Source organism: Citrobacter sp. GW821-FHT07H02, assembly GCF_059418505.1.
Genome location: NZ_JBWKPZ010000003.1, coordinates 115,343 through 228,703 on the forward strand (window position 1 = coordinate 115,343; position 113,361 = coordinate 228,703).

Consider the following 113,361-nt stretch of genomic DNA (forward strand, 5'->3'; position numbering starts at 1 on the left):
TACGGCTCATTCCGCCATAACGGTACGGTGTTCCGCGCCAGTTCTGTAACTGATCATTGAGACCCGCGATCACCGTAATGGAATCCGAAAGTCTGGCATTTGGCGCAGGAGCGCGATGGCTACTACACCCAGCTAACACCAGTGCTGCGATAAGAAGGAACCAAAAACGCATTCAGGACGAATCCTCTTTTTTATTTTTATATCTATATAGCGTGGAAAGCGCCTTATTTTCAAGAAACCATTTAACTTAAGTGGTTGATATGAGCATTCTGTGGCCTTCCACATCAAGCCGCCGGAAGTTTAACCCATACGCACGGGCTAAATTGGGCGGTGTCAGCACCTCTTCACGCGGCCCACAGGCAATCAACGCCCCACGTTTCAACAGCCACGCCTGATGCGCGTGACGTAGCGTGTGGTTAAGATCATGGCTGCTCATCACGACAGCAATTCCCTGAAGGCAAAGCCGACTGAGCAATCGGTCCAGTGCGTTTTGTTGCGCAACATCCAGGCTGTTCATCGGTTCGTCCAGAAGCAACAATTGCCCGTGAGGATTAGAATCCGGCGAAATTTGCAGCATTACCGCCGCAAGACGGACACGTTGCCACTCGCCACCGGAGAGTTGATTTGTGCCCCGTTCCAGTTTATCGCCCAATCCGAGCGCATCGGCCACCTCTTTCAGCAGATCGGTTCGTGTTTTATCGGGCTGATGAAGCGTCAGGTAATGCCAGACAGGCATGGCAAAAGGAGGGTTTTGCTGTTGCGCAAGGTAGGCGCGATGTTGGGCAAGCTTTGCGGCAGGCCAGGATTCCAGCGCCGTACCGCCAAATACGACAGTTCCGGCACCGCTGGTCAAGCCTGCCATCCGCGCCAGCAGTGTGCTTTTCCCCGCCCCGTTAGGTCCGACAAGATGTAAGATTTCGCCAGCTTTGATCGAACCTGAAAGTGGACCAAGCCGGGAGCTTTCAGCCACGTCCTGTAACTGCATCAACGGAGACATTATTTCTCCAACGCCAGTTTGATACTTTCCATGACAATGGGATCGTCAGGCGTCATGTCAGGTGAAAAACGTTGCACGACGTGTCCATCCCTACCCACTAAAAACTTCTCAAAGTTCCACAAAATATCGTCAGGATACAGCGGCGCACGACCTTTGCTCACCATCCGCTCGTAAAAAGCGCTTGCCTGTGGGGCAACGGCCGCAGGCGCGGCAGCGACCAATTTTTGGTACAACGGGTGGCGGTCGTCGCCATTGACATCAATTTTGCTGAACATCGGGAACGTCACGCCCCAGGTCGTGGCGCAGTACGTTTTAATCTCATCTTCGCTGCCCGGTTCCTGCCCGAGGAACTGGTTGCACGGAAAACCCAACACGGCAAATCCACGTTCGCCCCAGGTTTTTTGCAGGTTTTCCAGTTGTTCATACTGCGGCGTTAAACCGCATTTTGACGCCACGTTAACGATCAGCAGTACATTTCCGGCATATTTCGCAAGCGAGATCTCCTCGCCGTCGATGCTTGTCACTTGAGTGTTGAGAATGGTCTTTTGCATAACGTCTCCCGGGTAACAGACGAATGAGTATTGAACAACATCAGTTTCTAATCATAGACCGAACAGCGATGATCTTTGTATTTAACGTCCTGCTTTTAATAGCAACCAGATAAAGACCGGCGCCCCTAGTGTGGCCGTTACCACACCAATAGGAAGTTCTGCGGAGGCGAGCGCCAGTCGGGCAACCACATCCGCTGTCAACAGCGCAATCGCGCCCGCCAGCGCACACGCAGGCAATAAGACACGATGGTCGGTTAACCCGCATAAACGCAAGATATGGGGAATAACCAAACCGATAAAGCCAATTGCCCCAGCCAACGCCACGCTCACGCCAACCATCCATCCTGTCGCCACTACCAGCAGATTACGCCAGAACCATAAAGGCAACCCAAGCTGGCGGGCAGAGGTTTCGCCCAATGCCAGCATATTCATAGCCTGCGACTGGCAGCAAATCCAGATCAGAACCGGAATCAATGCGATCATCAACCAGCTCTGTTGCCAGTCAACGCCGCCGAAGCCCCCCATCATCCAGTACATCAACTGGCGCAGGTCAAAAGAGGTGGAAAAATAGATCGCCCACGTCATCAGTGCACTACAAATAATGCCCAACGCGACACCGGCAAGCAGTAAGCGACTGGTCGAAAGATGACGACGTGCGAAACGCAGAAGAATGAGCGTGATAATGAGTGCGCCTGCAATCGCGCACACCCCTAATGCCCAACCCGGAAGCTTACCCTGCCCTAACAGCACGGCCGCAATAAGCCCCACACCAGCGCCATTGGAAACGCCAAGCAGTCCCGGCTCCGCAAGTGGGTTTTCAAAGAGTGCCTGCATCACCGCGCCGGAGAGCGCCAGTGCGGCCCCGACCAGCAAAACAGCCAGCGTCCGTGGCAGTCGAATTTGCCAGACAAACAGGTCTCCACGGGTACCAAACCACTCACCTGGACCTATCCACTGTTCTCCAGCACATAAACTTACAGCGGCTGCCAGCAGCGTTAGCGCCGTCAGACTCAGTATCCAGCGCACATGTCGTCGCTGTTGTTGGCGGGCAAAAGTCAGCATATTTTCCATTCTGCTGAAAAGGGATGATCTTGATTTTACGGTGCTTATGCAGCAGTGAAAAGAAAAAAGGCCGCAAAAGCGGCCTTTTTAGTTAGTTAAAAATTACTCTTCTTTGGGCGTTGCGTTTTCAACCCGACTCTTTAACTTCTGTCCGGGTCTGAAGGTCACCACGCGCCTTGCTGTAATGGGAATATCTTCGCCCGTTTTCGGGTTACGGCCCGGACGTTGATTCTTATCACGCAGATCGAAGTTACCAAAACCAGAGAGTTTTACCTGCTCACCGTTTTCCAGAGCACGACGGATCTCTTCGAAAAACAGTTCGACCAGTTCTTTGGCATCCCGCTTGCTAAGCCCAAGCTTATCAAACAGATATTCTGACATTTCAGCTTTTGTAAGCGCCATAGGTTCAATCCCTCAATGATGCCTGGAATCGCTCTTTTAATGCCTCTACACATTTGGCGACGGTAGCGGCAATCTCCTCTTCTTCGAGTGTACGGCTGGTATCCTGAAGGATCAGGCTGATAGCGAGGCTCTTATAACCCTCCGCAACACCCTTACCGCGGTACACGTCAAATAAGTTTACGCCAACTACCTGATTTACGCCAACTTTCTTACACTCAGATAAAATATCTGCTGCAGGAACGTTTTCTGCGACCACAACCGCGATATCGCGACGGTTAGCCGGGAAGCGAGAAATCTCACCCGCCTGAGGCACCACGCGGTCTGCGAGCTTATTCCACTCCAGTTCAAACACCAGAGTGCGACCGTTGAGATCCAGTTTACGTTCCAGCTCAGGATGAACAACCCCAATAAAACCAATACGTTCACCTTTCAGATAAATCGCTGCGGACTGTCCAGGATGCAGTGCCGGATTGGCTTCTGCTTTGAACTGTACGTCAGCAAGTTTACCGGTCAGGTCCAGCACTGATTCCAGGTCGCCCTTCAGATCATAGAAATCAACGGTCTCTTTTGCCAGGTTCCAGTGCTCATCGTGACGGTTACCGCAAATCACCCCTGCCAGCATCAGGTCCTGACGAATGCCCAGGTTCGCCTGAGTATCAGGAACAAAACGCAGACCGCTTTCAAAAATGCGTACACGGTTCTGCTGACGGTTCTGGTTATAGACAACGGTCGCCAGTAAGCCAGTCCACAGAGACAGGCGCATTGCGGACATCTCTACAGAGATTGGGCTTGGCAGCAGCAGCGCTTCAACACCCGGGTGAATCAATTGCTGTACTTTAGGATCAACAAAGCTATAGGTGATCACTTCCTGATAGCCTTTGTCATTCAGCATCGTTTTGACGCGCTTCAGTGACAGATTGGCTTCGCGGTGTGTCCCCATGATCAGACCCGCCTGAACCGGCTCATCAGGGATATTGTTATAGCCGTACACGCGCGCGACTTCTTCGACCAGATCTTCTTCAATCTCCATATCGAAGCGCCAGCTCGGTGCAACCGCTTTCCACTCGTCCTGACCTTCCGTCACTTCGCAACCCAGACGGCGCAGAATATCGCTCACTTGCTCATCCGCAACGTGATGACCGATCAGGCGATCCAGTTTGCTGCGACGCAGGGTGATGGTCGCGCGCTTCGGCAACGTCGCTTCATGGGTGACGTCAATGACCGGACCAGCTTCACCACCACAAATGTCGATCAGCAGACGGGTCGCACGTTCCATCGCTTTATGCTGCAGAGCCGGATCCACGCCACGCTCATAGCGGTGAGATGCGTCAGTGTGCAGGCCATGACGACGTGCGCGCCCCGTAATGGAGAGCGGGCTGAAGAATGCGCATTCCAGCAGCACATTTTGCGTTTCGTCGTTCACACCGGAGTGTTCACCGCCGAAGATACCGCCCATTGCCAGCGCTTTCTGATGGTCGGCAATGACCAGCGTGTCAGCGCTCAGTTTGGCTTCAGTGCCATCCAGCAGCACCAGAGATTCACCCTCTTTCGCCATACGCACGACAATCCCGCCTTCGATGCGGTCTTTATCAAACGCGTGCATCGGCTGACCCAGTTCGAGCAGCACGTAGTTGGTCACGTCAACCACAGCATCAATAGAACGGATACCACAACGACGCAGTTTCTCTTTCATCCACAGCGGCGTTGGCGCTTTAACGTTGATACCTTTGACCACGCGGCCCAGGTAGCGCGGACAGGCTTCTGGTGCGTCTACAGCGATAGGCAGCGTATCATTGATCGTCGCCGCAACGGGCGCGATTTCCGGCTCAACCAGCGGCGCCTGGTTCAGCACAGCGACGTCACGTGCGACACCGATAATACCTAAACAGTCGGCACGGTTTGGCGTCACGCTGATCTCGATGGTGTTATCATCAAGTTTCAGGTATTCACGGATGTCGGTCCCGATCGGCGCATCCGCAGGCAGTTCGATAATGCCGTTATGATCGTCGGAAATGCCCAGCTCAGAGAAGGAGCACAGCATCCCTTCCGACGGCTCACCACGCAGCTTAGCCGCTTTAATTTTAAAATCGCCCGGCAGTACGGCTCCGACTGTCGCCACCGCGACACGCAGCCCCTGACGGCAGTTCGGCGCGCCGCAGACGATATCCAGCAGGCGTTCACCACCCACATCGACTTTCGTTACACGCAGTTTGTCGGCGTTAGGATGCTGAGCGCACTCCACTACTTCGCCCACAACCACGCCGTTAAACTCACCGGCAACCGGATCAACACCATCAACTTCCAGACCGGCCATGGTGATTTGGTTCGACAGCGCATCGCTATCGATTGCCGGGTTTACCCATTCGCGTAACCACAGTTCACTGAATTTCATTATTTATTCCTGCCTTTATTTAAACTGTTTGAGGAAACGCAGATCGTTTTCGAAGAATGAACGCAGGTCAGTCACGCCATAACGCAGCATCGTCAGACGTTCCATGCCCATACCAAAGGCGAAGCCAGAGTAAATTTCCGGATCGATACCGACATTACGCAGTACGTTCGGATGCACCATGCCGCAACCCAGCACTTCCAGCCATTTGCCATTTTTGCCCATCACATCCACTTCTGCAGACGGCTCAGTGAACGGGAAGTAAGAAGGACGGAAACGGATCTGCAAATCTTCTTCAAAGAAGTTACGCAGGAAGTCGTGGAGCGTGCCTTTCAGGTTGGTAAAGCTGATGTTGGTGTCAACAATCAACCCTTCCATCTGATGGAACATCGGGGTGTGAGTCTGATCGTAATCGTTACGATACACGCGTCCCGGCGCGATGATACGAATCGGCGGCTGCTGGTCTTTCATGGTACGGATCTGAACGCCAGAGGTCTGCGTACGCAGCAGGCGGGTCGCATCAAACCAGAATGTGTCGTGGTCCGCACGTGCCGGGTGATGACCTGGGATATTCAGCGCATCGAAGTTGTGATAGTCGTCTTCGATTTCCGGGCCTGTCGCCACAGTAAAACCAAGCTCGCCAAAGAAACTTTCAATACGATCGATGGTACGGGTCACCGGATGCAGACCGCCGTTTTCGATACGACGACCAGGCAGAGAAACGTCAATCGTTTCTTCGGCCAGACGCGCGTTCAGCGCAGCATTTTCTAAATCTGCCTTACGTGCGTTCAGCGCTTGCTGCACCTGCTCTTTCGCTTCGTTGATAACCGCACCAGCGGCCGGACGCTCTTCTGGCGGCAGTTCACGCAGGGTCGTCATCTGAAGGGTTAAATGCCCTTTCTTGCCCAAATATTCGACGCGTACATTGTCTAACGCGGCAACATCTGACGCCTGGTTAATGGCTGCCTTTGCACTGGCAACCAGCTCTGCGAGATGTGACATGGTTTTCCTCATTGTGTCGGTGAAGACACCGTTTGTGGTCATTATTTTTGCTCTAACTATTTCGAGTTGCAGTCTGTACGCCTGCTACTTGAAATAGATCGCGCAATTTTAGATACAAAAAAAGCCTCCACTGGGGAGGCTTTCTGGCGCTGTTTTCCGTTTCATTTCTCACGCGCTAGCCTCCTGAAGTCAGGTGCTAAAGTAAAAAAAGAAACGGAAAATAGCAGCATTCATGCTTGCGTTACCTTGTTGGGTAAAACCGAAAGACCTTTATTGAAAAGGGTTACGGGTAAATTGTCAACTGATTGATTGCACTACAAATAAAAGAGAGGGAGCCAGGCTCCCTCTTTTCACTGGCTTATGCCAGAGCTGCTTTCGCTTTTTCGACCAGAGCGGTGAACGCTAATTTGTCGAATACTGCGATGTCAGCCAGGATCTTACGGTCAATTTCAACAGAGGCTTTTTTCAGGCCGTTGATGAATTTGCTGTAAGAAATACCGTTCTGACGTGCTGCTGCGTTGATACGCGCAATCCACAGTTGACGGAACTGACGCTTACGTTGACGACGGTCACGGTAAGCATACTGGCCAGCTTTGATAACAGCCTGGAAGGCAACGCGGTATACGCGAGAACGCGCACCGTAGTAGCCTTTGGCTTGTTTCATGATCTTCTTGTGACGTGCACGTGCCATTACACCACGTTTTACGCGAGCCATATGTGCTCTCCTGTATCTATATTCTTAGTGAAAAAAGTTAAACGTTAACGGCTTATGCGTACGGCAGGCACGCGATTACCAGACCCAGATCGCCTTTAGAAACAAGGCCTTTTGGACGCAGGTGACGTTTACGCTTAGTCGATTTTTTGGTCAGAATATGACGCAGGTTTGCGTGCTTACGCTTAAATCCACCACCACCGGTTTTTTTGAAGCGCTTAGCAGCACCGCGTACGGTCTTAATTTTTGGCATTTTAATAACTTCCACTTCGCATTGTTAATAAACGAAACGTAGGCGAACAACGGCTGTGGAACCCGCAGGCTCCACAGACATTGCTACTTGAAGGCCTTACTGTTTCTTCTTAGGAGCGAGCACCATGATCATCTGGCGGCCTTCGATCTTCGTAGGGAAGGATTCGACTACTGCCAGTTCACTCAGATCGTCACGGACGCGCGTAAGCACTTCCATACCGATCTGTTGGTGGGCCATCTCACGACCGCGGAAACGCAGCGTGATCTTAGCCTTATCGCCATCTTCCAGAAAGCGTACCAGGCTGCGGAGTTTTACCTGGTAATCGCCATCGTCGGTACCAGGACGGAATTTAATTTCCTTAACCTGGATAACTTTTTGTTTCTTCTTCTGTTCCTTAGAAGACTTACTCTTTTCATAAAGGAACTTGCCGTAGTCCATAATACGACAAACTGGCGGTTCGGCGTTAGGGCTGATTTCAACTAAATCTACTCCAGCTTCTTCAGCTTTTTCGATAGCTTCTCTCAGACTCACAATACCCAAAGCTTCGCCTTCCAGACCTGTTAAGCGAACTTCCAGGGCGCGAATCTCGCCATTGATACGATTCGGACGTGCCGTTTGAACTCGTTTTCCGCCTTTAATACCTTATTCCTCCAGTTGTTGAAGACTGCGGCTGCGAATCTCTTGTTGCAGCTTCTCGATAACTTCATTTACGTCCAGGCTGCCCAAGTCTTTGCCACGACGGGTACGCACGGCAACTTTGCCTGCTTCTACCTCTTTGTCGCCACAGACCAACATGTAAGGGACACGACGTAAAGTGTGCTCGCGGATTTTAAAGCCTATCTTCTCATTTCTCAAGTCTGCTTTTACACGAATACCCGCATTTTGTAGTTTCTGCGTTAATTCGTTAACGTATTCAGACTGTGAATCGGTAATATTCATGACCACAACCTGAACCGGCGCAAGCCAGGTCGGGAAGAAGCCTGCGAACTCTTCAGTCAGGATACCGATGAAACGTTCCATCGACCCAAGAATTGCGCGGTGAATCATAACCGGTACCTGACGTTCGTTGTTTTCGCCAACATAAGAGGCGCTTAAACGAGACGGCAGAGAGAAGTCCAGCTGTACAGTACCGCACTGCCATGCACGATCGAGGCAGTCATACAGGGTAAACTCAATTTTCGGACCGTAGAATGCACCCTCACCCAGTTGATATTCAAACGGGATATTGTTTTCTTCCAGTGCAACCGCTAAGTCCGCCTCAGCACGATCCCACATTTCGTCGCTGCCGATACGTTTTTCGGGGCGAGTGGAAAGTTTGACGACGATCTTCTCGAAGCCAAAGGTGCTGTACATATCGTAGACCATACGGATACATGCGTTGACTTCATCACGGATCTGCTCTTCAGTACAGAAGATATGCGCATCATCCTGAGTAAAGCCACGTACACGCATCAGGCCATGCAACGCACCTGACGGTTCGTTACGGTGGCAACTACCGAACTCCGCCATACGCAGCGGCAGATCGCGGTAGGATTTCAGACCCTGATTGAAGATCTGAACGTGACCCGGACAGTTCATCGGTTTGATGCAGTATTCACGGTTCTCGGAAGAGGTGGTGAACATCGCATCTTTATAGTTGTCCCAGTGCCCTGTTTTTTCCCACAGAACACGGTCCATCATGAACGGACCTTTCACTTCCTGATACTGGTACTCTTTCAGTTTTGAACGAACAAAAACTTCCAGTTCACGGAAAATGGTCCAGCCGTCATTGTGCCAGAACACCATACCCGGTGCTTCTTCCTGCATATGGTACAGGTCAAGCTGCTTACCGATTTTACGGTGGTCGCGTTTGGCCGCTTCTTCCAGACGTTGCAGGTAGGCGCTCAGGGCTTTTTTATCGGCCCATGCAGTACCATAAATACGCTGCAGCATCTTATTGTTGCTGTCACCGCGCCAGTACGCGCCTGCAGTTTTCATCAGTTTGAAGTGATGGCAGAAACGCATGTTCGGCACGTGCGGACCGCGGCACATATCGACATATTCTTCATGATGATACAAGCCAGGCTTATCATCATGAGTAATGTTTTCATCAAGAATAGAGATTTTATACGTCTCGCCACGCTTCACGAAGGTTTCACGCGCTTCGTGCCAGCTGACTTTTTTCTTAATGACGTCGTAGTTTTTCTCAGCGAGCTCGTGCATCCGCTTCTCGAGCGCGTCGACATCTTCCTGGGTTAACGTACGGTCAAGATCAATGTCATAGTAAAAACCGTTGTCGACAACCGGACCGATAGCCATTTTGGTATTCGGCCAAAGTTGTTTGATCGCGTGCCCTAACAGGTGCGCACAGGAGTGACGAATGATCTCAAGACCTTCTTCATCCTTGGCGGTGATGATGGAGAGCTTCGCATCATGTTCGATGAGATCGGAAGCGTCAACCAGCTCACCATTTACACGGCCAGCAATGGTGGCTTTCGCCAGTCCTGGACCGATGTCCAGCGCAACATCCATGGGGCTTACAGCGTGGTCGTAATGGCGTTGGCTGCCATCAGGAAGAGTAATAACAGGCATGTTATATCCTTATTTGCAGTGGTGACCCACACGAAAGATCACATACAAAGTTTCAATGTTAAATTTATCAAAAAGTTATGGACTGATTCCCGCTTCACTCTGCGAAATATGTCACGTACCACTCGCGTGGCGATACCGTAACCTACATCCGCTTTTTGATAACACCGTCTGACAGTGTACACGGCATTGACGGTCGTTCAAAGCCGCAATCACACTGAACTCTATGATGTAAATCAACTGACTGACTTGCCGCGACTTTGTTACACTAAGAAAATCAGGTTGAATTTAACAGGAAAAGGATAATGCCGACGAACCGCTTTGCGAAAAAACACTGGAAGATGGTGGTTGTATTGATTGCCATCTGTGGTGCGATGCTTCTGCTACGCTGGGCGGCGATGATCTGGGGTTAACCTTCAGAATAATGGCGGAGCATAAAACGCTGTTTATTCCCTGCGCAACAATAAAACGCCAATGCGCGTTAATATTCACTTGCCCGTGATGACGGGAATAAATCTCTTAAAAAAATAACGTCGCATTTTAAAACGGCCAGGTCGCCTGTAAACGACCCGGCGCACGTTTACATCTTATAACCCAATGATACTGTCGTACGGCGATCAGTATGCTCTGGCGCCGTTTCAGGCGGTTCGGAGTTCCAGGTCACATTATAGGCAACCTTCAAGCCGAAATGTTCATTGATGGCGACATCCAGAGCCGTCTCCGAGTTGAGGGTGGTATCATCCGCCCCAAACACTGACACGCCCTGCGTGAATTTAGTGGTATCCGTCATTTGCCAGGCGTAAGCGCCCGACGCATAACCGAGTGGCTGAGTTTCCGTCGTATCGTCTGTGCGTTCGTCATAACGAACACCGGGACCGAATTCAAAACGGAAACTGTGTACCGGACCATTGAGAAACTGGCGACCATACCCTGCCGTCGCAATATCACGCTCGTGGTAACCGTTGTAGCGGTCGGTAAGCCAACTCGCCTGGCCAAAAAGATAATCATAATCGGTGGTGTTAAAACGGCTACGGCCGCCCACAGCGTATTTTTCCGAAGAACGCTCATCATTCGACGAGGTGTTGCTGGCATTCCCCCACAGTGACCATGCGGTGGTTTGACCGTACCAGGTCATGGTGGTATCCGCCGTTAAGGAAGAGCTTTGGGTATTGCCTGACTGCGCAAGGTATCCCGCATTCAGGTTACCTTCAAAGGGTTTCTTCGCGGTGGTGGGATCATCCATGACAGTAAAAACGGAATCATCGGCGGCGGCATGCATTGACGCAACGACGCCACCCGCCAGCATTAATGCAGCGGGTACTGTCTTCAAAAGCTTCATTTATAAAGAGTCCGTACAACAAAAAAAGAGACCATAGCGGTCCCGGAAACTTTCTTAGGGATCAAAGACAAACGATCGCCGGAAAGGTAACAAATTATAAAAAGGCTCGAATAACATAGCAATGAATTCTTATTTCATTTTTTGAATAAGGACGTTCCTGAATCAATAAAATATTTATATCTACACATAGCGCAAATTTTGAATAAATAGCCAATAAATCATACCGTTAATTACTTCACTTTCCAGGCGTTCGGTGCCAGACTGAATTCAGCCTAACAGGAGGTAATGATGGTACGTATCTATACGTTAACACTTGCGCCCTCTCTCGATAGCGCAACACTCACTCCGCAAATCTACCCCGAAGGGAAGCTCCGCTGCACGTCACCGGTTTTTGAGCCCGGCGGCGGCGGCATCAACGTCGCCCGTGCAATTTCACATCTTGGCGGTACGGCCACCGCCATTTTCCCCGCTGGCGGTGCCACCGGCGAACACCTGGTAGCCTTATTGGCCGATGAACATGTTCCCGTCGCAACAGTCGAAGCCAAAGACTGGACCCGCCAGAATCTGCATGTCCACGTCGGATCCAGCGGCGAGCAATATCGCTTCGTGATGCCCGGCGCATCGCTGAGCGACAAAGAATTTCAGTTGCTTGAAGAACAGGTTCTCGAAATTGAATCAGGCGCGTTGCTCGTTATCAGCGGCAGTTTGCCGCCCGGCGTCAAGCTGGAAAAACTCACGCAGCTCATCTCGGCGGCGCAGAAACAAGGCATTCGTTGCATTGTTGACAGCTCAGGCGATGCCCTACGCGCGGCCTTAGATATCGGCAATATTGAACTGGTTAAACCCAACCAAAAAGAACTGAGCGCACTGGTAAACCGTGAACTCACCCAACCTGATGACGTGCGTAACGCGGCTCAGGAGATTGTGAAAAGCGGTAAAGCGCATCGGGTTGTTGTTTCTCTGGGCCCACAAGGTGCGCTGGCGGTCGACGCCGACAGTTGCGTTCAGGTCGTCCCTCCGCCGGTGAAAAGTCAAAGCACCGTGGGTGCGGGTGACAGCATGGTTGGCGCTATGACGCTGAAATTGGCTGAGGATGCATCTCTGGAAGATATGGTGCGGTTCGGTGTGGCTGCGGGGAGCGCGGCGACCCTCAATCAGGGAACGCGTTTGTGCTCTGCTGAGGATACCCAAAAGATTTATGCTTATCTGACGCAATCATAATGGCTTTCCCCTCCTTTATTGTGAGGGGATTCGCCGACAAACCTGTCAGCATGGTGATTCTCCGTCTATGCTGAAAAGTCATGTGATTACAAAGAGGTGAATTATGGCCAGTGGTGATATCACCCGTTATGTCATAACCGTAACGTTTCATGAGCACTCCTTAACGGAAATTAATGAGCTTAATAATCATCTTACACGCGGTGGTTTCTTGTTGACCCTGACGGATGAAGACGGAAACGTGCATGAACTTGGCACAAACACCTTTGGCCTGATTAGCGCACTGAGTAAAGACGAGGTGACGGCACTCACCGCAGGGCTGGCTGAAAGTGCGTTAGGCAATAAACCCGGAATTTCCGTTTCCACATGGGAGGAGTGGCGAAAAGACAAACAATAAGTGCCATTACAGCGACGACGCGTCTCAGGTGTGCGTCAGTTCGTGTTTTTTTACCGCATTTATGCGCTAACCTTATGATCTGGCAGACAACATGGGGAGAGACATCATGTGGCAGGCTATCAGTCGTCTTTTAAGCGAGCAATTAGGTGAAGGCGAAATCGAACTGCGTAATGAACTGCCCGGCGGAGAGATCCATGCCGCATGGCATTTACGCTATGCGGGACGTGATTTTTTCGTTAAGTGTGATGAAAGAGAACTCCTTCCGGGCTTTACGGCCGAAGCTGACCAACTGGAATTGCTCTCTCGCAGTAAAACCGTTACGGTACCAAAAGTGTGGGCCGTAGGTTCGGACAGAGACTACAGTTTCCTGGTAATGGATTATCTCCCACCCCGTCCGCTGGATGCCCATAATGCGTTTATTCTGGGTCAACAGCTCGCCCATTTACACGCCTGGAGCGAGCAGCCGCAATTCGGTCTTGATTTCGATAACGCACTCTCTACCACGCCACAACCCAACGCCTGGCAACGACGCTGGTCGACCTTTTTCGCAGAACAACGTATCGGTTGGCAGCTGGAGTTGGCTGCAGAAAAAGGGATAGCGTTCGGTAACATCGACGCTATTGTTGAGCATATTCAACAGCGACTCTCCTCACATCAACCACAGCCCTCACTTTTACATGGCGATCTGTGGTCGGCAAACTGTGCGCTGGGTCCAGATGGGCCTTATATCTTTGACCCCGCCTGCTACTGGGGTGACAGAGAGTGCGATCTGGCGATGCTGCCGCTGCATACCGATCAACCTCCACAAATCTATGATGGCTACCAGTCGGTTTCCCCATTGCCGTTAGATTTTCTGGATCGCCAGCCCGTCTATCAGCTGTATACATTGCTAAACCGGGCGATTCTGTTTGGTGGTCAACACCTGGTGATTGCGCAAAAAGCAATGGACAGGCTGTTGGCAGCGTAGTGCGTATGCCCGATGGCGCGACGCTTATCGGGCACACAACCACGAACCCCTGGCCGGATAAGGCATCAGCCGCTATCCGGCATTATTTTTACCCGACAAATCCCAGCAGAGAAAAGAAGACGTAGCCGAGCACGATAATAATCACCGGCAGGATATAAAGCGGAAAAAACTGCAGAAAGATAGTGTGATGCGGCACGACGATACGTGACTCGATCTGCTCACGCGAGATCCCCTCAGCACCTTTGGCTTTTTCCAGAATCAACTGGTCCTCAACGCCTTCACGGAGAAAACGCGCCTGACGGCTCATTCTGGCGCCAGAGTCCTGCAACGCAAGACCAATGAAGATCAGGACGAAAATCACCCAAAACATCACATTGAGACTGTTTTGAAAATCCGGCGTCGGCGAGTTGTACCAGAACAGGTTCAGGAACGGGGTATTAACGCGCATCATGTCGATCATCACGTGGGCAAAATCGAGCATCACCGCATTAATCCCCTCTTGCTTCTCGCTGCGGGCGTACATAAATTTCAGTACCGACACCAGCGTAGAAATCAGCGCAGGGATGAAAATCACCCATCCCAGAATCCTTTTTAAGATAGCAATGCGTCCAGCTTGTTGATACGTCATGAGTTCCCCTTGGTAAAGACGCGCTGTTTTGGCCTTAAGTCTACCTTCTGAAAACTATTTTCGCCCGATTTTTAAAGGCAGTATGGTACGGTAGTAGCCATAATGAACGCTCATTACCTTACGTTTTAATCTCAACAGGAGAGGTTGTGATGTCAACCCCGCGTCAAATTCTTGCTGCAATTTTTGATATGGATGGATTACTGATCGATTCCGAGCCGCTATGGGATCAGGCCGAACTGGATGTGATGGCTAGTTTAGGCGTAGATATCGCCCGCCGCCATGAACTCCCGGACACCCTGGGTTTACGTATCGATATGGTTGTCGACCTGTGGTACGCACAACAGCCCTGGAAGGGACCTGACCGTCAGGAAGTCACTGACCGGGTAATCGCGCGGGCTATTTCACTGGTAGAGGAAACGCGTCCACTGCTGCCTGGTGTACGTGAGGCCGTTGCGCTGTGCAAATCTCAGGGATTGCTGGTCGGGCTGGCGTCGGCTTCCCCGCTGCATATGCTGGAAAAAGTCCTGACTATGTTTGGTCTTCGCGACAGCTTCGACGCCCTCGCCTCGGCGGAAAAACTCCCCTACAGCAAGCCGCACCCGCAGGTTTATATCGACTGCGCAACCAAACTGGGCATCGATCCGTTAGCCTGTGTCGCGCTGGAGGACTCCGTCAACGGCATGGTGGCGTCAAAAGCCGCCCGTATGCGCTCTATCGTCGTTCCTGCTGAAGAGGGTCAACACGATGCACGTTTTGCCCTTGCCGACGTGAAACTGACTTCTTTATCCGATCTTACGGCCGCCCATTTGCGTGGCTAACCGTCAGGGGCAATAGTGTATTGCCCCTTCCTTGTATTTTTTTAAAACGTCGTTTCATTTTTTGTTGTATTCCCTCGCAACCTCTTCTATTCTTCTTTCATTCGTTATCGCTGATAAACATGGGTAGCCGAGGTAAGTATGATTTTGGATGCGTTTAGTCTGGCGGGGAAAACAGCGATCGTCACCGGTTGCGATACCGGGCTGGGCCAGGGTATGGCTGTCGCGCTTGCCGAGGCTGGCTGCAACATCGTGGGTGTGAACCGGAAGATCCCCCACGAGACGGCAGCGAAAGTTGCGGCGCTGGGCAGGCAATTTATGACGATTCAGGCCGACCTGAGCCAGCAAAGCGCTATCGCTGATATCGTGAACCAGACAGTCGCGAAATTCGGGCGGGTGGATATTCTGGTCAATAACGCCGGGACGATTCGCCGCGACGATGCGCTCTCTTTCAGCGAGAAAGACTGGGATGACGTGATGAACCTGAATCTCAAATCTGTTTTCTTTCTTTCACAGGCCGTGGCGCGCCAGTTTTTACAGCAAGGCCACGGTGGCAAAATCATCAATATTGCCTCCATGCTCTCTTTCCAGGGCGGGATCCGTGTTCCCTCTTATACCGCTTCTAAAAGCGGTGTGCTGGGTCTTACCCGCCTGTTGGCCAATGAATGGGCGCCACATCAGATCAACGTCAATGCCATCGCCCCGGGTTATATGGCCACAAACAATACGCAGCAGTTGCGCGATGATGCCGGGCGCAGCAAAGAGATCGTCGATCGCATTCCGGCTGGACGCTGGGGAACGCCAGACGACCTGAAAGGCCCGGTGGTTTTTCTCGCATCAGACGCTTCTGCCTACATCAACGGCTATACCATTGCCGTTGACGGTGGCTGGCTGGCACGCTAATCACCACTTTTGTGACATAGGGTTACAACGTCACCTCTTCCGCCTACTGTACAAAAACCCTATACTGTATGAATTGACAGTTTATTGGGTTCTATCATGACGGCGGAAGGCCACCTCCTTTTTTCAATTGCCTGTGCGGTATTTGCCAAAAATGCTGAGCTTACGCCCGTTCTCGCGCAGGGCGACTGGTGGCATATTGTCCCTTCAGCAATTCTGACCTGCCTGTTGCCTGACATTGATCATCCAAAGTCATTGCTCGGTCAGCGGTTAAAATGGATCTCCAAACCGATTGCCAGGGCTTTTGGTCATCGTGGATTTACCCACAGTCTGCTGGCGGTATTTGCGCTACTGACGACGTTTTATCTCAAAGTCCCCGAGACCTGGATTATCCCGGCCGACGCTCTGCAGGGTATGGTGCTGGGTTACTTAAGCCATATTCTGGCAGACATGCTAACCCCGGCTGGTGTCCCTCTGCTCTGGCCGTGTCGCTGGCGCTTCCGCCTGCCAATACTGGTCCCGCAAAAAGGCAATCAACTGGAGCGTTTTCTCTGCATGGCACTGTTTGCCTGGGCCGTGTGGATGCCGCAGACAATCCCCGAAAACAGTGCAGTACGCTGGTCTTCGCATATGATCAATACGCTGCAATTCCAGTTCAACCGTTTTATAAATCACCAAATCGATTAGTAAATCGGCGCAACTGTTGTTTTTGGTATAAACAATTCCATTTGAATATAAGAGGCAACTCACAGTTCTGCTAATCTTGCGGCAACAGAATCGTGGTAACGACGCGATACAAATAAAAAGATCAGGAGAACGGGGATGAATTTTCCATTAATTGCGAACATCGTGGTGTTCGTTGCACTGCTGTTTGTGCTGGCGCAAGCCCGTCACAAACAGTGGAGTCTGGCAAAGAAAGTACTGGTGGGTCTGGTTATGGGCGTGGTCTTTGGCCTTGCTCTGCACACGATTTACGGGTCTGACAGCCAGGTCTTAAAAGATTCAGTTCAGTGGTTCAACATTGTCGGTAACGGCTATGTGCAACTGCTGCAAATGATTGTTATGCCGCTGGTCTTCGCCTCGATCCTGAGTGCGGTGGCGCGTTTGCATAACGCCTCTCAACTGGGAAAAATCAGTTTTCTGACCATCGGCACCTTGCTGTTCACCACGTTGATCGCCGCTCTGGTGGGGGTACTGGTGACCAATCTGTTTGGTCTGACTGCGGAAGGTCTGGTGCAGGGAGGCGCAGAAACGGCGCGTCTGACCGCCATTGAAACCAACTATGTGGGCAAAGTGGCCGACCTCAGCGTACCGCAGCTGGTGTTGTCATTCATCCCGAAAAACCCGTTTGCCGACCTGACCGGGGCAAACCCGACGTCGATCATCAGCGTGGTCATTTTCGCCGCCTTCCTCGGTGTTGCAGCGCTGAAACTGCTGAAAGATGACGCCCCAAAAGGCGAGCGCGTGTTAACCGCCATCGATACCCTGCAAAGCTGGGTGATGAAACTGGTGCGTCTGGTTATGCAGTTGACGCCTTATGGTGTGCTGGCGCTGATGACCAAAGTCGTGGCTGGTTCTAACCTGCAGGACATCATCAAACTGGGAAGCTTTGTCGTGGCGTCATACCTCGGCCTGGCCATCATGTTTGTCGTACACGGCGTTCTGCTTGGCGTTAACGGAGTCAGCCCGCTGAAATATTTCCGCAAAGTGTGGCCGGTCCTGACCTTTGCCTTTACCAGCCGTTCCAGCGCTGCGTCAATTCCGTTGAACGTTGAAGCGCAAACGCGTCGTCTGGGCGTACCGGAATCTATCGCCAGCTTTGCGGCCTCTTTTGGCGCGACCATTGGTCAGAACGGCTGTGCGGGTCTGTACCCGGCAATGCTGGCCGTCATGGTGGCGCCTACCGTCGGAATTAACCCGCTGGATCCCGTATGGATTGCCACGCTGGTTGGTATCGTCACGGTAAGCTCTGCGGGTGTTGCGGGTGTGGGTGGCGGTGCGACGTTCGCCGCGCTGATCGTTCTGCCCGCCATGGGGCTGCCGGTCACGCTGGTTGCCCTGTTGATTTCCGTCGAACCGCTGATCGACATGGGGCGTACTGCGCTGAATGTCAGTGGCTCAATGACGGCCGGTACTCTGACCAGTCAATGGCTGAAGCAAACAGATAAATCCATTCTGGACAGCGAGGATGATGCCGAACTGGCTCATCACTAATCCGCTCTGACGATGTGAAAAAACCGCCTGTATCTCCTACAGGCGGTTTTTTATATCCCCTTATTCCGCCAGCTCATTTTCCTGGCGGATCTGATTTGCCCAGCGCTGCGCCGACTCCGGAACGGTAAACGCAGGCGATCGCTGAAACGACTCCCCCATTAAGACAAACGCGACGTATTTCCCACGCATGATCCACACGTCACGAAATGCGTCCATTTTTATCGCGTGTTCCGGCGGCGCAGGCTCCACGCGTGGAACATAGCTGATAACCGGGCGATTTTGTTGGCGAAGAGGTTTCATCATCAGTTGTTTCACTAAAGGCAAATTCAAAAAATCATAAAAACACTATCTTAGCCGATTTTGCCCCCCGGCGTCCTGCCCTGCGTGTGCGGTTACACGCATCGTAGCGATCGCGGATGGGAAAGTTGAAGGGGAAATAGCGAGCAGCAAATACAAAACATGGGTGAAATAAAAAAAGCGGCGCTCTATCGCGCCGCAAACTCAGGCTCTATACATCAAGAAAACTGCCGAGACGATACCCACGTTCCGCAATGGCATTTTTCAATGACGGAGACGTAAGCACATCAAGCTCAGTCAAGCGGGGGTAACAATAGGCGCTCTGACGAAGAGTATTATCGACAAAGGCCGGATGACACATGACTTCAAGCGATGCCTCGCCTTTTTCTGCAGAAGCGTCAAGCACCTGCAAAAAGAGCGATTCTGAAATCGCCTCACCATAAAACTCGCTGCTAAACCCTTGCGAGCTTCGCAGCGCCATCGGCAAATCGGTATCTTTAAATACCGTCTGGCGATCGATACGCAATGCAACACCCTGTTGTGCGGCAAAATGCGCCACCCGCGGGAAAATCTGCGGGAACATATGGACATGGTGATGGCTGTCCAGATGCGTTGGCGCTTTACCAAACAGTTCTATAAAACGCTGATACTGACATTCCAGTTCATGCGAAATTTCGTCCAGCGGTAAGTCGTCTTCTTCCGCCATCTGCCAGATCCATTTCCCCAGACGGCCATCACGGGTTAGCCCTGGCATCTGCGTTAACGGTTTCCCCAGCGTCAGAACAAAGTGCATCCCCACCGCAAGCTCAGGGACTTCACGGCTAAGTTGAACGGCATGATCGATAGCGTCACCATTGACCAGCGCGGTCGTGGAAGTGACCACACCATGACGAAAGCTCTCCACAATGCCGTAGTTTTGCCCTTTGCTCAGGCCAAAATCATCCGCATTCACAATCAATAAGCGTTCCATAGCCACCTCTGTTAGTGTTCTTTGAGCTTTTCAATGCAGTCCGCAAAATGAGGCAGCCACTTTTCATGCGCCAGAATCAGTTCGCGCGCCAGGCTTTCCGCATCACGGTCAGAATGCACCAGCGGGCTCAGGTTAAGCGCCAGCAAGACATCATTAAATTCACCGCTCAGCGCCGCCTTACTTGCCGCGACTTCAAACCCTTTAATGGTATAGATAAGACCCAGCACTTTCTCGTCAAAATGCGTAATACGCGGATGTGGCGTGGCGCCATTGCGTCCTAACGTACAGGTCATTTCCACCGCCCAGTCAGCCGGAATATTATCGACATGCCCATGATGCGGGATGTTGACATAATGCTCAGTCTGCTTGTCATTATAGATTGCATTAATCACTTCACAGGCGGCGTCGGAGTAATACGCCCCGCCGCGTTGCTCAAGCTCTTTCGGCTTCACGTTAAGTTCTGGATTCTTATAAAGGTCAAAAAGTTGTTTCTCCACTTTTTGCACCACCTGAGCGCGAGCGCCACCTTTATAGTATTCCCCTAACTCAATGGCCAGCATCTCTTTCTGTTTGAAGTAATACAGCAAATAAGAGCACGGCAGCAGATTCAGGGAGCGAATTAACCCTTCGCTAAACGGCAGATCGAAAATATTCTTCACCGTTGAGGCTTTCAACTCACCGGAGGCGACACCGTCCAGAAGTTCGGCAAACCGTGATTCACCATTTACCAGCACATCTTTAATAAAGACCATATGGTTCAAACCAAACAGGTCAATAGACAGGTCGTCGCTTTCCGATAATTTCAGCACATCATTAATAAACATCTTCATGCCAACCGGAATATTACACACGCCGATAAATTTCTTGAAGTTAGTGTGTCGGTAAACCGCTTCAGTCACCATTCCTGCCGGGTTGGTAAAGTTAATCACCCACGCATTCGGGCAAAGTTCTTCCACATCGCGAATGATGTCGAAAATAACCGGAATGGTACGCAACCCTTTGAACAGGCCGCCAGCGCCGTTGGTCTCCTGACCAAGATATCCCTGACTGAGAGGGATACGCTCATCGAGTTCGCGGGCTTTCAGTTGGCCCACGCGCAGTTGGGTGGTGACAAAGTCAGCCCCTTTCAACGCTTCACGGCGGTCGAGGGTCTTAAACAACTTCATCGGTACGCCAGCTTTGTCGATCATTCGCTGGCATAGATCAAAAATAATATCCAGTTTCTCTTTGCCGCCTTCCACATCGACCAACCATAATTCGGAAACCGGTAATTCGTGATAACGCTTAATAAAGCCTTCAAGTAATTCAGGGGTGTAGCTGCTCCCGCCACCAATGGTGACGATCTTTAATTTCTGGCTCATAATATCTCCCTTCAGTGTAAAAACACTGGCGTGTATTATGCTTCGCCCAAATACGGGACAGTCGCATGGCGTCCCGGCATTATTTTCGGGCAAGCTTTAAAATAATTGAGTCGAGCAAATAAATCGTTATTGATTTATTTCAGTCAGTCTTTTCCGGTAGCTATTCGGCGTAAATGACGTCAGTTTTTTAAAGGTTTTAATGAACAGGCTTGGGCTACTGTATCCCGCTTCATAAGCGATATCGGTTACCGAATAGTTGGTCATTTCCAGCTGTTTTTTCGCAAAGTTGATACGGATTTCATTAATAATCTGCATCGGCGTTTTGCTGTAATAACGCTGGGTCGCGCGGGTCAGGTACTCCTGGGATTTTGCGGACAGGTATACCATATTTTCCAGCGCGTTTTCGCCAAACTGCGTTTTGTCGTGCATCGCCTCCACGGTGACTTTAAGCCACTGTGGAATATCGCCAATCACCTGCTCTTCCCGGTGGTGCCGTAACCGATTAATGATATAGAAGGTGACCACTTCTATAAATTCATCCAGTTCGTTATCACGAAAGTTGAGCGACGCAATCACTGTCTCGATATAGGTAAGAAAGGCGCTGTTAGCCCGATACACCTGCGATGCCACAAAGCAAAACGGTAATAAAGGGTGATAGTGCTGTTCAAAAAAACGTTTACTGATGCCGACATTCAGAATGCGCGTGGCGCCAAATTCGTAAAAACTTTGATGGTGCGACCCCAGAGGGATAAAAACAAAGTCTCCACGCTCCAGCAACACCCGCTTGCCGTTGATTTCCTGATAATAGCGACCGGTTAATACGAGGGTAAACTCATAGTAATCATGCTGGTGCAGCCCACTGATACTCTCAGTTTTGTTGTAGATAAACACATGGAAATTTTTGCCGTTAAAAAGCTGCTGCTCAAAAGCGGTCGCAATTTCCGGAGCGTTAACCTGTAGCTGCATCATATTACCCCTCGCTATTTCAACTTCTCGTGAAGCTCTATCAACTCGGTGACCAGTTCACGCGCCAGCATTGATGTCATCAGATGGTCCTGAGCATGCACCAGAACCAGGCTGACTTTCATTTTACCTTCACCCTGATCGCCTTCAATCAGTTTCGTCTGCACGAGATGCGCTTCATTGAGCGCCATGCGTGACTGCTCCATCATAGCTTTTGCAGCTTCAAAATCACCCTGCTTGGCCTGCTTAAGCGCAGCATATGCCAGGCTGCGAGCCTGACCCGAATTGATGATTAGCCCCATCACCACTTCTTCAAGTTCTTCCGCTTCTGACTGCGTATCCACGATATTTTCGAGATCGATCATAATCCGTCCTCTGATGTGTCCCGGCATGGCGCGCCATGCCGGACTCAATTTAGAATTTCAGTGCGTTGGCAATATCTTCTTCGCTTTCTTCTTCATCAATCGCGTTCTGTGCCTTGTTGGCAACCACCACGAACGGCAGATAAATCAGCGTGGCAATCCCTAAGTTGAACAGTGCGACCAGCAGAGCAGCGACACTACCGTTGGTGTTAAAGAACGCCCCTAGCCCGGTTGGCATCGTCCACGGAGCGATGTTGGTTATCGGCGGGATAATCCCCATGTAATAGGCCACCAGCGTGATACCTGCCAGAATCGGCTGTACCAGGATGAACGGAATAAACATCACCGGGTTCATGATAATCGGCAAACCGAACAGAATAGGTTCGTTAATCTGGAAGATACCGGAAGGCAGCGCCAGTTTCGCAACCTGACGATAATCCGCACGACGCGAGGCCAGGAAAATCGCAATAATCAGACCCAGAGTTGCACCGCTTCCGCCGAGGAAGATGTAGGAGTCCAGCATAGGTTTTGCCCACACGTGGAACGTCTTACCGGCTTCCAGCGCCGCATCTACGGAACCATACTGCTGGTAGATAGCGATGTTTTCCAGAGCCCAGGGGGTCATGATGCCGCTGTCCAACGCCGTCAGCGCCAGTGAACCGTGAATACCGAAGAACCACAGCAGCGGAACAAAAAGAACATACGCCCAACCCACCACACTGCCCAGCGACGCCAGCGGTGTAGAAATGGTGTCCATAATGATCTGGTGGAAGTTAGAACCATAATTCGACAGCGCCCAGGCAATGATCCCCATAATGGAGAGAATAATGAAACCTGGAATTAATGCCGAGAATGAGCGTGAAACAGATGTAGGCACACTGTCCGGTAATTTAATCACCCAGTTGCGGTGAACAATAAAGGTAAACATTTCGGCCACGGCCAGGCCAATAATAATACCGGAGATAATATTGGCGCCGCCTAACCAGTTCGCTCCCACCGCATAGGCTTCACCTACGCTATATGGCGTTACGGTCATAAAGGCAGCGACAGATAACAGTCCTGCGGCCAATGAATCGACTTTACGCTCTTCCGCCAGCGCCATGCCAATAAAGAATGGCGCCATCAGGGACATGATACCCAGCGTACCGTTATAGACGTTTCCGCCGATGCCTTTCAGACTGTTCAAATTCTCAATCGTCGACGCATCAAGCCGAATGCCTAATGAATAAAAAAACGACCCCTCCCCAAAGCTCAGGAAAACGTTATTGATCAAGACAAACATGGCCCCCGCAAGGGTCAGCGGCATTAAGCGAATAAAGCCGTTTTTGATTGCATTGACGTGTGGTTGCTTTCCTATTTTAACAGCGAAAGGAAGGAGTACCTTTTCAAGTGAAGCAATAGCGTTACTCATAGAAAAATACCCTTAAATACCGCAATAAAATATTGCGGTGAATGTTTATGAAATAACTCTTTGACGGGAAAATTTAAAATTAATTTGCAGCGGCTTTTTTAATTGCTGCAACAGCAGCCTTAAGCACGCCTAAACCATCGACTTTGCCATACAGCAGCGAGTCAATTACTTCTACCGGTTTGCCTGGTAACAGACGCTGAATTTCAGGCAACATATAAGCAATTTGCGGACCTAATAAAACGACATCTGCGACAGGTCCCTTTTCTCCGGCCAGTGTTTCAGGAAATGCTTCAATAACGACCGGAACTTCGTATTTCTCAGCCTGAGCACGCATTTTCGATACCAGTAACGATGTCGACATGCCGGCAGAACAAAACAGATAAATGTGTTTCTTTTCCATAAAAACGTTCCTCATGTGCGATTATCTGTCAGCCAGACATTGCGCAAGCCTTAACCTGCATCCATGCCTTGGGTAACTTGCGTAACCGAAATTACTTATTTAGGTGGCTGAAATGAGTATACGGTATCGAACCTGTGGATGGTATTTCCTTGACCTAACAAATTGTCTCTCATTGACCTTGCGTTATGACTGCCCTCACATTTTGGGCAAATAATTCGCGATAATAAATAAGATTATCATCGCCATAAAAAAACCGGCGCAATGGCCGGTTCTCTCAGATGCTCAGGCACCAGGCAGGGAGGACTACTTGCCTGTCTGCGGGTCGGTGTCATACTCTGCACAGGTCTGGTAACCCGAGTTAACGACATGCCCGGTATCGTCCAGCGCGACAAAATAGGTTTCCGTTTTACCATCCCGTTGACCCAGAATGTATGTCTGGCAACTACCGCGAGCGTGGGTCATGCTCACCTCAGAAGAAGGTTTCCCGGCAATTTGTGCAACCTGCGCCCGGCTCATGCCTTTCTTCACATCTTTGACGACAGGTTGAACAAATTGGTCTTTGGTACGATCATATGCCGTACACCCTGCCAACATCGTCATTACGGCCGCTGCGCTTAGAATTCCTGCCATTTTCTTGTTCATTTTTCGTCCTCTTGTTTATCAGCGTGTTATATAAGCCTGGAATACATCAAACCATTTTTCAAGCTTACTATTCCTACGATACGCGTTTCGGAAAATTCTCTTTAGGCCAAATGTTCTCTTTTTACGCCGCAAATTGCGCCACTCGCGCCAGTGAACCTTGTCGTTTGCACAGCAAAGCGTTAGCTTTAACGCATCGTGATTATTTTGATCGTTTCGGAGGGGTTGAATGACTCTGCAGCAAAAGATTATCCAGGCGCTTGGCGCAAAACCGCACATTAATGCCGAAGAAGAAATTCGCCGCAGCGTGGATTTTCTAAAATCCTATCTGAGCACCTACCCCTTTTTGAAATCGCTGGTGCTGGGGATCAGCGGCGGTCAGGACTCAACGTTAACCGGTAAATTATGCCAGATGGCAATAACGGAGCTACGGGAAGAAACGGGGAATATGGCTCTGCAATTTATTGCCGTGCGTCTGCCTTATGGCGTACAGGCTGATGAACAAGACTGCCAGGATGCTATCTCCTTTATTCAGCCTGACCGCGTATTGACCGTTAATATTAAAGGCGCCGTGCTGGCCAGCGAGCAGGCGTTGCGCGAAGCGGGCATTGAGCTTAGTGATTTTGTCCGTGGTAACGAGAAAGCCCGTGAGCGAATGAAAGCCCAGTACAGCATCGCCGGGATGACCAGCGGCGTGGTGGTGGGGACCGATCATGCGGCAGAAGCGCTGACCGGGTTCTTCACCAAGTACGGTGACGGCGGTACCGATATCAACCCTATTTTTCGCCTGAATAAGCGTCAGGGGAAACAGCTGCTTGCCGCCCTGGGCTGCCCGGAGCATTTATATAAGAAAGCGCCTACCGCCGATCTCGAAGACGATCGCCCTTCGCTTCCTGACGAAGCCGCGTTAGGCGTCACCTATGACAATATTGATGATTATCTGGAAGGAAAAACGCTGGCGGTCGAAACAGCAAAAATTATTGAAGGCTGGTATTTGAAGACGGAACACAAGCGCCGTACGCCGATTACCGTCTTTGATGATTTCTGGAAAAAAAGCGACCTCTGATGGTCACGTCAGGCCGGATAGCGCGTCCTCTATTCGGCCTGCCATTACCCGCAACACAATGTGAAATTATTGCACCGACGCTGGCGCATGGCCCGCCAGCCAGGTTATCTCGCTAAACAGCAGTTTCCCCTCAGATTTCAACAACCGCAGCGTATGCCGTCCATCATCCCAGCAGGCCCCTTGATCGGCCGTCAGTAATTTTTCGCCCAACTGCCAGGCCCCGCTAATGACAAACACCACGCCGCCGCGCGAGCCAAATGTTGTAAAGGAGCGGTCAGCAACTCTGACGTTCGCCTGGCAACAATCACGGCGGGTCATAATATTGAAATCCATCGACATTTTCCCCTCCGTCAGTTTCGCTTTCACCGCATGCTCGCCCGCAAAGGTAAACGGCTGATGCTGTTTGAGGGTGTGGTTAAAGGTATTGCCGCCGTCCAGAGTGACCTCGCCCCCTTCCAGCAGCGTAATCACACGCTCCACGCCGGGGAAAAGTGCAAACTCACCGTTTCCGGCAATAGAGGCGATGCTCGCGCGCCAGTGAAAGTCACGCGTCGCCGGAGGAAAACAGCAAATTTCTCGCGTTTCACCCGCCCCATTACGCCAGAGGTTTACCGGCATTTTACGGATATCAAAGTATTCCATCGTCACTCCTGAAAGATGCGGTGCGCCATAATCATGCACGGTATCGTTATCGGCAGCAGTGAGGATTTACCTTAGAGAGAAATAAAGAAAAACCGCCGACCCTGTCCACCTCGTAAAGACGTGTTGTGAACAGGGCCGGCGGTCTTGAATGTTGACTGCGAGATTACTCGGCAGTTGCAGGCATTTTACCTTCATGCGCCGGACGTTCTGTCAGACGCTTCTCAAAATTAGCATTAAACTGTTTTTTCTGTTCAGGGGTCAGAATGTTGTAGATCTTGTTCTGGGTTTCCATGTGCGCCAGCATGTTCGCCTGACGCTGCTCTTCCATCTTGGCAATCTGCGCCTGCGCTTTGGCTTTATCGAAGGTGTCGCTGGCAATGATGTCATGCATCGCGCGGCGTTCTTCTACCGGCGGACGTTTCATCTGGTCACGCTGGCCTTTCATGATTTCGCGAACCTGCTGCTTCTGCGCATCGGTCAGGTTCAGGTCTTTAAACATCATATCGTGATGCGGACCGAATTGACCTTTATGGTGCATCATCGGTTTTGCGTCAGTCGTGGCCGCGCTGGAAGTGTCAGCAGCGTGAGCCAGGTTTGCAGCGCCCAGCGCCAGTCCAGAGGCAACTAACAGTGCAGTTAATTTACGCATAATCTTTATCCTTCCTTTCAGTTATTTTTACGGCATTCCTGATGAGGCGGTGCCGTGTTGACGAGATTAACTTTACTGGCTTATTCGTCAATAAGTCAGAGCAACGGTAAAACAATGAAAGTGTAAAAAACAGTTTTTCGCCAATTATGAAGAAAAAAAGAATAAATCGTGGAGAGTTGAAATAAATAATTACAATACGCTGATTTTGAAGGGATTATGAAAAACTATACCGGAACAGTGGTGATTAATAAAGCAGTTATCCAGGAATAATCCGTAATCATGCGACCGACTGTCTGATGCGTATAATTCCCTCAGGCGAACACCCGAGGGTAAATATCGCTAACGCAGTTTTTCCAGCATTAATCCGGCGCGTAAACCAAATGCCACATTGGGATTGGGAAAGAGAACATATTCAATATCATGGGTGGCGATCACCCGATCTTCGCCATCCTGTGCCAGTAACGTCCCTTCTTTAAAGGGCGTAAAGTTCAGCGTCTGGTTATCCATATGCAGAACAAAAGCGTCGCTGCGACGGGTAATTTGCGACACCACGCGATAGCGTACTGGAGACAAATCCCCTGCGATAGCGAGATTGCCGGCAAGCAACGACGCTAACGCATGTGCGGTGGGCGCAAACAACGTGAGATCATTGTGGCCAAACGGCAGCGCCTTACCGAGTTCCAGCGTGCAGGACAGCGCGCCAAAATGCTCACAACTAAAATGCGTAAACGTGCCTCCCGGAGCCTGATGGAACACCAACGCCTCCAGACCCGCCGCGCCAAGCCAGCTAAGAAATGTCTCCTCCCAGGGAATCGGACGCTGAGGCAATACGCCAAACCGGACGTGATACGAGCCGCGAATCGCGGTATGCAGATCGAGATGCCAGCGTAACCGTTCACTGCCACCCGCGAAAAAATTCTCCAGACACTGCTCCAGCTCGCGGGTACGCTCCGTTTCTTCACTCTCCGCAAACACCTGCCATCGCCCGCCAAACATCCGGTTCATGTCGCTGTGGCAATACCGTTTCCCTGTCGAGAGCGCCAGCGGATTCCCCAGCACGACCAGCAGTCGCCAACGCAGCGTCTGTCGCCCCTGAATGAGCGCTGAAAGCAGCGCATCCAGCATCTCCACCGGCGCCGTTTCGTTGCCATGAATCCCCGCAGAAAGCACCAGCGCGCGATCCACAGGCGTTTCTGGCGTGAGCTCCAGCAATCCGTGACCTAACCACCGCCAGCGAAAACCGGGGGCTTCCCCCTCCCGGATATCCGGCGGTTTTCCCGCCAGCGTCAGCGCAAGAAAGTTATCCATTATTTGCCCCTGATTGCTGGAAGGGGTAGACCGACCCCAGGTTAAGCAACTGTGTCAGCGCATCCAGCGCTTCCCGACCTTCACGCAGCAACTGCGGATCGGCGAGATCTGCGGCGGTCAGGCGGTCGCGATAGTAGCGATCCACCCACTGATTCAGCACCGTAAAGAGCGTATCGTTCATCATCACCGACGGATTCACCGCCCGTTGTTCCTCTGGCGTTAATACCACGCGCAAACGTAAACAGGCTGGCCCCCCGCCATTCGACATACTTTCACGTAAATCAAAGACTCGGAGATCGCTTATCGGGTTGTCAGCGTCAAGCAGTCCATTCAGGTAACGCCATACCCCCGCATGGTCACGACATTCCTGCGGTAAAATCAGCATCATGCTGCCGTCTTCACGACTTAACAACTGACTGTTGAACAGATAGGTGGCAACCGCATCCTGTACCGTGACGTCAGACGACGCGACCTCTATCGGCGTAAAGTCGGGCACGCATGAGCGCAGCCGGTTCATTAGCTCGTCCTGGTTCACGAACGCCTGCTGATGGCAAAACAGCACCTGCCGGTTAGACACCGCAATCACATCGTTATGGAAAACGCCAAGGTCGATCACGTCCGGATTCTGTTGGGCGAAAATAGCCTGGCGGGGATTCACCTGATTCAGTCGCGCCACGGCGTCGCTGGCCTCACGCGTTTGTCGTGCCGGATAGCGAGTCGGCCGTAAGGTGTTCCCCCCTTCACAGCCATAAACAAACAGTTGCACGCCAGGCTCGCCGTAATCGCCCCCCAGTCGGTTATGGTTTGCAGCCCCTTCATCGCCCAGCAGCGCGACCTGTGGCAGCGCGTTGTGAACGGAAAAAAACTGCTCATCACGGAATATTGCCCGTAATAATGACTCGGTGGTCGATGCTTCCAGAGAACGATGGAATTTGTTGTTCAGATTGGCGACGGTGAAGTGCACTTTGCCATCCAGCGCATCTGCCGAAGGGCATACTGTCGCCGCATTCGCCACCCACATCGGTGAAGCCGAACTGGCGCTGGAGAGCCATTGCGGCGCCTGGCGCGCCACTTTTTCAAGCACCTGCTCGTCACTGCCGGTAAAACCCAACTGACGGAGTACGGGAAGATACGGACGCTCATGCGGCGGGATCACCGCCTGCACAAATCCGGCGTCCGCCAGCGCCTTCATCTTTAAGAGCCCCTGCTTCGCCGCCAGCCGCGGGTTCGACACCTGAAAACGATGACGGGTCGACGCCTCATTGCCGAATGACAATCCGGCATAATGGTGCGTCAGACCGACCAGCCCATCGAAATTGACTTCATGCGCTTTCATACCGGCTCCTCATGAGAAAAATCGAGTCCGGGGCTGAGCGACGTGGGTAAGGTTAATGCCGGTGATTCAAGACTCGCCATCGGCCACGCACAATAATCTGCTGCGTACCAGGCGCTCGCCCTGTGGTTGCCCGATGCGCCAACACCGCCAAAAGGTGCGGTACTGGCGGCCCCGGTCAACGGCTTATTCCAGTTGACGATCCCGGCCCGCGCCTCTAGCAACAGTTGCTCAAACTGTTCACGGTCCGGCGAGACCAGACCGCACGACAAGCCAAAGCGGGTGTTATTCGCCAGTTGAATCGCCTCGTCAAAATCGTCATAGCGCCAGACCCCAAGCAGCGGGCCAAACACCTCTTCATCCGGCACGTTCGCCACGCCGGTCATTTCGATAATGCCAGGTGAGAGCAGCGACGCCCCCTCTTTCAGCACACGAGGTGCCAGCAGCGTATTCCCGCCCAGCGATTCAAGTTTTTGCCACGCGTCATACACGTGACGCGCCGCCAGGGCTGAGATCAATCCCCCCATGAAAGGCTGGGGTTCGTCATCCCATCCCCCTGGCGTCAGCCGTTGGCTGACCTCCACCAGACGCGCCAGGAACGCATCACCCAATTCCCCTTTTCTCACCAACAGGCGACGCGCGCAGGTACAACGCTGTCCGGCGGTGACAAACGCCGACTGAATGGTCAGATGCACTGCCGCATCAATATCCAAAGGTTCTTCAACGATCAGCGGATTGTTGCCGCCCATTTCCAGCGCGAGGATTTTTTCCGGCTGGCCGGAGAGCTGGCGGTGCAGTTGATAACCGGTGTTCGCGCTACCGGTGAAAAGCAGTCCATCAATGTCGTCCAGCGCGCTCAGCGCCTGCCCGGTTTCGCGCCCACCCTGCAGCATATTCAGCACGCCTGGCGGCAAACCGGCCTGCTCCCACAGGCGCATGACGGCTTCGCCCGTCCACGGCGTTAACTCGCTGGGTTTAAAAATCAGCGTATTCCCCGCCAGCAGCGCCGGAACGATGTGACCGTTCGGCAAATGTCCGGGAAAGTTGTACGGGCCAAACACCGCCAGAACGCCATGCGGACGATGGCGCAACGTCGCCGCGCCATCCGGCAGTTCACTGTGCTGTTCTCCGGTGCGGGTGTGGTAGGCCTTCACTGAAATGGCAATTTTATTGATCATTGCCGTCACTTCCGTCACCGCCTCCCAGCGGGGCTTACCGGTTTCGCGGGCAATAATGGTCGTGAGCTCCGCTTTATTGCTCTCCAGTAACGCGGCAAATTTCTCCACCACCGCCTGTCGCTCATTGAACGCGCGTTTCGCCCAGCCGGGGAACGCCGCCCGCGCCGCGCGGTTCGCCTGTAAAACCTGCGTCGCATCGGCATCATTACCCTGCCAGAGGACATCTCCGGTCACCGGGTTGGTTTTAATGCGATGTTCTCCCTGACCGGTTATCCAGTCGCCGTTAATCCATAGCGTCATACCGTTTTCTCCTCAGCGCACAGGCGCACCAGACGAACCTTATCTCCCGCGTGGCATTTCAGCGCATCTAATTGCGCTGCAGTCAGCACCAGACGCTGTGTGTCAGGGTCGGTACGTATCAAGGTGGCGCGAAAATGGTGGTAGTTTTCATTGGCGACCAGGCAGGCAGGAAACTCACCCTGCGCAGGCTGTCCTTCAACAACCTCCACCAGTCGGCTTTTGCGGATCGCGCGCACGCGATCGATATCGCATTCCAGCGTCGGGCCACCGTCAAAAATATCGATATAGTTCCGGTAGCGGAAACCTTCTTTCTCGAGCACCGCGCGAGCGGGCGCGGTCTGCGGATGCACCTCGCCGATCACCGCCTGCGCCTCGTCCGAAAGAAAGTGCGTATAAATAGGATGCTTGGGCATCAGTTCGGCAATAAACGCTTTCTGCCCCGTACCGCACAGAAAATCGGCCCGGCTAAACTCCATCGAAAAAAAGCGTTTCCCAAGGCTTTGCCAGAACGGGGAATAACCGTGCTCGTCGATCACGCCGCGCATTTCAGCGACCACTTTCTCGTTGAACTTGTCGCGAAATGCCGCCATGAACATAAATCGCGATTTCGAGAGCAGATACCCATTCCCCTCTTTGCGCCACTCCGGGTCAAGAAACAGCGTACACAGTTCGCTGCTACCAGTATGGTCATTGCTGAGGAAAAGCGTCGGCAATGCGTTGTAAACATTCAACTCTTTCGACGCGTGTACCAGCGTCCCGACCCGGTAGTTATACCAGGGGTCATTCAGCCCCACCGCCACTTCAATGGCGCAAATGCCCGCCACCGCGCCGGTTTCACTCTCTTCCAGCACAAACACGTAGCCCTGCTCGCTTTTTGGCAATTCACCCTGCCAGGTCTTTATCGCGCGATCGATTCGCGCAATCAGCGTTTCTTCATTCGCCGGTAACGAGGTCAGCCCGCCGCCGGTTTTCGCGGCAAGCTTCATCAGCGCGGTAATGTCCGCTTGTTCGACGGGACGGATCACCATCATGATGAACCCCCTGCTTTAATGCGTTCGCAGGCCAGGGAGAAGCGATCCAACCCGGTAGAGACTTCTTCTGCGCTGACGTTTAGCGCAGGGGCGAAACGCACCACGTTGCCACCTGCAATCAGCACCATGACACCGGCTTGTGCCGCTTCCTGGGAGATCAGTTTAGCTTTCCCGGCATATTCGGCCGTCAGCACACAACCGATCAGCAACCCCAACCCCCGGATTTCACTGAACAACCCAAAACGGGCGTTGATGGCATTCAGTCGTTCAACGAACCAGTCGTGACGCTGTTTGACGCCATTGAGCATCTCCGGAGTATTGACGATTTCCAGTAATTTTCCGGCCACCGCCGACGCCAGCGGATTACCGCCGTAGGTGGTGCCGTGGGTACCCACCGTCATCACGCTGGCACACCGTTTTGTGGTCAACAGCGCACCGATGGGAAAACCACCGCCCAGCGCTTTCGCGGTGGTCAGCAGATCCGGCGTCACGCCGTAATGCATATAGGCATAGAGTTCGCCCGTACGGCCCACACCGGTTTGCACTTCATCAAAAATCAGCAATGCATTGTGGCGCTCGCACAGTTCGCGAAGCCCCTGCAAAAATTCTTTTGTCGCAGGCAGCACACCGCCTTCCCCCTGCATCGGCTCGACAATCACGGCGCAGGTGGTGTCGTCGATCAGTTCGCTTGCCGAGTTGAGGTCGTTATACACGGCGTGACGAATATCCGGCGGCAGCGGTGCAAAATCCTGCGAGTAGGCCGGCTGTCCGCCTGCGGTAACAGTGAACAGCGTCCGCCCGTGGAACGCATTCTTGAACGCGACGATCCCACTTTTATGGCTGCCAAAATGGTCATGGGCGTACTTACGCGCCAGTTTTAACGCCGCTTCGTTCGCTTCTGCCCCTGAGTTACAGAAGAAGACACGTTCGGCAAAGGTGGCATCAATCAGCTGCTTTGCCAGTCTCAGCACCGGTTCATTGGTGTAACCATTACCGACATGCCAGAATTTTGCCGCCTGTTCGTTTAATGCCTCACGCAATGCCGGATGCGCATGCCCCAGCGCGTTAACGGCGATCCCCCCCGCGAAGTCGATATACTCTTTACCCTGCTGATCCCACAAGCGCGAGCCCTCCCCACGAACCGGAATAAAAGGTGCGGGTGCGTATACGGGCATCATCCATTCATCAAAGTTTTCACGCGTAACTGACAGAGACATAGCGACCTCTTGGGTAAATTAAAAGTTACTTTTATGTTAATAAATATGAGTGTTTGCGCTGTAAATGTAGATTGCAGAGTTCGTGCCAGCCAGTGCTAAAAATGCATAAACGGGAGATGAGAACGGAAAATCAACCGGTTACGACCCAACGATATTCACTTTAATTGCATAAAAAGTGAATATGTTTGCGTATCCGGTGAGTATGGAGAGGAAAAAACGCAATATTATTCAGTTGCCAAATATAATTCTGGAATTGTGATCGTATACGAAATTTATCGGAAATGACTGCCTCATTCTGACGCAGCGCGCCCTAAAACAGTGCGTTTTTTGCGCCATTGTTAATACCATTCACACTCATCGCCGTAATCTCACGACAAGTGGCAGTCAGTTAGCCTAATTTCTGCTAACATCCTTGCACTATTCACCTTACAAAGTGGCAGCAACTATGAAATTTGTCTCTTTTAATATCAACGGCCTGCGAGCCCGCCCTCATCAACTGGCAGCCATTGTCGAAAAACACCAACCGGATGTTATTGGCTTACAGGAGACAAAAGTTCACGATGACATGTTCCCTCTCGAAGAGGTGGCAAAACTGGGCTACAACGTCTTCTATCATGGGCAAAAGGGCCATTACGGCGTAGCGCTGCTGACCAAAGAGACGCCGATTTCCGTGCGTCGCGGTTTCCCGCAAGACGATGAAGAAGCACAACGCCGGCTCATCATGGCGGAAATCCCCTCTCCACTGGGAAATATCACCGTCATTAACGGCTATTTCCCTCAGGGCGAAAGCCGCGACCACCCGTTGAAATTCCCGGCAAAAGCGCAGTTTTACCAGAACCTGCAAAACTATCTGGAAACAGAGCTAAAACAAGAGAATCCCGTGCTGATCATGGGCGATATGAATATCAGCCCGTCCGATCTGGACATCGGTATTGGTGAAGAGAACCGCAAACGCTGGCTGCGCACCGGTAAGTGTTCCTTCCTGCCGGAAGAGCGCGAATGGATGGCAAGGCTGATGAACTGGGGTCTGGTTGACACCTTCCGCCAGGCAAATCCAGAAACTGTCGACAAATTCTCGTGGTTTGATTATCGCTCGAAAGGTTTTGACGATAACCGTGGCCTGCGCATAGACCTTCTGTTAGCGAGTAATCCGCTGGCCGAACGCTGCGTAGAAACGGGCATTGACTATGAAATCCGCAGCATGGAAAAACCCTCCGACCATGCGCCAATCTGGGCCACCTTTCGCGGATAAATCATGCTGGCGTCCTGGCGGCTACGTGGCGTAGGACGTTAAATATATTGAGTAAAATCAACAAAACGGCAGTAAGAATTTGTTACTTACTGCCGTTTATTATACTGTCATCCTCGTTTTTGTTTCCCTACCAAACTCTCTATTATCAAGTCTTGATATAGGAAATCGCTGCGATGAAAGCCGAGTGTAAATTACCGATCGCCTGTCTGTTATTTGGCATTGTGGTTTACGCTATTCATTCATTCGGATTCTTTGATTTAGTCGTTAATTTACCCCATCTGCAAGAAATCGTTCGCCAAAGCGGCACGCCTGGTTACATCCTGTATATTCTGTTATTTATTGTTGCCACGCTCTGCCTGATGCCCGGCAGCGTGCTGGTCATTGTTGGCGGTGTGGTATTTGGTCCCCTTTGGGGAACGCTGCTCTCCCTGGTGGCGGCAACCCTGGCCTCCTCATTATCTTTTCTGCTTGCCCGCTGGTTGGGCAGAGATCTGCTGCTGAAATACGTCGGCCACACGCCCGTATTTCAGGCGATTGAGAAAGGTATCATCCGCAGCGGTACTGATTTTTTAATCCTTACGCGTTTGATTCCATTATTTCCCTACAACATTCAAAATTATGCTTACGGCCTGACGGCTATCTCATTCTGGCCTTTTACGTTTATTTCCGCCATCACCACCCTGCCCGGACTGTTGATATATACCCTGATGGCCAGTGAACTCGCCAGCGAAGGGGTTACAACGCTCTTTATTGTGAAACTCTGTCTGGCAGGTCTGTCGTTATTTATTTTAATTCAGCTTGCCAAAATATATGCCCGACATAAACGGGTTGATCTGCATGCTTCCGATACACCGAACAGCCCACCGACCTACTCATCGAATAATACGAAAGGATAGAGCGATGCAACATCACACAACAACATGGAAAAAAGGATTCACGGCACTGTGCCTGTTGGCTGTCGCAGGGCTTAGCGGCTGCGATCAAAAAACCGACGCGGCGGCGACCACACAAAAGACAGAATATGATGGTCTTTCGGAGAGTAAACCGCTGCGCATTGATTCGCAGGCGCACACTGTCACCCTGCTGGTGCAAATTAACGGGCGATTTCTTACCGACGATACCCGCCACGGTATTGTCTATAAAGGCGGCTCCAATGGTCATAAATCCCTGTTTATCGGCTATGCCGATCCCAAAGCATTGTATGACGCGTTGAAACAAGCCGGTGCCACTCCGGGTGATAATATGACGATGGAGAATAAAGAGACCACCCATGTCGCCGGGAGTAAACTGGCTATGTCGGTCAACTGGCAAGGCGCGGCTAAATCATATTCCTTCAATGACGTTATCAATGACAGTAATGGCAAAACTCTGGATATGCGCTTCGGCGGTAATTTGCAGGCAGCACAAGAGATGAAAACCGGTTGCCTGGTGTGTCTGGATAGCTGTCCTGTCGGCATTGTCAGCAACGCCACCTATACCTATGGTGCGGTCGAAAAACGCGGCGAAGTGAAATTTAAAGGTGACGCCTCGATATTACCGCCAGACGGCACGCTGGCTACCGTGACATTCAAAGTCGCTGACTGAGTTAACAGGTAAAGGATGATGGATAATAAAACGCGTATTCTCTGGTACTACCGCTGCGGAATCATCATCCTGTTGGCAGCCACACTGTTAGCATGGGCGCTGCTTCCCGGCGTTCATGCGTTTATTAATCACGGTATTGCGGCCTTTGCCGCCGTGGACCAACAGGGCATTGAACGTTTTATTCAATCGTACGGCGCCCAGGCGGCGGTAGTCTCTTTCATTTTGATGATCTTGCAGGCCATTGCCGCCCCGCTTCCGGCGTTTCTCATCACCTTTGCCAATGCGTCGCTGTTCGGTGCCTTCTGGGGCGGCCTGCTCTCCTGGACAAGCGCAATGGCGGGCGCCGCCCTCTGTTTTTTCATCGCCAGGGTGATGGGCCGTAGTGTTGTTGAGAAATTAACCGGCAAAGCCGTGCTGGATAGCATGGACGGTTTTTTTGCGCGTTACGGCAAACATACTATTCTGATCTGTCGTCTGCTGCCTTTTGTCCCTTTCGATCCGATAAGTTACGCCGCCGGTCTGACGTCGATCCGTTTTCGTCATTTTTTTATCGCAACAGGTCTGGGCCAGCTACCGGCAACCATCGTCTATTCGTGGGCAGGAAGCCTGTTAACCGGTGGCACATTCTGGTTCGTGACCGGACTGTTTATTCTGTTCGCGCTAACGGTGGTTGTCTTTGCTGCCCGAAAATTCTATAGCGAACGTCAAAAGAGGAGTTCCTGATGGGGTTGCCGCCTCTGAACAAAATCCCGTTGATTTTACGTCCCCAGGCGTGGCTGCACCGCCGCCATTACGGTGAAGTACTCAGCCCGATCCGCTGGTGGGGGCGTATTCCCTTTATCTTCTATCTGGTTTCTATGTTTGTGGGTTATCTGGAGCGCAAACGCTCACCGCTTGACCCCGTGTTGCGCGCGTTAGTCAGCGCCCGCATTGCGCAAATGTGCCTGTGCGAATTTTGTGTCGATATCACCAACATGAAAATCGCGGAACGCACAGGCAGTACGGACAAACTGTTGGCCGTCAGCGACTGGCGGCAATGTCCGCTGTTTAGTGAGTCGGAACGTCTGGCGCTCGAGTATGCTGAAGCCGCCACCATGACTCCCCCTACCGTCGATGACGCACTGCGCAGCACGCTGACCGCCCACTTTGACGCACAGGCGCTAACGGAACTGACGGCGCTGATCGGCCTACAAAATTTATCGGCGCGTTTTAACTCGTCAATGGACATTCCCGCGCAGGGACTGTGTCGCCTCCCGGGCGGGCCATCATCAGACGCGAAATCATAAGAATAAGGGGAAAATATGCGCCATTGTGTATGGTTATTGGGGATCCTGTCGCTCTTTTCCCAGACCACGTATGCCCTCGACTGGCAACAGATCAAAGATGAGGCGAAAGGTCAGACCGTCTGGTTCAATGCCTGGGGCGGCGATAATGCCGTCAATCAGTATCTCGACTGGGTGAGCGGCGAAATGAAAACCCATTACGCAATCAACCTCAAAATTGTCCGTCTGGCCGATGCCGCCGATGCCGTTAAACGCATCCAGACGGAGTCTGCCGCCGGGCGTAAAACAGGCGGTTCGGTGGATTTACTGTGGGTGAATGGCGAAAACTTCCGGACGCTGAAAGAGGCCGGATTGCTGCAAACCGGATGGGCGCAAACGCTGCCAAACTGGCGATTCGTGGACACACAACAGCCGGTGAACGAGGACTTCGCTATTCCCACCGAAGGCGCAGAATCACCCTGGGGCGGCGCGCAGCTCACCTTTATTGCCAACAGCGCGACCACGCCCGAACCACCCAAAACCCCGCAGGCGCTGCTGGAGTTTGCCAAAACGCATCCCGGGACCGTGACCTATCCGCGACCACCGGATTTTACCGGCACCGCCTTTCTGGAACAGCTTCTGATTACGCTTACCTCCCAGCCTGATGCTCTGAAAATCGCCCCCGATAACGCCACGTTTGCCGAGGTTACCGCGCCACTCTGGCACTATCTTGATGCACTGCATCCCTGGCTGTGGCGAAAAGGCGCTGATTTTCCGCCATCGCCTGCGCGTCTCGACGCCCTGCTCAACGCCGGTGTGCTGCGCCTTTCCATGACCTTTAATCCTGCCCATGCGCAGCAAAAAATCGCCGGCGGCGAACTCCCCGCTACTGCCTACAGCTTTGGCTTTTCTCAGGGCATGGTAGGCAACGTGCATTTCGTCGCGATCCCGGCGAATGCCCGCGCCAGCGCAGGCGCGAAAGTGGTCGCTAATTTTCTGCTCTCCCCTGAGGCGCAGTTACGCAAAGCCGACCCCGCCTTCTGGGGCGACCCTTCGGTGCTGGATCCGCAAAAGCTCCCGGATGCCCAACGTAACGTTCTGCAGTCGCGAGTCCCGGAAGGATTGCCCGCCGTACTGCCTGAACCCCATGCTGCATGGGTAAACGCGCTGGAACGAGAATGGCTACGCCGCTACGGTACGCGTTAATTTCGCTGCTCTGGTGCACTATAGCGGTGATCTATTCGCCGTTGGTTCCCGCCGCGTTCGCGCTTATCATTCCCGCGCTGTCCGTCAACCACTGGCTGGCGCTGTTTGCCGACCCGCAGCTATCACAGGCACTGCTGGCGACGCTGACCTCGGTGACCATTGCCACAGTTGGCGCTCTGGCGATTGCTCTGACGGTGATTGTCGCCCTCTGGCCAGGTGCGAAGTGGCTGCGTCTGTGCGCACGTCTGCCGTGGCTGCTGGCGATTCCGCACGTGGCCTTTGCCACCAGCGCGCTGCTGTTGTTTGCGGAAGGCGGGTGGCTGTACCAGATATTCCCTTATTTCTCCCCGCTATTGGATCGCTATGGTATCGGGCTTGGCGTGACCCTGGCGGTGAAGGAGAGCGCCTTTATCCTGTGGATCCTGGCGGCACTGCTGAGTGAAAAACAGCTTTCCCAACAGGTTATCGTGCTGGATACGCTGGGTTACAGCCGTCTGCAGTGTCTGAACTGGCTGCTGCTGCCTTCTGTGGCGCCTGCGCTGGGGGCGGTGATGCTGGCGGTTGTTGCCTGGTCCCTCTCGGTTGTTGACGTGGCGATTATTCTCGGGCCAGGCAATCCTCCTACGCTGGCGGTGTTAAGCTGGCAATGGTTAAGTCAGGGAGACAGCGAACAACAGATAAAAGGCGCGCTGGCCAGTTTGCTGCTGGTGGGACTGCTCGCCGCGTTTGCGCTGACAGGCTATCTGCTGTGGCGCTGCTGGCAACGCACCCTCCCCGCGCTCAGCGGCGTGCGTCGCCGCCGTTCATCAACGCGAGCGGGTAAAACGCTTTCGGTGATGCTGCCGGTAACGGGCGTGCTGTGCGCCCTGCTGCTGGCGCTTATCGCTCACCCTGCGTCCGTCAACCATGAGGCGTTACTCAACAGTCTGTCTCTGGGCCTGGCCGCCAGCGCCATCGGACTCATCGTGATTCTTTTATGGCTGGAATGGGGACCCGCACGTGGCCATCGCTGGCTCTGGTTGCCGATTATTCTGCCCGCTCTACCGCTGGTGACCGGGCAATATACCCTCGCGCTGCGACTGGAACTGGACGGTCAGTACGCCACCGTTATCTGGGGGCATCTGCTGTGGGTTATCCCCTGGATGCTGTTTGCGCTGCGTCCGGCCTGGCAACGCATCGACCCACGCCTGATACTGGTGGCGCAAACGCTGGGCTGGACAAAAGGTAAGATATTCTGCTGCGTAAAATGTCCGTTGGTGGTCCGTCCGGCGCTGCTGGCCTTTTCGGTAGGATTCTCCGTCAGTATCGCCCAGTATATGCCAGGACTTTGGCTGGGTGCCGGTCGCTATCCTACACTCACCACCGAAGCGGTCGCGCTCAGTAGCGGCGGCAGCAACGCAATCCTGGCGGCTCAGGCCTTGTGGCAGCTATTGCTCCCGCTGCTGGTTTTCGCGCTGACCGCGCTCATTTCAAAGTGGATTGGCTATTCACGACAAGGACTCCGCTAATGCTCGCTGTTCGCCATCTCTCACTGCATGTGGGACAAGTGCCACTGCTTAAACAGATGAATTTTGCTGTCGATAAAGGTGACATTGTCACTTTAATGGGACCCTCTGGCTGTGGCAAATCGACCCTACTCTCCTGGATGGTGGGGGCGTTGTCTTCGCATTTTCAGGCGAGTGGCGAACTATGGCTTGATACGCGACGCATCGATGGTTTGCCCACCGCTGAGCGACAAATCGGTATTCTGTTTCAGGATGCCTTGTTGTTCGATCACTTCAGCGTCGGGCAAAATCTGCTGCTGGCAATCCCCGCCAGGTTGAAAGGTTCAGCGCGGCAAGACGCCGTTCAGCAAGCCCTTGAACGTGCCGGGCTGGAGGGGTTTTATCACCGCGATCCGGCCTCGTTGTCCGGCGGTCAGCGGGCGCGTGTTGCCCTGCTACGTGCGCTACTGGCGCAACCGCAGGCGCTATTGCTGGATGAGCCGTTCAGCCGCCTGGATACGGAACTTCGCGAAGCCTTTCGCCAGTGGGTATTTGCTGAAATACGCCAGCAGGGAATTCCCGTGGTGCAGGTCAGCCATGATGTGCAGGATATTCCACCGGGTGGTGTGGTGTTGCAAATGGCTGACTGGGCGTGAATTTGCGCACAAACTGCGTTAACGCAAAGTTTTTGCCTCACGGCAGGCAGAAAATAGCGCCCTCTTATTTCAATGTCGGGCTATTCGATGAAACGTGTTTCTCAAATGACCGCGCTGGCACTGGCTTTAGGGCTCGCTTGCGCTTCTTCGCAGGCTGCTGAAATGTCGCAGGCGCTCACCCTCCACCAGTTGCAACAAAAACAGGGCGCTGCCATTGATACGCGTCAAAGCGCTTTCTACAACGGCTGGCCACAGTCGCTCAACGGCCCCTCAGGGCACGAACCCTCCGCGCTGAATCTCTCCGCGAGCTGGCTCGATAAAATGAACGATGAGCAGCTCACCGCCTGGCTCCAGACGCATCAGTTAAACGCCGATACCCCGGTGGCGCTGTACGGTAATGAAACCGACATGCAGGCCGTCAAATCGCGTTTGCAAAAAGCCGGTTTACAGCAAATTTCCACCCTCAGCGACGCATTGCAACAGCCTTCCCGCCTGCAGCGACTGCCGCATTTTGAACAACTGGTCTACCCGCAGTGGCTGCACGATCTTCAGCAACAGAAGTCCGTGACGGCAAAACCGGCCGGTGACTGGAAAGTCCTCGAAGCAGGCTGGGGCGCGCCGAAGTTCTACCTGATGAGCCACATTCCTGGTGCCGGTTACATCGATACCAACGAAGTGGAAAGCGAGCCGCTGTGGAACAAAGTGTCCGATGCTCAGCTTAAAGCGATGCTGGCGAAACATGGCATCCGCCACGATACGACGGTTGTCCTGTATGGTCGCGACGTTTACGCGGCAGCGCGTGTCGCGCAGATCATGCTCTATGCCGGTGTGAAGGATGTTCGCCTGCTTGATGGCGGCTGGCAAAGCTGGTCCGATTCAGGCCTGCCAGTAGAACGCGGCACACCGCCTAAGGTGAAAGCGGAGCCTGATTTTGGCGTGACCATTCCGGCGCAACCGCAGCTGATGCTGAATATGGAACAGGCTCGCGCCCTGCTGCATCGCCAGGATGCTTCGCTGGTCAGCATTCGCTCATGGCCTGAGTTTATTGGCACCACCAGCGGGTACAATTACATCAAACCGAAAGGCGAGATTGCCGGTGCGCGTTGGGGCCACGCTGGCAGCGACTCTACGCACATGGAAGACTTCCACAATCCGGATGGCACCATGCGTAGCGCAGAGGATATCACCGCCATGTGGAAGCAGTGGAATATCCTGCCGGATCAGCAGGTTTCCTTCTACTGCGGCACCGGCTGGCGCGCTTCAGAAACGTTTATCTATGCCCGCGCGATGGGCTGGAAAAACGTCTCCGTCTATGACGGCGGCTGGTACGAGTGGAGCAGCTTCCCCAAAAATCCGGTCGCCAGCGGCGAGCGTGGTCCGGACAGCAGCAACTAAATCGTGAATGCCTGATGGCGCTACGTTGTGTAGGCCGGATGAGCGTAGCGCCATCCGGCTACACGGCTTATCCGGCACGCTGAAGCGATTTCAGCGTCAGATAGCCACTGCAAATCCGCGTAAAGGTCGTCATCCAGCACAACACGCCGAATATCCACGCAAGCCACGAAAAATAGGCCGGGAATAAACAACTCAACACAAACAGCAGAATCGTCTCCGTCCCTTCCGTCAGTCCTCCCAGATAGTAAAACGATTTGTGCGCATAGCCGGGATTATCAATCTGATGTTTCGCCGCCAGCGCGGCAAAGGCCAAAAAGCTGCTGCCAGTGCCGATAAACGCAAACAGCAGCCAGCCACCAGCCAGCGCATTTTGCTCCGGTGCGGCGAGAATAAAGCCAAACGGAACCAGCGCGTAAAAGAGAAAATCGAGAGAGATGTCGAGAAATCCGCCCGCATCCGTCAGCCCCCGACGTCTGGCTAATGCGCCGTCAAGACCATCCAGAAACCGGTTCAACACAATAGCGACCAGCGCGGCCAGATACCAGCCTAATGCCAGAAACGGCAATGCCAGGACACCGATAGCAAATCCAAGCAGCGTCAGTCCGTCAGGCGTAATCGCCGGTTTATCCAGGACGCTGGCGCACCGATGCAGGAGAGGTTTAATTCCAGGGTGAAGATAGCGATCAAGCACAAGCGCTCCCGTAAGCGTAAAGGTCTTCAGATAAGATAAAACTGCGGATATTATGGCATTTTCTCTCGTCAGGCAGTGTTGAATATAATGAAATCTCTCGACGTCGTTGCCGCTATCATTGAACGTGATGGCAAAATTTTACTGGCTCAGCGCCCGGAACACGCCGACCAGCCCGGAATGTGGGAATTTGCGGGTGGAAAAGTCGAGTCCGGCGAAAGCCAGCCACAGGCACTGGCGCGCGAACTCAGGGAAGAACTGGGGATCGACGCGGTGGTTGGGCAGTATATTGCCAGCCATCAGCGCGAAGTGTCTGGTCGGTTAATTCATTTGCATGCCTGGCATGTGCCGGACTTTAGCGGTACGTTGCGCGCGCATGAACACCAGCGTCTGATCTGGTGTTCGCCTGAAGATGCGCTTAATTATCCGCTCGCCCCGGCAGACATTCCGCTATTAGAGGCATTCAGGGTTTTACGCGACGCCAGACCAGCGGATTCGTACTGAGGGTTTTCTCGTCACGTTGACACTGCAACAACACGCCGTCGGCTTTGATGACGGCCCCTTCTGAATAATTTTGGTCCTGGTAGATGCAGCACTGATTGCAGGGCTGCGGGCGCTGTCCGCTGGAGCTAAAGACCTCCGGCGGCACGTTGACGTCGATATCCGGGCGATAACGGTCATCCGCCTGTACAGCGAAAGGCATAAGCGCCACTGCAACAGCGGCCATCAATAAACGGCGCATAGTCATTCCTTTTAAATTGAACTCGTCTTCCATTATAACGGTCGTCAATGGCAGAAACTTTAGCCCTCTGACCATCGCTTTTGGTAATGACGCCCGCCTCGTTATTAATTTGCTTAGCGCGACGATTTTTTTCTTGCTTAGCGTCACATTGCTGATGTTATATTCAAAATCTGCAAACACCTATTCACATAAAACACAATTACAACCACATTAAAATATAAGAGGTTTTTAAATCTATGGATCAGACATGTTCTCTGGAGTCGTTTCTCAACCATGTTCAAAAGCGCGACCCGAATCAAACCGAGTTCGCGCAGGCCGTTCGTGAAGTCATGACCACCCTGTGGCCCTTCCTTGAGCAGAATCCCCGTTATCGCCAAATGTCATTGCTGGAACGTCTGGTTGAGCCGGAACGTGTGATCCAGTTTCGCGTCGTCTGGCTGGACGATCGCAATCAGGTTCAGGTAAACCGGGCCTGGCGCGTACAGTTTAACGCAGCGATCGGTCCTTATAAGGGCGGGATGCGTTTCCACCCTTCGGTTAACCTGTCGATTCTGAAATTCCTCGGCTTTGAGCAAACCTTTAAAAACGCCCTGACCACGCTGCCGATGGGCGGTGGTAAAGGCGGTAGCGATTTTGACCCGAAAGGCAAAAGTGAAGGCGAAGTGATGCGTTTCTGCCAGGCGCTGATGACCGAACTGTATCGTCATTTGGGGCCGGATACCGATGTACCCGCCGGTGATATCGGCGTGGGTGGGCGTGAAGTGGGCTTTATGGCCGGCATGATGCGCAAACTCTCCAACAATAGCGCCTGCGTCTTTACGGGCAAAGGCCTCTCCTTTGGCGGCAGCTTGATTCGCCCTGAAGCGACCGGTTATGGCCTGGTCTACTTCACCGAAGCAATGCTAAAACGCCACGGTCTCGGTTTTGAAGGGATGCGCGTGGCGGTTTCCGGATCTGGCAACGTGGCGCAATTTGCCATTGAAAAAGCGATGGAGTTTGGCGCGCGTGTGGTCACCGCCTCCGACTCCAGCGGTACCGTCGTTGACGAAAGCGGCTTTACCAAAGAAAAACTGGCGCGCCTGTGCGCAATCAAAGACAGTCGCGATGGTCGCGTTGCCGACTACGCGCGTGAATTTGGCCTGACCTATCTGGAAGGCAAACAGCCGTGGGCAGTCCCGGTCGATATCGCCCTGCCATGCGCAACGCAAAATGAGCTGGATGTCGATGCCGCTCGCCAGCTTATCGCCAATGGCGTGAAAGCGGTGGCGGAAGGCGCAAATATGCCGACCACCATTGAAGCCACCGATCTGTTCCTGGAAGCGGGCGTACTGTTCGCGCCGGGCAAAGCGGCTAACGCAGGCGGCGTCGCGACCTCCGGGCTGGAGATGGCGCAAAACGCCGCGCGCTTAAGCTGGAAGGCAGAAAAAGTGGATGCACGTCTGCACCACATCATGCTGGATATTCACCACGCGTGCGTCGAGTACGGCGGTGAAAATAAACATACCAACTACGTTCGTGGCGCAAACATTGCGGGCTTCGTCAAAGTGGCCGACGCGATGCTGGCGCAAGGCGTGATTTAACGTTCTGTAGGTCTGATAAGCGTAGCGCCATCAGACAATGCCGGATGGCGACATAACTGCCTTATCCGGCCTACGACGACTTATCAGGCCTACACAGTGTTACAGGCCCGCCTCAGCTGATGGCGGGCTTTTTTTCGCCGTGCGTTTACGCGGCGCGGACTTTTTTTTCTCGCCGCCGCCCGGCGCAACAATTCCTCGGAAGCGCCTTACCGGCGTACGCTTCGCCTGATCGATCAGCTGATACAGCGTTCCGACCAATGGCTGCATAAAGTCCTGATAACGGCACTGTTTTTCACTGATTTGGGTCAGGATCGACTCCCAGTGCGCCGTCATATCGGGTCGGGTCGCCATTTCCGGCAGCGAGTGAAACAGCGCTTTCCCGGCATCGGTAGAGTGAATGTAGCGTCCTTTTTTGGTCAGAAAACCGCGTTTAAACAGTAATTCAATGATACCGGCACGGGTCGCCTCGGTACCAAGACCGTCGGTTGCTCGCAGGATCTTTTTCAGATCTTTGTCCTGCACAAAGCGAGCTATACCGGTCATTGCCGAGAGCAAGGTCGCATCCGTAAAGTGGCGTGGCGGTTGTGTCTGACGCTCGACCACTTCGCCTTTCTCGCACAAAAGCTCATCGTCTTTCGCGACCACCGGCAACGGCGTGCCGTCGTTCTCTTCATCACGTTCTTTATTGCCCAGCAGCGTGCGCCATCCCGCTTCCGCCAGGAACCGGGCTTTGGCAATAAATTTGCCCTTCGCAATGTCCAGCTCAATGACGCACTTGCGGAACACCGCATCCGGGCAAAACTGCATCAGATACTGGCGTGCAATCAGGTTGTAGACCTTCGCTTCGTTGTCGTTCAGCGAGATCGATGAGCTACGCGCAGTCGGAATGATGGCGTGGTGAGCATCGACTTTTTTGTCATCCCAGCAGCGGTTACGGGTATCCGGATTGACCGCAGGCTGCGGCAGCAGATCCGACGCATGGACGCTGATGGCGTTCAGTACCGCATGACGTCCGGCAAAATGTTCTTCCGGCAGATAGCGACAGTCGGAACGTGGGTAGGTAATAAGCTTGTGGGTTTCATACAGCTTCTGGCAAATATCGAGCACATTCTGCGCGCTCAGCCCGAAGCGTTTGGCGGCTTCAATCTGCAAGGCAGAGAGTGAAAACGGCAGCGGCGCTGATTCTGATTCCCGTTTATCGTTATAACTGGTGACCACCGCGGGCTGCCCGTTGATACGGTTTACCACGTGTTCCGCCAGCGGACGATGAAGCAAACGCCCTTCTTCGTCCTGATACGGTTCACAGGCTTCGCTGGGTTGCCAGAGGGCGGTGAACCGTTCATCGGCTGGCGTCACAATATGCGCCTTCACCTCAAAGAAATCTTTGGCGATGAAATTTTCGATCTCTTCATCGCGGCGCACCACCAGCCCAAGAACCGGTGTCTGTACGCGCCCCACCGAGAGAACGCCCTGATAACCGGCGTTGCGCCCCAGAATGGTATACGCCCGCGTCATGTTGATGCCGTACAGCCAGTCAGCGCGCGCGCGCGCCAGCGCCGAGACGCACAGCGGCACAAATTCGCTATTGGAACGCAGACGTTCAATCGCCCGTTCGACCGCCTGCGGGTTGAGATCGTTGATCAAACAACGTTGCACCTGATGGCGTTTTTCCGGGGCCAGTTGCAGGTAATCCAGCACTTCATCCACCAGCAACTGCCCTTCGCGATCGGGGTCTCCCGCGTGAATCACTTCGCTGGCTTCATGCAGGAACCGTTTGATAACGTTGAGCTGTTTCGTCACGGAAGGACGCGGCTGCAACTGCCATTTTTCCGGCACTATCGGAAGATCGGCTAAACTCCAGCGCGCATAACGGCTGTCATAGGCGTCGGGCTGCGCTTGTTCAAGCAGGTGACCGATACACCAGGTCACCACTTGTCCATTGCCACATTCGATAAAACCATCGCCTTTACGGTGCGGCTTTGGCAGCACGTCCGCAATGGCGCGAGCCAGACTCGGTTTTTCGGCAATATACAACCGCATCGACTTAACGGATCTCGACCATGGCGCGTCCGCCACGGGCTTCAACCAGCTCACCGATGGCGGTCAGATCGATACCAAACTCCGCCGCGGTCGCTTTCACTTCCGCTTCGGATTCCGGCGTCACCGCCAACAACAGTCCACCGGAGGTTTGCGGATCGCACAACAGAGAACGAACCGCGTGCGGCATCTCGCCCATCAAATGCCCGTAACTGGCATAGTTGCGTTCCGTACCGCCAGGCACTGCGCCCAGTTGAATATACTCTTCAACGCCCGGCAGTTTCGGCACATCCTGATAATCAATTTGCGCCTGCACCCCTGCGCCCTGACACATCTCGCTTAAGTGCCCCAGCAAACCAAAACCGGTCACATCGGTCATCGCCTTCACGCCGTCAATATTGGCAAACGCGGCACCTGCTATATTCATTTGGCACATCACTTCGGTCGCCAGTCCCTGATGTTCTGGCTTCAGCAGTGATTTTTTCTCTGCGGTGGTCAGTACGCCAATCCCCAGCGGTTTGGTGAGGAATAGCTTGCACCCGACCTGCGCGGTACTGTTTTTTTTCACGCGCTCGGTCGGCACAACGCCGGTAACGGCCAGGCCAAAAATCGGTTCCGGCGCATCAATGGAGTGACCGCCCGCCAGCGCAATACCGGCCTGTTTGCAGGCAAAACGCCCGCCTTCCGTGACTTCCCGGGCAATTTCCGGGGACAGCGTATTGATCGGCCACCCCAAAATCGCGATCGCCATAATCGGTTTGCCGCCCATCGCAAAAATATCGCTAATGGCGTTAGTCGCCGCAATGCGACCAAAATCGAACGGGTTATCGACGATAGGCATAAAGAAGTCAGTGGTACTGATAATACTGGTGCCATTACCCAGATCGTACACTGCCGCATCATCGCGGGTTTCGTTACCTACAAGCAGGTTCGGGTCGACAAACTTCGCCTGCTCGCTGTGCAGGATGGTTTCCAACACTTTGGGGGAAATTTTACAACCGCAACCGGCTCCGTGGCTGTATTGCGTTAAACGAATAGTTTGCTCGCTCATGGACATCTCCTGTCATTGCAATCCGGCTATGGTAACGCTCATTCAGTGATGTGATAAGAGTGACTGTCTGAATTCCAGCGTCTTTGCTCACAATCCAGACAGTTTCGTCGAATATCTTAAAAATAACGGACGAAGGGGGTCGGATCTGGCAGGTTAATGTTCGTCGAGGCTTTCAGTTGCGGCGTCCCCAGGTAGAGGAATCCCACAATTTTATCCTGCGCCCGGCACTGAAACGCATCGCGCACGACCGGGCTTTCCGTTAATGCGCCACTGCGCCAGATCCCATTGAAGCCTTGCGCGATCGCCGCCATCTGCATCGCCATCACCGCACAGCCCGCGGACATCTGTTGTTCCCAGACGGGCACTTTGTGGTTCTCTTCGCACTTCGCCACTACGGCAATGATCAGCGGAGCGCGAAACGGCGCTGAGCGGGCTTTCTCAACGGCTTTTTCATCTCCGTCCTCCGCGATAGCGGCTTTCTCCAGCGTGGCGCTAAAACGTTCGCGCCCTTCGCCTTCAATCACAAAAAAACGCCAGGGTTGCAGAGATTTGTGATCCGGTGCGCGCATGCCTGCCCGCAAAATGTTTTGCAGTTGTTCACCGGCGGGAGCAGGTTCAGCCAGACGAGAGGCGCTACGGCGGTTAACAAGTAATTCGAGTGCATCCATTTAGTTAACTCCAGCAATGATGTTAATTCACAAAATTAACACGAGAGCAGATTTTGTTACAGCACAGGCAGTGATTCCTGCTGACAAGAGCCGGTTGGGTCATTACGATAGCCTCATCTTAGCGCTTTCTCCTGGTACGACGAGAGTGGCGTTGTGTTTCTTTGGTTAGGGAGTATACATGCAAACCCTGTGGCGATTTATTGCCGGATTTTTTAAATGGACGTGGCGACTGCTGAATTTCGTGCGTGAACTGGTGCTTAACCTGTTCTTTATTCTGCTGGTGTTGGTCGGTGTGGGCATCTGGATGCAGGTCAGCAGCAGTCATACCAGCGAGCAAACGGCGCGTGGCGCGCTGCTGTTGGATATTTCCGGCGTGATCGTCGATAAACCCTCCAGTACCAACCGCCTGGGCATTCTGGGTCGCCAGTTTTTTGGCGCAAGTTCTGACCGACTGCAAGAAAACTCGCTGTTTGATATCGTGAATACGATTCGTCAGGCGAAGGACGACCGTAATATTACCGGCATTGTGATGGACCTGAAAAATTTCGCTGGGGCGGATCAACCTTCCATGCAGTATATCGGTAAGGCGCTGCGCGAGTTCCGCGACAGCGGTAAACCGGTCTTTGCCGTGGGCGAAAACTACACTCAGGGGCAGTATTATCTGGCGAGCTTCGCCAATAAAATTTGGCTCTCGCCGCAAGGCGCTGTCGATCTGCACGGGTTTGCCACCAATGGCCTGTATTACAAATCCCTGCTGGATAAGCTGAAAGTCTCCACGCACGTTTTCCGCGTCGGAACCTATAAATCCGCCGTTGAACCGTTTATTCGCGACGATATGTCTCCGGCAGCGCGCGAAGCGGACAGCCGCTGGATTGGCGAACTGTGGCAAAACTACCTGAATACGGTTGCCGCAAACCGTCAGATCCCAGCCCAGCAGGTCTTCCCCGGCGCGCAGGCCATGCTCAACGGGCTGAGCAAAGTGGATGGCGACACGGCGAAATACGCACTGGATAACAAACTGGTGGATGCGCTCGCCTCCAGCGCCGACGTGGAAAAAGCGCTGACCAAACAGTTTGGCTGGAGCAAAAAGGAAAATAATTACCGCGCCATCAGCTATTACAATTACTCGCTGAATCCCCCTTCTGATAACGGCGACAGCATTGGCGTGGTCTTCGCGAATGGCGCCATCATGGATGGCGAAGAGACTCCGGGAAATGTCGGTGGCGACACCACTGCCTCGCAGATCCGCGATGCGCGTCTGGATCCTAAAGTGAAAGCGATCGTCTTGCGCGTCAACAGTCCTGGCGGTAGCGTCAGCGCCTCCGAAGTGATCCGTGCAGAACTGGCAGCGGCGAAAGCAGCAGGTAAGCCAGTGGTGGTGTCTATGGGTGGCATGGCCGCCTCCGGCGGTTATTGGATCTCAACGCCTGCCAGCTATATTGTGGCCAACCCCAGCACCCTGACCGGTTCTATCGGTATCTTTGGGGTTATCAATACCGTTGAAAACAGTCTGGATTCTATCGGCGTCCATACTGACGGCGTCTCCACCTCCCCGCTGGCAGATATGTCGATGACCAAAGCCCTGCCGCCAGAAGTGCAGCAGATGATACAACTGAGTATTGAGAACGGTTACAAGCGCTTTATCACGCTGGTGGCGGATGCACGTAAGACCACGCCGGAGCAAATTGATAAGATTGCGCAGGGCCATGTCTGGACCGGACAGGATGCGAAAGCCAACGGTCTGGTCGACAGCCTGGGTGACTTTGACGATGCGGTCGCCAAAGCCGCTGAACTGGCCAAACTGAAGCAATGGCATATTGATTACTATCAGGATGTGCCGACCTTCTTTGATTTGGTCATGGACAGCATGTCAGGCTCGGTCCGCGCAGTGCTGCCGGAAGCGATTCAGGCAATGCTGCCCGCCCCGCTGGTCTCTGCGGCAAACGTGGTCAAAGCGGAGAGCGACAAGCTGGCGGCGTTTAATGATCCACAAAACCGTTATGCGTTCTGTTTAACCTGCGCGAACGTTCGCTAACCATCAACCCCTCTTCACAAGAAGAGGGGTTTTTATTTTCCAGAAGAAAATATCATGCAGAAGAAATCGATTTACGTTGCTTATACTGGCGGTACCATTGGTATGCAGCGTTCCGAACAAGGCTACATTCCTGTTTCCGGCCATCTTCAACGTCAACTGGCGCTGATGCCCGAGTTCCATCGCCCTGAAATGCCAGACTTCACCATTCATGAATACGCCCCCCTGATGGATTCATCCGATATGACGCCGGAAGACTGGCAGCATATTGCCGAAGACATCAAAGCGCATTACGACGAATACGATGGTTTTGTCATTTTGCACGGCACCGACACCATGGCGTTTACCGCCTCTGCACTCTCCTTCATGCTGGAGAATCTGGGCAAACCGGTCATAGTGACAGGGTCACAAATCCCACTGGCGGAGCTTCGGTCAGATGGTCAAATCAATCTGCTGAATGCGCTGTATATTGCGGCAAATTACCCGATCAACGAAGTGACGCTCTTTTTCAATAATCGCCTGTTTCGCGGTAATCGCACCACCAAGGCGCACGCAGACGGTTTTGATGCTTTTGCGTCCCCAAATCTACAGCCGTTGCTGGAAGCCGGGATCCATATTCGCCGGCTGGGTACGCCACCCGCACCGCACGGCGAAGGTGAATTACTGGTGCATACGATCACCCCACAGCCGATTGGCGTGGTGACTATTTATCCGGGAATTTCCGCCGATGTGGTGCGTAACTTCCTGCGCCAGCCGGTAAAAGCGCTGATTCTGCGTTCTTATGGTGTGGGAAATGCGCCACAAAACAAAGAGTTCCTTAAAGAACTGGAAGAGGCCAGCTCGCGAGGTATTGTTGTCGTCAATCTTACGCAATGTATGTCCGGCAAAGTGAACATGGGCGGTTACGCCACGGGCAACGCGCTGGCGCACGCCGGGGTGATTGGCGGTGCCGACATGACCGTTGAAGCGACGCTGACCAAACTGCATTACTTGCTGAGCCAGGGCGTAGACACACAAACCATTCGCACCGCGATGACGCAGAACCTTCGCGGTGAACTGACGCCGGACGACTGAGTCGCCCTCAGGAGGACGAAATGACAAACCGGGCTTTGTTACTGGTCGATTTGCAGAATGATTTTTGTGCCGGTGGCGCGCTGGCGGTTCCTGAAGGGGACAGCACGGTAGAGGTTGCCAACCAACTGATTGCCTGGTGTGCTTCCCGGGGAGACGCCGTGATCGCCAGTCAGGACTGGCACCCCGCCGGGCACGGGAGTTTTGCCAGTCAGCATCAGGCGCAGCCGTACAGTCAGGGGCTGCTTGACGGTCTGGCGCAAACCTTCTGGCCCGATCACTGTGTGCAAAACAGCGACGGTGCGGCGTTACACCCCCTGCTCAATCAACGCGCCATTACGGCTATTTTCCATAAGGGTGAAAACCCGTTGGTTGATAGCTACAGTGCTTTTTATGATAACGGCCGTCGCCAGAAAACGGCGTTAGACGCCTGGCTTCGTGAGAATGGCATAGAGGCACTGATCATTATGGGGCTGGCGACCGACTACTGTGTGAAGTTTAGCGTGCTGGACGCGTTACAACTGGGCTATACGGTGAGCGTTATCACCGACGGCTGCCGGGGGGTGAATATTCAGCCGCAGGACAGCGCACAGGCGTTTATGGAGATGTCGAGCGCAGGCGCAACGCTGTATACCCTGGAGGACTGGGAAGAGACGCAGGCTTAAGTTTTATTCGGGCATCGGCGTTGGCTGATGCCTTTTTCCCCTCATATTGCCTCCATGACAGCAAAAAACGCTTTTTATGTTCATAAAGCCAATGAACCCCTGCGATTTCAGTCACAAAAAACCGCCATCTTATCCCCTTACAATCTACGCCACGCTCTGGGAGCAGTATCGCGAGTCATTTAAGGAGTTAGCCGTGGCTTATTTATTACTGACATGGGCTGCCGTTTTCTGGGGCGGGAATTATGTCGTCGGGCATATTCTGGTGCAATATGTCGATCCCTACGGATTGAGTCTTATACGCTGGGGAGGCACGACGCTGCTGATGTTTGCTCTTTACTGGAAGACATTTGTTCAAGACTATCCGGCACTGCGCCGTCAACTCAGGATGAATACTCTCTTCTCTTTGCTTGGTCAGGTTAGTTTTCCTCTCAGTTTGTATATTGGGCTGCAGTACACCACCTCGCTAAACGCGTCCATCTATATTTCCAGCACGCCTTGCCTGGTGTTGCTAATCAATTATTTTATTTTCCGGGAGCGTATTTCCGGAAGAAATATCCTTGGCGTCATTGCCAGCACTGCCGGGGTTATCTATCTTGCCTTCTCCAACGCTAAAGGCGCCAGCAGTCTGCAGGCCTTCGGCTGGGGAGATGTGCTGACGATTGTGTCTGCATTGAGCTGGGCATTTTACTGCGCGTTGTTGCGGCTCAAAAATAAAGAAGTGAAAAATACCTCATTTGTTGCCTTCAGCTCCCTGATTGGCACGATCATTCTTGTGCCAATGTACTGGCTGCATGCCACATTTTCGCAAGACTTCCACGGTATGATTTACACGGTTTCACCTCCGGTTATAGCCGGGATCCTCTATTTAATTATCTTTCCATCATGGCTTTCTTATGTGTTCTGGAACAAAGGTGTTTCGCTGATAGGAACGACACGTAGCGAAATCTACACGCATCTCATCCCCATTTCTGGCGGGATAATGGGAATCGCTTTCCTCGGCAATACGCTGGAGACTTATCATCTCATTACCCTGCTTTTGATTGTTTTTGGCATCGTCTGCTGCTCAGCAAAAAACTTAGCAACTGAGAAAATATAAGCCGTGACGGAGATTTTTGGCGAGTCGTCACGAAAAACAGAGAACCGTTTCCCGAATGGACGGAAATAAACCGGTGAACGGCGCATGGGATCTGCTGGATAAGCAACCTGCCGAGAGAGAAAACACCACCACCCTGTTAAAAGAACTTCACGAAACGTTGCCATAGAGCCAACGCGTAGCCACCGCCGTGGGGGTAAATGTCAAAAGCCCAAAAAGCTGAGTAGATGTGAAAACCTTTGCGCTTTTTTGGGCCTGGCTGGCCCGTACACAGGCCCAGCAAGCGTTGGCACCGCTGGGCAACAAATACAACTTACTGCACTTTCAGTGTCGCGATCGGCGGCGGTACAATGCCGAAATCGGCCTTCAGCTGTTGCTTACTCTTCATCACCATCTGACCCTGAGTATCAATCGTCATATGCTGTGCGTCGGTGTTGTAACGCGCCTGCCACAGCATCACCAGTTGCAGACTGTTCTCTTTTTGTTCCGGCGTCAGCGCAACGCCATCAGGCCATTTTCCCAGTTCAACCGCGGTGGATAACCGCTGATAAACTTCCGGCGTCATGCTGTCGATCATCTCATCAAGGTTCATGATAAGTCCGCTCCTCTGGAATAATTTGCTGAATCGTTTTTTCAGCCTTTGATTTGTTCGCCATTTTCATCATCGGTAAAGCTTAATGAGGCTGAATTGACGCAATAACGCTCGCCGGTCGGCTGCGGGCCGTCCGGGAAGACGTGTCCCAGGTGCGCATCACAGCTCCCGCAGCGGATTTCAATACGCTGCATCCCATGGGAAGTATCTTTAATGTAACGAATTGACTCTTCGCTGACCGGCTCATAAAAGCTGGGCCACCCACAGCCCGAATCAAACTTCGTCTGGGAGTGAAATAACGCAGCATCACAGACCAGGCAATGGTAGGTCCCACCCCGCTTGTTATGCAGCAAACGCCCGGTAAACGGCGGTTCTGTGCCGTGATTTTGCGTCACGTAAAATTGCATTTCCGACAAATTTTTTTTCAGTTCTTCCGGAGAGGGTTGGTTAGCCATTTACTCGCATCTCGCTGTAGTCATGCTCACATTACGCAACCGATTCTAACAAAACATTAACACCTCAGTACGAACTTTTGTTCTAAACTTGATCCTGGCGAAATGGCAGCTCGTGATTCGTGATCGCAATCACATTTTTATCTGAGTTGCCCTTTAAAATTCGGGGCGCCGCCCCCACGTGGTTTGAAGCCCAAAGGAAGAGTGAGGTGAATCAGTCGTGCAAAGCTTGTTCAGAGGATTGATTTGTCGCAATGATTGACACGATTCCGCTTGACGCTGCGTAAGGTTTTTGTAATTTTACAGGCAACCTTTTATTCACTAACAAATAGCTGGTGGAATATATGACTATCAAAGTAGGTATCAACGGTTTTGGCCGTATCGGTCGCATTGTTTTCCGTGCTGCTCAAGAACGTTCTGACATCGAGATCGTTGCAATCAACGATCTGTTAGACGCTGAATACATGGCTTACATGCTGAAATATGACTCCACTCACGGCCGTTTCAACGGTACCGTTGAAGTGAAAGACGGTCATCTGATCGTTAACGGTAAAAAAATCCGTGTTACCGCTGAACGTGATCCGGCTAACCTGAAATGGGACGAAGTTGGTGTTGACGTAGTTGCTGAAGCTACTGGTCTGTTCCTGACTGACGAAACCGCTCGTAAGCACATCACTGCTGGCGCGAAAAAAGTGGTTCTGACTGGTCCGTCCAAAGACAAAACCCCAATGTTTGTTAAAGGCGCTAACTTTGACAAATATGCTGGCCAGGACATCGTTTCCAACGCATCCTGCACCACTAACTGCCTGGCTCCGCTGGCTAAAGTTATCAACGACAACTTCGGTATCGTTGAAGGCCTGATGACCACCGTTCACGCAACCACCGCTACTCAGAAAACTGTTGACGGCCCGTCTCACAAAGACTGGCGCGGCGGCCGTGGCGCGGCTCAGAACATCATCCCTTCTTCTACCGGTGCTGCTAAAGCTGTAGGCGTTGTACTGCCAGAGCTGAACGGTAAAATCACTGGTATGGCGTTCCGTGTTCCGACCCCGAACGTATCCGTTGTTGACCTGACTGTTCGTCTGGAAAAAGCGGCTTCTTACGAAGACATTAAGAAAGCAATCAAAGCTGCTTCCGAAGGCCCGATGAAAGGCGTTCTGGGTTACACCGAAGACGACGTTGTATCTACCGATTTCAACGGTGAAGTTTGCACTTCCGTGTTCGATGCTAAAGCGGGTATCGCACTGAACGACAACTTCGTGAAACTGGTATCCTGGTACGACAACGAAACCGGCTACTCCAACAAAGTTCTGGATCTGATTGCTCACATCTCCAAATAAGTTGAGATGAAACAGTAATCTGTAAGAGAGCGACTTCGGTCGCTCTTTTTTTTGCCTGAAGAGAAAGGATTACGTGATGATCAATAAAATTTTTGCACTGCCAATAATCGAACATATTACCCCTGTCCTCTCCCGCCGCCAGCTTGATGAGCTGGAGGTGATCGTTGTCGACCACCCGCAGGTAAAAGCCTCTTTCGCATTACAGGGCGCGCACCTGCTCTCCTGGAAACCGGCAGGCGAAGACGAAGTTCTGTGGTTAAGCAACATTACGCCGTTTAAAACAGGCACCGCGTTGCGCGGCGGCGTACCGATTTGCTGGCCATGGTTTGGTCCGGCGGCACAGGCTGGCCTGCCTGCTCACGGTTTTGCCCGTAACCTGCCGTGGACGCTGAAAGCGCACAACGAAGATGAAAACGGCGTGGTCCTGACTTTTGAACTGCAAAACAGCGACGCCACCCGCAAATATTGGCCGCATGACTTTACGCTGTTAGCCCGTTTTAAACTGGGGAAAACCTGCGAGATTGAGCTGGAAGCCCACGGTGAGTTTGAAACAACCTCCGCGCTGCACACCTATTTTAACGTCGGTGATATTGCGGCAGTGAAAGTCAGTGGTCTTGGCGATCGCTTTATCGATAAAGTGAACGATGCCAAAGAAGATGTGCTGGCCGACGGCGTGCAAACGTTCCCGGACAGGACTGACCGCGTGTACCTGAATCCACAGGCCTGCAGCGTCATTCACGATGACGCACTCAATCGCACTATTGACGTCGTGCACCATCACCACCTCAACGTGGTAGGCTGGAACCCTGGCCCGGCGCTGTCCGTGAGCATGGGTGATATGCCGGATGATGGTTACAAGACGTTTGTTTGTGTCGAGACGGTGTACGCTACCGCGCAGCAAAAGACCACCGAAGAGAAGCCTTCTCGTCTGGCGCAAACGATCCGCGTCGCCAAACGTTAAGCGGTAAGTGATGCCGGTGTTTCTGTCGTTTTCACAGGTCTGATAAGACATTAACCGCCATCAGGCATAGTTTGCCGGATGGCGATGCTTACGCATCTTATCCGGCCTACAGAAATTCCGGCATCATCACACCATATCCAGTGCGGTTTTCCCCTTCGGAGCCGGATACGCTTTATCCAGCGCAGCCAGCTCACTGGCTGAAAGAGTAATATTCAGCGCCGCCGCGTTTTCCTGTACATGCTCAACGCTTGCCGCTTTTGGAATCGCCATCACGCCCTGATGACTAATGACCCACGCCAGCAGGATTTGCGCCGCGCTCGCACGGTGAGCATGGGCAATCTCATTAATGACGGGATTGTTCAATAAGCCGCTACGTAGACGTCCGGCTTGCGCCAGCGGGCTGTAAGCCATCACCGGCATCTGATGCTGCTGACACCAGGGCAGCAGGTCATACTCAATCCCACGAGAAGCCAGATGATAAAGCACCTGATTGGTGGCGCACTGCTTCCCGCCAGCAACCTGCCATAATTTCTGCATAGCGTCATCATCAAGATTAGAAACGCCCCAGCGACGGATTTTTCCCTGCGCGATCAGTTTTTCCATCGCCGTGACCGTCTCTGCAAATGAGTAGCTGCCCGACCAGTGTAATAAATAGAGATCCAGGTAATCGGTATTCAAGCGGCGCAGACTGCCTTCACATGCGGTAATGGCTTTCTGCCCTCCGGCATTCCACGGATACACTTTCGAGACCAGGACGACCTTATCACGCCGGCCTGCCAGCGCTTCGCCGACCACCTCCTCTGCCGCACCTTCAGCGTACATCTCTGCGGTGTCGATAAGCGTTAAGCCCAAATCAATGCCCGCACGCAGTGCATTCACCTCGGCCCGTCGATGATGGGGTTTTTCACCCATATACCAGGTCCCCTGTCCCACCGCAGGGAGTGTGAGCTGGCCACTAAAAACAACCTGTTTTTCTGTCATCGTATCCTCCAGTGTTATGCACTACCGTAATGCAAAACAGGGCGCTCGCGCCCTGTTTTGATGCACAAAATGCACTGTAATGATGCACAATCAGAACTTGTAGGTAACCCCGGTGGAGATCAGACCACTCCAGGATTTGTCCACCATCGGGCTGTCGCTAATTTCATCCGACAAATGGGTATAGCGCGCAGTACCGTACACGCTCCAGTTACCGAGGAAATTGTAGTTGGCGCTAATTTCCAGGTACGGGTTCCAGCTGTCGTTCGGGTCGTAGCTACGCAGACCGCTGTGCGAAGACTCTTTGCCCGAGACGCCATAGTAGTACTCGTTCTGGTTTTCGCTGTTCCATTCCACACCGATACCCGGTGTTAATGTCAAACCGCCATTGGTGTAACGGTACAGCCAGGCCAGATCCCACACGATGCCGTTGCTGTTATCCAGCGTGTCACCCGCAAGCGTAGTGCGCAGGAAGCCATACTGTGTGTTATGAACGTAAGACAGCCCTGCCATCATGGTACTTTTACGTTTGTCGAGCTGGCGAAGTTGGTGATTGTCGCTGTCTTCCGGTTTGAAATACATCGGAGACCAGTACGCGGTAATCGACAATTTATCGGTGTTGTCATTCCACAGGTAGTATCCACCACCCAGACCACGGAACCAGAAATTTTCACTTTCATAGGTGATGACTGGAACCGGATATACGTCGGTATCGTAATCTTTATAGGGGTGCTCAACCACACCAACACCTGCGCCCAACGTCAGGTTGCTTTCAGCTTGTGCGACATTCGTCGTCGTTGCGATAAGCACGCCAAGTGCCAGAAGTTTGAGTTTGGTCACAATCCATAATTCCTTATTCAAATGTTTAGCAGCAAAAGTGTAACCGCCAATACGTTTCAACCCAACCATTTTACTTATTACTCACAAAATGTAACCGACTAATTTTTCAGCAGCAGATGACATTTCATTTTCAGTCCGGTGAATTCTGCGTGATTTTCGTCCTTTATCTTTACATTAAATATGCATTTTTTGTGGATGAGTTATTGATATGCCATTGAAATTCATTTAAGCGCACAGGCAAGTTTTGCAAATGCCATCTACGCTTAATTTTAAGAAGGTGTATCACCGGGCACGTTGATCTCTTGGCCGCCAATTTGGCATGAGAGTTGCTGTTTTTTACAACAAGAGACAGCAGAGGCGTCGTTCAGTTTACCTCTTCCGGGGGCCTCTACTATTCATATGAACGGCTCTTAACATGTGCTAAAAAACGAAAGGACGGCATACCATGAATATATTCGATCACTATCGCCAGCGCTATGAAGCTGCCAAGGACGAAGAGTTCACACTGCAGGAGTTTCTTACCACTTGTCGGCAAGATCGCAGTGCTTATGCCAACGCGGCAGAGCGGCTATTGATGGCCATTGGTGAGCCCATTATGGTCGATACTGCCCAGGAACCCCGACTTTCTCGACTCTTTTCAAACCGGGTGATTGCTCGTTATCCCGCCTTTGAAGAGTTTTATGGCATGGAAGACGCGATTGAACAGATTGTCTCTTATCTGAAACACGCGGCGCAGGGGCTGGAAGAGAAGAAACAGATCCTGTATCTGTTGGGGCCTGTAGGGGGCGGTAAATCCTCGCTTGCTGAAAGACTGAAGTCTTTGATGCAGCTTGTTCCGATTTATATCCTGAGCGCAAACGGTGAACGCAGCCCGGTAAACGATCACCCGTTATGCCTGTTTAATCCGCAGGAAGATGCGCAAATTCTCGAAAAAGAGTACGGCATTCCGCGCCGTTATCTCGGCACCATCATGTCACCGTGGGCGGCGAAACGCCTGCACGACTTCGGTGGCGACATCACCAAATTCCGCGTGGTGAAAGTGTGGCCGTCGATTCTTGAACAAATCGCCATCGCCAAAACGGAACCGGGTGATGAAAACAACCAGGACATCTCCGCGCTGGTCGGTAAGGTGGACATTCGTAAACTCGAACACCATGCGCAAAACGATCCTGATGCCTACGGTTACTCCGGCGCACTGTGCCGCGCCAACCAGGGGATTATGGAATTCGTCGAGATGTTCAAAGCGCCGATTAAAGTGCTGCACCCTCTGCTGACGGCGACCCAGGAAGGCAACTACAACGGGACAGAAGGCATTTCTGCCCTGCCCTTTAACGGTATTATCCTTGCCCACTCGAACGAATCCGAATGGGTGACGTTCCGCAACAACAAAAACAACGAAGCCTTCCTCGACCGTGTGTATATCGTGAAGGTGCCGTATTGCCTGCGCATTTCAGAAGAGATCAAAATCTACGAGAAATTGCTCAATCACAGTGAGTTAACGCATGCGCCTTGCGCGCCGGGAACCCTCGAAACCCTGTCGCGCTTCTCGATCCTTTCCCGACTGAAAGAGCCGGAGAACTCGAGCGTCTACTCGAAAATGCGCGTCTACGACGGCGAGAGCCTGAAAGATACCGATCCGAAAGCGAAATCCTACCAGGAGTATCGTGATTACGCAGGTGTCGATGAAGGGATGAACGGTCTGTCAACGCGTTTCGCGTTTAAGATCCTCTCCCGCGTCTTTAACTTTGATCACGTTGAAGTGGCAGCCAACCCGGTGCATCTGTTCTACGTCCTCGAACAGCAGATCGAGCGTGAGCAGTTCCCACAAGAGCAGGCAGAGCGTTACCTTGAGTTCCTGAAAGGCTATCTGATCCCGAAATATGCTGAGTTTATCGGCAAAGAGATCCAGACCGCCTATCTCGAATCCTACTCCGAATACGGACAGAACATTTTTGACCGTTATGTCACTTATGCGGATTTCTGGATTCAGGATCAGGAGTATCGCGACCCGGATACCGGTCAGCTGTTCGATCGCGAGTCACTGAACTCAGAGCTGGAAAAAATCGAAAAACCGGCGGGCATCAGCAACCCGAAAGATTTCCGAAACGAGATCGTCAACTTTGTTCTGCGTGCTCGCGCGCATAACAGCGGTCGCAATCCGAACTGGACCAGTTACGAGAAACTGCGCACCGTGATTGAGAAGAAAATGTTCTCGAACACCGAAGAGCTGTTGCCGGTAATTTCATTCAACGCCAAAACCTCTACAGATGAGCAGAAAAAACACGACGATTTTGTCGACCGTATGATGGAAAAAGGCTATACCCGCAAGCAGGTGCGTCTGTTGTGCGAATGGTATTTGCGCGTACGTAAATCGTCATAAAACCAGCCCGGTAGCGTTGCGTTTACCGGGTCTGGAACGACAGCGAACCGTAGGCCGGATAAGCGGCGCTTATCCGGCGCTACAGGCGTAGCATGAAGTTGGCAAATGCAGTACGGGGGGCATATGACCTGGTTTATAGACCGGCGCCTGAATGGGAAGAATAAAAGCACTGTGAATCGCCAGCGCTTCTTACGCCGTTATAAAGGGCAAATTAAACAGTCGATCTCCGAGGCCATTAACAAGCGTTCGGTCACCGACGTGGAGAGCGGTGAGTCCGTCTCCATTCCCACAGAAGATATCAGCGAACCGATGTTTCATCAGGGGCGTGGCGGTCTGCGCCATCGCGTACACCCGGGTAACGATCATTTTGTGCAAAATGACCGCATTGAACGACCTCAGGGCGGTGGTGGCGGCTCAGGAAGCGGACAAGGCCAGGCCAGTCAGGACGGTGAAGGCCAGGATGAATTCGTCTTTCAGATTTCAAAAGACGAATATCTGGATCTGCTCTTTGAAGATTTAGCCCTGCCTAACCTGAAGAAAAACCAACAACGCCAGCTGACCGAGTATAAAACGCACCGGGCGGGTTTTACCTCTAACGGTGTTCCGGCCAACATTAGCGTGGTGCGATCTTTGCAAAACTCTCTGGCGCGCCGCACGGCAATGACCGCCGGTAAACGCAGAGAATTGCATGAGCTGGAAGATTCGCTGGAAACCATTAGCAAAAGCGAACCGGTGCAGTTACTGGAAGAAGAGCGGCTTCGCAAAGAAATTGCCGAATTGCGGGAAAAAATTGCGCGCGTGCCGTTTATCGACACTTTTGATCTCCGCTACAAGAACTACGAAAAACGCCCTGACCCTTCCAGCCAGGCGGTGATGTTCTGTCTGATGGACGTGTCAGGCTCCATGGACCAGTCCACCAAAGACATGGCCAAGCGTTTTTATATTCTGCTGTATCTGTTTTTAAGCAGGACATATAAGAACGTTGAGGTGGTGTATATCCGCCACCACACTCAGGCCAAAGAAGTTGACGAGCATGAGTTTTTCTATTCTCAGGAAACGGGCGGCACCATTGTCTCCAGTGCCCTGAAATTAATGGATGATGTGGTGAAGGACCGTTACGACCCCGCACAATGGAATATTTATGCGGCACAAGCATCCGATGGCGACAACTGGGCGGATGATTCGCCTTTGTGTCACGAAATTCTGGCGAAAAAATTGCTGCCGGTCGTACGCTATTACAGCTATATCGAGATCACCCGACGCGCTCACCAGACCCTGTGGCGGGAATATGAGCATCTGCAAACCACGTTCGAAAACTTTGCGATGCAGCATATTCGCGATCAGGATGATATTTATCCGGTATTCCGCGAGCTTTTTCATAAGCAAGGTGCCACCAGCAGAGATTAATCATCCACCATCAGCCAACGGTTAACGCCGCTGGCTGATTTCTAATAGCGACTATTTTACTTGCTGGCTTAATAAACACCGTGTTGATAATCAAGTCCGTTAATTCCAAAAACCTCTATATAATTTATTTCCCACGTTATCATTCGGAAAAACTCACATCAGACATTTATCTTTTCCGTTTTATCAGAGAATAGTCCCTGCCCTGAACGAAAATAGTTGATCACAATCAACACTGAACATTTTTATCATCAATAGAATCCCATCCACATCACAATCGATTGCCATTAAGAGTTGTTTTATGGAAAAGCATAAAATAAATGCACGGAGCATTCTTTTATTCACACTGCTACTTTTCGTTATCTTATTTTGTCTCACAATGCTATATCAGGAAAATTCCAGCGTAAAATCGATACCGCAATTAAATTATCTTATTGTTGTCGTGGCGTTATTTTTCTTGAACGCGATAATTTTCATTTTTATGATATTAAAATATTTTGCCAACAGCCGTCATTTTTCAACTCTCATTATGAGCTTAGCGTTCCTGAGCAGCTTGGTTTATTTTATAGAAACAATATTTATCATCAAGGAACCGATTATCGAGAGCGCGTTAATTCAGATGAAATCGAATGATATCTCAATCTTTTATCTCTTTCGACAATTAAGCTTTATATTCTTACTATCTCTGGCGCTGTTCTGTTCAGATATCAATAACGTAGACCAAACCGATAATAAGAAAAAAACCGTCGTTTTGCTAATGTCGCTGATCCCGTTCTTCTTCTTTCCTGTGATTGCCCATAACCTGAGCAGTTATAACCCAGATTATTGCTGGTTTATTGTCGATTACTCCAGAAAAAATGAAGCCGTCACATGGGGCGCTAACTACCTTAAAATCATCATATGCCTGTGGTCATTTTTACTTTTTTTTATCATCACCCAAACCCGATTGGCATCTGATCTTTGGCCTTATATTGCCCTGCTTTGCCTTTCGGCAATATGTTGTAATTTATTACTGCTGGCTCTGGATGATTATAACTATACTGTTTGGTATATCAGTCGGGGGATCGAAGTCGCCAGTAAGCTTTTCATCATCTCAATTCTCATTCATAACATATTTAAAGAGTTACACTTAGCAAACAAACTGGCCGTTCATGATGTAATGACCAATATCTATAATCGTCGCTATTTCTTTAATGAACTCGAGTTACGATTAAACACCAGGAACAAAACATGCTTTTGTCTTTTGTTTCTCGATATTGACCATTTTAAAAGAATCAATGACCGATGGGGACATGTGGTGGGAGATAGGGTGATCATCTCAATTGTTAATATTATACAACAAAGCCTTCGCTCAGAAGATCTGCTGGCGCGTCTGGGCGGAGAGGAATTTGGCGTCATGCTTTATAAAACGAATATAACCCAGGCCAGATTTATTGCTGAAAAAATCCGTAAAAATGTTGAAATGCTCACCGGAGAAAATAACATTTATAATGTCCCTGAACCGATGACAATAAGCATAGGCGCTTTTTTTGCGACCACGCCAGATTACAGCGCTTCGGACATCATGGTTCAGGCAGACAAAGCACTCTATGAAGCTAAAAACAATGGCCGTAATCAAGTGGTGATCCATCACACCTGAGCAAACTGTTTTAATTATGGTCATACACAATGTGTATGACCATTGTCTTCCTACTTTTTCGCCTATTTCCTCATTAGCGCTGTCCCACATCCTGTTCATGAGTATAATTAGCACCTTCTGCATTATGAGTACAAACGGACATTGTGCGATAATCTTCAGTTTCCGATCGGCAAGGGGTGTCATTTACCATGAAATTGCATCATAAAGCGCTCAGGCACTTTATCTACGCAAGCGTCATCGTCCTGACCTCTTCTTTCCTGGTTTACGAACTTATTGCCAGTAACAAGGCGATGAACGCCTATATGCGTTACATCATCGAGAAAGCAGATTCCTCTTTTCTGTATGATAAATATAGAAATCAGAGTATTGCTGCGCATTTAATGCGTACATTCGCCTCGCCGAAAACGCCTGTAACGACAGCGGAGAAAAACGCATTATGCGCTGCCTTTGAGACTCTCAACGATACACACGGACTCAACCTCACTGCGCATAATTACCGTGCGCTACACGGCACGTTGCAGACATCTGCCGAACGCTGCACGGAACAACTCGATGACGTGTTCTTGCTCCCGGCCTTCGACCAGGCAGTGAACGTCAATCGCCAGCAAGTGGATTTCAACCAGGGGCTGGGAACGCTGGAATATAAATTCCGATATTATTTCGATTTGAAAAATCACTACATCTATTTCTACGATCTGGTCAATTCACGCCAATTTTCGATGCACCACTGGTCTTTCCTGCAAAATGCAACATTAGGCATTGACCGGGAGGATATCGATGATTTATTTATCAGTCGCACGGTTATTTCCAGCATCTATCACGACGATCTCACACAAAAGAAAGTGATGAGCTTTTTAACGCCGGTCTATTTATCCGGAAAGTTGAAAGGTATGGTGATGGTAGACATTAACCAGGAGAATCTGAAGAATATTTTTTATACCCAGGACCGCCCTCTGGTCTCGCGTTATCTGAATGTGACATTGGCAGATATCGAATCAGGAAACACGATTGACATTCACCAGAGTGAAAGCGATCTCTTCCCGTATGTTCACCATGTTCATCACATTCCCGGTGGAATGCGTGTCACGCTGTCCCTCGATTTAATGTACTTTGTCGTCTCTTCCTGGAAGCTTTTTGCCTTCTACCTGTTAGCCACCGCGCTGTTACTGAATATGGTCAGAATGCATTTTCGTCTGTATCACAACGTCACCCGTGACAATATCAGCGATGCCATGACGGGGCTCTATAACCGAAAAATATTAACGCCCACCCTTGAGTTACGTTTACAGCGTCTGGTGAAATCAGGCACGCCCGTGACATTTATCGCCATTGATTGCGACAAATTGAAAATGATCAACGATACCCACGGGCATCAGGAAGGTGACCGGACGATTACGATCCTCGCAAAGTCCATTGAAGCATCAATTCGTAAAAGCGATTACGCCATTCGTCTTGGTGGTGATGAATTCTGCATTATTCTTATCGATTATGCTGTAGACGCCGCGAACACACTCCCGATGCGGATCGCAACAAATCTGCAAATCATCGCCGACGAAAGAACGATCAGCTTTTCCTGGGGAATGTATACCATGCAGGCGAATGACACTATTGATGACGCATATCAGGCTTCCGATGCGCAACTCTACCTCAACAAGCAACAAAAGCGGGATCGTTCGTGATAGTCTTTTCGCGTTGATTTTTCTCTGTGAAGTCAGGAGTAAGCATGACCGAAGTTGTTAAAGGCACCGCGACGCATCAGCGGTTGATTGCCTTATTATCACAGGAAGGGGCGAGCTGGCGCGAGGTCAGCCATGAGCCCGTGGGCAAATGTGAAGCCGTTTCTGAAATCCGCGGTACAGCGTTGGGACAGGGTGCAAAAGCGCTGGTCTGCAAAGTGAAAGGCAATGGCGTCAACCAGCACGTACTGGCTATTCTGTCCGCCGATCAGCAGGCCGACCTCGCTCAACTGGCAACCCATTTGGGCGGTTTGCGCGCCTCCCTTGCCAGCCCTGCAGAAGTTGATGAACTGACAGGCTGCGTATTTGGCGCGATCCCCCCTTTCAGCTTCCATCCTAAGTTGAAACTGGTCGCCGATCCGCTGCTGTTCGAACGTTTTAGCGAGGTCGCGTTTAACGCAGGCGTACTGGATAAATCCGTCATCCTGAAGACCGAAGATTACCTTCGCATCGCCCAGCCAGAACTGGTCACATTCCGTCGCATGTCATCGTGAGTTAATGGCTTCTTTCGAGAACCAGCACTGAAATCACAATAACGACGGCTATGGCCAAAAAAGAAGAGGTAATGAACAGCGTCTCAATAAACATGTGATCGTTCATGGTTTCACCCCGTGGTGACGAATATGACAACTCACTTGTTATTGATAGAGCAAATAGATGGCAATTTAATGACAGCCTCTTCAGTTTAAAAACCGACCTCGGGCATTCGCCTAAAAATAAAACCACCTCATAAAAAAAGCCTGTTCAGCTACGCATTTACGCGTACAGTAAGCAGGCTTATCTTTTTTTGGCAAGGAAACCCCGATGTTTGATGTCACTCTGCTGATCCTGCTCGGACTGGCGGCTCTCGGCTTTGTTAGCCATAACACCACTGTCGCCGTTTCAATTCTGGTGCTGATTATCGTCCGCGTGACCCCGCTGAATACCTTTTTCCCGTGGATTGAGAAACAGGGTCTCTCGGTGGGGATTATTATTCTGACAATTGGCGTTATGGCGCCCATCGCCAGCGGAACACTTCCCCCCTCCACCCTGATTCACTCCTTTGCAAACTGGAAATCACTGGTTGCCATTGCGGTGGGCGTATTTGTCTCCTGGTTAGGGGGACGCGGCGTAACGCTAATGGGCAGCCAGCCACAGCTGGTCGCCGGCCTGCTGGTGGGCACCGTCCTCGGCGTCGCTCTGTTTCGCGGCGTGCCGGTGGGTCCGCTTATTGCGGCGGGACTGGTTTCGCTGATCGTTGGGAAGCAGTAGTCAATCCCGTCAGATAACGGCCTGGTGTTTGTCCCAGGCCTTTTTTAAACATGGTGATAAACGCCGTTGTCGAGTCATAACCCAGCGTTTGCGCCACCTGTTGAACGCCTTTACCGTCAATCAGCGCCTGTAAGGCCAGGATCAGCTGCAACTGATGACGCCAGCGGCGAAAACTGAGTCCTGTTTCCTTCACCACCAGTCGAGCCAGATTACGTTCGCTCATGGCAAACTCACTGGCCCACTGCCCCAGCGTCTGCCATTGGGCGGGCTCACGTGCCATCGTCGCCACCATTCGGCGAATTTTCGGATGCCCGGAGACCGGCAGCTGCATCTGCTCCTGGGGCTGCTGTGGAAGCTCATCAAACAGCACCTGCGTCAGTCGCTGTGTGGTCGGTTCTGTACGCTGAAGATCCGATCTGTCGGCCAGTGCTAAGATAAGCTCCCGGCACAGCGGGGCAATTTTCAACGTGCAACAGCGTTCCGGCATTTTTACCGCCTCTGGCTCTATAAACAAAAAGCACAGCTCAGCCCCGGCAGTAACATGGTTGCTGTGCACAATTCCACCGGGTATCCAGACGGCGTACTGCGGCGGCACCATCCACATCGCATTTTCAACTTCACAGGTGATCGCGCCATGCTGGGCGAGGATCAGTTGCCCCTTGCGATGCTGATGCAACGGGCTGAACAGTTCGTCTTCTCTGGCGCGGATACAAAACGCGACGGCGACATCGTGGTGAAGATCGGGCTCATAGCCATCCAGTCTCAAACCAATCATCAATTTGTCCGACTTTAGCGATAATCTGTCATTTTAGCTTGATTCATCCAGTCTGTAAAAACGGTAAGGTAGCGCCTCGCCTGACACGATGAGAAGACAATGACCCTTTCACCTGCATTACGCGGCAAAAATACCGCCTTACTGATTGCCGGTATCCTGATGATTGCCACCACGCTGCGCGTTACCTTCACCGGTGCGGCGCCGCTGCTGGAGGCTATCCGTGCTGATTACGGACTGACGACGGCCCAAACCGGTCTCCTGACCACCTTACCCTTGCTGGCCTTTGCGCTGGTTTCGCCGCTGGCGGCGCCGATCGCTCGTCGATATGGGATGGAGCGCAGCCTGTTTGCCGCCATGCTGCTGATCTGCCTCGGGATCGCCGTACGCTCACTCCCCTCACCCTGCTTTTTATATAGCGGAACGGCGATCATCGGTTGCGGTATCGCCCTCGGCAATGTGCTGTTGCCAGGGCTTATCAAGCGCGATTTCTCGCAGCATGTGGCAAAACTCACGGGAGCGTATTCACTCACGATGGGCGCTGCCGCCGCGCTCGGATCTGCACTGGTTGTGCCGTTGGCGCTTCACGGTTTTGGCTGGCGCGGCGCGCTACTCATGCTGATGGCCTTCCCGTTGCTGGCCTTTCTCATCTGGCTACCCCAGTGGCACAATACCGCCCAGGCCAGTCTGAGTACCTCCAGGGCGTTGCACACCCGCGGAATCTGGCGTTCTGCCCTTGCCTGGCAGGTCACACTGTTTCTGGGTATTAACTCGCTGATTTATTACGTGATAATAGGCTGGCTGCCTGCGATTTTAATAAGCCAGGGCTACAGCGAATCGCAGGCAGGCTCCGTTCACGGTCTGTTGCAACTGGCGACCGCTGCACCTGGACTCCTGATCCCCCTGGTCCTGCACCGATTTAACGATCAACGCAGTATTGCCGCCGGGGTGTCGTTAATGTGCGCGATAGGTACCGCCGGAATCTGGCTAATGCCAGGACAAGCAGTGCTGTGGACGCTGCTGTTCGGATTTGGCTCCGGGGCAACGATGATCCTCGGGCTGACCTTTATCGGCCTGCGCGCCAGCTCTGCACACCAGGCGGCTGCGCTTTCGGGCATGGCACAATCGGTCGGTTACTTGCTCGCGGCATGCGGTCCGCCGCTGATGGGAAAAATTCACGACACCCGCGGAGACTGGCACATTCCGCTGATGGTGGTGGCGGTGTTATCTCTGGTGATGGCTGTGTTCGGACTCTGCGCCGGGAGAAACCGGGAGATCGCCACACAATAACGTTGCGGGCAGGTGTCATAACCTGCCCTTTTGTTTAACCTCGTGCGACCCGCAGCATCGCCTGCACCAGCGGCACCGGTTTGCCGGTCAGCGCGCCGCGTTCATGTTGAAAGAGCGTGCCGACAAAAAACGGATGCGTCACCAGTTCAATCGCGCGAACCTCGCCTGCTTCATCCCAGCCGGTCACCCGCAGATCGCCACGTTCAAGTTCGGCGGTAAATTCTTCAGACACGCCGTAGTTGCAGTGATAGCCCTCAGAGATCACCGTCTGCCCATACGCTTTGGCGATCAGCGTATTCGCCCGCAGTTCGATAGCCTCGGTTTTTTCCACCAGGGAACAGGCCAATGGCGCAATCACCATGCGGCCTGAAGTGTCGGTCTCAGCGTGTGCGGCATCGCGCCAGCCCACGACATTACGCGCATACTCCAGAATGGCATGCTGAAAGCCGCCACAGGTTCCGAGAAAAGGAATGCTGTTTTCCCGCGCATAGCGAATGGCGATCAGCGCGCCTTCCGTATTCTGATACGGACTGCCAGGCACTACCCAAATTGCATCGTAACCCACCAGATCTTCAGCGCTACCGATATCAGACGTCGTCAGCCAGTCGTAGTCGGCCATGAGCTCCAGCACCGCAGCGGCGTCATCAATCGCCAGGGGAATAGCCTGATGCGCCACGATCTCTGGGTTGTAATCACCCACCAGCGCAATGCGTAGCGTATCTTTAACAGGGGAGAATGCCATGAGGAGTTCCTTATGCCAGGACAATGAGAGACAACATAAGGAATCTCAAACTACCGATCTTTTGCGGTTTTCACAATCCCTTAATTTAGGGGGCGTCGTCGCCAGGCGCTATCGTGTTCGCGATGACGTCAGACCTGCTTTATGGTACTCATAGGGATCGGTTAACCCGCCGAATGGATGAGAGGGAAACATGAAAATTCAGTGTAAACGCGTTTATGACCCGGCAGATCAAAGCGATGGATATCGTGTGCTTGTCGACAGGTTATGGCCACGCGGGATCAAAAAAACGGATCTTGCGTGTGATGAGTGGGATAAAGCCCTGACGCCGTCGACCGAATTGCGTAAAGCCTTTCACTCTGAAGCGATAGATTTCACACACTTTTCAGAACAGTACCGCGCAGAGCTGGCGCAATATACGCAGGAAGGCCAACGGCTGGCGGACATTGCCCGCCAGCAAACGCTAACGCTGCTGTATTCAGCAAAAAACACCGGGCAAAACCATGCTCTCGTGTTAGCCGAGTGGTTACGCGGTTTTTAATTCACTCATTTGTTGGTCGGATGATCTCTGCGCCAGAGCGCCCACTCATCGATGACTTCCCCGCCAGGCAGTTTGCAGTCTGCACGCGCGCCTTGTGGGGTCTGAACCGGCACGAGCGTTCCGCCTTTTTGTTCACAATAGACCGCCGCAGGATTCGCCATACCGACCTGAGGGGGTTTAGGGGCATCAGGCAGTGTTGACGATGAACATGCAGCCAGTCCCAGAATACAAGGCAGCACGGCAAGAATGAATTTCATATAATCTCCCATTAACGCAATATCCGGACAGGGTAACCCGTCTGATAAGGCATCTCCATGTTTTATTGGCATCTTTTCCCTGTTACTCACTTTCTGGCAGAACAGATACATTTCATTTGTCAAAGTGATACTCTACCTGCCCAGCAAAGCAGAAATTTTCAGCACACTGTGCTACCAATCAGGGAGAACCTTCGCGTCATGCCAGATATGATCCTCGCCCGCGTCTCGCAATCACTCGCCACTGAACAGTCTCTGGAAAGCCTGGTTCGGCAACTTCTGGAGATGCTGGAGATGGTGACCGAGATGGAATCAACCTATCTGACGAAGGTCGATCTCGATGCCCGTTTGCAACACATCTTGTATGCCCGTAACAGCAAGCAGATGCACATTCCGGAAGGATTATCCGTGCCCTGGGATGAAACGTTGTGTAAACGCGCAATAGACGATAACTGTTTTTACAGTGATAACGTCCCGGAGCGCTGGCCTGATTGCACCGCCGCCCAGGCGCTGGAAATCACCACATTTTTAAGCACGCCGGTTCATCTTCCGGACGGCACGTTTTACGGTACGCTGTGCGCCACCAGTAAGCAGCAACATAAATTGAGTCACCGTGGAGAACAGGTATTGCATCTGTTTGCCGGACTCATTGCCCAGTATATTCAGAAAGAGTCACTGGTTTCTCAACTGCAATCGGCCAATGCGGCGCTTATCGCGTACTCGTATACTGACGCACTCACCCGCTTACCAAACCGACGGGCCATTTTTGAGAATATGGACACGCTTTTCTCACTGGCCAGCCATCTGAATCGCAACGTCATTGTGGCGTATATCGATCTGGATCATTTTAAACAGATCAACGATCGCTATGGGCACGAAGCCGGCGACCAGTTTCTAATCCAGGTCGGCCAGCGCCTGACCGACTGGCGCAGCGAACACGACATTATTGGCCGCTTAGGCGGTGATGAGTTTCTGGCCGTGTGTCTTGCCGATGAAAATGACCTTAGTCTGCAAACGTTAAAAGACCGGCTACAGCAGCAGATTCGTGGGGAGTACCAGGTCGAGGGCGAGGTTCTGTTTTACCCTGGCGCCAGCCTCGGCGTTATTGAAGTCAATCCTCGTGAGACGGACGTTGACAGTGCTCTTCGCGCTGCGGATAGCGCTATGTATCAGGATAAAAAGCGCAAAGATAAAACACCTTTTGTCACGCATTGAGCCCTGCTATTCTGGCGCGTCATCAAATAACACAATCAGGTGGTAGCATGAGATTGGGTATTGTTTTTCCTGTCGTCATTTTTATTACAGCGGTTATTTTCTTAGCGTGGTTTTGTATTGGTGGTTACGCAACCCCCGGAGCATAACGGTGAAAAAAACAACGCTTATCATGATCGGCGTGGCCATTATTGCGCTAGTGGGAACGGCGCTGGGTTGGTGGTAACGGCGGTCATTTAAAATAATAAAGGCCACCGTCGGTAGCCTTTTTATCTTGCGATATTCTTCGTTTAGCTTTTGATTTTTCTGTAGATAAACAGAACAACAATGGCACCAATAACGGCGACGGCAAAACTGCCAAAGTTGAAACCGTCAACTTTGCCAAATCCGAGAAGTGTGCTGATCCATCCCCCTACAACGGCACCGACGACCCCGAGAATGATCGTCATAAAGAAACCACCGCCATCCTTACCAGGCATAATCCACTTCGCCAGAATACCTGCAATAAGCCCAAAGATAATCCATGAAATAATGCCCATTCTTTCCTCACTTATGTTTTTACGTCAGCGATTAATTCGCTGCTAAAAAGAATAGCACATGGTCAGAAAATTGAAATTTGTGATCAGTATCACCTTTCAGTATTTCACGTTCTTCCGTTATTCGATCAAATAAACACGCATAAAAGACAGGGTTGAAATGTTAGATGATAAAGATTATCTTTCTCATTACTGAATAGTTGAGTAAATAACTCGGGTATTTGGTACGACATTGCTCACATTGCTTCCAGTATGTTTTGCCCGCCTCAATGAGTGCGGGCTTTTTTTTGACATCTGCCCGTCATTTCTGTCGATCCGTCTGTCATTTCTCGCCCGCCTTCTCAGCAAAGCCCCGCCGTCTCTGGTTTTCCGCTTTTGGCACAATTTATGCTTAGCTTCCTCTGTCGCTACGACAAAACGAAGTCCATCGCCTGTAATGCGCTGACTTCTTCTTCAATTCGCGCTATTTCAGCATTTAACAGGTCTGTTATTGATGAAAAAAATCACCAGTGTGTGCCCTTATTGCGGGGCCGGGTGCAAGCTCACGCTTGTTGTTGAAAATAACAAAATCATCCGCGCCGAAGGTGCAGAAGGTGTAACGAATCAGAATCAGCTATGCCTGAAGGGATTTTATGGTTGGGATTTTCTTAACGACACACGTCTTCTGACGCCGCGTCTGACCCGCCCAATGATTCGCTATGAAAAAGGCGGCAAACTCACCCCTGTGAGTTGGGATGAAGCCATCCGCTATACCGCAACGCGTTTGTCAGAAATTAAAGCGGCCTTCGGCCCTCGCGCCATCATGACCACCGGTTCTTCCCGCGGGACAGGGAATGAGACGAACTACGTCATGCAGAAATTTGCCCGCGCCGTGCTGAATACCAACAATGTCGATTGCTGCGCTCGCGTGTGCCATGGCCCTTCCGTTGCTGGTTTGCAGGAGACGCTGGGCAACGGCGCAATGAGCAACGCGATTAGCGATATTGAAAACTCTAAATGCCTGCTTATTTTTGGCTACAACTGCGCCGACTCCCACCCAATCGTGGCGCGCCGGGTCATTAAGGCGCGTCAGAACGGCGCCAAAATTATCGTGTGCGATCCAAGGCGCATTGAGACGGCCCGCATTGCTGACCAGCATCTGCAACTGAACAACGGCTGCAATATGGCGCTGGTCAACGCCTTTGGCTATGTCCTGATTGATGAGCAGCTTTATGATCGGGAGTATGTGTTAAAACACACCGAAGGGTTCGAGGATTACTGGCAAACCGTGAAGGATTTTTCGCCAGAATCCGTCGAACACCTGACCGGCGTCCCTGCACAACAGGTACGTCAGGCTATGCGGACTTTCGCCGCCGCCCCTTCTGCGACGGTGATGTGGGGAATGGGCGTAACGCAGTTTGGTCAGGCCGTTGACGTCGTTCGCGGTCTGTCGAGCCTGGCCTTGCTGACCGGAAATCTGGGGCGTCCTCATGTCGGCGTCGGGCCGGTTCGCGGTCAGAATAACGTGCAAGGGGCGTGTGATATGGGCGTGTTGCCCAATCAATTCCCCGGTTATCAGGACGTGACGGATCCAGCAGTCAGAGAGAAATTTGCGCGCGCCTGGGGCATTGATGCCGCGCTGATGGACGATAAAGTCGGCACGCGTATTACTGAGGTGCCTCATCTGGCGCTCGAAGGTAAAGTCAAAGCTTACTACATCATGGGGGAAGACCCGCTGCAGACAGAGGCCGATCTGGGGCTGGTACGTTCAGGCTTCGACGCGCTGGATTTTGTCGTGGTGCAGGATATCTTCATGACCAAAACGGCAGAAGCGGCTGATGTGATTCTGCCCGCCACCTCGTGGGGTGAACACGGAGGCGTCTTTACCTGCGCCGATCGTGGTTTCCAGCGTTTTGAAAAAGCCATTGAGCCGACTGGCGATGTGAAGCGTGACTGGGAGATAATCAGCCTGCTCGCCACCGCAATGGGCTACCCCATGAAGTATGAAAATAATCAGCAAATCTGGGATGAGATGCGCGAGTTATGCCCGCTATTCTACGGTGTGACGTACGAAAAAATGGGCGACATGGGGCATATTCAGTGGCCGTGTCCTGACCTTGATCACCCCGGCACCCCGTATCTTTATCTGCACAGCAAATTTGATACGCCCAGCGGGAAAGGCAAGCTGTTTGCCGCCCCGTGGCGCGCGCCTGCTGAGGTGCCGGATGAGGATTTCCCGATGGTGCTTTGCACCGTGCGTGAGGTCGGGCACTATTCCTGCCGCTCCATGACCGGTAACTGCGCGGCGTTACAGGCGCTGGCTGATGAACCGGGGAATGTGCAAATCAACGGACTTGATGCGGAAAAACTGGGGATTCGCCATCGCGATCTGGTCTGGGTCAGTTCTCGTCGCGGTAAGGTGATCAGCCGTGCCGACGTCTCCGACCGTATTAACCGTGGCGCAGTCTACATGACGTATCAATGGTGGATTGGCGCCTGTAATGAGCTGACTCAGGATAACCTGGATCCCATCTCAAAAACGCCTGAAACAAAGTACTGCGCCGTGAAAATCGAACCGATTGCCGATCAGCGCTGGGCGGAAAACTATGCTGTAGACACTTACACGGCGATGAAATCGCGTCTCTGTGAGGCCATCGCGTAAGCGTCATTATCTCGCCTGGGTCCGTATTTGCGGACTCAGGCTACCTGCATCGGCTAACGCACTATTTCGCGAACTGCACATCACCGACCCGGGACGTGGCATTCTCGCCCACTCTCTCCCGCTGCATAAACCCCAACGTAATTAAAAATAATCCCAACATAAACGGCAATTCATATAGCTCTTCAATCAGATCGGCATAGTGCAGGTTGTGCAGGAAAACGGGCGCCATCAAACGATGATGCTCTACGGCGTCGGAAATCAAAAACGTCGCGGCGGTGACAGCAAACAGCCACAACGGGAACGGCTCTTCACGCAGTCGACGCACAATCTCGTGACGCAGCGTTTTCGAGAAAAATACCGGTAGTGCGAGTGCTGCGATCAATATCACCGAGATAACCCTGAAGATGATTCTGGGCTCGTCCGGGAAATAAGCGCGTCCCCAACTGGTGCTTCGCCCCAGGAGCACCAGCCACCATACAACGGCCCAGAGCCAAAACTGTTTTGCCCCTTCCGGGCGAGAGAGTGGCTTGATATACCAGGCGGTAAACAATGCGCCAAACAGCAACCATAGCGCTTGTCCATTTTCAATCCACGTCACCACGACGCCATCAAGCAGGGGAAGATGCCAGTCAGCAGTGAAGGGGATAACTATCGCGGCCAGTACAAGCAGCACCGTTATCGAGGTGATTCGGGTATCAAGTTTCATAAGCATTTTAGTCTGTTCCGCTTTCGATACCTGAATCATAAGTTTTATGAATATTCATTCATTAGCAATCTATGCCATATTCTTAAGGTTTTCTTAATATTTTATTTCTACTGATGTCAGCGGGTAAGGTAGTCTGCCAGACCGTTAACAAAAAAGCCGCACAGCGCGGTCATCACGCTATGCGGCTTAGAGGACTGAAAGCGTTACGCTTTCGTTAGCTGGCTGAGTTACCAGCCGCAAACATCATGTTCATTTTCCGTGTCGTATGAACGCACGGTATTAACCAGGTCTTTGACGACTTCTGCGGCGACATCCGGCACCAGCAAGGTCATCGGCGCTTCAGTTTCATAATCGACCGAAACGCCATTACTGTTGTTGGTCACCGTCACGGTATATGTTGCTTTACCCATGGTTTACTCCTTCCCGGTGCGAATGACTTTCCGTTGGTTTGCGCTTTCCAGTAACACTTCCGGGGCAACGAAAAAATCGATGTTAAAGTAAGTGTCGTCAGTCATCACTTCGATGTTATGCCACTTTTCCGGTGGGAAAACGCCAAACTGACCGGCTTCAATAATCATCACCTTTTCTGGCTCGGGACTGTGTTCATCGGCATATCCGAGATATTTGACCGCCCCCTGCATGACCGACAAACGGGGATACACGCCCGGTCGGGTTCCTTTATCAAGGTGGCGTTCGAAAATTCCGGCGGGCGCTGTCTCTTTGTTCCAGAATGGCGTGGCGCGTGTGTGAATATGATTCTGTGGAATTTGAAGCATTGTCTTCCCTCTTTCCATCAACAACGCAGCGTATTTCATTTATCGCTGCTGTAAGAAGGTTACTCATCATAATATGCATTTAAAATACCATTTATTGGTTATTTTAAAGGTTTATACATCAGGGCTGTATCTTGATTTGCGGGAGGAAAAGACAGAGGCCCGTCAGAATAAACGGGCCTGCAGATATTACGACTGCAGCGTCGCCAGACGCGCGGCAAAACCGACGAAAATCAAACCAATCAGAGAATTGCCGACTTTCGCCAGTTTCTTTTTAGTCCGAATATATTGCGTCACAAACGCCCCCGAAATAATCAGGAAGCTCAGGTAGAAGAAGCTCACCACTTCCAGCGAGATAGCCAGAATCAAAAATGACAGCCCCGTATGCGGCGCGTTCACATCAATAAATTGCACGAAGAACGACACGTAAAAAAGGATCGCTTTTGGGTTGGTCAGGCTCAGAACTAAGGCGCGTTTAAAAATCGCACCAAAAGGGACATCCTCGCCAGTCGACGCGTTTTCTTTTGATTTCAGCGTCGCGTAGAGCATCTTTGCGCCCAGATAAAGCAGATACAATGCGCCGAGATAGCGAACAATACTAAACAGCACCGGCGTCGTTTTAATCATCGTTGCAACGCCGGCGTAAGCGAGAAACATCAGCACCGCATCGCCAATAAACACGCCACTTGCCGCGAGATACCCACCTTTCATCCCACGCCCAACGCTATTTTTCAGCACAAAAAATGTATTAGGACCAGGGACCAGAACGATAAAAATTGCCCCGACCAGATACGTCCAGTAATTCAGAACTCCATACTCTGCGAACACGTTAACCTCTTCCTGAAAAAACAGATACGCCTAGCTGCGAAACAATATGCTAACGAATGCGTCTGATGATGGAAAGGAAAATCAGGACTCCCGCCATACCCAGTACATTACTCCGCAAAACAGGCAATAAAGCAGCCTATTTCACCACCGGTAAATCTGAAAACCGAGTGGTATAGCGTGGGGAGAGCATTTCCCGTTTCATTTGCCATTGCTGCTGCGCGCCCTGACCGGCAAAATAGAGGGTACCTCTCCCCTTTTTGCTGTTGAGGTGATCCAACACCGCCATTAATTTCTCACTATTGGGGCGTGGGGCGTTTTCATCAAACAAGTTTAGCTGAGCAATCCCCTGGCTAAAAAAATCACTGAGCATGACGCCTGCTTTCATGTAGCGAAAACCGTCTTTCCAGATCCTGTCCAGCGCGCTGCAGGCAACACGAATAATGTCGCGGGTATCCTGAGACGGAATCGTTAACTGACCACACGCCTGCGGCGCGTAAAATACCTCATTTTCGGCATGCGGGCTGGTTCGCATGAATACGCTGATAGTGCAGCAGTACTGTCGTTCTGCCCGCAGTTTTTCCGCCGCGCGTTCAGCGTACATACAAATCGCCTGATGCATCTCGTCGTAGTGGGTGATGCGATGGCCGAATGACCGGCTACAAATAATCTGCTGTTTGGTGGGGGCAAACTCATCAAATGCCAGACAAGACTCCCCGCGAAGCTCACGCACGGTACGTTCCGTCACCACGCTGAAGTGTTTACGCATCACCCAGAGAGAGCTGTCAGCCAATTGCAGCGCCGACGTAATGCCCATCGCATTGAGTTTCTTACTGGTACGCCGCCCTATCCCCCAGACTTCTTCAACAGGGACGTGCGCAAGAAGTTTTCTCTGACGCAACGAGTCTGAGAGATCAACCACGCCGCCGGTCTTTTGCCATGTTTTCGCCGCAAAATTGGCGACTTTAGCCAGCGTTTTGGTCTGCGCAATGCCTACGCCAACGGTCAACCCCGTGTTCTTTCGTATCTGTTGACGAATTTGGTGCCCAAACGCCTCGAGCGAGTAACCACGCCTGATCCCTGACAGATCGATAAACGCTTCATCAATGGAATAGACCTCAACCGACGGCGCCATTTCTGCCAGCGTCAGCATTACACGGTGGCTGAGATCGGCATAAAGCGCATAATTTGAGCTAAAGACCGCGACGTGCTGACGCCGTAATTCATCTTTCACTTTGAAATAAGGCGCCCCCATTTTGATGCCGAGCGCTTTTGCCTGTGCCGATCGCGAAATAATGCATCCGTCGTTGTTTGAAACCACCACCACCGGTTTTCCCTCGAGATCCGGTCGAAAGACCGTCTCACAAGACGCATAAAAACTGTTTACATCAACCAGCGCGAACATGTCTGTGTGATTTCAACGTAAATGTCACAACGCCAAAGAGTTGCAGCTCTTCCTCGCTCTGCAACACGATGGGGGAATAATGCGGGTTGTGGGGAACGAGCTGAAGACGGGGCCGCGTGTGTAGCTCCTTCACGGTAAATTCCCCCGCCACGGCCGCCACCACAATATCGCCATGCGTCGCCGTCAACGAACGGTCAACCACCAATAGATCGCCATCGCTGATACCGGCGCCTACCATCGAGTCACCGCTGACCCTAAGGAAGTATGTTGCCCCCGGATGCTTCACCACCAGGGTGTTAAGATCGAGACTGTCCTCAACATAGTCTTGCGCCGGGCTGGGAAACCCGCATGAAACACGCTCCAGAAACAGAGGTAACGTAATGATGTCATTACGTTCACAGGAAAAAATATCATTCATCACGGCCAAACCAATAAACACTGTACATATAAACAGTATGTTGTATTTGCCGATCAAATCAAGCGACTTATGCGATCAGTGAATGAACCCGTTGAAGTCACAGCACATTCAGTGATCCATGCCCCGCCACGTTCAGCCTCAACGCGAGTCCTGACGACGGCGCTTAAACTGACTGACATCAATGTTGTACTGCTTTAGCTTACGCCACAGCGTTGTGCGCCCAATGTTCAACACGCTGGACATTTCCTGTACACGGCCGCCGGTGACCTTTGCTGCATGAATAATGGCGTCTTTCTCGATACCGGCAAAGGTCAGCTGGGTTGGGAGGCGCATACCGCCCTCTTCGAAGCGTTCGGTGAAAAGATGTTCCGGTAAATCGCTCAGCCGGATATGCCCGTTGTCGCAACTCATGGCGATGTTTTCGATAACGCTAAGCAACTCAAAATCATTCCCCGGCCAGGCGCAATCAACCAGCTGCGCCATCGCATCATCCTCTATCTTCAGCCGCGTCGAGAAACGTTTCTCAAGACGCGCAAGGGTATTACGCACCAGCGCTGGAATGCTGTTTCGCCGCATTCGAAGCGGTGGAATGGTGATTTCAAATGCATGTAACGCGTAGTAAAGCTGGCGACTAAAACGGTTTTGTTCCACCAGCAACGCGAGATCCAGGGTCGTAGAGGCGATGACTTTCACATCGACAGGAATCAGCCTGCGGGCATCAAGGCGCGTTAATACTCCTTGTTTGATCACCTGCAGAAGCGCCGATTGCAACTCCGGCTCCAGATATTCAATTTTCTCCAGAAATAAGGTGCCGCCGTTGGCCAGTTCCAGACGACTTAAACGCCCGCCCTCCGACGTGCCATTGGTATCGCCCTGTCCCAACACGGTATCGGCATACAGCTGACAGTTCACCGCAATATAGGGGCATTCCGCACGCTCACTTTCATTATGAATGGCCTGGCTGAGCTGTTCTTTGCCGACCCCTTCCTCCCCGCAAAGTAACACCGGGAAGCGCCCCCGCGCGGCCTGACGCCCAAAATGCAGTAAGCGCCGGGTGGCAGGATCGTCGCCCGGCATTTGTGCAAAGGTGTGACTCACTTTCCCCAACTGGCTGGTCACCAACTGGCGCATCTGTTCGACCGGATGGAGCAACAGAATAAAACTGGCCCCCTGAGCCTCAATAATCGGTTTCAGAGTGATGACCGCATCCACAAATTGATGCTGGCTTTCAAACGTGACTTCGACATGGTTAAGCTGGCGCATTTGCCGGATTGCACGCTGCAAAACGGCAGGCAGCGTGACCAGATCGGTGATATTTTTCCCCTGGCTCGACTGGGCATCCAGATGCAGTAATCGCGCGGCCTGCGCATTCAGAAATTGCAGCGTTCCCTGCTCATTCCAGGCCATCACGCCGTCGACCATTCCTTCGAGCAGGCCGTACAGCTGATTCAGATGGCGATTAGACTCGGTCAGCAGGTTGTCGGTCAGCAATGAATTGCCCACTTCACGCGCTATCGCCAGCGTCAGCGGCAGATCGGACGCCGCCTCCTGCCCAACAGGGCAACACAAGGCGATGGAACCCGACTGGCGACCGTGGTTATCAAAAATAGGCGTGGAGAAGAAACTCCAGCCAGACAGCCTCCGTTTGAAATGTTGCTCGCCAGACGTTTGAATCGGCTGTCCAAGCGCAGACGCCAGGGAGAGCGCACAGGTGCCAATAAGACTTTCCGCACAGTAGGCACCGTTGATAAACCCCAGTTCGCCAAGCTGTTGCAGCGTAAGCGGATCGCCGCAGCGACTCAGAATGCAAGCCGACTCATCAAGAATAAATAACCCACATCCCCGGGGAGACATATATTCCCAGGCATCCTCCAGCGCCGCTTGCCCTAACGCCAGCAATGCGGTCTTTCGTCGACAAATAGAGTCAAACGTCAGTCCCTGAGCCTGATGCGGCACGATCCAGGGCTCTCGCTGCATCATTGTGCTACAGCGTTGCCACGAGGTGTCAAGAATGCCAGAGACGGCGTTGTCGCCGGTTTGATGTTGAGTCGCCATGTTTTCTCCGCACGCATGCGCGCGCTTTTCCACGTCCCGAGCACCGGGAACCCTTTTTCGCCTTTTGCAGCGGCAAAGAGGGTTGAACCTCTCATTTTTGCCTAAAAATTCATCTTCACGTTCCATTATGAAACATAAATAAAAATAAATGTTCCGTATTGAAACATAAATTTGTGGAATATTTTTTTCGCGTCGCTGCGGCACAATGATCGTATCGGCAGCATGTGGTCGCCGTGTCGTTGTCCATAACCGATACCCGCACTCAGATGCCTGCGATGTGTTCCCTTTTGCAGCCATCTCATGACGACCTACGGAGCACAAAAAATGAAAAAATTGATTAACCGTGTCGAAGATGTCCTGAATGAACAGCTGGCCGGTATGGCGAAAGCCTTTCCTACACTGACGCTGCATCAGGACCCAGTATATGTCACCCGTTCAGATGCCCCTGTACAAGGGAAAGTGGCGCTGCTGTCGGGCGGCGGTAGCGGACATGAACCCATGCACTGTGGCTACATTGGTCAGGGAATGCTTTCCGGCGCCTGTCCGGGTGAAATTTTCACCTCGCCGACGCCGGACAAAATGTTTGAATGCGCGATGCGTATCGACGGCGGTGAAGGTGTCCTGCTGATTATCAAAAATTACACCGGCGATATTCTTAATTTTGAAACGGCCACCGAACTCCTGCACGACAGCGGCGTGAAGGTAACGACCGTCGTCATTGATGATGATGTGGCGGTCAAAGACAGCCTCTATACCGCCGGTCGCCGGGGAGTAGCAAACACGGTTCTGATTGAAAAACTGGTCGGCGCGGCGGCTGAACGCGGTGATTCGCTGGAAGCCTGCGCGGAACTGGGACGTAAACTTAACAACCTCGGCCACTCCATTGGTATCGCGCTGGGGGCGTGTACGGTGCCTGCCGCCGGTAAGCCCTCGTTTACCTTGCAGGATAATGAGATGGAGTTTGGCGTGGGTATTCACGGCGAACCGGGTATTGACCGTCGGGCTTTCACCTCTCTCGACAGGACCGTCGATGAAATGTTCGACACCTTGCTGGAAAACGGTGCCTACAACCGTACGTTACGTCACTGGGATCCCGTACAGGGCGCATGGCAAGAAGACAAACAGGGCAAACAACCGCTGCAACGCGGCGATCGCGTGATTGCGCTGGTCAACAATCTTGGCGCGACGCCGTTATCCGAGCTGTTCGGCGTCTATAACCGACTCGAAAGCCGTTGTCAGGACGCGGGCATTCACATCGAACGCAATCTGATCGGATCTTACTGCACCTCCCTGGATATGGCCGGATTTTCCATCACCCTCTTAAAAGTGGACGATGAGACGCTGGCATTATGGGATGCCCCGGTACATACCCCGGCCCTCAACTGGGGTAAATAAGGAGATTTTTTATGTCGCTCAACAGAACGCAAATTGTTAACTGGCTCTACCTGTGCGGTGAAATCTTCACCAAAGAGAGTGATTTCCTCACCGGGCTCGACAGAGAAATTGGCGATGCTGACCACGGTTTAAACATGCATCGCGGATTTAGCAAAGTGGTCGAAAAATTACCCGCGATTGCCGACAAAGACATCGGTTTTATTTTGAAAAATACCGGAATGGTGCTGCTCTCCAGCGTCGGGGGTGCCAGCGGACCACTGTTTGGCACCTTTTTCATTCGCGCCGCTCAGGTTACCCAGTCCCATCAAAGTCTGACCCTCGACGAGGTCTATGCAATGGTGCGCGAAGGCGCCGAAGGTGTGGTCAGCCGGGGCAAAGCCGAACCGGGTGATAAAACGATGTGCGATGTCTGGCTGCCGGTGGTGGAATCCTTGCGCCACTCCTGCGAACACGCGCTGTCCGTACCGGCAGCGCTGGAGGCCGCCCGTCTCCAGGCGGAAGCGGCGGCGCAAAGCACCATCACCATGCAGGCGCGTAAAGGTCGCGCCAGCTACCTCGGCGAGCGCAGCATCGGTCACCAGGATCCGGGAGCGACTTCCGTCATGTTTATGGTGCAATGTCTGGCGGCAGCCTCCAGAGAGTAAGGGGAATACGATGGTAAACCTGGTCATTGTTTCTCATAGCGCCAGGCTGGGCGAAGGCGTTAGGGAGTTAGCCCAGCAGATGTTGATGGGGGGAAGCTGTAAACTCGCGGTTGCTGCGGGCATTGATGACCCGCAAAATCCCATAGGCACCGATCCCATCAAAGTGATGGAAGCCATTGAGTCCGTGGCTGACGCAGACCACATACTGGTGATGATGGATATTGGCAGCGCGCTGCTGAGCGCAGAAACGGCGCTGGATTTGCTCGATCCGGCTATCGCGGCGAAAGTGCGTCTGTGTGCCGCACCGCTGGTTGAGGGAACGCTCGCGGCGACCGTGAGCGCAGCGACGGGCGCCGGTATCGACAAAGTCATCAGCGACGCCATGAACGCCCTTGACGCCAAACGTGAGCAGCTGGGTTTACCTTCGCCGTTCGAAGCAAGCAACCCCACAACGGCATTTTCAGCCCACGACAGTGAAGCGCGTTCGCTTTCCGTCATCATCAAAAACCGTCATGGGCTTCACGTGAGACCCGCTTCCCGGCTGGTCGCCACCCTGTCGGGCTTTAACGCCGACATGCTGCTGGAAAAAAACGGTAAATGCGTCACCCCAGACAGTCTGAATCAAATCGCCTTGCTGCAAATACGCAGCAACGACACGCTGCGACTGATCGCCAAAGGTGAACAGGCAGACGAGGCGCTGGCGGCGTTCAAACAGCTTGCCGCAGAGAATTTTGGCGATGCGCTGGAAGAGAGCGGGTCTGGCGATCCGTCGCACCCGTTACCCGACCCGGTAACCGGCACCGCGTTTTGCTATTCCCCCGACCTGCCAGACTTCGCCAGTAGCACGACCGACTCTGTGCAGTATGAACAGCAGCGTCTTCGCGCCGCCATCCGGCTTACGCTTGACGACCTCAGCGCATTGACGGCGCTGGCGGAAGAAAAATACTCCGCTGACCTGGCCGCTATTTTCTCCGGGCACCACACGTTGCTGGACGACCCGGAACTGTATGACATGGCCAGCGCATTCATTCTCCATCAACACTACAGCGCAGAAGCGGCGTGGCAAAGTGTACTGAACGACCTCCGAGAACAGTATCAACATCTCGACGATGCCTATTTGCAGGCGCGCTACATCGACATCGACGATCTGCTCCACCGTACGCTTCGGCATCTGAGTGGCATAAAGGCGCAAATGCCCCTCTTCACTCGCCCGACTGTCGTGCTCACGGACAATATTTTCCCGTCCACCGTGTTACTGCTCGACCCGCAATTCGTGAAAGGGATTGGCCTGAGTGCTGGCAGAGAGATGTCACACTCCGCGCTCATCGCCCGTGAGATGGGCATCGGCTGGCTTTGTCAGCAGGGCGAGTCTGTCAGTACGCTGAAGACCGGAGAAACGGTAACGCTGGATCTCGCCAACCGCCGCATTCTCCGCCCAGAGTAAACCCATAAATAGCGCGTCCCTGCCCGAAAAAGGCCGCGCTATTCATGTCATGCCCTACGGCGAGAAATGCCCGTGAGTTCCCAAAATGTCGGTTCAATCACGCGCAGAGGGCAATCGTGGACTAAGGTTTTCTCAAGGTAAATGCCGTTAACTCAGGCACACCGCTAAGGAGGAACCTCAATGATAACCCCAGCTATTCGCCAACCAGGCGTATTGTCTTTCATGATTAAACTGGCTCTGACCGGGACGTTTCTGACGCTCGCCTCGTTGTCTGTACATGCGGAAGAATCCAATGACAGTCTGCCGCAACCCCCGGATATTCTGCTGGGACCGCTATTTAATGATGTGCAGACCGCCAAACTGTTCCCCGACCAGAAGACGTTTGCCGACGCCGTTCCCAATAGCGATCCCCTGACGATCCTTGCCGATTATCGAATGCAAAAAAGTCAGTCTGGCTTCGATCTACGCCATTTTGTCGACGTGAATTTTACGCTGCCCAAAGAGGGGGAAAAATACGTTCCTCCGGACGGACAATCGCTGCGTGAACATATTGACGGGCTGTGGCCGGTATTGACCCGTTCGACAAAAAGCGCGGGGAAATGGGACTCTTTGCTGCCGCTGCCTGAGCCTTATGTCGTGCCCGGCGGACGTTTTCGGGAGATCTATTACTGGGATAGCTATTTCACGATGCTGGGACTGGCTGAAAGTGACCACTGGGATAAAGTCGCGAATATGGTCGCCAATTTCGGCTACGAGATTGACAGTTGGGGCCATATTCCCAACGGCAACCGCAGCTATTATTTAAGCCGTTCACAGCCCCCCTTCTTCGCGTTTATGGTGGAGTTGCTGGCGCAACATGAGGGCGATGACGCCCTGAAAAAATATCTGCCGCAGTTGCAAAAAGAGTATGCCTGGTGGATGGAGGGGGCAGAATCTCTTCAGCCAGGGCAACAACATAAGCGGGTGGTCAAACTCGACGATGGCACGGTGTTGAACCGTTACTGGGATGAGCGTGACACGCCACGTCCGGAATCCTGGGTAGAAGATATCGCCACCGCGAAGAGCAATCCGAATCGCCCGGCCACGGAAATTTATCGCGACCTGCGATCGGCGGCCGCCTCCGGCTGGGATTTTAGCTCACGCTGGATGGATGATCCGCAACAACTCAGTACCACCCGTACTACCAGTATCGTCCCTGTCGACCTCAATGCGCTGCTGTATAAAATGGAAAAAATTCTCGCCCGTGCCAGTAAAGCCGCAGGCGACGATGCCAAAGCCAGCCAGTACGAAACCCTCGCCAGCGCGAGACAAAAAGGAATCGAGGACCATCTGTGGAATACCAAAGAGGGGTGGTACGCTGACTACGATCTGAAGAGCAAGAAAGTCCGTAATCAACTGACGGCGGCGACGCTGTTCCCGCTGTATGTGAATGCCGCGGCAAACGATCGGGCCAGCAAAGTGGCGGCGGCAACTCAGGCGCATTTACTGCAACCTGGCGGCCTTGCCACGACCTCGGTGAAAAGCGGACAGCAGTGGGATGCCCCCAATGGCTGGGCGCCGTTACAGTGGGTCGCGACCGAAGGGTTACAAAATTATGGTCAGGATACGGTTGCCATGGAGGTCAGCTGGCGTTTTCTGACCAATGTTCAACACACCTGGGAGCGCGAGAAAAAGCTGGTCGAGAAGTATGATGTCAGCAGCACCGGGACGGGCGGCGGCGGTGGCGAGTATCCGCTGCAGGATGGGTTTGGCTGGACTAACGGCGTAACCCTGAAAATGCTCGATCTGATTTGCCCGAAAGAAAAACCGTGCGACAACGTACCCGCTACGCGCCCCACGCCGACAGAGACCGCGCAGCCTGCGCCACAAAAACAGACCACGCCCTCTACTCCGTAAACAGGATGAAATGACCCGGCGTTCTTCCGGGTCATTTTTATCAGAAACTGTAGCTCGCACCGACCTGCACCGTGCGATCGCGACCGATCCAGCAGTTGGTGCTGTCATAACAGCTGAAGGTCTCTTTGTTGGTGATGTTCTGCGCGCTGGCTTTCAACGTGACGCCAGTCAGCGACGGCAACGCTTCTCCCAGACGATACGACACGGCCATGTCGTACTGCGTGGTGCCGCCAAGCTTACCCCCTTTATTATCCGGCGAGATCTCCATCGGCCCGGTATAACGTGCCCCGGTGCCAATGGTCAGCCCTCGCAGAACCGTCTCATCAAAGGTGTAGTCGCCCCACAGGTTAAACGCGTTTTCGGGTACCTGCGTCGGGCGTTTACCTTCGTACGTCTCATCTTCGGTATTGATGGCATGGGTATAGGCGTAGTTGGCGATCAGCGTGATGTTATCCGCCGGGCGGCTCACGACAGACACCTCTGCCCCTTTCGACTCTATCTCGCCGGTCTGACGGTAATCCCAGGTTGGCGTGGCGGAGAGGACATTTTTCTGGCGAATGTTGAACACCGAGGCGGTAAAGGTGGTGGCATATTCTGCCAGCAGGTATTTCACCCCGCCCTCAACCTGCTTGCTGGTGGTCGGCTTTACATCCTTTGCCGTCAATGTACCTTGTGGCGAAATCGGCTTAAAGCCTTCGGAGTAGCTGATGAACGGGGAGATACCATTTTCGAAGGCGTACAGCGCGCCCAGACGTTTGGTTACGCGATCCTGCGAGATCCATGTTTTCTCGCCATTTTGCATATCATCCGTGGTGGTGGAGCGGTAGTCGTCGTACCGCACGCTCGCCAACAGATTCAGCCCGCCAAATTCCACCTGATCCTGCAAATAGTAACCATTCTGCTGGTAGGAGAGACGGTTTTTCTGCGCGGTATAAAGCCCGAGTTCATCGCTGTGAATTTGATGGTAGTTCGGATCGCGCATATCGATCCCCGGCGTGTTGCTGGCGTAACGATACAAGTAATGGCTATCGAGTTTTTGGTAGTCAAAACCCGCCAGCAAATGGTGTTTCCAGTCACCCAGCTCAAGGGTTTTGGTCACCTGGTTGTCAATATTAAAGCTCTTCAGATCTTCATCGGTGGTGTAGGCAAAACGGTTTAACTCCCACACCGGATTCGTGCCATTCCCGGTTGAGTAGACGCTGCGCTGATGGGTATCGACATCAAAATAGCGGGCTTTCTGCGTAAAGCCCCAGCCGCTGTCAAACTGGTGTTCAAAACTGTACCCCAGCATCCATTGCCGCTGTTTGAAACCGCTCCACTCGTCCCCGGCATAGTCACGGGAATCGGCATACCCTGAGCGCAAATAGGCAATGGGCAGCGGGTTGGAAGGTGACAACGACGGCGTGTTCTGCGCCAGCGCATCGATGGTCAGCCGTGTTTTATTATCCGGCTGCCAGGTGACAGAGGGCGCCACCAGATAGTTTTCATAACGGGTGGTGTGCGGCTGATCGTCGCCTTCCGTGGCTTTGCCCAGCAGACGGTAATTCCAGTCGCTGTCGCTGATTTGCCCTGTCGAATCCAGATAACCCTCTTTCAGATTGCGGGTCCCGGTCGTAAAGCCCATTTCCGTTTTTTGTTCCGCTTGCGGCTTTTTCCCCTGGATGTTAACCAGCCCACCAGGCGATCCATTCCCATAAAGCACCGATGCCGGACCTTTCAGAATATCCACGCTTTCAATCATCAGGGGATCGATCCGCGCTTTGGTATTGCCGGTCACGTTATAGGGGAGTTGTAAGCCGTTGTAGTACTCCTGCTCGACCGTAAAGCCACGAATTTTGTACTCGCTCATGTACGAAGTACTGCCCCGCACCTCCGTAGAAACGCCCGGTGCGTAGCGTAGGATCTCATTCACTGAGTTCGCATGACGCTGTTCGATCTCTTTACTGTCGATGGTGTTAATGACCTGCGGCGTTTTGCTTTCCGGCACGGCCGACTTGGTGGCGCTGTTGGTCCAGGCGGGCAGCAGACTCTCCTGACCGGCGGCCGTCACGACAATGGTTGATTCTTCGGCATAAGACGGGAGTGTCAGTGCCAGGGTGATACATCCAGAGAGCGCGCGCAACGTAAAACAATGGGTGGTTTTCATGGGTGAATTATTACATGAGAAATGGAACGACAATTATTCGCATTTTCATTAACAAATCAAGCTATCCCTTCCCCTTTACATTCCTGCGGTTACGGAACCTGCAGAAAGAAAAACGGCCCCCGCAGGAGCCGTTCTGTTAATTTCGCCGCAGGAGTCGAAAGACGCCCAGCACAAGAATCGCACCAACGACGGCCACCAGGAAACTATTCAAATTGAATCCACTGATACTGCCGCCAATGCCAAACATGGTCGCCAACCATCCACCGACAACTGCACCCACGATACCGAGAATGCAGGTCAGGAAAAAACCTCCACCATCACGGCCCGGCATGATCAGTTTGGCGATAACACCTGCAATCAGACCAAAAACAATCCAGGCAATAATTCCCATTTTCAGGCCCTCTTTCCAGTGAACGCATGCGCAAGACGTTCTTGCACTCGCACCCTAAGTATAGGCAAGCCACGATTCTGCGCTTTTGGACGCCGCCTTAATTCGTTCAGTTTGAAAAAAAATTTCACCCATTTGTATTAAGTTCTGTCGCGCAATGCCGATAACTGACGACAGTCTGTCAGGTATCCAGGAGTCATTAGGCGTGAGTCATTACCATGAGCAGTTCCTGAAACAAAATCCATTGGCGGTGTTAGGCGTTCTTCGTGACCTCAATAAGAATCAGGTTCCGTTACGCATTTCATGGTCAGGAGGCCAGTTCATCAGCAAAATTCTCGCGGTCAGCCCGGAGAGTCTGGTGATGGATTTCGGCAGTCAGGAGAATGAAAACCTTGCGGCTCAGCGCGCCAGACAAATAACCATTACCGCCGAAACGCAGGGCGCGAAAGTCGAATTTACGCTACCGCAGTTGCAGAGCGGTGAATACCAGCAGCTTCCGGCGTTTATCACTGCGCTACCGCCCACCCTGTGGTTCGTACAACGACGCGAATATTTCCGTATCTGCGCCCCGCTGCATCCTCCCTACGTCTGCTCAGCAAAAATGCCGGACAACAGCACGCTGCGTTTTCGCTTATTCGATCTCTCTCTCGGGGGCATGGGCGCATTGCTGGAAGGCGCCAAACCCGAAGGGTTGAAGGAGGGAATGCGGTTTTCTCAGATTGAACTCAACATGGGCGAATGGGGAATTTTCCATTTTGACGCGCAGCTCATCTCGATTAGCGAGCGTAAAGTGATCGACGGGAAAAATGAAACGATCACCACTCCCCGCCTGAGTCTGCGTTTTCTTAACGTCAGCCCGGCGGTGGAGCGGCAATTACAGCGGATTATCTTTTCGCTGGAGCGCGAAGCGCGGGAAAAAGCGAATAAAGTGCGCGAGTAACATCAACCCCGGTTACATGGCATTCAGCGCTTGCTGAAGTTTCCAGATATAGCGCGGTGCCTGTGGCGCAGGATGGTTATCGGCAACATGTTCGATAAACTCATCAGGATCAAGATCGTTGATCTTGCTGATCGCTTTTTTCCTGTCAGAGGAGAAGGTACGCAGTAGCGCGCCAGCCCCGTTCGCGTAGGAAACCACCAGCGCATATTGCATCACCTGCGGATCTTCGATGCCGGCCAGCGGACCGTTTTCCAGAATGCTCAGATAGGCGGCGCCCATGGAGATATTACGTTCCGGGTTTTTCAACTCGCTGGTCGACGGCTCGCCGCTCCACCCCATCCGGCGATAGACATCCCGTCCGGAAGTAGAAGCTTTCAACTGCATCAATCCTACGGCATTCGATTTACTGACCGCATTGGGGTTACCGCCGGATTCAATCGCGATAATCGCGGTGATCAGTTGAGGATCCACGCCCCAGGCCGCACCGGCTTTTTCGCTGATTGGCATCCATTGCATCGCGCGTTTGACCGGAACTTCCGCATTCCAGGGCGGATTTTTATAATCCTGCTTTGAACTACAACCCGCCAGTAACACGATTAAAAAAGCAAACCATCTCAATTTCACTTCGTCTATCCTTTTAGCCGGAATCCATCGTTGAGGTGACAACAACACAACGTTGCGCTGAAACTTCAGCAGGCCGGATAAGCAAGGCACTACCCGGCAAAACGTTCTAATATATGCGGCATGATATACATTTGCATTCTATTGTCAGCAAGGAATTGCCATGTCTTTGTTTCATTTAATTGCTCCATCGGGCTACTGCATCAACCAACAAGCCGCATTACGCGGGCTTACGCGTCTTAGGGAAACGGGGCATCAGGTGAATAACGCCTCGGTCATCCATCGCCGTGAACAGCGCTTTGCCGGAACGGAAGCAGAACGCCTGGCTGACGTGAATTCCCTCGCCAGCCTGACCACGGCCGATACCATTGTGATGCCGGTGCGTGGCGGTTACGGCGCCAGCCGTTTGCTGGAGAACATTGACTGGCAGGCCCTGACGGCCCGACAACAGCACAACCCGTTACTGATCTGCGGGCACAGCGACTTTACCGCCATTCAGTCCGGTTTACTCGCCCAGGGTAACGTCATCACCTTTAGCGGCCCAATGCTGGCGGCTAACTTTGGCGCTGAAGAAATGAACGCCTTCACGGAATACCATTTCTGGCTCGCGCTACGCAACGCGCAATATACCGTGGAGTGGCAAGGTCAGGGGCCAGCCTGTCAGACCGAAGGGACGCTGTGGGGCGGCAATCTGGCGATGCTGATTTCGCTCATCGGCACACCGTGGATGCCGAAAATTGAAAACGGCATACTGGTGCTGGAAGACATTAATGAGCATCCTTTCCGCGTTGAGCGTATGCTGTTGCAACTGCTTGATGCCGGTATTTTAAACCGGCAAAACGCGATTGTACTGGGCAGCTTTAGCGGCAGTACGCCAAACGAGTATGATGCGGGTTACGATCTCGACGCGGTTTACGCCTTTTTGCGCTCACGTCTGTCTGTGCCGCTGATTACTGGCCTGGATTTTGGTCATGAGCAACGCACCGTAACGCTGCCATTAGGCGCACATGCGGTGCTGAAAAATACAAAAGAAACTACCCAACTCACGATATCGGGTCACCCCGTACTCAAATCGTAAAAAAACCGGTCCGAAAGTGCAGAGCCTGACCCTTCAGGCTTTCAGCAACACGCTGTTTCTGTCGTTTTTGTGTTAGGGTTTATTATTAAGAAACAGCGTAATTCAGGAGTAACCGAACGTTGGATGCCGCAGCAATCATTAGTCTGTTTATTTTGGGTTCAGTCCTCGTAACCTGCAGTATTTTATTAAGTTCATTCTCATCCCGCCTCGGCATCCCTATTCTGGTTATTTTTCTCGCTATCGGTATGCTCGCGGGCGTGGACGGCGTGGGCGGTATCCCCTTTGATAACTACCCGTTCGCTTACATGGTGAGTAACCTTGCGCTGGCGATCATTTTGCTGGATGGCGGCATGCGCACGCAGGCCAGCTCTTTTCGCGTCGCGCTGGGACCAGCCTTATCGCTGGCCACCGTCGGGGTTCTTATCACCTCCGGATTAACCGGGATGATGGCGGCATGGCTGTTTCACCTTGATCTCATTGAGGGGTTGCTGATTGGCGCCATTGTCGGCTCAACGGATGCGGCGGCGGTATTTTCATTGCTGGGCGGTAAAGGGCTTAACGAACGTGTGGGGTCCACACTTGAGATCGAGTCCGGAAGTAACGATCCGATGGCGGTGTTTCTGACCATTACGCTGATTGCGATGATCCAGAATCATGAGACGAGTCTGAGCTGGATGTTTGCAGTCCACATCATCCAACAGTTTGGCCTGGGGATTATGCTCGGCTTAGGCGGCGGCTACCTGCTTTTGCAGATGATTAACCGCATATCGCTGCCCACCGGTCTGTATCCTTTGCTGGCGCTCAGCGGCGGGATCCTCATTTTCGCCGTCACCACCGCGCTGGAAGGCAGCGGCATACTGGCGGTGTACCTGTGTGGATTCCTGCTGGGCAATCGCCCGATTCGCAACCGGTTTGGGATCCTGCAAAACTTTGATGGCCTCGCCTGGCTGGCGCAAATCGCCATGTTCCTGGTGCTGGGGCTGCTCGTCAATCCTTCGGATCTACTGCCGATTGCCGTTCCGGCGTTGATATTGTCCGCCTGGATGATCTTTGTTGCCCGCCCGTTGTCGGTCTTCGCGGGGCTGCTGCCATTTCGCGGCTTTAATCTGCGCGAGCGGACGTTCATCAGTTGGGTTGGCTTGCGGGGGGCGGTGCCGATTATCCTCGCGGTCTTCCCGATGATGGCCGGACTGGAGAATGCGCGGTTGTTCTTCAATGTCGCGTTCTTCGTGGTGCTGATCTCCCTACTGCTTCAGGGCACGTCGCTCTCCTGGGCGGCTAAAAAAGCCAAAGTGGTGGTTCCCCCTGTGGGCTGGCCGGTCTCTCGCATGGGGCTGGACATCCATCCGGAAAACCCTTGGGAGCAGTTTGTTTATCAGCTGAGCGCCGACAAATGGTGCGTTGGCGCGGCGCTGCGCGATCTGCACATGCCAGAGGATACGCGCATTGCCGCCCTGTTTCGCGATAATGCCCTGTTTCATCCAACCGGCAGTACTCGCCTGCGTGAAGGCGACGTCCTGTGCGTGATTGGCCGCGAGCGTGACCTGCCTGCGTTGGGGAAACTGTTCAGCGAGTCGCCGCCCGTGGCGTTGGATCAGCGCTTCTTCGGCGACTTTATTCTGGAAGCCAGCGCGAAATATGCTGATGTGGCGCTGATTTACGGGCTGGACGATGGCACAGAGTACCGCGATAAGCAGCAGACGCTGGGTGAAATTGTTCAGCAACTGCTTGGCGCCGCCCCGGTCGTGGGTGATCAGGTGGAGTTTGCCGGTATGATCTGGACAGTGGCGGAAAAAGAAGACAATGCGGTACTGAAGGTCGGTGTTCGTGTCGCAGAGGATGAAGCGGAATAACGACGCAACATGCCGGATACGCCCAAGGCGATATCCGGCAGTTGTTAAGTTACACTGTCACTACTGGCACGCGTAACGCTAACGCGCACATCAGCTCATAACCTACCGTGCCTGCTGCAGAGGCGACATCGTCAATTTTCACCTCTTTGCCCCACAGCTCCACCGGCGTGCCAATCCCCGCCTGTGGACACGGCGTCAGATCCACCGCCAGCATATCCATCGATACCGTCCCCACCGTTCCGGTACGGACACCGTCGACGAGGACGGGGGTTCCGCTCGACGCATGGCGCGGATAGCCGTCCGCATAACCGGCAGCGACAATACCGATGCGCTGTTCGCCATGGGCGGTATAGCGCCCGCCGTACCCCACCCGATCGCCCGCTTTCAGGGTCTGTACGCCAATGATTTCGCTGCGAAGGGTCATCACCGGCTTCAGCCCGGTATTGGCGATATCCTGCCACTTTCCTGACGGCGAGGCGCCATACAGAATGATACCCGGGCGCACCCAGTCAAAATGGGCCTCAGGATGCCATAGCGTGGCCGCCGAGTTTGACAACGAGCGACGACACTCCAGTCCTTCCGTGGCCTGAGATACCCGGGCCATGGCTTCACGGATGCCATCCGGATGCTCGGCATCCGCAAAGTGCGACATCAGCGTCAGTTCGCCGACATTCGGCATCGCACGCAGTTGCTGCCAGACGGTTTGCACTCTTTCCGGCAGGAACCCCAATCGGTTCATGCCGGTATTGACCTTCAGATAGACATCCAGCGGCGCGTTTAATCGGGCATTCTGTAGCGCTTTTAGCTGCCAGTTGCTGTGCACGCTGGTTGTCAGACGGTATTTGTCGTACAACGCCAGATCTTCTGCGTGGAAAAAGCCTTCCAGCATCAGAATTGGCCCCTTCCAGCCGCGTTCCCGCAGAGTGACTGCCTCCTCCAGATTGAGCAGGGCAAAGCCGTCAGTCGCGCCCAAAGCCGACCAGACGCGATCAATGCCATGCCCATACGCATTGGCCTTTACCACCGACCAGATACGGGAGTTCGGTGCTGCCTGGCGCGCAATCCCCAGGTTTTGTTTCATCGCCTGCAGGTCAAGGCTGGCCAGTATAGGACGAGTCATCCGGATTCCTTATTAGCTATGTGCGCCATGCAAATGTCGTGGACGTGAGGGGGTAAATCCCGGTTGGTAACGCGCAACGCTCAGGTCATCGTACGGGATAGCCGGCGTCCGTCCGGAAAGAATGTCGCTCAGCAATTGCCCCGAGCCACAGGCCATGGTCCACCCCAGCGTGCCGTGTCCGGTGTTCAGCCAGAGATTTTTGAAGGGGGTACGCCCTACCACTGGCGTACCGTCTGGCGTCATCGGGCGCAGTCCGGTCCAGAACGTGGCCTGTTCAACATGTCCGCCGCGTGGGAAGAGATCGCGTACGACCATCTCCAGCGTTTCACGACGCGGTTGCAGCAGTTCGGTATTAAAGCCCACAATCTCCGCCATCCCGCCCACACGGATGCGATTATCAAAACGGGTAATCGCAATTTTGTAGGTTTCATCGAGAATCGTAGACACCGGCGCGCCATCCTCCTGCGCCACCGGAATGGTCAGCGAATAACCTTTTAGCGGATAGACCGGAATATCGACAATCCCTTTGAGCATCGCCGTCGAATAAGAGCCAAACGCCATCACATACGCATCGGCCTTAATAATTTCCTCGCCGCACTTCACGCCATAAATCTGCTCGCCCTCATAAAGCAACTTTTCCACCGGCGTGTTGAAGCGGAATTTAACGCCCGCCTGCTCCGCCATCAGCGCCAGATGTTGGGTAAACAGCTGGCAATCGCCGGTTTCATCATTCGGCAACCGCAGGCCACCGGTCAGCTTGTGCGCCACTTCCGCCAGCGCCGGTTCGACTTCAGCCAGACGGCTGGACTCCAGCAACTGATACGGAACACCTGCATCTTCGAGCACGGCAATATCGCGGGTTGCGTTTTCGTACTGCTGCTCGGTACGGAACAGCTGCAGGGTTCCGCCCTGACGGCCTTCATACTGAATACCGGTTGATGCGCGCAGCGCTTTCAGACAGTCACGGCTGTATTCCGCCAGACGCACCATGCGTCCTTTGTTTTCCATGTAATGGCTTGTGTCACAGTTACGCAACATTTGCCACATCCATTTAAGTTGAAATTGCGTCCCGTCAAGGCGAACGGCCAGCGGTGCGTGCCGCTGGAACATCCATTTAATTGCCTTCAATGGAACACCGGGTGCCGCCCACGGCGCCGCATACCCCGGGGAGATTTGCCCCGCATTCGCAGCACTGGTTTCCAGCGCCGGGCCGGGTTCGCGGTCAATGACGGTCACGTCATGTCCAGCCTGACTCAGATACCAGGCGCTGGTCACGCCGACAACGCCACTTCCCAGTATGACAACTCGCATAGCCACTCCGTTAACAGTAGGTAAAAGAACAATCATCTAATTACATCTTGATAACTCAGATGAAAATATTATTCAACATATGGCTTTTTTATGGTGACGTATCTCACATATGTCTCTTATGTCAGGCATATTGCTGGTTTGGGATCTCCTGCTGCGCGTCATTTTTATCCAGCATAAAATGCTGTAGCACCTGCGTTATACGGCATCCCAATAACGTGAAATCGCAAAGAAAAATTTTCCTCACCAGCACGCTTTTTAACACGGTGTTCTATGCTTGAGATGAGGTGCTCCAGACAGAGAGCGCCGCTAACAATGAGGGTGCGCGAATGGCTACGATTGATTCCATGAATAAGGACACCACACGTTTGAGCGATGGACCCGACTGGACGTTTGATCTGCTGGATATCTATCTGGCGGAAATAGACCGCGTGGCGAAACTCTACAGACTGGACACCTACCCGCACCAAATCGAGGTGATCACCTCCGAACAGATGATGGATGCCTACTCCAGCGTTGGCATGCCGATCAACTATCCTCACTGGTCGTTTGGCAAAAAATTTATCGAAACCGAGCGGCTGTATAAACATGGTCAGCAAGGGTTAGCCTATGAAATCGTGATTAACTCTAACCCGTGTATCGCCTATTTAATGGAAGAGAACACCATCACCATGCAGGCGCTGGTGATGGCGCACGCCTGCTATGGGCACAACTCGTTCTTCAAAAATAACTACCTGTTCCGCAGCTGGACAGACGCCAGTTCGATTGTCGACTACCTGATTTTCGCGCGGAAATACATTACCGAATGCGAAGAGCGCTACGGTGTGGATGAGGTGGAAAAACTGCTCGACTCTTGTCACGCGCTGATGAACTACGGCGTCGACCGTTACAAACGACCGCAAAAAATCTCCTTACAGGAAGAAAAAGCCCGGCAGAAGAGCCGCGAAGAGTATCTGCAAAGTCAGGTCAATATGCTGTGGCGCACCCTGCCGAAACGCGAAGAAGAGAAAACCATCGCCGAGGCGCGTCGTTATCCGTCTGAGCCACAGGAAAACCTGCTCTACTTTATGGAGAAAAACGCCCCGCTGCTCGAATCCTGGCAGCGTGAGATCCTGCGTATCGTGCGTAAGGTGAGCCAGTATTTCTACCCACAGAAACAGACGCAGGTGATGAACGAAGGCTGGGCGACCTTCTGGCATTACACCATCCTCAATCATCTGTACGATGAGGGTAAAGTGACCGAACGGTTTATGCTGGAATTTTTGCACAGCCATACCAACGTGGTGTTCCAGCCGCCGTACAACAGTCCGTGGTATAGCGGGATTAACCCCTATGCGCTCGGCTTTGCCATGTTCCAGGATATCAAGCGTATTTGTCAGTCACCCACCGAAGAGGACAAATACTGGTTCCCGGACATCGCGGGTTCCGACTGGCTGGAAACGCTCCATTTTGCGATGCGCGACTTTAAAGACGAGAGCTTTATCAGTCAGTTCCTGTCGCCCAAAGTGATGCGTGATTTCCGCTTGTTCACCGTGCTGGACGACGACAGACACAATTACCTGGAGATTTCGGCGATTCACAACGAGGAGGGATATCGTGAAATTCGCAACCGTCTCTCATCGCAGTACAACCTGAGCAATCTGGAGCCGAATATTCAGGTCTGGAATGTTGACCTCCGGGGCGATCGCTCTCTGACATTGCGCTACATTCCGCACAACCGTGCACCGCTGGACAAGGGGCGTAAAGAGGTCCTGAAACATGTGCATCGGTTATGGGGATTTGATGTGATGCTGGAACAGCAAAACGAGGACGGTAGCGTCGAGCTTCTGGAGCGTTGCCCACCGCGCATGAACAGCCTGTAAAAAAAGGCCCCTTCATCATGAAGGGGCCTTTTTACTCTTTTCGCCGATGATTCAAAGAGCCGCTTAGCGGCCCTGAATCGCTAAATCACCGGGCAGATTTTTCTGCATACGATGCCAGATTTCACCACTGTCATGACCGTAGCGACGCACCGTTTCATAAACCTGATCGTGAGAGCCTTGCTCACACAGCGTTGACAGCTTGTGGTAAAACGCCAGCGCCAGGCTGCGCGCTTCAGGATTCGCGAAATAGTGACGACCAATGCGGGTGTACAGCCCTTTCATTCCATTAATAATCAGACCGTAAATGGGGTTACCGGAGGCAAACGCCAGACCACGGAAAATGTTGTAGTCCAGATCGGAGAACGCATCGGCGTGATCGGCCACTTCGTTTGCCGTCGCCAGCACTTCTTGTGCTTTATCCGGATGTTGACGAAGCGCTGTGCGGATAAAGATGGTGGAAATGTTGGTACGCACCGATAACAAATTATCGATCAACTGCGGGACACTCTCGTGATCGAGTCGCGCGAGCGTCTCGAGAATATTAAGCCCGGACGTTTCCCAGAAATTATTCACCTTCGTCGGTTTGCCGTGCTGAATGGTCAACCAACCGTCTCGCGCCAGACGCTGCAACACTTCACGTAATGTGGTACGCGTTACCCCGATAAGCTCGGAGAGTTCACGTTCTGCAGGCAAGATAGTGCCAGGTGGGAAGCGGTTATTCCAGATACTTTCAATAATGTACTCTTCCGCGAAACCCGCCGGGCTCTGCGCCTTAATGACCATAGTGAGATTTCCATTACACAGCAAAACATAGTTGCACTCATCATACCAGACGGGTTTCATGGCTGATAGCGGACAAAATAAAGAAAAAAGGGATCAAGGCTTCATTTTCTGCATTTCCCGATTCCACACTCTTTGCAGAAGGACTTGCCTGCGCGCGCCCCTGCCCGTAAGCTTTGCGCCTTACATAAAAACGCCATTTCATAATTTACGGTAAGGGAAACTGCATGGAGATCTCCTGGGGGCGCGCATTGTGGCGCAACTTCTTAGGCCAGTCACCAGACTGGTATAAACTCGCACTCATTATCTTCTTAATCGTCAACCCACTGATATTTATCATCAACCCGTTTGTTGCTGGGTGGTTGTTGGTCGCTGAGTTTATTTTTACGCTGGCAATGGCGCTGAAATGCTACCCGCTGCTGCCCGGTGGATTACTGGCGATCGAAGCCGTAATCATCGGTATGACCAGCGCCTCACACGTCCGTGAAGAGATTGCCGCCAACCTTGAGGTACTGTTGCTGCTGATGTTCATGGTGGCGGGTATCTATTTTATGAAACAGCTTCTGCTGTTCATTTTTACCCGGTTGCTACTCAACATCCGCTCCAAAACCATCCTGTCGCTTGCCTTTTGTCTTGCAGCAGCGTTCCTCTCTGCTTTCCTCGACGCCTTAACTGTGGTCGCCGTGGTGATCAGCGTTGCCGTCGGTTTTTACGGTATTTATCACCGCGTTGCCTCTGCGCGTGGAGAAGATAACGACCTGCTCGACGACAGCCACATCGACCAGCACTACAAAACCGTGCTGGAGCAGTTTCGCGGATTCTTGCGCAGTTTGATGATGCACGCTGGCGTGGGCACCGCATTAGGCGGCGTGATGACCATGGTGGGCGAACCGCAAAACCTGATCATCGCCAAAGCCGCAGGCTGGCATTTTGGCGACTTCTTCCTGCGCATGTCGCCCGTAACCGTACCGGTACTCTTTTGCGGCTTATTAACCTGCGCACTGGTAGAGAAAATGCGCTGGTTTGGCTACGGCGAAACCTTGCCAGAAAAAGTGCGCGGCATCCTGCAAGAGTTTGACGATCAAAGCCGCAAACAGCGTACTCGTCAGGATAAGCTCAACCTGATTGTACAAACCATTATCGGTATCTGGCTGGTTATCGCACTGGCATTGCATCTGGCGGAAGTGGGATTAATTGGTCTGTCGGTCATTATCCTGGCGACTTCACTGACCGGAGTCACCGATGAACATGCCATTGGTAAAGCGTTCACCGAATCTTTGCCGTTTACCGCACTGCTGACCGTGTTCTTTGCGGTGGTCGCGGTCATTATCGATCAGCACCTGTTCGCCCCGATCATTCAGTTCGTTTTACAGGCGCCTGAGCATACGCAATTAAGGCTGTTCTACCTTTTCAACGGGCTGCTTTCTTCTATTTCCGATAACGTCTTTGTGGGAACGATTTATATCAACGAAGCCAAAGCGGCAATGGAAAGTGGCATTGTTAGCTTGAATCAGTATGAGTTACTGGCCGTCGCCATCAATACCGGCACCAACCTGCCTTCTGTTGCGACACCGAATGGCCAGGCGGCATTTTTGTTCCTGCTGACCTCGGCACTGGCTCCCCTCATTCGTCTTTCCTATGGCCGGATGGTCTGGATGGCGCTGCCGTATACGATAGTACTGACCCTGGTCGGTTTATTCTGCATTGAATATACGTTAACGCCAGTAACAGAATGGATGACGCAATTAGGCTGGTTGGCTACACTTTAATAACAATAAACCGAGCAAATCACTGCTCGGTTTCACTTTTTGCATGATAATTATCCAATTACACTTTATTTCATTTTCCGCTAGTGGCGTGAAAATTGAATTGGTTTACACTGCCGACTCTACGCATGTTGCAGGGAAATTATTATGTTACGATTTTTGAACCAGTGCTCACGGGGTCGGGGCGCATGGTTACTGATGGCGTTAACCGCACTGGCGCTTGAAATGGTGGCGCTATGGTTCCAGCATGTCATGCTGCTTAAGCCTTGCGTCCTGTGCATTTATGAACGTTGCGCGTTATTCGGCATTATGGGCGCAGGTCTGGTTGGCGCGATTGCGCCAAAAACACCGTTACGCTATGTGGCACTGGTGATTTGGATTTACAGCGCATGGCGCGGCCTGCAGCTGGCGTATGAACACACCATGATCCAACTTCACCCTTCGCCATTCATGACCTGTGATTTTATGGCGCGCTTCCCGAGCTGGCTGCCTCTGGACAAATGGCTGCCGCAGGTGTTCGTCGCTTCTGGTGATTGCGCACAGCGGCAGTGGGAGTTTTTAACGCTGGAAATGCCGCAGTGGCTGTTGGGGATTTTTGCCGCGTATCTCATGGTGGCCGTTCTTGTGGTCATTACCCAGCCGTTTAAGCCTAAAAAGCGCGATCTGTTCGGTCGATAACCTAAGACGCTCTTTCGGTAGCGCTGACTGTGATAACAACGGACATCTTCTCAGAATCAGCGATTAACGCTAAAACAGACTGGGCAAGATAAGATTCAACCCGACTGACGTCGGGTTTTCTTGCACATCACTTAGTACTTGATATCGCGAGCCTGATCGCGCCCTTCCTGTTTGTTCTGGCGATGATCCTGGCGGCAATCAGCATTACCGACAACACCATTACGGCATTCCTGCTTAATTTCACGGGATTCCTGACGCGTATCCTGGCGAACTTCCCTGGCATCACGGCGCTCACCAGCCTGCTGGGTTTCAGCCTGCGCGGGAACAATGGTCATCAGGGACGTGGCAGCCAGCAGCATCAACGCAAACTTCTTCATTATCAACCCTCTAAATATTCATCACGCCTCTACGACGCCCTAAAATTATAGGTTTAAGACATATTTTTTTGCTTGATGGAAAGTGCTGGCTTTTGCCGTTTTTATCTTACCTCTTCAATCCTCTATGAAAATAAATTGCCACAAAATATAACCATTAAAACCGGCCATTTTTGGGTCGCAGATGGCCCTGTGCGATAAGGTAAACACTGGTGAATAACAGCAATCCGGAAACGGCTATCATCCAGTAAATTTCATTTGGGGCAGGACTGAAGATGAGATTGCCGTCTGCATCATCCGGATAGTTGAGCAGTGACCCGATACCGGCAATCACCTGAATGGCACTGGCACACAATAACGCCACTCTGGCCCCTGCAAAGCGGGCCAGGATGGTTGCGGCCAAACCGGCGGTGGTCAGCAGCCAACCGCCTAAGCACATCAGGACCAAAAACATTCCGCCAAATAATGTCCCTCCCACCTCTCGCGGTGTTATCAGCAGGATACCGAAAAATGACTGCACACCGAGCAGAGTAAGTGCCGCTATTCCGCAGAATACGTAATAGATCAGGTGATTCATTGCGCCTCATTAAACAATTAATAATGACCTTATTATACGGGCTAACGGGTAAGCGAAAATACCTTTTACTTCAGGCACTCACGGTGCCCATTCGGGTTTATTAAGGCCCGGCAGCAGTAAAAAATGAGAGTACGTAGAGTGACCGATTGGGAGGAAGTTGCCGATCGTGCTGTGCTGCCTTGACCCACGTGCATTGCTGGGCAATCATCGGCAAATCTCCACGCGTACCGCTGTTTGAGAACAACAGAGGTACGCGTTTTTATTTATCTATGATGTCTGTTTGAACAGGCTCATGCGCTATGCATGAGCCCATTATTTGAGGTTATTAATGAAAAATACTGCACTGCTGCTCTCCCTACTGATGACAGCGCCTGCCCTGGCAGACGTCAGCATCAATTCCGATGGTATTCGGGTCAGTATGGATCGAGAAGACGAGATCAATGAGTGGAAAAATAAGCACAAGAATGAGTGCTCATCAGTCACCATCGGCGGCGTCAAAGTGACCAGCGACGGTTGTAGCGACGGCAAGAACAAAGAGAACCGCAGCGTCCACGGCGACAACAACCCTGGCAAGGGGCACGACAAAAACAAGAACAAATATGATGACGATGATGACTATAACGTCAAGGTCGAGCACTATGATGCTGACTCCACAAAAGGCAAAGGCAAGAGTAAGCAAAACAAATAAAATCTATTCGCTCAGACCTGAACTGACAGCTGCTGGTTATTAACCCGTGACCCGTCGCTCCTCGCCCAATGCGGGCGGGGAGTCGTCACGGTGAGAAAATCATATCAATCGAGACACACTTCGGCACTGAGGATGTACAGCGAGATGGGCAATGAATGACAGACAATAATGCCAATCAACTGCTGAACGCAGATTTAGGCGATGATGCCCCATCTGCGCCCCACGCACAAAACAGCAAGCAATAACGCCTTTTACCTCAACAACTTACTGAGCCCATTCGGGTTTATTGAGGATATGATCCTGCCAGTCCACAACTTCGGACTCTTTCACCGCAATATGGCGCACAGAAATACGCTCACCGTGCATGGCGGATTTTGAACCGGCCACCAGCGGGTGCCAGTCTGGTAGCCCCTTCCCTTCGGCCAATAATCGATAGGCGCAGGTCATTGGCAACCATTCAAAGGTCGGAAGATTATCGCGGGTAAGTTTGATGCAATCGGGTTCGTACTCGAAACGACGTTCGTAGTTACGACACTGGCAGGTTTTGATGTTTAGCTGACGGCAGGCGACGTTGGTGAAATAAATTTCATCGGTGTCTTCATCCATTAATTTATGCAGGCAGCATTGACCACAGCCATCGCATAACGACTCCCACTCAGCATCGGTCATGTCGTCCAGGGATTTACGTTGCCAGAAAGGTAAGTCGTTCATTCGGGTATCCGCCATTGCAATAAAGCTGCACCTTATAACCAGTCTGGCAGGCTGATGCAAGTTTTGCCGCCCAAAAAGGCGGCAAGCAGAGATTACAACACCCGGGTGGTCAGCGTTTGACCATTAAAACTGACGGTCAGTTCATCACCACTGTGTAGCGGACCCACCCCTTCCGGCGTGCCGGTCAGCACCACATCACCGGCTTTCAGCGTGAAAAATTTACTCATATAGGCAATCAGCGGAATAATCGGGTGGATCATATCCGCCGTCGTGCCGTGCTGACGCATTTCGCCGTTAATGCTCAGGCTGAGCATGGTGTTCTGCGGGTCATCCTTAAACTCGGCCACCGGAATAAAGCCGGACAGCGGGCATGAGTTATCAAATCCCTTCGCTTTCTCCCAGGGTTGCCCGGCCTTTTTCATTTTTCCCTGAATATCACGCAACGTGAGATCAAGCGCCACACCGTAACCGGCAATGGCTTTACGCACATGATCTTCCGTTGCCTGCCGTAGCGTCGCGCCAATCAATACCGCCAGTTCGACTTCGTGATGTACAGACCCCATATTTGCAGGGATCGCCAGCGGCTGGCGTAAATCACACAATGCGGTTTCTGGTTTAATGAAAAGTACCGGTTCTTCCGGCGTCGCGCTGCCCATCTCCTTAATATGCTTTGCATAATTACTGCCTACGCAAACCACTTTACTCACTGGGTAATCAAGCAGAGCACCTTGCCAATTATGGTGTTGATACATTATTTTCCCCTAACGTAATCGTGGACTTCAGGAACTGCATCGACGAGGCATGACGCGGCCGGATACAGTTTAACGTTTAGCGTCTGATTTATTTTCTCCGGCTACCGAAAGATGCTGTTTCAGTAAATTTTCCGGCGGCGGCGGCAGTTGTAAATAATAGCCCTGTTCAGCAAGCGCCTGTTTTACTTTATCAAGATCGGCGTTAGCGAGTTTTTTACGCCCATCGAGAGGCAGGATCATCGCAAGCTGGGGCTGACCGAATCCCTTCAGCAGTTCTTCAGGAACCCGTGAGAAATCGTCTTTTTTTTCGACATATAAATAGGTCTGGTCACGCTTAGTACTTCTGTAGATCACACAAAACATACATTTACTCTTTTTAATGCGTAATTTCGACATACGCTAACATCAATCAAACCCGCCCCACAAGCCAGCTGCCTCAGTTTTGAGGTGCAGATTTTCGCATCCCGTCACTATTTTTATCTGTCCTGTGGCACAAACCTGTCACATTCCTTTGAAGAGGATCGTCATCGTCCGGAAGTGACACCGAACCTGGTGGTTGCGATTGCATCTCCCCTCCCCACGGACTCATACCAGACAGGTGGCATTGACTCGTGTTCTGAATGATGTTTTTTCACTTCATGCGCTTTCATAATTGCATGTGCGATTGCATTGCTTGCCAGTATAGCTTCTGCTGGTTTTCACACTGGCGGAGCTGCATGTGGCACATGAACACCTCAATCTCACTTCCTTGTGTCTACCTATGGCAGCCGCCAGAATCGCATCCACCGTAAACGCCGCGCTGTCGGGTTTCCATGTCGGCGATAGTGGTTCGTTCACCTGCCGCGTTGAATCTGGTGACTAGGTTATCGGCTTTGTGTTTGAACTGGCCGTAAGTTGCCTATGATGACTTTCAGTCAGGCAACGAAAAAAAGCAAAGATCTCCTACTTCCGTTTTAATGACCTGAGGCACGCCTGGGTAAATTGGCATGTTCAGAACGGAACCCCGTTAGTGATGTTAAAAGAAATGGGCGGATGGTAAACACTGGAAATGGTGAAAAAATACACTTTCCTGGGTGGGGAACATTTAAACAAATTCGTAGGTTCCGTCACGTTTTTGGCACATGAAAATGAGCTTGATATGAGAAGGGAATTGAAAAATGCAGCATCACATTGACAGATAAAGGTTTTTTTGAAAAACGGTGAGTTAACTCTATTTAAGATAAGTAGACTTTTATTATGAATTAACGGGATGGTGACTTGCCTCAATATAATACTGACTATAACATGCCTTCTGGACTTCGGAATATCACTCCGCACTGGAGATGATAAATAGCAAATTGAGTAAGGCCAGGATGTCAAACACGCCAATCGAGCTTAAAGGCAGTAGCTTCACCTTATCAGTGGTTCATTTGCATGAAGCAGAACCCGAGGTTATTCGTCAGGCGTTAGAAGACAAAATCGCGCAGGCACCTGCTTTTTTAAAACATGCTCCTGTCGTGGTTAATGTCAGCGGTCTTGAAAGCCCGGTAAACTGGCCGGTTCTACAAAAGGTCGTTGCGTCCACCGGTCTGCGTATTGTCGGGGTTAGCGGATGCAAAGACGCCCGACTGAAAGCGGAAATCGACGAGATGGGCCTCCCTTTACTGACCGAGGGTAAAGAGAAAGTGGTTCGTTCCGCTCCCGTTGAAGTCGCTGCGCCCGTTCCCCCACCGCAAAACGTTACTCCTATCACAAAAACGCGATTAATTGATGTACCGGTTCGTTCCGGCCAGCGTATTTATGCTCCACAATGTGATCTGATTGTTACAAGTCACGTCAGTGCTGGCGCGGAGTTGATTGCCGACGGCAATATTCACGTTTACGGTATGATGAGAGGCCGCGCGCTGGCAGGCGCAAACGGCGATCGGGAAGCGCAAATTTTTTGTACGCATCTGACGGCAGAACTGGTGTCTATCGCAGGTGTTTATTGGCTGAGTGATAAAATCCCAGCAGAATTTTATGGCAAAGCGGCACGTCTGCAACTGGCAGAGAACGCTTTGACAGTTCAACCGTTGAATTGATCCCTTTTAACAAGGAATTTCTATGGCACGCATTATTGTTGTTACTTCGGGTAAAGGGGGCGTTGGCAAGACCACCTCCAGCGCGGCCATCGCTACAGGTTTGGCCCAGAAGGGAAAGAAAACTGTCGTTATTGATTTTGATATCGGCCTGCGTAACCTCGACCTGATCATGGGATGTGAACGTCGCGTCGTTTACGATTTCGTGAACGTGATTCAGGGCGATGCGTCACTCAATCAGGCGTTAATCAAAGATAAACGTACTGAAAATCTCTTCATTCTTCCGGCATCACAAACCCGCGATAAAGATGCACTGACCCGTGAAGGCGTCGCGAAAGTGCTTGATGATCTGAAAACGATGGATTTCGATTTCATCGTCTGCGACTCTCCGGCAGGTATTGAAACCGGCGCGCTGATGGCGCTCTATTTTGCCGATGAAGCGATTATCACCACCAACCCGGAAGTCTCCTCGGTACGTGACTCTGACCGTATTCTGGGCATTCTGGCCTCAAAATCACGTCGTGCAGAGAATGGTGAAGATCCAATCAAAGAACACCTGCTGTTAACGCGCTACAACCCAGGCCGCGTCAACAAAGGCGATATGCTCAGCATGGAAGACGTGCTTGAGATCCTGCGTATCAAACTGGTGGGCGTCATCCCGGAAGACCAATCCGTATTACGTGCATCTAACCAGGGCGAGCCGGTCATCCTCGATATCAACGCGGATGCAGGCAAAGCGTATGCAGATACTGTGGAACGTCTGTTGGGAGAAGATCGTCCTTTCCGCTTCATTGAAGAAGAGAAGAAAGGTTTCCTCAAACGCCTGTTCGGAGGATAAGTTATGGCATTACTGGATTTTTTTCTCTCGCGGAAAAAGAGTACAGCTAACATCGCAAAAGAGCGACTGCAAATTATTGTCGCGGAGCGCCGTCGCAGTGACGCCGAGCCGCATTATTTACCGCAGCTGAGAAAGGATATTCTCGAGGTTATCTGCAAATATGTGCAAATAGATCCGGAAATGGTCACCGTGCAGCTTGAACAAAAAGACGGCGATATTTCTATCCTCGAACTTAACGTGACGTTACCAGAAGCAGAAGAGTCCCGATAACGTTCTGCACAAATAGCGCATGTATTATAGAAGGCAGATAATTCTGCCTTTTTTATTTTCGATGGCTGGGCAAAAACTCAGCGTGTCACGTTTATTCCAGTTTAAACTTTGGATAACGCTCCTGAAAATAACCGCGTAAAAACTCAACCGTAATACGGATTTTTGCCGAAGTCGCAAGACGAGAAACATAAACTGCCCAGATATTGGCGGGCTGATAATACTCCGGCAGCACGTGTACCAGATGACCACTGGCAATGTTGTCGCACACATCCCACCATGAGCGTAGCGCAATCCCCTGCCCATCCAGACACCACTGATGCACAATCTCGCCGTGGTTGGATGACAACGCGCCAGTCACTTTGATCGAGTGGACGCCCTCTTTGTTACGCAATTGCCAAATGCCAAACGGATGGTCACGCTCCTTAATGACCAGACATGGATATGTTGCCAGCTCAGAAAGTTGTTTCGGCGTACCGTGCTGCGTCAGAAATTCTGGCGATGCGCATAAAACGCGATAGTTGGTGGCCAGTTTGCGGGCAATCAAATTCGGTGCAATATCATCCCCGATACGAATGTCGAGATCGACCCCTTCATTGACCAGATCCACCAGCCGGTCTTCAACGTCAAAGCGCACTTCCAGTTGCGGATACTGTTTTGCCAGGGCGGAGAGTGCCGGGGCGACAACCCGACGCCCAAAACCAAAACTGCTGATTACCCGTAGCATGCCCTGCGGTACCTGCCGCACGTCGGACAGTTCATCCATCATCTGATCCACATCCTGCAAAATGCGCTGCGCCCATTCGTAGATGCGCTCCCCCTCTTCGGTGATGGTGACCCGCCGGGTGGTTCGGTGCAATAACACAACGTTCAGCGTCTGTTCCAGCAGCGCGACACGCTTGCTGATAAATGCAGGGGAAACGCCCAACTCTTCCGCCACGGCGGCAAATCCGGCACGACGGGCAACCAGCATAAAGACGCGTAAATCATTCAGCAGCGGCAGATTATTCATGATCTGTGTTTTATGTTTCACCAGTTAGGGGGATTAACTATCAATCAGTCAATTATAGGATAAAGGGGAAGTCAATTTTGGTTGCTGATAAGTGAGAGCTGGTATGAAGAAAACCTATCGTATTGCCGCTATTCCCGGGGACGGTATTGGGAAAGAAGTTCTGCCTGAAGGTATTCGTGTCTTGCAGGCCGCCGCTGAGCGCTGGGACTTGTCCCTGAGCTTTGAGCCGATCGAATGGGCCAGCTGTGAGTACTATACCCATCACGGAAAGATGATGCCTGATGACTGGCACGAGCAACTTAAGTCCTATGATGCCATCTATTTTGGCGCCGTCGGCTGGCCGGAAACGGTGCCTGACCACGTCTCATTGTGGGGCTCACTGCTGAAATTCCGCCGCGAGTTTGATCAGTACGTCAACCTGCGCCCGGTACGTCTCTTCCCGGGGGTTCCGTGTCCGCTGGCCGGAAAACAGGCGGGTGATATTGATTTTTACGTGGTGCGCGAAAATACCGAAGGCGAATACTCTTCGCTGGGCGGACGCGTCAACGCCGGGACCGAGCATGAACTGGTTATCCAGGAGTCCGTGTTTACCCGTCGCGGCGTGGATCGCATTCTGCGTTACGCCTTTGAGCTGGCGCAAAGTCGCCCACGCAAAACACTCACCTCTGCCACCAAATCTAACGGTCTTGCCATCAGCATGCCGTACTGGGATGAACGTGTTGAGGCGATGGCCACGCAATACCCGCAGATCCGCTGGGATAAGCAGCACATCGATGTACTGTGCGCCCGCTTCGTTTTACAGCCAGAACGCTTTGACGTGGTGGTCGCCTCTAACCTGTTCGGCGACATCCTGTCCGATCTGGGTCCGGCCTGTACCGGAACCATCGGCATTGCGCCCTCTGCCAACCTCAATCCTGAGCGCACTTTCCCGTCACTGTTCGAGCCGGTACACGGCTCAGCGCCGGACATCTACGGTAAAAACATCGCCAACCCCATTGCGACCATTTGGGCTGGCGCCATGATGCTGGATTTCCTCGGTAATGGTGATGAGCGTTTCCATAATGCACACAATGCCATTCTGGCGGCCATTGAGCAGGTGATTGCCAGCGGGCCTAAAACGCCCGATATGAAAGGCGTTGCCTCCACGCAACAGGTGGGTGATACCATTTGTCAGGCTATCCTGCGTTGAGGTCAAACCACAGAATAAGAGCCGCGTCACTGACGCGGCTTTTTTTATTCATTCTCCCCGGTAAATTCCTGCGCCATTTCACCTTTTATTATTTCCGTTCCGTGTTTTATTGCTTCACGCATCCGCTAATTGTTTAATTCATGTAACAACTAAATAATTAAATCGTTAATACAGCAGTAACAAGTCTTGACCCTACAGCGTGATTACAACAACAGGCCAATGCCAAATACGGGCGACGACGCCCAGGAGATCACCCATGTTGAGCAATGTAAAAAAGAAAAAAGATGTGCCGCTGATCGCCATCAGCTTACTGGCCATCCTTTTTATCGCAGCAACATTAAGCCTCTTCCCCCAGCAGTCTGCGCAAGCAGCAAACACCATTTTTAACGGCGTTACCCGGATGCTCGGTTCCGCTGTTCAGGTCCTGGTGCTATTGGCAATGGGACTGGTCATTTATCTGGCGACCAGTAAATACGGCAATATTCGCCTGGGGGAGGGAAAACCGGAGTACAGTACCCTGTCCTGGTTATTTATGTTTATCTGCGCCGGATTGGGTTCTTCCACGCTCTACTGGGGCGTTGCGGAATGGGCGTATTACTACCAGACTCCGGGTCTGAATATCGCGCCGAACTCGCAAAAAGCCCTCGAATTTAGCATCCCCTACTCCTTCTTCCACTGGGGGATCAGCGCGTGGGCAACCTATACCCTGGCCTCATTAATCATGGCCTACCATTTCCATGTGCGTAAAAATAAAGGATTAAGCCTCTCGGGGATTATTGCCGCCATCACCGGCGTGCATCCGCAAGGCGTCTGGGGCCGTCTGGTCGACCTGATGTTCCTGATCGCCACCGTCGGCGCATTGACCATCTCTCTGGTCGTCACCGCGGCCACCTTTACTCGCGGGTTGTCTGCGCTGACCGGATTACCGGATAACTTCACGGTGCAGGCCTTCGTTATCCTGCTTTCCGGCGGAATTTTCTGCCTTAGCTCCTGGATTGGCATCAACAATGGCCTGCAACGCCTGAGCAAAATGGTCGGTTGGGGCGCGTTTCTGCTGCCGCTGCTGGTGCTCATCGTTGGCCCAACCGAGTTTATTACCAACAGCATCATCAACGCCATTGGCCTGACCACGCAGAATTTCCTGCAAATGAGTCTGTTCACTGACCCGCTTGGCGACGGTTCATTTACCCGCAACTGGACCGTGTTTTACTGGCTGTGGTGGATCTCTTATACCCCAGGCGTGGCGATGTTCGTTACTCGCGTGTCGCGCGGTCGTAAGATTAAAGAAGTCATCTGGGCGCTGATCCTCGGCAGCACCGTCGGCTGCTGGTTCTTCTTCGGCGTGATGGAAAGTTATGCCATCCATCAGTTTATTAACGGAGTGATCAACGTTCCGCAGATTATGCAAACGCTGGGTGGCGAAACCGCCGTGCAGCAGGTCCTGATGTCGCTCCCGGCCGGTAAGCTGTTCCTGGCGGCGTATCTGGCGGTGATGATTATTTTCCTCGCCTCCCACATGGATGCGGTGGCCTATACCATGGCGGCAACCAGCACGCGAAACCTGCAGGAAGGTGAAGATCCTGAGCGTGGACTGCGTCTCTTCTGGTGTGTGGTTATTACCCTGATTCCGCTGTCGATTTTGTTTACCGGCGCCTCGCTGGAAACAATGAAAACTACCGTGGTACTGACAGCGCTTCCGTTCCTCGCCATCTTACTGGTGAAGGTCTTTGGCTTTATTCGCTGGTTAAAGCAGGACTATGCCCACGTCCCTGCCCATCAAATTGAAAGCAGTCTTCCCGAAACGCAGGAGCGCGCGCCCGTATCAACGCCCACGCTGCCCGCCGGGACAATACTCAAAGGCGACCACTGAGCGCCACGAGCCAACATCCTCTTACTGACAAAAAATAAAAGGTAACCCTATGAGCAATCTGAGCCCTGAATTTGTTTTGCCTGACAACTTTTGTGCAAACCCACAGGATGCCTGGACCATTCCGGCACGCTTTTACACTAACCAGCAGGCATTCGAACATGAAAAAGAGAACGTGTTTGCCAATAGCTGGATTTGCGTCGCGCACAGCAGCGAACTGGCGAAGCCGAATGATTATGTGACCCGTGAGATCATCGGTGAAAATATCGTCCTGGTGCGCGGTCGCGACAATATTCTGCGCGCCTTCTATAACGTCTGCCCGCATCGCGGTCATCAGTTACTGAGCGGCGAAGGGAAAGCGAAAAACGTGATTACCTGCCCGTACCATGCCTGGGCTTTCAAGCTGGATGGCAATCTCGCTCACGCCCGTAACTGTGAAAACGTCGCCAATTTCGACAGTGAAAAGGCCCACCTCACCCCGGTTCGCCTTGAAGAGTACGCCGGTTTTGTCTTTATCAACATGGACCCTAATGCGGCCAGCGTTGAGGAGCAGTTACCGGGGCTGGCGGCAAAAGTGGTGGAGGCGTGCCCGGAGGTTCATGACCTGAAACTCGCGGCCCGTTTTACCACCCGCACCCCGGCAAACTGGAAGAATATCGTCGACAACTATCTGGAATGCTACCACTGTGGCCCGGCACACCCTGGCTTCTCTGATTCCGTACAGGTGGATCGCTACTGGCATACCATGCATGGAAACTGGACGCTGCAGTACGGTTTTGCCAAACCGTCTGAGCAGTCATTCAAATTTGAAGAGGGTGTGGATGCCGCCTTCCACGGTTTCTGGCTGTGGCCCTGCACCATGCTCAATGTCACCCCTATCAAGGGGATGATGACCGTTATCTATGAATTCCCGGTTGATGCGGAAACCACCCTGCAAAACTACGATATCTACTTTACCAACGAAGAATTAACGGATGAGCAGAAGTCGCTGATCGAATGGTATCGCGACGTGTTCCGCCCGGAAGATTTACGTCTGGTCGAAAGCGTACAAAAAGGGCTGAAATCACGCGGCTATCGCGGTCAGGGGCGCATTATGGCGGATACCAGCGGGAGCGGAATTTCCGAGCACGGTATCGCCCATTTCCATAATCTGGTCGCCCAGGTGTTCCAGAATTAATTGTACAGGGAGAGAGCCATGTCCGTATTTCAGTCTTCACTTTTTCGTCAACAAGCGTTCATTGCTGGCGTCTGGCGAGATGCCGATGATGACGCCACGCTGGCGGTGACGAACCCGGCAACGGGCGCGACGCTGGGAAAAATCCCCAATATGGGCGCAGAGGAAGCGCGTCAGGCGGTTGACGCC

General features: G+C 52.4%; 118 protein-coding genes, 1 pseudogene and 1 other annotated feature (2 of these 120 only partly in view). Of the genes and pseudogenes, 57 read left to right on the forward strand and 62 right to left on the reverse strand.

Going from position 1 to position 113,361, the window contains the following annotated elements:
- The 12 genes from AC07NP_RS05760 to thrS all read right to left on the reverse strand — a co-directional run.
- On the reverse strand, positions 1-172 hold the 5' portion of the coding sequence (locus AC07NP_RS05760) for an NlpC/P60 family protein (protein ID WP_203358001.1). Its footprint begins 293 nt before the window's first position; 172 of the gene's 465 nt are visible here — the first part of the coding sequence; the start codon lies at positions 170-172; the stop codon falls past the left edge of the window.
- Positions 173-247: 75 nt separating this feature from the next.
- The gene (gene btuD, locus AC07NP_RS05765; protein WP_494659840.1) at positions 248-997 is read right to left on the reverse strand and encodes a vitamin B12 ABC transporter ATP-binding protein BtuD; all 750 of its coding nucleotides are present in this window, start codon (positions 995-997) and stop codon (positions 248-250) included.
- Positions 997-1,548 carry a glutathione peroxidase gene (locus AC07NP_RS05770; RefSeq protein ID WP_494659841.1) on the reverse strand — a complete coding sequence of 184 codons (552 nt, stop codon included), beginning with the start codon at positions 1,546-1,548 and terminating at the stop codon, positions 997-999. Before AC07NP_RS05770 ends, btuD begins: the two co-directional genes overlap by 1 nt.
- 81 nt (positions 1,549-1,629) lie before the next feature.
- Positions 1,630-2,610 carry a vitamin B12 ABC transporter permease BtuC gene (gene btuC, locus AC07NP_RS05775; protein ID WP_203358004.1) on the reverse strand — a complete coding sequence of 327 codons (981 nt, stop codon included), beginning with the start codon at positions 2,608-2,610 and terminating at the stop codon, positions 1,630-1,632.
- 102 nt (positions 2,611-2,712) lie between these two features.
- Positions 2,713-3,012, reverse strand: a complete 300-nt coding sequence (gene ihfA / locus AC07NP_RS05780) for an integration host factor subunit alpha (protein ID WP_003030571.1) — start codon at positions 3,010-3,012, stop codon at positions 2,713-2,715.
- A gap of 4 nt (positions 3,013-3,016) precedes the next feature.
- Positions 3,017-5,404 carry a phenylalanine--tRNA ligase subunit beta gene (gene pheT / locus AC07NP_RS05785; protein ID WP_494659842.1) on the reverse strand — a complete coding sequence of 796 codons (2,388 nt, stop codon included), beginning with the start codon at positions 5,402-5,404 and terminating at the stop codon, positions 3,017-3,019.
- Between the two features lie 15 nt (positions 5,405-5,419).
- Positions 5,420-6,403, reverse strand: a complete 984-nt coding sequence (pheS, locus tag AC07NP_RS05790; protein ID WP_192612044.1) for a phenylalanine--tRNA ligase subunit alpha — start codon at positions 6,401-6,403, stop codon at positions 5,420-5,422.
- 114 nt (positions 6,404-6,517) lie between these two features.
- Positions 6,518-6,642, reverse strand: a sequence feature (Phe leader region).
- Positions 6,593-6,637: a pheST operon leader peptide PheM gene (gene pheM, locus AC07NP_RS05795; RefSeq protein WP_001386830.1), complete on the reverse strand. Its 45-nt coding sequence runs from the start codon at positions 6,635-6,637 to the stop codon at positions 6,593-6,595. Its footprint overlaps the feature before it by 45 nt.
- Before the next feature lie 119 nt (positions 6,643-6,761).
- Complete coding sequence (rplT, locus tag AC07NP_RS05800; protein ID WP_192612043.1) at positions 6,762-7,118, reverse strand: 50S ribosomal protein L20; 357 nt, start codon at positions 7,116-7,118, stop codon at positions 6,762-6,764.
- Positions 7,119-7,170: 52 nt separating this feature from the next.
- Positions 7,171-7,368 carry a 50S ribosomal protein L35 gene (gene rpmI / locus AC07NP_RS05805; RefSeq protein WP_003030583.1) on the reverse strand — a complete coding sequence of 66 codons (198 nt, stop codon included), beginning with the start codon at positions 7,366-7,368 and terminating at the stop codon, positions 7,171-7,173.
- A gap of 96 nt (positions 7,369-7,464) precedes the next feature.
- Positions 7,465-8,007, reverse strand: coding sequence for a translation initiation factor IF-3 (gene infC / locus AC07NP_RS05810; protein WP_071828920.1), 543 nt, complete (start codon positions 8,005-8,007; stop codon positions 7,465-7,467).
- Between the two features lie 3 nt (positions 8,008-8,010).
- Positions 8,011-9,939: a threonine--tRNA ligase gene (gene thrS / locus AC07NP_RS05815; RefSeq protein WP_203358006.1), complete on the reverse strand. Its 1,929-nt coding sequence runs from the start codon at positions 9,937-9,939 to the stop codon at positions 8,011-8,013.
- 302 nt (positions 9,940-10,241) lie between these two features.
- Between thrS and yniD the strand changes: the two genes are divergently transcribed.
- A complete protein-coding gene (gene yniD, locus AC07NP_RS05820) occupies positions 10,242-10,349 on the forward strand; it encodes a small membrane protein YniD (protein WP_162379854.1) in 108 nt (35 codons plus the stop codon).
- Positions 10,350-10,516: 167 nt separating this feature from the next.
- On the opposite strand, the gene AC07NP_RS05825 is transcribed toward yniD, so the two are convergent.
- The gene (locus AC07NP_RS05825; RefSeq protein WP_162379771.1) at positions 10,517-11,275 is read right to left on the reverse strand and encodes a DUF481 domain-containing protein; all 759 of its coding nucleotides are present in this window, start codon (positions 11,273-11,275) and stop codon (positions 10,517-10,519) included.
- A 288-nt stretch (positions 11,276-11,563) separates the two neighbouring features.
- On the opposite strand from AC07NP_RS05825, the gene pfkB reads away from it, so the two are divergent.
- The 3 genes from pfkB to AC07NP_RS05840 all read left to right on the forward strand — a co-directional run bounded on the left by pfkB (position 11,564) and on the right by AC07NP_RS05840 (position 13,857).
- Entirely contained in the window at positions 11,564-12,496 is a 933-nt protein-coding gene (gene pfkB / locus AC07NP_RS05830) for a 6-phosphofructokinase II (RefSeq protein ID WP_203361283.1), read from the forward strand.
- Positions 12,497-12,599: 103 nt separating this feature from the next.
- Positions 12,600-12,890, forward strand: coding sequence for a type V toxin-antitoxin system endoribonuclease antitoxin GhoS (ghoS, locus tag AC07NP_RS05835; RefSeq protein ID WP_494659843.1), 291 nt, complete (start codon positions 12,600-12,602; stop codon positions 12,888-12,890).
- A gap of 106 nt (positions 12,891-12,996) precedes the next feature.
- The gene (locus AC07NP_RS05840; RefSeq protein WP_494659844.1) at positions 12,997-13,857 is read left to right on the forward strand and encodes a fructosamine kinase family protein; all 861 of its coding nucleotides are present in this window, start codon (positions 12,997-12,999) and stop codon (positions 13,855-13,857) included.
- 88 nt (positions 13,858-13,945) lie between these two features.
- Here the strand turns inward: AC07NP_RS05840 and AC07NP_RS05845 are convergent, their stop codons facing one another.
- Positions 13,946-14,485: a YniB family protein gene (locus AC07NP_RS05845; protein ID WP_203358010.1), complete on the reverse strand. Its 540-nt coding sequence runs from the start codon at positions 14,483-14,485 to the stop codon at positions 13,946-13,948.
- 149 nt (positions 14,486-14,634) lie between these two features.
- Between AC07NP_RS05845 and hxpB the strand changes: the two genes are divergently transcribed.
- The 4 genes from hxpB to tcyP all read left to right on the forward strand — a co-directional run bounded on the left by hxpB (position 14,635) and on the right by tcyP (position 18,414).
- Complete coding sequence (hxpB, locus tag AC07NP_RS05850; RefSeq protein WP_494659845.1) at positions 14,635-15,303, forward strand: hexitol phosphatase HxpB; 669 nt, start codon at positions 14,635-14,637, stop codon at positions 15,301-15,303.
- Between the two features lie 138 nt (positions 15,304-15,441).
- Positions 15,442-16,203, forward strand: a complete 762-nt coding sequence (gene kduD, locus AC07NP_RS05855; protein WP_494659846.1) for a 2-dehydro-3-deoxy-D-gluconate 5-dehydrogenase KduD — start codon at positions 15,442-15,444, stop codon at positions 16,201-16,203.
- A 96-nt stretch (positions 16,204-16,299) separates the two neighbouring features.
- A complete protein-coding gene (locus AC07NP_RS05860; protein ID WP_192612035.1) occupies positions 16,300-16,887 on the forward strand; it encodes a metal-dependent hydrolase in 588 nt (195 codons plus the stop codon).
- A 135-nt stretch (positions 16,888-17,022) separates the two neighbouring features.
- Complete coding sequence (gene tcyP, locus AC07NP_RS05865; protein WP_494659847.1) at positions 17,023-18,414, forward strand: cystine/sulfocysteine:cation symporter; 1,392 nt, start codon at positions 17,023-17,025, stop codon at positions 18,412-18,414.
- Positions 18,415-18,474: 60 nt separating this feature from the next.
- Here the strand turns inward: tcyP and cedA are convergent, their stop codons facing one another.
- The 8 genes from cedA to osmE form a co-directional block, all read right to left on the reverse strand.
- Positions 18,475-18,717: a cell division activator CedA gene (cedA, locus tag AC07NP_RS05870; protein ID WP_494659848.1), complete on the reverse strand. Its 243-nt coding sequence runs from the start codon at positions 18,715-18,717 to the stop codon at positions 18,475-18,477.
- A 205-nt stretch (positions 18,718-18,922) separates the two neighbouring features.
- Positions 18,923-19,681, reverse strand: a complete 759-nt coding sequence (gene chbG / locus AC07NP_RS05875) for a chitin disaccharide deacetylase (RefSeq protein WP_494659849.1) — start codon at positions 19,679-19,681, stop codon at positions 18,923-18,925.
- Positions 19,682-19,692: 11 nt separating this feature from the next.
- A complete protein-coding gene (locus tag AC07NP_RS05880; RefSeq protein ID WP_494659850.1) occupies positions 19,693-21,042 on the reverse strand; it encodes a 6-phospho-beta-glucosidase in 1,350 nt (449 codons plus the stop codon).
- Between the two features lie 126 nt (positions 21,043-21,168).
- The gene (gene chbR / locus AC07NP_RS05885) at positions 21,169-22,011 is read right to left on the reverse strand and encodes a transcriptional regulator ChbR (RefSeq protein ID WP_494659851.1); all 843 of its coding nucleotides are present in this window, start codon (positions 22,009-22,011) and stop codon (positions 21,169-21,171) included.
- A gap of 11 nt (positions 22,012-22,022) precedes the next feature.
- Positions 22,023-22,370: a PTS N,N'-diacetylchitobiose transporter subunit IIA gene (gene chbA / locus AC07NP_RS05890; RefSeq protein WP_203358019.1), complete on the reverse strand. Its 348-nt coding sequence runs from the start codon at positions 22,368-22,370 to the stop codon at positions 22,023-22,025.
- A gap of 49 nt (positions 22,371-22,419) precedes the next feature.
- Entirely contained in the window at positions 22,420-23,778 is a 1,359-nt protein-coding gene (gene chbC, locus AC07NP_RS05895) for a PTS N,N'-diacetylchitobiose transporter subunit IIC (protein WP_203358020.1), read from the reverse strand.
- Positions 23,779-23,857: 79 nt separating this feature from the next.
- Complete coding sequence (gene chbB, locus AC07NP_RS05900) at positions 23,858-24,178, reverse strand: PTS N,N'-diacetylchitobiose transporter subunit IIB (protein ID WP_192612027.1); 321 nt, start codon at positions 24,176-24,178, stop codon at positions 23,858-23,860.
- A gap of 303 nt (positions 24,179-24,481) precedes the next feature.
- Complete coding sequence (gene osmE, locus AC07NP_RS05905) at positions 24,482-24,820, reverse strand: osmotically-inducible lipoprotein OsmE (protein ID WP_192612026.1); 339 nt, start codon at positions 24,818-24,820, stop codon at positions 24,482-24,484.
- Positions 24,821-25,046: 226 nt separating this feature from the next.
- Here osmE and nadE point away from each other — a divergent pair, with 226 nt between their 5' ends.
- Positions 25,047-25,883: an NAD(+) synthase gene (gene nadE, locus AC07NP_RS05910; RefSeq protein ID WP_203358021.1), complete on the forward strand. Its 837-nt coding sequence runs from the start codon at positions 25,047-25,049 to the stop codon at positions 25,881-25,883.
- 66 nt (positions 25,884-25,949) lie between these two features.
- On the opposite strand, the gene ves is transcribed toward nadE, so the two are convergent.
- The 7 genes from ves to astC all read right to left on the reverse strand — a co-directional run bounded on the left by ves (position 25,950) and on the right by astC (position 33,541).
- Positions 25,950-26,525 carry an environmental stress-induced protein Ves gene (ves, locus tag AC07NP_RS05915; RefSeq protein ID WP_494659852.1) on the reverse strand — a complete coding sequence of 192 codons (576 nt, stop codon included), beginning with the start codon at positions 26,523-26,525 and terminating at the stop codon, positions 25,950-25,952.
- 163 nt (positions 26,526-26,688) lie between these two features.
- Positions 26,689-27,174, reverse strand: a complete 486-nt coding sequence (gene spy / locus AC07NP_RS05920; protein WP_494659853.1) for an ATP-independent periplasmic protein-refolding chaperone Spy — start codon at positions 27,172-27,174, stop codon at positions 26,689-26,691.
- A gap of 339 nt (positions 27,175-27,513) precedes the next feature.
- On the reverse strand, positions 27,514-28,482 hold the full coding sequence (gene astE, locus AC07NP_RS05925; RefSeq protein ID WP_494659854.1) for a succinylglutamate desuccinylase: 969 nt from the start codon (positions 28,480-28,482) through the stop codon (positions 27,514-27,516).
- Positions 28,475-29,818, reverse strand: a complete 1,344-nt coding sequence (gene astB / locus AC07NP_RS05930; protein ID WP_494659855.1) for an N-succinylarginine dihydrolase — start codon at positions 29,816-29,818, stop codon at positions 28,475-28,477. Before astB ends, astE begins: the two co-directional genes overlap by 8 nt.
- Positions 29,815-31,293: a succinylglutamate-semialdehyde dehydrogenase gene (astD, locus tag AC07NP_RS05935; RefSeq protein WP_494659856.1), complete on the reverse strand. Its 1,479-nt coding sequence runs from the start codon at positions 31,291-31,293 to the stop codon at positions 29,815-29,817. Before astD ends, astB begins: the two co-directional genes overlap by 4 nt.
- Complete coding sequence (gene astA, locus AC07NP_RS05940; protein WP_494659857.1) at positions 31,290-32,324, reverse strand: arginine N-succinyltransferase; 1,035 nt, start codon at positions 32,322-32,324, stop codon at positions 31,290-31,292. The genes astD and astA overlap by 4 nt, the downstream gene beginning before the upstream one ends.
- The gene (gene astC / locus AC07NP_RS05945) at positions 32,321-33,541 is read right to left on the reverse strand and encodes a succinylornithine/acetylornithine transaminase (protein ID WP_494659858.1); all 1,221 of its coding nucleotides are present in this window, start codon (positions 33,539-33,541) and stop codon (positions 32,321-32,323) included. Before astC ends, astA begins: the two co-directional genes overlap by 4 nt.
- Positions 33,542-33,986: 445 nt before the next feature.
- Between astC and xthA the strand changes: the two genes are divergently transcribed.
- The 9 genes from xthA to AC07NP_RS05990 all read left to right on the forward strand — a co-directional run bounded on the left by xthA (position 33,987) and on the right by AC07NP_RS05990 (position 42,380).
- Positions 33,987-34,793, forward strand: coding sequence for an exodeoxyribonuclease III (gene xthA / locus AC07NP_RS05950; protein WP_203358028.1), 807 nt, complete (start codon positions 33,987-33,989; stop codon positions 34,791-34,793).
- Positions 34,794-34,966: 173 nt separating this feature from the next.
- The gene (locus AC07NP_RS05955; protein ID WP_494659859.1) at positions 34,967-35,689 is read left to right on the forward strand and encodes a TVP38/TMEM64 family protein; all 723 of its coding nucleotides are present in this window, start codon (positions 34,967-34,969) and stop codon (positions 35,687-35,689) included.
- Positions 35,690-35,693: 4 nt separating this feature from the next.
- Positions 35,694-36,377: a YdjY domain-containing protein gene (locus AC07NP_RS05960; protein WP_494659860.1), complete on the forward strand. Its 684-nt coding sequence runs from the start codon at positions 35,694-35,696 to the stop codon at positions 36,375-36,377.
- Positions 36,378-36,392: 15 nt separating this feature from the next.
- On the forward strand, positions 36,393-37,100 hold the full coding sequence (locus AC07NP_RS05965; protein ID WP_494659861.1) for a TVP38/TMEM64 family protein: 708 nt from the start codon (positions 36,393-36,395) through the stop codon (positions 37,098-37,100).
- Complete coding sequence (locus AC07NP_RS05970) at positions 37,100-37,663, forward strand: carboxymuconolactone decarboxylase family protein (protein ID WP_494659862.1); 564 nt, start codon at positions 37,100-37,102, stop codon at positions 37,661-37,663. Before AC07NP_RS05965 ends, AC07NP_RS05970 begins: the two co-directional genes overlap by 1 nt.
- 15 nt (positions 37,664-37,678) lie before the next feature.
- Complete coding sequence (locus tag AC07NP_RS05975; RefSeq protein WP_494659863.1) at positions 37,679-38,845, forward strand: ABC transporter substrate-binding protein; 1,167 nt, start codon at positions 37,679-37,681, stop codon at positions 38,843-38,845.
- Complete coding sequence (locus AC07NP_RS05980; RefSeq protein ID WP_494659864.1) at positions 38,818-40,353, forward strand: ABC transporter permease family protein; 1,536 nt, start codon at positions 38,818-38,820, stop codon at positions 40,351-40,353. The genes AC07NP_RS05975 and AC07NP_RS05980 overlap by 28 nt, the downstream gene beginning before the upstream one ends.
- Entirely contained in the window at positions 40,353-40,985 is a 633-nt protein-coding gene (locus AC07NP_RS05985; RefSeq protein ID WP_494659865.1) for an ATP-binding cassette domain-containing protein, read from the forward strand. The genes AC07NP_RS05980 and AC07NP_RS05985 overlap by 1 nt, the downstream gene beginning before the upstream one ends.
- A gap of 87 nt (positions 40,986-41,072) precedes the next feature.
- Positions 41,073-42,380 (forward strand): rhodanese-like domain-containing protein, encoded by a 1,308-nt coding sequence (locus tag AC07NP_RS05990; RefSeq protein ID WP_494659866.1) that lies wholly within the window; start codon positions 41,073-41,075, stop codon positions 42,378-42,380.
- Positions 42,381-42,447: 67 nt separating this feature from the next.
- Here AC07NP_RS05990 and AC07NP_RS05995 read toward each other — a convergent pair whose 3' ends face one another.
- The gene (locus AC07NP_RS05995) at positions 42,448-43,071 is read right to left on the reverse strand and encodes a CDP-alcohol phosphatidyltransferase family protein (protein WP_494659867.1); all 624 of its coding nucleotides are present in this window, start codon (positions 43,069-43,071) and stop codon (positions 42,448-42,450) included.
- An 87-nt stretch (positions 43,072-43,158) separates the two neighbouring features.
- Here AC07NP_RS05995 and AC07NP_RS06000 point away from each other — a divergent pair, with 87 nt between their 5' ends.
- Positions 43,159-43,572, forward strand: coding sequence for a pyrimidine (deoxy)nucleoside triphosphate diphosphatase (locus AC07NP_RS06000; protein WP_494659868.1), 414 nt, complete (start codon positions 43,159-43,161; stop codon positions 43,570-43,572).
- On the opposite strand, the gene AC07NP_RS06005 is transcribed toward AC07NP_RS06000, so the two are convergent.
- Entirely contained in the window at positions 43,532-43,810 is a 279-nt protein-coding gene (locus AC07NP_RS06005) for a YnjH family protein (RefSeq protein WP_494659869.1), read from the reverse strand. The genes AC07NP_RS06000 and AC07NP_RS06005 overlap by 41 nt on opposite strands.
- Before the next feature lie 236 nt (positions 43,811-44,046).
- Between AC07NP_RS06005 and gdhA the strand changes: the two genes are divergently transcribed.
- The gene (gene gdhA, locus AC07NP_RS06010; RefSeq protein ID WP_192612006.1) at positions 44,047-45,390 is read left to right on the forward strand and encodes an NADP-specific glutamate dehydrogenase; all 1,344 of its coding nucleotides are present in this window, start codon (positions 44,047-44,049) and stop codon (positions 45,388-45,390) included.
- Positions 45,391-45,489: 99 nt separating this feature from the next.
- Here gdhA and topB read toward each other — a convergent pair whose 3' ends face one another.
- From topB to AC07NP_RS06025, 3 genes are all read right to left on the reverse strand, one after another.
- The gene (gene topB / locus AC07NP_RS06015) at positions 45,490-47,430 is read right to left on the reverse strand and encodes a DNA topoisomerase III (protein ID WP_494659870.1); all 1,941 of its coding nucleotides are present in this window, start codon (positions 47,428-47,430) and stop codon (positions 45,490-45,492) included.
- A gap of 4 nt (positions 47,431-47,434) precedes the next feature.
- The gene (gene selD, locus AC07NP_RS06020) at positions 47,435-48,478 is read right to left on the reverse strand and encodes a selenide, water dikinase SelD (protein ID WP_494659871.1); all 1,044 of its coding nucleotides are present in this window, start codon (positions 48,476-48,478) and stop codon (positions 47,435-47,437) included.
- A 116-nt stretch (positions 48,479-48,594) separates the two neighbouring features.
- Positions 48,595-49,146: an NAD(P)H nitroreductase gene (locus AC07NP_RS06025; protein ID WP_494659872.1), complete on the reverse strand. Its 552-nt coding sequence runs from the start codon at positions 49,144-49,146 to the stop codon at positions 48,595-48,597.
- Between the two features lie 178 nt (positions 49,147-49,324).
- Here AC07NP_RS06025 and sppA point away from each other — a divergent pair, with 178 nt between their 5' ends.
- The 5 genes from sppA (at position 49,325) to AC07NP_RS06050 (ending at position 54,176) form a co-directional block, all read left to right on the forward strand.
- Positions 49,325-51,181: a signal peptide peptidase SppA gene (gene sppA, locus AC07NP_RS06030; RefSeq protein WP_494659873.1), complete on the forward strand. Its 1,857-nt coding sequence runs from the start codon at positions 49,325-49,327 to the stop codon at positions 51,179-51,181.
- A 54-nt stretch (positions 51,182-51,235) separates the two neighbouring features.
- On the forward strand, positions 51,236-52,252 hold the full coding sequence (gene ansA / locus AC07NP_RS06035; protein WP_203358044.1) for an asparaginase: 1,017 nt from the start codon (positions 51,236-51,238) through the stop codon (positions 52,250-52,252).
- A gap of 20 nt (positions 52,253-52,272) precedes the next feature.
- Positions 52,273-52,914, forward strand: coding sequence for a bifunctional nicotinamidase/pyrazinamidase (pncA, locus tag AC07NP_RS06040; protein ID WP_494659874.1), 642 nt, complete (start codon positions 52,273-52,275; stop codon positions 52,912-52,914).
- A 193-nt stretch (positions 52,915-53,107) separates the two neighbouring features.
- Entirely contained in the window at positions 53,108-54,010 is a 903-nt protein-coding gene (locus AC07NP_RS06045; RefSeq protein ID WP_494659875.1) for a DMT family transporter, read from the forward strand.
- A gap of 16 nt (positions 54,011-54,026) precedes the next feature.
- Positions 54,027-54,176: a hypothetical protein gene (locus tag AC07NP_RS06050; RefSeq protein WP_494659876.1), complete on the forward strand. Its 150-nt coding sequence runs from the start codon at positions 54,027-54,029 to the stop codon at positions 54,174-54,176.
- Between the two features lie 144 nt (positions 54,177-54,320).
- Here the strand turns inward: AC07NP_RS06050 and AC07NP_RS06055 are convergent, their stop codons facing one another.
- Both AC07NP_RS06055 and msrB read right to left on the reverse strand, forming a co-directional pair.
- Positions 54,321-54,599, reverse strand: coding sequence for a YeaC family protein (locus AC07NP_RS06055; protein WP_203358047.1), 279 nt, complete (start codon positions 54,597-54,599; stop codon positions 54,321-54,323).
- A 41-nt stretch (positions 54,600-54,640) separates the two neighbouring features.
- Complete coding sequence (gene msrB / locus AC07NP_RS06060) at positions 54,641-55,054, reverse strand: peptide-methionine (R)-S-oxide reductase MsrB (RefSeq protein ID WP_494659877.1); 414 nt, start codon at positions 55,052-55,054, stop codon at positions 54,641-54,643.
- 341 nt (positions 55,055-55,395) lie between these two features.
- On the opposite strand from msrB, the gene gapA reads away from it, so the two are divergent.
- Positions 55,396-56,391, forward strand: coding sequence for a glyceraldehyde-3-phosphate dehydrogenase (gene gapA / locus AC07NP_RS06065; protein ID WP_203358049.1), 996 nt, complete (start codon positions 55,396-55,398; stop codon positions 56,389-56,391).
- A 76-nt stretch (positions 56,392-56,467) separates the two neighbouring features.
- Entirely contained in the window at positions 56,468-57,352 is an 885-nt protein-coding gene (locus AC07NP_RS06070; RefSeq protein ID WP_494659878.1) for a D-hexose-6-phosphate mutarotase, read from the forward strand.
- Positions 57,353-57,478: 126 nt separating this feature from the next.
- Here the strand turns inward: AC07NP_RS06070 and AC07NP_RS06075 are convergent, their stop codons facing one another.
- The gene (locus AC07NP_RS06075; RefSeq protein ID WP_494659879.1) at positions 57,479-58,333 is read right to left on the reverse strand and encodes an aldo/keto reductase; all 855 of its coding nucleotides are present in this window, start codon (positions 58,331-58,333) and stop codon (positions 57,479-57,481) included.
- A gap of 90 nt (positions 58,334-58,423) precedes the next feature.
- Positions 58,424-59,170: a MipA/OmpV family protein gene (locus tag AC07NP_RS06080; RefSeq protein ID WP_203358052.1), complete on the reverse strand. Its 747-nt coding sequence runs from the start codon at positions 59,168-59,170 to the stop codon at positions 58,424-58,426.
- Positions 59,171-59,615: 445 nt separating this feature from the next.
- Between AC07NP_RS06080 and yeaG the strand changes: the two genes are divergently transcribed.
- The 5 genes from yeaG (at position 59,616) to AC07NP_RS06105 (ending at position 66,823) form a co-directional block, all read left to right on the forward strand.
- Positions 59,616-61,550: a protein kinase YeaG gene (gene yeaG, locus AC07NP_RS06085; RefSeq protein ID WP_203358053.1), complete on the forward strand. Its 1,935-nt coding sequence runs from the start codon at positions 59,616-59,618 to the stop codon at positions 61,548-61,550.
- Positions 61,551-61,673: 123 nt separating this feature from the next.
- Positions 61,674-62,957 carry a YeaH/YhbH family protein gene (locus AC07NP_RS06090; RefSeq protein ID WP_494659880.1) on the forward strand — a complete coding sequence of 428 codons (1,284 nt, stop codon included), beginning with the start codon at positions 61,674-61,676 and terminating at the stop codon, positions 62,955-62,957.
- 298 nt (positions 62,958-63,255) lie between these two features.
- Positions 63,256-64,593, forward strand: coding sequence for a sensor domain-containing diguanylate cyclase (locus tag AC07NP_RS06095; RefSeq protein WP_494659881.1), 1,338 nt, complete (start codon positions 63,256-63,258; stop codon positions 64,591-64,593).
- Between the two features lie 188 nt (positions 64,594-64,781).
- The gene (gene dgcJ / locus AC07NP_RS06100) at positions 64,782-66,272 is read left to right on the forward strand and encodes a diguanylate cyclase DgcJ (RefSeq protein WP_494659882.1); all 1,491 of its coding nucleotides are present in this window, start codon (positions 64,782-64,784) and stop codon (positions 66,270-66,272) included.
- A gap of 44 nt (positions 66,273-66,316) precedes the next feature.
- Entirely contained in the window at positions 66,317-66,823 is a 507-nt protein-coding gene (locus AC07NP_RS06105) for a YbaK/prolyl-tRNA synthetase associated domain-containing protein (protein WP_490467834.1), read from the forward strand.
- Between the two features lies 1 nt (position 66,824).
- On the opposite strand, the gene yoaI is transcribed toward AC07NP_RS06105, so the two are convergent.
- Positions 66,825-66,929, reverse strand: a complete 105-nt coding sequence (yoaI, locus tag AC07NP_RS06110; protein ID WP_238929142.1) for a small membrane protein YoaI — start codon at positions 66,927-66,929, stop codon at positions 66,825-66,827.
- 204 nt (positions 66,930-67,133) lie between these two features.
- Between yoaI and AC07NP_RS06115 the strand changes: the two genes are divergently transcribed.
- Positions 67,134-67,580: a DUF441 domain-containing protein gene (locus tag AC07NP_RS06115; RefSeq protein ID WP_494659883.1), complete on the forward strand. Its 447-nt coding sequence runs from the start codon at positions 67,134-67,136 to the stop codon at positions 67,578-67,580.
- On the opposite strand, the gene AC07NP_RS06120 is transcribed toward AC07NP_RS06115, so the two are convergent.
- Complete coding sequence (locus AC07NP_RS06120; RefSeq protein ID WP_494659884.1) at positions 67,537-68,355, reverse strand: AraC family transcriptional regulator; 819 nt, start codon at positions 68,353-68,355, stop codon at positions 67,537-67,539. The two genes, AC07NP_RS06115 and AC07NP_RS06120, sit on opposite strands and share 44 nt — an antisense overlap.
- A 99-nt stretch (positions 68,356-68,454) precedes the next feature.
- Here AC07NP_RS06120 and AC07NP_RS06125 point away from each other — a divergent pair, with 99 nt between their 5' ends.
- Positions 68,455-69,642, forward strand: a complete 1,188-nt coding sequence (locus AC07NP_RS06125; RefSeq protein WP_494659885.1) for a CynX/NimT family MFS transporter — start codon at positions 68,455-68,457, stop codon at positions 69,640-69,642.
- Between the two features lie 34 nt (positions 69,643-69,676).
- On the opposite strand, the gene AC07NP_RS06130 is transcribed toward AC07NP_RS06125, so the two are convergent.
- On the reverse strand, positions 69,677-70,384 hold the full coding sequence (locus tag AC07NP_RS06130; RefSeq protein ID WP_494659886.1) for a CTP synthase C-terminal region-related (seleno)protein: 708 nt from the start codon (positions 70,382-70,384) through the stop codon (positions 69,677-69,679).
- Positions 70,385-70,574: 190 nt separating this feature from the next.
- On the opposite strand from AC07NP_RS06130, the gene AC07NP_RS06135 reads away from it, so the two are divergent.
- Positions 70,575-70,922, forward strand: a complete 348-nt coding sequence (locus AC07NP_RS06135) for a DUF488 domain-containing protein (RefSeq protein ID WP_494659887.1) — start codon at positions 70,575-70,577, stop codon at positions 70,920-70,922.
- A gap of 5 nt (positions 70,923-70,927) precedes the next feature.
- Here AC07NP_RS06135 and AC07NP_RS06140 read toward each other — a convergent pair whose 3' ends face one another.
- Positions 70,928-71,179, reverse strand: coding sequence for a putative hemolysin (locus AC07NP_RS06140; protein WP_494659888.1), 252 nt, complete (start codon positions 71,177-71,179; stop codon positions 70,928-70,930).
- A 198-nt stretch (positions 71,180-71,377) separates the two neighbouring features.
- Here AC07NP_RS06140 and AC07NP_RS06145 point away from each other — a divergent pair, with 198 nt between their 5' ends.
- Positions 71,378-72,391: a sensor domain-containing diguanylate cyclase gene (locus AC07NP_RS06145; protein ID WP_494659889.1), complete on the forward strand. Its 1,014-nt coding sequence runs from the start codon at positions 71,378-71,380 to the stop codon at positions 72,389-72,391.
- A 47-nt stretch (positions 72,392-72,438) separates the two neighbouring features.
- Positions 72,439-72,537 carry a YoaK family small membrane protein gene (locus tag AC07NP_RS06150; RefSeq protein WP_203358063.1) on the forward strand — a complete coding sequence of 33 codons (99 nt, stop codon included), beginning with the start codon at positions 72,439-72,441 and terminating at the stop codon, positions 72,535-72,537.
- A gap of 141 nt (positions 72,538-72,678) precedes the next feature.
- On the opposite strand, the gene AC07NP_RS06155 is transcribed toward AC07NP_RS06150, so the two are convergent.
- Positions 72,679-72,927, reverse strand: a complete 249-nt coding sequence (locus AC07NP_RS06155) for a GlsB/YeaQ/YmgE family stress response membrane protein (RefSeq protein WP_203358064.1) — start codon at positions 72,925-72,927, stop codon at positions 72,679-72,681.
- A 490-nt stretch (positions 72,928-73,417) separates the two neighbouring features.
- On the opposite strand from AC07NP_RS06155, the gene fdhF reads away from it, so the two are divergent.
- Positions 73,418-75,565, forward strand: a complete 2,148-nt coding sequence (gene fdhF / locus AC07NP_RS06160; RefSeq protein WP_494659890.1) for a formate dehydrogenase subunit alpha — start codon at positions 73,418-73,420, stop codon at positions 75,563-75,565.
- A 61-nt stretch (positions 75,566-75,626) separates the two neighbouring features.
- On the opposite strand, the gene AC07NP_RS06165 is transcribed toward fdhF, so the two are convergent.
- The 7 genes from AC07NP_RS06165 to dhaR all read right to left on the reverse strand — a co-directional run bounded on the left by AC07NP_RS06165 (position 75,627) and on the right by dhaR (position 81,747).
- Positions 75,627-76,271, reverse strand: coding sequence for a hypothetical protein (locus AC07NP_RS06165; RefSeq protein WP_494659985.1), 645 nt, complete (start codon positions 76,269-76,271; stop codon positions 75,627-75,629).
- A gap of 227 nt (positions 76,272-76,498) precedes the next feature.
- Entirely contained in the window at positions 76,499-76,681 is a 183-nt protein-coding gene (locus AC07NP_RS06170) for a DUF1869 domain-containing protein (protein ID WP_012132688.1), read from the reverse strand.
- 3 nt (positions 76,682-76,684) lie between these two features.
- A complete protein-coding gene (yeaR, locus tag AC07NP_RS06175; protein WP_203358066.1) occupies positions 76,685-77,047 on the reverse strand; it encodes a DUF1971 domain-containing protein YeaR in 363 nt (120 codons plus the stop codon).
- Positions 77,048-77,233: 186 nt separating this feature from the next.
- Positions 77,234-77,872 (reverse strand): leucine efflux protein LeuE, encoded by a 639-nt coding sequence (gene leuE, locus AC07NP_RS06180; protein ID WP_192611979.1) that lies wholly within the window; start codon positions 77,870-77,872, stop codon positions 77,234-77,236.
- Positions 77,873-78,008: 136 nt separating this feature from the next.
- On the reverse strand, positions 78,009-79,274 hold the full coding sequence (umuC, locus tag AC07NP_RS06185; protein ID WP_494659891.1) for a translesion error-prone DNA polymerase V subunit UmuC: 1,266 nt from the start codon (positions 79,272-79,274) through the stop codon (positions 78,009-78,011).
- The gene (gene umuD, locus AC07NP_RS06190; RefSeq protein WP_494659892.1) at positions 79,258-79,692 is read right to left on the reverse strand and encodes a translesion error-prone DNA polymerase V autoproteolytic subunit; all 435 of its coding nucleotides are present in this window, start codon (positions 79,690-79,692) and stop codon (positions 79,258-79,260) included. Before umuD ends, umuC begins: the two co-directional genes overlap by 17 nt.
- 138 nt (positions 79,693-79,830) lie before the next feature.
- Positions 79,831-81,747 carry a dihydroxyacetone kinase operon transcriptional regulator DhaR gene (gene dhaR, locus AC07NP_RS06195; RefSeq protein ID WP_494659893.1) on the reverse strand — a complete coding sequence of 639 codons (1,917 nt, stop codon included), beginning with the start codon at positions 81,745-81,747 and terminating at the stop codon, positions 79,831-79,833.
- Positions 81,748-82,071: 324 nt separating this feature from the next.
- Here dhaR and dhaK point away from each other — a divergent pair, with 324 nt between their 5' ends.
- The 4 genes from dhaK (at position 82,072) to AC07NP_RS06215 (ending at position 87,126) form a co-directional block, all read left to right on the forward strand.
- Positions 82,072-83,142, forward strand: a complete 1,071-nt coding sequence (gene dhaK / locus AC07NP_RS06200) for a dihydroxyacetone kinase subunit DhaK (protein ID WP_494659894.1) — start codon at positions 82,072-82,074, stop codon at positions 83,140-83,142.
- Between the two features lie 11 nt (positions 83,143-83,153).
- Complete coding sequence (gene dhaL / locus AC07NP_RS06205; protein ID WP_203358072.1) at positions 83,154-83,786, forward strand: dihydroxyacetone kinase subunit DhaL; 633 nt, start codon at positions 83,154-83,156, stop codon at positions 83,784-83,786.
- Between the two features lie 10 nt (positions 83,787-83,796).
- Positions 83,797-85,230: a dihydroxyacetone kinase phosphoryl donor subunit DhaM gene (gene dhaM / locus AC07NP_RS06210; protein ID WP_494659895.1), complete on the forward strand. Its 1,434-nt coding sequence runs from the start codon at positions 83,797-83,799 to the stop codon at positions 85,228-85,230.
- Between the two features lie 180 nt (positions 85,231-85,410).
- Complete coding sequence (locus tag AC07NP_RS06215; protein ID WP_494659896.1) at positions 85,411-87,126, forward strand: alpha,alpha-trehalase; 1,716 nt, start codon at positions 85,411-85,413, stop codon at positions 87,124-87,126.
- Between the two features lie 40 nt (positions 87,127-87,166).
- Here AC07NP_RS06215 and AC07NP_RS06220 read toward each other — a convergent pair whose 3' ends face one another.
- Both AC07NP_RS06220 and AC07NP_RS06225 read right to left on the reverse strand, forming a co-directional pair.
- Positions 87,167-89,272 carry a TonB-dependent siderophore receptor gene (locus AC07NP_RS06220; RefSeq protein WP_494659897.1) on the reverse strand — a complete coding sequence of 702 codons (2,106 nt, stop codon included), beginning with the start codon at positions 89,270-89,272 and terminating at the stop codon, positions 87,167-87,169.
- 136 nt (positions 89,273-89,408) lie between these two features.
- The gene (locus AC07NP_RS06225) at positions 89,409-89,663 is read right to left on the reverse strand and encodes a GlsB/YeaQ/YmgE family stress response membrane protein (RefSeq protein ID WP_203358076.1); all 255 of its coding nucleotides are present in this window, start codon (positions 89,661-89,663) and stop codon (positions 89,409-89,411) included.
- 202 nt (positions 89,664-89,865) lie between these two features.
- Here AC07NP_RS06225 and ycgR point away from each other — a divergent pair, with 202 nt between their 5' ends.
- Positions 89,866-90,600 carry a flagellar brake protein YcgR gene (ycgR, locus tag AC07NP_RS06230; protein ID WP_494659898.1) on the forward strand — a complete coding sequence of 245 codons (735 nt, stop codon included), beginning with the start codon at positions 89,866-89,868 and terminating at the stop codon, positions 90,598-90,600.
- Positions 90,601-90,612: 12 nt separating this feature from the next.
- Here the strand turns inward: ycgR and emtA are convergent, their stop codons facing one another.
- Positions 90,613-91,224, reverse strand: a complete 612-nt coding sequence (gene emtA / locus AC07NP_RS06235; RefSeq protein WP_276292013.1) for a membrane-bound lytic murein transglycosylase EmtA — start codon at positions 91,222-91,224, stop codon at positions 90,613-90,615.
- 160 nt (positions 91,225-91,384) lie between these two features.
- Between emtA and ldcA the strand changes: the two genes are divergently transcribed.
- Positions 91,385-92,299: a muramoyltetrapeptide carboxypeptidase gene (ldcA, locus tag AC07NP_RS06240; RefSeq protein WP_203358079.1), complete on the forward strand. Its 915-nt coding sequence runs from the start codon at positions 91,385-91,387 to the stop codon at positions 92,297-92,299.
- 119 nt (positions 92,300-92,418) lie between these two features.
- Positions 92,419-94,152 (forward strand): potassium/proton antiporter, encoded by a 1,734-nt coding sequence (locus AC07NP_RS06245; protein WP_494659899.1) that lies wholly within the window; start codon positions 92,419-92,421, stop codon positions 94,150-94,152.
- A 49-nt stretch (positions 94,153-94,201) separates the two neighbouring features.
- On the opposite strand, the gene dadX is transcribed toward AC07NP_RS06245, so the two are convergent.
- Both dadX and dadA read right to left on the reverse strand, forming a co-directional pair.
- Entirely contained in the window at positions 94,202-95,272 is a 1,071-nt protein-coding gene (dadX, locus tag AC07NP_RS06250) for a catabolic alanine racemase DadX (RefSeq protein ID WP_494659900.1), read from the reverse strand.
- A 12-nt stretch (positions 95,273-95,284) separates the two neighbouring features.
- A complete protein-coding gene (dadA, locus tag AC07NP_RS06255) occupies positions 95,285-96,619 on the reverse strand; it encodes a D-amino acid dehydrogenase (RefSeq protein WP_494659901.1) in 1,335 nt (444 codons plus the stop codon).
- A gap of 290 nt (positions 96,620-96,909) precedes the next feature.
- Between dadA and AC07NP_RS06260 the strand changes: the two genes are divergently transcribed.
- Positions 96,910-98,442, forward strand: a complete 1,533-nt coding sequence (locus tag AC07NP_RS06260; RefSeq protein ID WP_203358083.1) for a SpoVR family protein — start codon at positions 96,910-96,912, stop codon at positions 98,440-98,442.
- 63 nt (positions 98,443-98,505) lie between these two features.
- On the opposite strand, the gene fadR is transcribed toward AC07NP_RS06260, so the two are convergent.
- Positions 98,506-99,225, reverse strand: coding sequence for a fatty acid metabolism transcriptional regulator FadR (fadR, locus tag AC07NP_RS06265; protein ID WP_494659902.1), 720 nt, complete (start codon positions 99,223-99,225; stop codon positions 98,506-98,508).
- A 224-nt stretch (positions 99,226-99,449) separates the two neighbouring features.
- On the opposite strand from fadR, the gene nhaB reads away from it, so the two are divergent.
- Positions 99,450-100,991, forward strand: a complete 1,542-nt coding sequence (nhaB, locus tag AC07NP_RS06270; RefSeq protein ID WP_203358085.1) for a Na(+)/H(+) antiporter NhaB — start codon at positions 99,450-99,452, stop codon at positions 100,989-100,991.
- A 144-nt stretch (positions 100,992-101,135) separates the two neighbouring features.
- Entirely contained in the window at positions 101,136-101,666 is a 531-nt protein-coding gene (gene dsbB, locus AC07NP_RS06275) for a disulfide bond formation protein DsbB (protein WP_494659903.1), read from the forward strand.
- Between the two features lie 131 nt (positions 101,667-101,797).
- Here dsbB and AC07NP_RS06280 read toward each other — a convergent pair whose 3' ends face one another.
- A complete protein-coding gene (locus AC07NP_RS06280; protein ID WP_162383724.1) occupies positions 101,798-102,043 on the reverse strand; it encodes a hypothetical protein in 246 nt (81 codons plus the stop codon).
- 154 nt (positions 102,044-102,197) lie between these two features.
- Entirely contained in the window at positions 102,198-102,617 is a 420-nt protein-coding gene (locus AC07NP_RS06285) for a hypothetical protein (RefSeq protein WP_494659904.1), read from the reverse strand.
- A 328-nt stretch (positions 102,618-102,945) separates the two neighbouring features.
- On the opposite strand from AC07NP_RS06285, the gene AC07NP_RS06290 reads away from it, so the two are divergent.
- On the forward strand, positions 102,946-103,305 hold the full coding sequence (locus AC07NP_RS06290; protein WP_203358088.1) for a hypothetical protein: 360 nt from the start codon (positions 102,946-102,948) through the stop codon (positions 103,303-103,305).
- A 264-nt stretch (positions 103,306-103,569) separates the two neighbouring features.
- Here AC07NP_RS06290 and ycgN read toward each other — a convergent pair whose 3' ends face one another.
- The 3 genes from ycgN to AC07NP_RS06305 all read right to left on the reverse strand — a co-directional run bounded on the left by ycgN (position 103,570) and on the right by AC07NP_RS06305 (position 105,131).
- Positions 103,570-104,016, reverse strand: a complete 447-nt coding sequence (gene ycgN, locus AC07NP_RS06295; protein WP_494659905.1) for a cysteine cluster protein YcgN — start codon at positions 104,014-104,016, stop codon at positions 103,570-103,572.
- 92 nt (positions 104,017-104,108) lie between these two features.
- On the reverse strand, positions 104,109-104,768 hold the full coding sequence (locus AC07NP_RS06300; RefSeq protein WP_203358090.1) for a fumarylacetoacetate hydrolase family protein: 660 nt from the start codon (positions 104,766-104,768) through the stop codon (positions 104,109-104,111).
- A gap of 69 nt (positions 104,769-104,837) precedes the next feature.
- Positions 104,838-105,131: a YcgL domain-containing protein gene (locus AC07NP_RS06305; RefSeq protein WP_192611955.1), complete on the reverse strand. Its 294-nt coding sequence runs from the start codon at positions 105,129-105,131 to the stop codon at positions 104,838-104,840.
- A 574-nt stretch (positions 105,132-105,705) separates the two neighbouring features.
- Here AC07NP_RS06305 and AC07NP_RS06310 point away from each other — a divergent pair.
- The 4 genes and pseudogenes from AC07NP_RS06310 to minE form a co-directional block, all read left to right on the forward strand.
- Positions 105,706-105,942: pseudogene (locus AC07NP_RS06310) on the forward strand (tyrosine-type recombinase/integrase); the annotation flags it as partial.
- A gap of 178 nt (positions 105,943-106,120) precedes the next feature.
- On the forward strand, positions 106,121-106,828 hold the full coding sequence (minC, locus tag AC07NP_RS06315) for a septum site-determining protein MinC (RefSeq protein ID WP_494659906.1): 708 nt from the start codon (positions 106,121-106,123) through the stop codon (positions 106,826-106,828).
- A 22-nt stretch (positions 106,829-106,850) separates the two neighbouring features.
- Positions 106,851-107,663 carry a septum site-determining protein MinD gene (gene minD / locus AC07NP_RS06320; RefSeq protein WP_192611953.1) on the forward strand — a complete coding sequence of 271 codons (813 nt, stop codon included), beginning with the start codon at positions 106,851-106,853 and terminating at the stop codon, positions 107,661-107,663.
- Positions 107,664-107,666: 3 nt separating this feature from the next.
- Positions 107,667-107,933: a cell division topological specificity factor MinE gene (gene minE, locus AC07NP_RS06325; RefSeq protein ID WP_003859937.1), complete on the forward strand. Its 267-nt coding sequence runs from the start codon at positions 107,667-107,669 to the stop codon at positions 107,931-107,933.
- A 91-nt stretch (positions 107,934-108,024) separates the two neighbouring features.
- Here the strand turns inward: minE and AC07NP_RS06330 are convergent, their stop codons facing one another.
- Positions 108,025-108,942: a LysR substrate-binding domain-containing protein gene (locus AC07NP_RS06330; RefSeq protein ID WP_192611952.1), complete on the reverse strand. Its 918-nt coding sequence runs from the start codon at positions 108,940-108,942 to the stop codon at positions 108,025-108,027.
- Positions 108,943-109,045: 103 nt separating this feature from the next.
- Between AC07NP_RS06330 and AC07NP_RS06335 the strand changes: the two genes are divergently transcribed.
- The 4 genes from AC07NP_RS06335 to AC07NP_RS06350 form a co-directional block, all read left to right on the forward strand.
- Positions 109,046-110,131 (forward strand): tartrate dehydrogenase, encoded by a 1,086-nt coding sequence (locus AC07NP_RS06335; protein ID WP_494659907.1) that lies wholly within the window; start codon positions 109,046-109,048, stop codon positions 110,129-110,131.
- A 256-nt stretch (positions 110,132-110,387) separates the two neighbouring features.
- Entirely contained in the window at positions 110,388-112,001 is a 1,614-nt protein-coding gene (locus AC07NP_RS06340) for a BCCT family transporter (RefSeq protein WP_494659908.1), read from the forward strand.
- A gap of 49 nt (positions 112,002-112,050) precedes the next feature.
- Positions 112,051-113,175, forward strand: coding sequence for a carnitine monooxygenase, oxygenase subunit YeaW (gene yeaW, locus AC07NP_RS06345; protein ID WP_494659909.1), 1,125 nt, complete (start codon positions 112,051-112,053; stop codon positions 113,173-113,175).
- Positions 113,176-113,193: 18 nt separating this feature from the next.
- On the forward strand, positions 113,194-113,361 hold the beginning of the coding sequence (locus AC07NP_RS06350; protein WP_494659910.1) for an NAD-dependent succinate-semialdehyde dehydrogenase. It continues 1,281 nt past the right edge of the window; only the first 168 of its 1,449 coding nucleotides appear in the window; its start codon is at positions 113,194-113,196; the stop codon falls past the right edge of the window.

Bases quoted from the DNA above. Each gene is read 5' to 3' on its own strand.
- btuD (WP_494659840.1), bottom strand. From the start codon at position 997: ATGTCTCCGTTGATGCAGTTACAGGACGTGGCTGAAAGCTCCCGGCTT.
- AC07NP_RS05770 (WP_494659841.1), bottom strand. From the start codon at position 1,548: ATGCAAAAGACCATTCTCAACACTCAAGTGACAAGCATCGACGGCGAG.
- btuC (WP_203358004.1), bottom strand. From the start codon at position 2,610: ATGCTGACTTTTGCCCGCCAACAACAGCGACGACATGTGCGCTGGATA.
- ihfA (WP_003030571.1), bottom strand. From the start codon at position 3,012: ATGGCGCTTACAAAAGCTGAAATGTCAGAATATCTGTTTGATAAGCTT.
- pheT (WP_494659842.1), bottom strand. From the start codon at position 5,404: ATGAAATTCAGTGAACTGTGGTTACGCGAATGGGTAAACCCGGCAATC.
- pheS (WP_192612044.1), bottom strand. From the start codon at position 6,403: ATGTCACATCTCGCAGAGCTGGTTGCCAGTGCAAAGGCAGCCATTAAC.
- rplT (WP_192612043.1), bottom strand. From the start codon at position 7,118: ATGGCTCGCGTAAAACGTGGTGTAATGGCACGTGCACGTCACAAGAAG.
- rpmI (WP_003030583.1), bottom strand. From the start codon at position 7,368: ATGCCAAAAATTAAGACCGTACGCGGTGCTGCTAAGCGCTTCAAAAAA.
- thrS (WP_203358006.1), bottom strand. From the start codon at position 9,939: ATGCCTGTTATTACTCTTCCTGATGGCAGCCAACGCCATTACGACCAC.
- yniD (WP_162379854.1), top strand. From the start codon at position 10,242: ATGCCGACGAACCGCTTTGCGAAAAAACACTGGAAGATGGTGGTTGTA.
- AC07NP_RS05825 (WP_162379771.1), bottom strand. From the start codon at position 11,275: ATGAAGCTTTTGAAGACAGTACCCGCTGCATTAATGCTGGCGGGTGGC.
- pfkB (WP_203361283.1), top strand. From the start codon at position 11,564: ATGGTACGTATCTATACGTTAACACTTGCGCCCTCTCTCGATAGCGCA.
- ghoS (WP_494659843.1), top strand. From the start codon at position 12,600: ATGGCCAGTGGTGATATCACCCGTTATGTCATAACCGTAACGTTTCAT.
- AC07NP_RS05840 (WP_494659844.1), top strand. From the start codon at position 12,997: ATGTGGCAGGCTATCAGTCGTCTTTTAAGCGAGCAATTAGGTGAAGGC.
- AC07NP_RS05845 (WP_203358010.1), bottom strand. From the start codon at position 14,485: ATGACGTATCAACAAGCTGGACGCATTGCTATCTTAAAAAGGATTCTG.
- hxpB (WP_494659845.1), top strand. From the start codon at position 14,635: ATGTCAACCCCGCGTCAAATTCTTGCTGCAATTTTTGATATGGATGGA.
- kduD (WP_494659846.1), top strand. From the start codon at position 15,442: ATGATTTTGGATGCGTTTAGTCTGGCGGGGAAAACAGCGATCGTCACC.
- AC07NP_RS05860 (WP_192612035.1), top strand. From the start codon at position 16,300: ATGACGGCGGAAGGCCACCTCCTTTTTTCAATTGCCTGTGCGGTATTT.
- tcyP (WP_494659847.1), top strand. From the start codon at position 17,023: ATGAATTTTCCATTAATTGCGAACATCGTGGTGTTCGTTGCACTGCTG.
- cedA (WP_494659848.1), bottom strand. From the start codon at position 18,717: ATGATGAAACCTCTTCGCCAACAAAATCGCCCGGTTATCAGCTATGTT.
- chbG (WP_494659849.1), bottom strand. From the start codon at position 19,681: ATGGAACGCTTATTGATTGTGAATGCGGATGATTTTGGCCTGAGCAAA.
- AC07NP_RS05880 (WP_494659850.1), bottom strand. From the start codon at position 21,042: ATGAGCCAGAAATTAAAGATCGTCACCATTGGTGGCGGGAGCAGCTAC.
- chbR (WP_494659851.1), bottom strand. From the start codon at position 22,011: ATGATGCAGCTACAGGTTAACGCTCCGGAAATTGCGACCGCTTTTGAG.
- chbA (WP_203358019.1), bottom strand. From the start codon at position 22,370: ATGATCGATCTCGAAAATATCGTGGATACGCAGTCAGAAGCGGAAGAA.
- chbC (WP_203358020.1), bottom strand. From the start codon at position 23,778: ATGAGTAACGCTATTGCTTCACTTGAAAAGGTACTCCTTCCTTTCGCT.
- chbB (WP_192612027.1), bottom strand. From the start codon at position 24,178: ATGGAAAAGAAACACATTTATCTGTTTTGTTCTGCCGGCATGTCGACA.
- osmE (WP_192612026.1), bottom strand. From the start codon at position 24,820: ATGAACAAGAAAATGGCAGGAATTCTAAGCGCAGCGGCCGTAATGACG.
- nadE (WP_203358021.1), top strand. From the start codon at position 25,047: ATGACTCTGCAGCAAAAGATTATCCAGGCGCTTGGCGCAAAACCGCAC.
- ves (WP_494659852.1), bottom strand. From the start codon at position 26,525: ATGGAATACTTTGATATCCGTAAAATGCCGGTAAACCTCTGGCGTAAT.
- spy (WP_494659853.1), bottom strand. From the start codon at position 27,174: ATGCGTAAATTAACTGCACTGTTAGTTGCCTCTGGACTGGCGCTGGGC.
- astE (WP_494659854.1), bottom strand. From the start codon at position 28,482: ATGGATAACTTTCTTGCGCTGACGCTGGCGGGAAAACCGCCGGATATC.
- astB (WP_494659855.1), bottom strand. From the start codon at position 29,818: ATGAAAGCGCATGAAGTCAATTTCGATGGGCTGGTCGGTCTGACGCAC.
- astD (WP_494659856.1), bottom strand. From the start codon at position 31,293: ATGACGCTATGGATTAACGGCGACTGGATAACCGGTCAGGGAGAACAT.
- astA (WP_494659857.1), bottom strand. From the start codon at position 32,324: ATGATGGTGATCCGTCCCGTCGAACAAGCGGACATTACCGCGCTGATG.
- astC (WP_494659858.1), bottom strand. From the start codon at position 33,541: ATGTCTCTGTCAGTTACGCGTGAAAACTTTGATGAATGGATGATGCCC.
- xthA (WP_203358028.1), top strand. From the start codon at position 33,987: ATGAAATTTGTCTCTTTTAATATCAACGGCCTGCGAGCCCGCCCTCAT.
- AC07NP_RS05955 (WP_494659859.1), top strand. From the start codon at position 34,967: ATGAAAGCCGAGTGTAAATTACCGATCGCCTGTCTGTTATTTGGCATT.
- AC07NP_RS05960 (WP_494659860.1), top strand. From the start codon at position 35,694: ATGCAACATCACACAACAACATGGAAAAAAGGATTCACGGCACTGTGC.
- AC07NP_RS05965 (WP_494659861.1), top strand. From the start codon at position 36,393: ATGATGGATAATAAAACGCGTATTCTCTGGTACTACCGCTGCGGAATC.
- AC07NP_RS05970 (WP_494659862.1), top strand. From the start codon at position 37,100: ATGGGGTTGCCGCCTCTGAACAAAATCCCGTTGATTTTACGTCCCCAG.
- AC07NP_RS05975 (WP_494659863.1), top strand. From the start codon at position 37,679: ATGCGCCATTGTGTATGGTTATTGGGGATCCTGTCGCTCTTTTCCCAG.
- AC07NP_RS05980 (WP_494659864.1), top strand. From the start codon at position 38,818: ATGGCTACGCCGCTACGGTACGCGTTAATTTCGCTGCTCTGGTGCACT.
- AC07NP_RS05985 (WP_494659865.1), top strand. From the start codon at position 40,353: ATGCTCGCTGTTCGCCATCTCTCACTGCATGTGGGACAAGTGCCACTG.
- AC07NP_RS05990 (WP_494659866.1), top strand. From the start codon at position 41,073: ATGAAACGTGTTTCTCAAATGACCGCGCTGGCACTGGCTTTAGGGCTC.
- AC07NP_RS06000 (WP_494659868.1), top strand. From the start codon at position 43,159: ATGAAATCTCTCGACGTCGTTGCCGCTATCATTGAACGTGATGGCAAA.
- AC07NP_RS06005 (WP_494659869.1), bottom strand. From the start codon at position 43,810: ATGCGCCGTTTATTGATGGCCGCTGTTGCAGTGGCGCTTATGCCTTTC.
- gdhA (WP_192612006.1), top strand. From the start codon at position 44,047: ATGGATCAGACATGTTCTCTGGAGTCGTTTCTCAACCATGTTCAAAAG.
- topB (WP_494659870.1), bottom strand. From the start codon at position 47,430: ATGCGGTTGTATATTGCCGAAAAACCGAGTCTGGCTCGCGCCATTGCG.
- selD (WP_494659871.1), bottom strand. From the start codon at position 48,478: ATGAGCGAGCAAACTATTCGTTTAACGCAATACAGCCACGGAGCCGGT.
- AC07NP_RS06025 (WP_494659872.1), bottom strand. From the start codon at position 49,146: ATGGATGCACTCGAATTACTTGTTAACCGCCGTAGCGCCTCTCGTCTG.
- sppA (WP_494659873.1), top strand. From the start codon at position 49,325: ATGCAAACCCTGTGGCGATTTATTGCCGGATTTTTTAAATGGACGTGG.
- ansA (WP_203358044.1), top strand. From the start codon at position 51,236: ATGCAGAAGAAATCGATTTACGTTGCTTATACTGGCGGTACCATTGGT.
- pncA (WP_494659874.1), top strand. From the start codon at position 52,273: ATGACAAACCGGGCTTTGTTACTGGTCGATTTGCAGAATGATTTTTGT.
- AC07NP_RS06055 (WP_203358047.1), bottom strand. From the start codon at position 54,599: ATGAACCTTGATGAGATGATCGACAGCATGACGCCGGAAGTTTATCAG.
- msrB (WP_494659877.1), bottom strand. From the start codon at position 55,054: ATGGCTAACCAACCCTCTCCGGAAGAACTGAAAAAAAATTTGTCGGAA.
- gapA (WP_203358049.1), top strand. From the start codon at position 55,396: ATGACTATCAAAGTAGGTATCAACGGTTTTGGCCGTATCGGTCGCATT.
- AC07NP_RS06070 (WP_494659878.1), top strand. From the start codon at position 56,468: ATGATCAATAAAATTTTTGCACTGCCAATAATCGAACATATTACCCCT.
- AC07NP_RS06075 (WP_494659879.1), bottom strand. From the start codon at position 58,333: ATGACAGAAAAACAGGTTGTTTTTAGTGGCCAGCTCACACTCCCTGCG.
- yeaG (WP_203358053.1), top strand. From the start codon at position 59,616: ATGAATATATTCGATCACTATCGCCAGCGCTATGAAGCTGCCAAGGAC.
- AC07NP_RS06090 (WP_494659880.1), top strand. From the start codon at position 61,674: ATGACCTGGTTTATAGACCGGCGCCTGAATGGGAAGAATAAAAGCACT.
- AC07NP_RS06095 (WP_494659881.1), top strand. From the start codon at position 63,256: ATGGAAAAGCATAAAATAAATGCACGGAGCATTCTTTTATTCACACTG.
- dgcJ (WP_494659882.1), top strand. From the start codon at position 64,782: ATGAAATTGCATCATAAAGCGCTCAGGCACTTTATCTACGCAAGCGTC.
- AC07NP_RS06105 (WP_490467834.1), top strand. From the start codon at position 66,317: ATGACCGAAGTTGTTAAAGGCACCGCGACGCATCAGCGGTTGATTGCC.
- yoaI (WP_238929142.1), bottom strand. From the start codon at position 66,929: ATGAACGATCACATGTTTATTGAGACGCTGTTCATTACCTCTTCTTTT.
- AC07NP_RS06115 (WP_494659883.1), top strand. From the start codon at position 67,134: ATGTTTGATGTCACTCTGCTGATCCTGCTCGGACTGGCGGCTCTCGGC.
- AC07NP_RS06120 (WP_494659884.1), bottom strand. From the start codon at position 68,355: ATGATTGGTTTGAGACTGGATGGCTATGAGCCCGATCTTCACCACGAT.
- AC07NP_RS06125 (WP_494659885.1), top strand. From the start codon at position 68,455: ATGACCCTTTCACCTGCATTACGCGGCAAAAATACCGCCTTACTGATT.
- AC07NP_RS06130 (WP_494659886.1), bottom strand. From the start codon at position 70,384: ATGGCATTCTCCCCTGTTAAAGATACGCTACGCATTGCGCTGGTGGGT.
- AC07NP_RS06135 (WP_494659887.1), top strand. From the start codon at position 70,575: ATGAAAATTCAGTGTAAACGCGTTTATGACCCGGCAGATCAAAGCGAT.
- AC07NP_RS06140 (WP_494659888.1), bottom strand. From the start codon at position 71,179: ATGAAATTCATTCTTGCCGTGCTGCCTTGTATTCTGGGACTGGCTGCA.
- AC07NP_RS06145 (WP_494659889.1), top strand. From the start codon at position 71,378: ATGCCAGATATGATCCTCGCCCGCGTCTCGCAATCACTCGCCACTGAA.
- AC07NP_RS06150 (WP_203358063.1), top strand. From the start codon at position 72,439: ATGAGATTGGGTATTGTTTTTCCTGTCGTCATTTTTATTACAGCGGTT.
- AC07NP_RS06155 (WP_203358064.1), bottom strand. From the start codon at position 72,927: ATGGGCATTATTTCATGGATTATCTTTGGGCTTATTGCAGGTATTCTG.
- fdhF (WP_494659890.1), top strand. From the start codon at position 73,418: ATGAAAAAAATCACCAGTGTGTGCCCTTATTGCGGGGCCGGGTGCAAG.
- AC07NP_RS06165 (WP_494659985.1), bottom strand. From the start codon at position 76,271: ATGAAACTTGATACCCGAATCACCTCGATAACGGTGCTGCTTGTACTG.
- AC07NP_RS06170 (WP_012132688.1), bottom strand. From the start codon at position 76,681: ATGGGTAAAGCAACATATACCGTGACGGTGACCAACAACAGTAATGGC.
- yeaR (WP_203358066.1), bottom strand. From the start codon at position 77,047: ATGCTTCAAATTCCACAGAATCATATTCACACACGCGCCACGCCATTC.
- umuC (WP_494659891.1), bottom strand. From the start codon at position 79,274: ATGTTCGCGCTGGTTGATGTAAACAGTTTTTATGCGTCTTGTGAGACG.
- umuD (WP_494659892.1), bottom strand. From the start codon at position 79,692: ATGAATGATATTTTTTCCTGTGAACGTAATGACATCATTACGTTACCT.
- dhaR (WP_494659893.1), bottom strand. From the start codon at position 81,747: ATGGCGACTCAACATCAAACCGGCGACAACGCCGTCTCTGGCATTCTT.
- dhaK (WP_494659894.1), top strand. From the start codon at position 82,072: ATGAAAAAATTGATTAACCGTGTCGAAGATGTCCTGAATGAACAGCTG.
- dhaL (WP_203358072.1), top strand. From the start codon at position 83,154: ATGTCGCTCAACAGAACGCAAATTGTTAACTGGCTCTACCTGTGCGGT.
- dhaM (WP_494659895.1), top strand. From the start codon at position 83,797: ATGGTAAACCTGGTCATTGTTTCTCATAGCGCCAGGCTGGGCGAAGGC.
- AC07NP_RS06215 (WP_494659896.1), top strand. From the start codon at position 85,411: ATGATAACCCCAGCTATTCGCCAACCAGGCGTATTGTCTTTCATGATT.
- AC07NP_RS06220 (WP_494659897.1), bottom strand. From the start codon at position 89,272: ATGAAAACCACCCATTGTTTTACGTTGCGCGCGCTCTCTGGATGTATC.
- AC07NP_RS06225 (WP_203358076.1), bottom strand. From the start codon at position 89,663: ATGGGAATTATTGCCTGGATTGTTTTTGGTCTGATTGCAGGTGTTATC.
- ldcA (WP_203358079.1), top strand. From the start codon at position 91,385: ATGTCTTTGTTTCATTTAATTGCTCCATCGGGCTACTGCATCAACCAA.
- dadX (WP_494659900.1), bottom strand. From the start codon at position 95,272: ATGACTCGTCCTATACTGGCCAGCCTTGACCTGCAGGCGATGAAACAA.
- dadA (WP_494659901.1), bottom strand. From the start codon at position 96,619: ATGATTGTTCTTTTACCTACTGTTAACGGAGTGGCTATGCGAGTTGTC.
- AC07NP_RS06260 (WP_203358083.1), top strand. From the start codon at position 96,910: ATGGCTACGATTGATTCCATGAATAAGGACACCACACGTTTGAGCGAT.
- fadR (WP_494659902.1), bottom strand. From the start codon at position 99,225: ATGGTCATTAAGGCGCAGAGCCCGGCGGGTTTCGCGGAAGAGTACATT.
- nhaB (WP_203358085.1), top strand. From the start codon at position 99,450: ATGGAGATCTCCTGGGGGCGCGCATTGTGGCGCAACTTCTTAGGCCAG.
- dsbB (WP_494659903.1), top strand. From the start codon at position 101,136: ATGTTACGATTTTTGAACCAGTGCTCACGGGGTCGGGGCGCATGGTTA.
- AC07NP_RS06280 (WP_162383724.1), bottom strand. From the start codon at position 102,043: ATGAAGAAGTTTGCGTTGATGCTGCTGGCTGCCACGTCCCTGATGACC.
- AC07NP_RS06285 (WP_494659904.1), bottom strand. From the start codon at position 102,617: ATGAATCACCTGATCTATTACGTATTCTGCGGAATAGCGGCACTTACT.
- AC07NP_RS06290 (WP_203358088.1), top strand. From the start codon at position 102,946: ATGAAAAATACTGCACTGCTGCTCTCCCTACTGATGACAGCGCCTGCC.
- ycgN (WP_494659905.1), bottom strand. From the start codon at position 104,016: ATGAACGACTTACCTTTCTGGCAACGTAAATCCCTGGACGACATGACC.
- AC07NP_RS06300 (WP_203358090.1), bottom strand. From the start codon at position 104,768: ATGTATCAACACCATAATTGGCAAGGTGCTCTGCTTGATTACCCAGTG.
- AC07NP_RS06305 (WP_192611955.1), bottom strand. From the start codon at position 105,131: ATGTTTTGTGTGATCTACAGAAGTACTAAGCGTGACCAGACCTATTTA.
- minC (WP_494659906.1), top strand. From the start codon at position 106,121: ATGTCAAACACGCCAATCGAGCTTAAAGGCAGTAGCTTCACCTTATCA.
- minD (WP_192611953.1), top strand. From the start codon at position 106,851: ATGGCACGCATTATTGTTGTTACTTCGGGTAAAGGGGGCGTTGGCAAG.
- minE (WP_003859937.1), top strand. From the start codon at position 107,667: ATGGCATTACTGGATTTTTTTCTCTCGCGGAAAAAGAGTACAGCTAAC.
- AC07NP_RS06330 (WP_192611952.1), bottom strand. From the start codon at position 108,942: ATGAATAATCTGCCGCTGCTGAATGATTTACGCGTCTTTATGCTGGTT.
- AC07NP_RS06335 (WP_494659907.1), top strand. From the start codon at position 109,046: ATGAAGAAAACCTATCGTATTGCCGCTATTCCCGGGGACGGTATTGGG.
- AC07NP_RS06340 (WP_494659908.1), top strand. From the start codon at position 110,388: ATGTTGAGCAATGTAAAAAAGAAAAAAGATGTGCCGCTGATCGCCATC.
- yeaW (WP_494659909.1), top strand. From the start codon at position 112,051: ATGAGCAATCTGAGCCCTGAATTTGTTTTGCCTGACAACTTTTGTGCA.